Source organism: Methylobacter sp. (genome assembly GCF_004322395.1).
Classification (GTDB): Bacteria; Pseudomonadota; Gammaproteobacteria; order Methylococcales; family Methylomonadaceae; genus Methylobacter_A.
Genome location: NZ_SCTW01000009.1, coordinates 1 through 115343 on the forward strand (window position 1 = coordinate 1; position 115343 = coordinate 115343).

General features: G+C 48.8%; 110 protein-coding genes and 1 tRNA gene. 80 read left to right on the forward strand and 31 right to left on the reverse strand.

Annotation, left to right across the window (positions count from 1 at the left end; all coding sequences use genetic code 11):
• Positions 1-46 precede the first annotated feature (46 nt).
• From EPO18_RS01340 to EPO18_RS01415, 16 genes are all read left to right on the forward strand, one after another.
• A complete protein-coding gene (locus EPO18_RS01340; RefSeq protein WP_292429457.1) occupies positions 47-379 on the forward strand; it encodes a group II intron maturase-specific domain-containing protein in 333 nt (110 codons plus the stop codon).
• Positions 380-827: 448 nt separating this feature from the next.
• On the forward strand, positions 828-1163 hold the full coding sequence (locus EPO18_RS01345) for a hypothetical protein (RefSeq protein WP_292429460.1): 336 nt from the start codon (positions 828-830) through the stop codon (positions 1161-1163).
• Between the two features lie 1485 nt (positions 1164-2648).
• Positions 2649-3833: a WD40/YVTN/BNR-like repeat-containing protein gene (locus tag EPO18_RS01350; protein ID WP_292429463.1), complete on the forward strand. Its 1185-nt coding sequence runs from the start codon at positions 2649-2651 to the stop codon at positions 3831-3833.
• Positions 3785-4117 carry a MoaD/ThiS family protein gene (locus tag EPO18_RS01355; protein ID WP_292429466.1) on the forward strand — a complete coding sequence of 111 codons (333 nt, stop codon included), beginning with the start codon at positions 3785-3787 and terminating at the stop codon, positions 4115-4117. Before EPO18_RS01350 ends, EPO18_RS01355 begins: the two co-directional genes overlap by 49 nt.
• Positions 4118-4247: 130 nt before the next feature.
• Complete coding sequence (locus EPO18_RS01360; RefSeq protein ID WP_292429469.1) at positions 4248-4619, forward strand: ATP synthase subunit I; 372 nt, start codon at positions 4248-4250, stop codon at positions 4617-4619.
• A 25-nt stretch (positions 4620-4644) separates the two neighbouring features.
• Positions 4645-5418 (forward strand): F0F1 ATP synthase subunit A, encoded by a 774-nt coding sequence (gene atpB / locus EPO18_RS01365; RefSeq protein ID WP_292429471.1) that lies wholly within the window; start codon positions 4645-4647, stop codon positions 5416-5418.
• 44 nt (positions 5419-5462) lie between these two features.
• On the forward strand, positions 5463-5750 hold the full coding sequence (gene atpE / locus EPO18_RS01370) for a F0F1 ATP synthase subunit C (RefSeq protein WP_027148646.1): 288 nt from the start codon (positions 5463-5465) through the stop codon (positions 5748-5750).
• A gap of 39 nt (positions 5751-5789) precedes the next feature.
• Complete coding sequence (locus EPO18_RS01375; protein WP_292429474.1) at positions 5790-6263, forward strand: F0F1 ATP synthase subunit B; 474 nt, start codon at positions 5790-5792, stop codon at positions 6261-6263.
• A 5-nt stretch (positions 6264-6268) separates the two neighbouring features.
• On the forward strand, positions 6269-6799 hold the full coding sequence (locus tag EPO18_RS01380) for a F0F1 ATP synthase subunit delta (protein WP_292429477.1): 531 nt from the start codon (positions 6269-6271) through the stop codon (positions 6797-6799).
• Positions 6800-6819: 20 nt separating this feature from the next.
• A complete protein-coding gene (atpA, locus tag EPO18_RS01385; protein ID WP_292429481.1) occupies positions 6820-8361 on the forward strand; it encodes a F0F1 ATP synthase subunit alpha in 1542 nt (513 codons plus the stop codon).
• A gap of 12 nt (positions 8362-8373) precedes the next feature.
• Positions 8374-9237 (forward strand): F0F1 ATP synthase subunit gamma, encoded by an 864-nt coding sequence (atpG, locus tag EPO18_RS01390; RefSeq protein WP_292429484.1) that lies wholly within the window; start codon positions 8374-8376, stop codon positions 9235-9237.
• A 61-nt stretch (positions 9238-9298) separates the two neighbouring features.
• Positions 9299-10678, forward strand: a complete 1380-nt coding sequence (gene atpD / locus EPO18_RS01395; RefSeq protein WP_292429487.1) for a F0F1 ATP synthase subunit beta — start codon at positions 9299-9301, stop codon at positions 10676-10678.
• A gap of 25 nt (positions 10679-10703) precedes the next feature.
• Complete coding sequence (locus EPO18_RS01400; RefSeq protein WP_292429490.1) at positions 10704-11126, forward strand: F0F1 ATP synthase subunit epsilon; 423 nt, start codon at positions 10704-10706, stop codon at positions 11124-11126.
• 150 nt (positions 11127-11276) lie between these two features.
• Positions 11277-12647 (forward strand): bifunctional UDP-N-acetylglucosamine diphosphorylase/glucosamine-1-phosphate N-acetyltransferase GlmU, encoded by a 1371-nt coding sequence (gene glmU, locus EPO18_RS01405; RefSeq protein ID WP_292429493.1) that lies wholly within the window; start codon positions 11277-11279, stop codon positions 12645-12647.
• A gap of 1 nt (position 12648) precedes the next feature.
• Positions 12649-14502, forward strand: coding sequence for a glutamine--fructose-6-phosphate transaminase (isomerizing) (gene glmS, locus EPO18_RS01410; protein WP_292429496.1), 1854 nt, complete (start codon positions 12649-12651; stop codon positions 14500-14502).
• Positions 14503-14505: 3 nt separating this feature from the next.
• Positions 14506-15051 (forward strand): DUF2058 domain-containing protein, encoded by a 546-nt coding sequence (locus EPO18_RS01415; RefSeq protein ID WP_292429497.1) that lies wholly within the window; start codon positions 14506-14508, stop codon positions 15049-15051.
• Positions 15052-15396: 345 nt separating this feature from the next.
• Here the strand turns inward: EPO18_RS01415 and EPO18_RS01420 are convergent, their stop codons facing one another.
• The 8 genes from EPO18_RS01420 to EPO18_RS01455 form a co-directional block, all read right to left on the reverse strand.
• A complete protein-coding gene (locus EPO18_RS01420; RefSeq protein WP_292429499.1) occupies positions 15397-15837 on the reverse strand; it encodes a DUF2383 domain-containing protein in 441 nt (146 codons plus the stop codon).
• Positions 15838-15893: 56 nt separating this feature from the next.
• Positions 15894-16415: a hypothetical protein gene (locus tag EPO18_RS01425; protein WP_292429501.1), complete on the reverse strand. Its 522-nt coding sequence runs from the start codon at positions 16413-16415 to the stop codon at positions 15894-15896.
• Positions 16416-16431: 16 nt separating this feature from the next.
• Positions 16432-16845, reverse strand: a complete 414-nt coding sequence (locus EPO18_RS01430) for a BON domain-containing protein (protein WP_292429502.1) — start codon at positions 16843-16845, stop codon at positions 16432-16434.
• A 192-nt stretch (positions 16846-17037) separates the two neighbouring features.
• Positions 17038-17298 (reverse strand): DUF883 C-terminal domain-containing protein, encoded by a 261-nt coding sequence (locus EPO18_RS01435; protein ID WP_292429504.1) that lies wholly within the window; start codon positions 17296-17298, stop codon positions 17038-17040.
• Between the two features lie 802 nt (positions 17299-18100).
• Positions 18101-18316 carry a helix-turn-helix domain-containing protein gene (locus EPO18_RS01440; protein WP_292429505.1) on the reverse strand — a complete coding sequence of 72 codons (216 nt, stop codon included), beginning with the start codon at positions 18314-18316 and terminating at the stop codon, positions 18101-18103.
• Between the two features lie 114 nt (positions 18317-18430).
• Complete coding sequence (locus EPO18_RS01445; RefSeq protein ID WP_292429508.1) at positions 18431-18934, reverse strand: siphovirus Gp157 family protein; 504 nt, start codon at positions 18932-18934, stop codon at positions 18431-18433.
• A gap of 30 nt (positions 18935-18964) precedes the next feature.
• A complete protein-coding gene (locus tag EPO18_RS01450; protein ID WP_292429510.1) occupies positions 18965-20290 on the reverse strand; it encodes a J domain-containing protein in 1326 nt (441 codons plus the stop codon).
• Positions 20291-20568: 278 nt separating this feature from the next.
• On the reverse strand, positions 20569-20865 hold the full coding sequence (locus tag EPO18_RS01455) for a hypothetical protein (RefSeq protein ID WP_292429513.1): 297 nt from the start codon (positions 20863-20865) through the stop codon (positions 20569-20571).
• A 214-nt stretch (positions 20866-21079) separates the two neighbouring features.
• Here EPO18_RS01455 and EPO18_RS01460 point away from each other — a divergent pair, with 214 nt between their 5' ends.
• On the forward strand, positions 21080-21328 hold the full coding sequence (locus tag EPO18_RS01460; RefSeq protein WP_292429515.1) for a hypothetical protein: 249 nt from the start codon (positions 21080-21082) through the stop codon (positions 21326-21328).
• 427 nt (positions 21329-21755) lie between these two features.
• Here EPO18_RS01460 and EPO18_RS01465 read toward each other — a convergent pair whose 3' ends face one another.
• From EPO18_RS01465 to EPO18_RS01475, 3 genes are all read right to left on the reverse strand, one after another.
• Positions 21756-23315: a GGDEF domain-containing protein gene (locus EPO18_RS01465; RefSeq protein ID WP_292429518.1), complete on the reverse strand. Its 1560-nt coding sequence runs from the start codon at positions 23313-23315 to the stop codon at positions 21756-21758.
• A gap of 130 nt (positions 23316-23445) precedes the next feature.
• Positions 23446-24066 (reverse strand): thiol:disulfide interchange protein DsbA/DsbL, encoded by a 621-nt coding sequence (locus EPO18_RS01470; protein WP_292429520.1) that lies wholly within the window; start codon positions 24064-24066, stop codon positions 23446-23448.
• 133 nt (positions 24067-24199) lie between these two features.
• Positions 24200-24862: a c-type cytochrome gene (locus EPO18_RS01475; RefSeq protein ID WP_292429522.1), complete on the reverse strand. Its 663-nt coding sequence runs from the start codon at positions 24860-24862 to the stop codon at positions 24200-24202.
• A 119-nt stretch (positions 24863-24981) separates the two neighbouring features.
• Between EPO18_RS01475 and yihA the strand changes: the two genes are divergently transcribed.
• Complete coding sequence (yihA, locus tag EPO18_RS01480; RefSeq protein WP_292429525.1) at positions 24982-25617, forward strand: ribosome biogenesis GTP-binding protein YihA/YsxC; 636 nt, start codon at positions 24982-24984, stop codon at positions 25615-25617.
• Positions 25618-25674: 57 nt separating this feature from the next.
• On the opposite strand, the gene EPO18_RS01485 is transcribed toward yihA, so the two are convergent.
• The 4 genes from EPO18_RS01485 to EPO18_RS01500 all read right to left on the reverse strand — a co-directional run bounded on the left by EPO18_RS01485 (position 25675) and on the right by EPO18_RS01500 (position 32613).
• Positions 25675-26556, reverse strand: coding sequence for an MBL fold metallo-hydrolase (locus EPO18_RS01485; RefSeq protein ID WP_292429528.1), 882 nt, complete (start codon positions 26554-26556; stop codon positions 25675-25677).
• 83 nt (positions 26557-26639) lie between these two features.
• Entirely contained in the window at positions 26640-27488 is an 849-nt protein-coding gene (locus EPO18_RS01490; RefSeq protein WP_292429531.1) for an HDOD domain-containing protein, read from the reverse strand.
• Positions 27489-27615: 127 nt separating this feature from the next.
• Positions 27616-30462, reverse strand: coding sequence for a DNA polymerase I (gene polA / locus EPO18_RS01495; RefSeq protein ID WP_292429535.1), 2847 nt, complete (start codon positions 30460-30462; stop codon positions 27616-27618).
• Between the two features lie 33 nt (positions 30463-30495).
• On the reverse strand, positions 30496-32613 hold the full coding sequence (locus EPO18_RS01500) for a RelA/SpoT family protein (RefSeq protein WP_292429537.1): 2118 nt from the start codon (positions 32611-32613) through the stop codon (positions 30496-30498).
• Between the two features lie 441 nt (positions 32614-33054).
• On the opposite strand from EPO18_RS01500, the gene EPO18_RS01505 reads away from it, so the two are divergent.
• The 6 genes from EPO18_RS01505 (at position 33055) to EPO18_RS01530 (ending at position 37996) form a co-directional block, all read left to right on the forward strand.
• Entirely contained in the window at positions 33055-34659 is a 1605-nt protein-coding gene (locus tag EPO18_RS01505) for an NAD-binding protein (RefSeq protein ID WP_292429539.1), read from the forward strand.
• Positions 34656-35348, forward strand: coding sequence for a potassium channel family protein (locus EPO18_RS01510; protein WP_292429543.1), 693 nt, complete (start codon positions 34656-34658; stop codon positions 35346-35348). Before EPO18_RS01505 ends, EPO18_RS01510 begins: the two co-directional genes overlap by 4 nt.
• A gap of 377 nt (positions 35349-35725) precedes the next feature.
• Positions 35726-36454, forward strand: coding sequence for a DUF1538 domain-containing protein (locus EPO18_RS01515; RefSeq protein WP_292429546.1), 729 nt, complete (start codon positions 35726-35728; stop codon positions 36452-36454).
• Positions 36451-37230, forward strand: a complete 780-nt coding sequence (locus EPO18_RS01520) for a DUF1538 domain-containing protein (protein ID WP_292429548.1) — start codon at positions 36451-36453, stop codon at positions 37228-37230. Before EPO18_RS01515 ends, EPO18_RS01520 begins: the two co-directional genes overlap by 4 nt.
• Before the next feature lie 8 nt (positions 37231-37238).
• Positions 37239-37589, forward strand: coding sequence for a P-II family nitrogen regulator (locus EPO18_RS01525; protein ID WP_292429550.1), 351 nt, complete (start codon positions 37239-37241; stop codon positions 37587-37589).
• Positions 37586-37996, forward strand: a complete 411-nt coding sequence (locus EPO18_RS01530; RefSeq protein WP_292429553.1) for a CBS domain-containing protein — start codon at positions 37586-37588, stop codon at positions 37994-37996. Before EPO18_RS01525 ends, EPO18_RS01530 begins: the two co-directional genes overlap by 4 nt.
• Before the next feature lie 35 nt (positions 37997-38031).
• Here the strand turns inward: EPO18_RS01530 and EPO18_RS01535 are convergent, their stop codons facing one another.
• Positions 38032-38244, reverse strand: coding sequence for a hypothetical protein (locus EPO18_RS01535; RefSeq protein ID WP_292429555.1), 213 nt, complete (start codon positions 38242-38244; stop codon positions 38032-38034).
• Here EPO18_RS01535 and EPO18_RS01540 point away from each other — a divergent pair.
• The 8 genes from EPO18_RS01540 to EPO18_RS01575 all read left to right on the forward strand — a co-directional run bounded on the left by EPO18_RS01540 (position 38243) and on the right by EPO18_RS01575 (position 50841).
• A complete protein-coding gene (locus tag EPO18_RS01540) occupies positions 38243-38755 on the forward strand; it encodes a disulfide bond formation protein B (protein ID WP_472850869.1) in 513 nt (170 codons plus the stop codon). The genes EPO18_RS01535 and EPO18_RS01540 overlap by 2 nt on opposite strands.
• A 99-nt stretch (positions 38756-38854) precedes the next feature.
• Entirely contained in the window at positions 38855-42337 is a 3483-nt protein-coding gene (locus EPO18_RS01545; RefSeq protein ID WP_292429557.1) for a PAS domain S-box protein, read from the forward strand.
• Positions 42338-42419: 82 nt separating this feature from the next.
• On the forward strand, positions 42420-43475 hold the full coding sequence (locus EPO18_RS01550) for an ABC transporter substrate-binding protein (protein ID WP_292429560.1): 1056 nt from the start codon (positions 42420-42422) through the stop codon (positions 43473-43475).
• Between the two features lie 4 nt (positions 43476-43479).
• Complete coding sequence (locus EPO18_RS01555) at positions 43480-45342, forward strand: PAS domain-containing protein (RefSeq protein WP_292429563.1); 1863 nt, start codon at positions 43480-43482, stop codon at positions 45340-45342.
• A 254-nt stretch (positions 45343-45596) separates the two neighbouring features.
• Positions 45597-46055, forward strand: coding sequence for a response regulator (locus EPO18_RS01560; RefSeq protein ID WP_292429566.1), 459 nt, complete (start codon positions 45597-45599; stop codon positions 46053-46055).
• A complete protein-coding gene (locus tag EPO18_RS01565; RefSeq protein WP_292429568.1) occupies positions 46052-47332 on the forward strand; it encodes a sensor domain-containing diguanylate cyclase in 1281 nt (426 codons plus the stop codon). Before EPO18_RS01560 ends, EPO18_RS01565 begins: the two co-directional genes overlap by 4 nt.
• Before the next feature lie 95 nt (positions 47333-47427).
• A complete protein-coding gene (locus EPO18_RS01570) occupies positions 47428-48234 on the forward strand; it encodes a class I SAM-dependent methyltransferase (protein WP_292429570.1) in 807 nt (268 codons plus the stop codon).
• A gap of 354 nt (positions 48235-48588) precedes the next feature.
• Positions 48589-50841 (forward strand): primosomal protein N', encoded by a 2253-nt coding sequence (locus EPO18_RS01575; RefSeq protein WP_292429572.1) that lies wholly within the window; start codon positions 48589-48591, stop codon positions 50839-50841.
• A gap of 178 nt (positions 50842-51019) precedes the next feature.
• Here the strand turns inward: EPO18_RS01575 and EPO18_RS01580 are convergent, their stop codons facing one another.
• A complete protein-coding gene (locus EPO18_RS01580) occupies positions 51020-51859 on the reverse strand; it encodes an outer membrane protein assembly factor BamD (RefSeq protein WP_292429573.1) in 840 nt (279 codons plus the stop codon).
• Between the two features lie 120 nt (positions 51860-51979).
• Here EPO18_RS01580 and rluD point away from each other — a divergent pair, with 120 nt between their 5' ends.
• Genes rluD through EPO18_RS01595 form a run of 3 tightly spaced genes read left to right on the forward strand, consistent with a single transcriptional unit; the run spans position 51980 to position 54618 of the window.
• A complete protein-coding gene (gene rluD, locus EPO18_RS01585; protein WP_292429575.1) occupies positions 51980-52924 on the forward strand; it encodes a 23S rRNA pseudouridine(1911/1915/1917) synthase RluD in 945 nt (314 codons plus the stop codon).
• A complete protein-coding gene (locus EPO18_RS01590) occupies positions 52911-53798 on the forward strand; it encodes a purine nucleoside phosphorylase YfiH/LACC1 family protein (protein ID WP_292429578.1) in 888 nt (295 codons plus the stop codon). Before rluD ends, EPO18_RS01590 begins: the two co-directional genes overlap by 14 nt.
• Positions 53799-53802: 4 nt before the next feature.
• Complete coding sequence (locus EPO18_RS01595; RefSeq protein WP_292429580.1) at positions 53803-54618, forward strand: ZIP family metal transporter; 816 nt, start codon at positions 53803-53805, stop codon at positions 54616-54618.
• A 180-nt stretch (positions 54619-54798) separates the two neighbouring features.
• Here the strand turns inward: EPO18_RS01595 and EPO18_RS01600 are convergent.
• The 7 genes from EPO18_RS01600 to speE form a co-directional block, all read right to left on the reverse strand.
• Positions 54799-54875 (reverse strand) — tRNA-Arg (locus tag EPO18_RS01600).
• A gap of 32 nt (positions 54876-54907) precedes the next feature.
• On the reverse strand, positions 54908-56911 hold the full coding sequence (gene rep / locus EPO18_RS01605; protein ID WP_292429582.1) for a DNA helicase Rep: 2004 nt from the start codon (positions 56909-56911) through the stop codon (positions 54908-54910).
• A 72-nt stretch (positions 56912-56983) separates the two neighbouring features.
• Positions 56984-57280: a type II toxin-antitoxin system RelE/ParE family toxin gene (locus EPO18_RS01610; protein WP_292429584.1), complete on the reverse strand. Its 297-nt coding sequence runs from the start codon at positions 57278-57280 to the stop codon at positions 56984-56986.
• Positions 57274-57453: a hypothetical protein gene (locus EPO18_RS01615; protein WP_292429586.1), complete on the reverse strand. Its 180-nt coding sequence runs from the start codon at positions 57451-57453 to the stop codon at positions 57274-57276. The genes EPO18_RS01610 and EPO18_RS01615 overlap by 7 nt, the downstream gene beginning before the upstream one ends.
• A gap of 65 nt (positions 57454-57518) precedes the next feature.
• Positions 57519-59030: a YifB family Mg chelatase-like AAA ATPase gene (locus EPO18_RS01620; protein ID WP_292429588.1), complete on the reverse strand. Its 1512-nt coding sequence runs from the start codon at positions 59028-59030 to the stop codon at positions 57519-57521.
• A gap of 19 nt (positions 59031-59049) precedes the next feature.
• Positions 59050-59310: an accessory factor UbiK family protein gene (locus EPO18_RS01625; RefSeq protein ID WP_292429590.1), complete on the reverse strand. Its 261-nt coding sequence runs from the start codon at positions 59308-59310 to the stop codon at positions 59050-59052.
• A gap of 211 nt (positions 59311-59521) precedes the next feature.
• Positions 59522-60370, reverse strand: a complete 849-nt coding sequence (speE, locus tag EPO18_RS01630; RefSeq protein WP_292429592.1) for a polyamine aminopropyltransferase — start codon at positions 60368-60370, stop codon at positions 59522-59524.
• A gap of 90 nt (positions 60371-60460) precedes the next feature.
• On the opposite strand from speE, the gene speA reads away from it, so the two are divergent.
• The 21 genes from speA to EPO18_RS01735 all read left to right on the forward strand — a co-directional run bounded on the left by speA (position 60461) and on the right by EPO18_RS01735 (position 77026).
• Positions 60461-62299 carry a biosynthetic arginine decarboxylase gene (gene speA, locus EPO18_RS01635; RefSeq protein ID WP_292429595.1) on the forward strand — a complete coding sequence of 613 codons (1839 nt, stop codon included), beginning with the start codon at positions 60461-60463 and terminating at the stop codon, positions 62297-62299.
• A gap of 73 nt (positions 62300-62372) precedes the next feature.
• A complete protein-coding gene (locus EPO18_RS01640) occupies positions 62373-62555 on the forward strand; it encodes a type II toxin-antitoxin system HicA family toxin (RefSeq protein WP_292429598.1) in 183 nt (60 codons plus the stop codon).
• Positions 62552-62962: a type II toxin-antitoxin system HicB family antitoxin gene (locus tag EPO18_RS01645; RefSeq protein ID WP_292429600.1), complete on the forward strand. Its 411-nt coding sequence runs from the start codon at positions 62552-62554 to the stop codon at positions 62960-62962. Before EPO18_RS01640 ends, EPO18_RS01645 begins: the two co-directional genes overlap by 4 nt.
• A 71-nt stretch (positions 62963-63033) precedes the next feature.
• Entirely contained in the window at positions 63034-63459 is a 426-nt protein-coding gene (locus EPO18_RS01650) for a UPF0158 family protein (protein WP_292429603.1), read from the forward strand.
• Entirely contained in the window at positions 63456-64571 is a 1116-nt protein-coding gene (locus tag EPO18_RS01655; RefSeq protein ID WP_292429605.1) for a hypothetical protein, read from the forward strand. Before EPO18_RS01650 ends, EPO18_RS01655 begins: the two co-directional genes overlap by 4 nt.
• A gap of 110 nt (positions 64572-64681) precedes the next feature.
• On the forward strand, positions 64682-64945 hold the full coding sequence (locus tag EPO18_RS01660) for a DUF2024 family protein (RefSeq protein ID WP_292429607.1): 264 nt from the start codon (positions 64682-64684) through the stop codon (positions 64943-64945).
• 47 nt (positions 64946-64992) lie between these two features.
• Positions 64993-65850 (forward strand): NAD(P)-dependent oxidoreductase, encoded by an 858-nt coding sequence (locus EPO18_RS01665; RefSeq protein ID WP_292429610.1) that lies wholly within the window; start codon positions 64993-64995, stop codon positions 65848-65850.
• Positions 65851-66053: 203 nt separating this feature from the next.
• On the forward strand, positions 66054-66230 hold the full coding sequence (locus EPO18_RS01670; protein ID WP_292429613.1) for a rubredoxin: 177 nt from the start codon (positions 66054-66056) through the stop codon (positions 66228-66230).
• Position 66231: 1 nt separating this feature from the next.
• Positions 66232-67239, forward strand: coding sequence for an NAD(P)/FAD-dependent oxidoreductase (locus tag EPO18_RS01675; RefSeq protein WP_292429616.1), 1008 nt, complete (start codon positions 66232-66234; stop codon positions 67237-67239).
• Between the two features lie 22 nt (positions 67240-67261).
• Positions 67262-67684: a VOC family protein gene (locus tag EPO18_RS01680; protein ID WP_292429619.1), complete on the forward strand. Its 423-nt coding sequence runs from the start codon at positions 67262-67264 to the stop codon at positions 67682-67684.
• 111 nt (positions 67685-67795) lie between these two features.
• Positions 67796-68449 carry a 5,6-dimethylbenzimidazole synthase gene (bluB, locus tag EPO18_RS01685; protein ID WP_292429623.1) on the forward strand — a complete coding sequence of 218 codons (654 nt, stop codon included), beginning with the start codon at positions 67796-67798 and terminating at the stop codon, positions 68447-68449.
• On the forward strand, positions 68440-69474 hold the full coding sequence (cobT, locus tag EPO18_RS01690; RefSeq protein ID WP_292429626.1) for a nicotinate-nucleotide--dimethylbenzimidazole phosphoribosyltransferase: 1035 nt from the start codon (positions 68440-68442) through the stop codon (positions 69472-69474). The genes bluB and cobT overlap by 10 nt, the downstream gene beginning before the upstream one ends.
• Positions 69464-69682, forward strand: a complete 219-nt coding sequence (locus tag EPO18_RS01695) for an addiction module protein (protein WP_292429628.1) — start codon at positions 69464-69466, stop codon at positions 69680-69682. Before cobT ends, EPO18_RS01695 begins: the two co-directional genes overlap by 11 nt.
• Before the next feature lie 188 nt (positions 69683-69870).
• Positions 69871-70692: an adenosylcobinamide-GDP ribazoletransferase gene (gene cobS, locus EPO18_RS01700; protein WP_292429795.1), complete on the forward strand. Its 822-nt coding sequence runs from the start codon at positions 69871-69873 to the stop codon at positions 70690-70692.
• Positions 70677-71240, forward strand: a complete 564-nt coding sequence (cobC, locus tag EPO18_RS01705) for an alpha-ribazole phosphatase (RefSeq protein WP_292429630.1) — start codon at positions 70677-70679, stop codon at positions 71238-71240. The genes cobS and cobC overlap by 16 nt, the downstream gene beginning before the upstream one ends.
• A 43-nt stretch (positions 71241-71283) precedes the next feature.
• Complete coding sequence (locus EPO18_RS01710) at positions 71284-72303, forward strand: aminotransferase class I/II-fold pyridoxal phosphate-dependent enzyme (RefSeq protein ID WP_292429633.1); 1020 nt, start codon at positions 71284-71286, stop codon at positions 72301-72303.
• A 263-nt stretch (positions 72304-72566) separates the two neighbouring features.
• Positions 72567-73967: a cobyric acid synthase gene (locus EPO18_RS01715; RefSeq protein WP_292429635.1), complete on the forward strand. Its 1401-nt coding sequence runs from the start codon at positions 72567-72569 to the stop codon at positions 73965-73967.
• A 118-nt stretch (positions 73968-74085) separates the two neighbouring features.
• On the forward strand, positions 74086-74982 hold the full coding sequence (cbiB, locus tag EPO18_RS01720; RefSeq protein ID WP_292429638.1) for an adenosylcobinamide-phosphate synthase CbiB: 897 nt from the start codon (positions 74086-74088) through the stop codon (positions 74980-74982).
• Positions 74979-75476 (forward strand): bifunctional adenosylcobinamide kinase/adenosylcobinamide-phosphate guanylyltransferase, encoded by a 498-nt coding sequence (locus EPO18_RS01725; protein WP_292429641.1) that lies wholly within the window; start codon positions 74979-74981, stop codon positions 75474-75476. Before cbiB ends, EPO18_RS01725 begins: the two co-directional genes overlap by 4 nt.
• A 57-nt stretch (positions 75477-75533) precedes the next feature.
• Positions 75534-76559: a lytic murein transglycosylase gene (locus EPO18_RS01730; protein WP_292429644.1), complete on the forward strand. Its 1026-nt coding sequence runs from the start codon at positions 75534-75536 to the stop codon at positions 76557-76559.
• A 209-nt stretch (positions 76560-76768) separates the two neighbouring features.
• A complete protein-coding gene (locus EPO18_RS01735) occupies positions 76769-77026 on the forward strand; it encodes a YcgL domain-containing protein (RefSeq protein WP_292429647.1) in 258 nt (85 codons plus the stop codon).
• Positions 77027-77074: 48 nt separating this feature from the next.
• Here the strand turns inward: EPO18_RS01735 and dcd are convergent, their stop codons facing one another.
• Both dcd and apbC read right to left on the reverse strand, forming a co-directional pair.
• Positions 77075-77638, reverse strand: a complete 564-nt coding sequence (gene dcd / locus EPO18_RS01740; protein ID WP_292429650.1) for a dCTP deaminase — start codon at positions 77636-77638, stop codon at positions 77075-77077.
• A gap of 255 nt (positions 77639-77893) precedes the next feature.
• Entirely contained in the window at positions 77894-78985 is a 1092-nt protein-coding gene (gene apbC / locus EPO18_RS01745; RefSeq protein WP_292429653.1) for an iron-sulfur cluster carrier protein ApbC, read from the reverse strand.
• 187 nt (positions 78986-79172) lie between these two features.
• Between apbC and metG the strand changes: the two genes are divergently transcribed.
• Positions 79173-81191: a methionine--tRNA ligase gene (gene metG, locus EPO18_RS01750; RefSeq protein ID WP_292429655.1), complete on the forward strand. Its 2019-nt coding sequence runs from the start codon at positions 79173-79175 to the stop codon at positions 81189-81191.
• 182 nt (positions 81192-81373) lie between these two features.
• The gene (rsxB, locus tag EPO18_RS01755; protein ID WP_292429658.1) at positions 81374-81961 is read left to right on the forward strand and encodes an electron transport complex subunit RsxB; all 588 of its coding nucleotides are present in this window, start codon (positions 81374-81376) and stop codon (positions 81959-81961) included.
• 84 nt (positions 81962-82045) lie between these two features.
• Here the strand turns inward: rsxB and EPO18_RS01760 are convergent, their stop codons facing one another.
• Positions 82046-82744 (reverse strand): outer membrane protein, encoded by a 699-nt coding sequence (locus tag EPO18_RS01760; RefSeq protein ID WP_292429663.1) that lies wholly within the window; start codon positions 82742-82744, stop codon positions 82046-82048.
• A gap of 921 nt (positions 82745-83665) precedes the next feature.
• Here EPO18_RS01760 and EPO18_RS01765 point away from each other — a divergent pair.
• The 9 genes from EPO18_RS01765 to EPO18_RS01805 all read left to right on the forward strand — a co-directional run bounded on the left by EPO18_RS01765 (position 83666) and on the right by EPO18_RS01805 (position 93990).
• A complete protein-coding gene (locus tag EPO18_RS01765; RefSeq protein WP_292429666.1) occupies positions 83666-83839 on the forward strand; it encodes a YezD family protein in 174 nt (57 codons plus the stop codon).
• A 114-nt stretch (positions 83840-83953) separates the two neighbouring features.
• Entirely contained in the window at positions 83954-85471 is a 1518-nt protein-coding gene (locus EPO18_RS01770; RefSeq protein ID WP_292429669.1) for an alginate export family protein, read from the forward strand.
• Positions 85472-85738: 267 nt separating this feature from the next.
• Positions 85739-86743 (forward strand): sulfate ABC transporter substrate-binding protein, encoded by a 1005-nt coding sequence (locus EPO18_RS01775; RefSeq protein WP_292429672.1) that lies wholly within the window; start codon positions 85739-85741, stop codon positions 86741-86743.
• A 177-nt stretch (positions 86744-86920) separates the two neighbouring features.
• Positions 86921-87748 (forward strand): sulfate ABC transporter permease subunit CysT, encoded by an 828-nt coding sequence (cysT, locus tag EPO18_RS01780; RefSeq protein ID WP_292429675.1) that lies wholly within the window; start codon positions 86921-86923, stop codon positions 87746-87748.
• Between the two features lie 10 nt (positions 87749-87758).
• Positions 87759-88646 carry a sulfate ABC transporter permease subunit CysW gene (gene cysW, locus EPO18_RS01785; protein WP_292429679.1) on the forward strand — a complete coding sequence of 296 codons (888 nt, stop codon included), beginning with the start codon at positions 87759-87761 and terminating at the stop codon, positions 88644-88646.
• A 426-nt stretch (positions 88647-89072) separates the two neighbouring features.
• Positions 89073-90119 (forward strand): sulfate/molybdate ABC transporter ATP-binding protein, encoded by a 1047-nt coding sequence (locus EPO18_RS01790; protein WP_292429681.1) that lies wholly within the window; start codon positions 89073-89075, stop codon positions 90117-90119.
• Positions 90120-90391: 272 nt separating this feature from the next.
• Positions 90392-91294 carry a LysR substrate-binding domain-containing protein gene (locus EPO18_RS01795; RefSeq protein WP_292429684.1) on the forward strand — a complete coding sequence of 301 codons (903 nt, stop codon included), beginning with the start codon at positions 90392-90394 and terminating at the stop codon, positions 91292-91294.
• 432 nt (positions 91295-91726) lie between these two features.
• Positions 91727-93082: a chromate efflux transporter gene (gene chrA / locus EPO18_RS01800; protein ID WP_292429687.1), complete on the forward strand. Its 1356-nt coding sequence runs from the start codon at positions 91727-91729 to the stop codon at positions 93080-93082.
• A complete protein-coding gene (locus EPO18_RS01805) occupies positions 93079-93990 on the forward strand; it encodes a DUF1259 domain-containing protein (RefSeq protein ID WP_292429690.1) in 912 nt (303 codons plus the stop codon). Before chrA ends, EPO18_RS01805 begins: the two co-directional genes overlap by 4 nt.
• Positions 93991-94432: 442 nt before the next feature.
• On the opposite strand, the gene EPO18_RS01810 is transcribed toward EPO18_RS01805, so the two are convergent.
• Positions 94433-94807: a hypothetical protein gene (locus EPO18_RS01810; protein WP_292429693.1), complete on the reverse strand. Its 375-nt coding sequence runs from the start codon at positions 94805-94807 to the stop codon at positions 94433-94435.
• Here EPO18_RS01810 and EPO18_RS01815 point away from each other — a divergent pair.
• The 13 genes from EPO18_RS01815 (at position 94802) to EPO18_RS01875 (ending at position 112141) form a co-directional block, all read left to right on the forward strand.
• The gene (locus EPO18_RS01815; RefSeq protein WP_292429696.1) at positions 94802-96262 is read left to right on the forward strand and encodes an MBL fold metallo-hydrolase; all 1461 of its coding nucleotides are present in this window, start codon (positions 94802-94804) and stop codon (positions 96260-96262) included. The two genes, EPO18_RS01810 and EPO18_RS01815, sit on opposite strands and share 6 nt — an antisense overlap.
• 473 nt (positions 96263-96735) lie before the next feature.
• Positions 96736-97380, forward strand: a complete 645-nt coding sequence (locus tag EPO18_RS01820; RefSeq protein WP_292429698.1) for a TetR/AcrR family transcriptional regulator — start codon at positions 96736-96738, stop codon at positions 97378-97380.
• A 10-nt stretch (positions 97381-97390) separates the two neighbouring features.
• Positions 97391-98656, forward strand: a complete 1266-nt coding sequence (locus EPO18_RS01825) for an MdtA/MuxA family multidrug efflux RND transporter periplasmic adaptor subunit (protein ID WP_292429701.1) — start codon at positions 97391-97393, stop codon at positions 98654-98656.
• A 169-nt stretch (positions 98657-98825) separates the two neighbouring features.
• Positions 98826-101951: an MdtB/MuxB family multidrug efflux RND transporter permease subunit gene (locus EPO18_RS01830; protein ID WP_292429704.1), complete on the forward strand. Its 3126-nt coding sequence runs from the start codon at positions 98826-98828 to the stop codon at positions 101949-101951.
• Positions 101952-102225: 274 nt separating this feature from the next.
• Positions 102226-105351 (forward strand): multidrug efflux RND transporter permease subunit, encoded by a 3126-nt coding sequence (locus EPO18_RS01835; protein WP_292429707.1) that lies wholly within the window; start codon positions 102226-102228, stop codon positions 105349-105351.
• Between the two features lie 300 nt (positions 105352-105651).
• Entirely contained in the window at positions 105652-107130 is a 1479-nt protein-coding gene (locus EPO18_RS01840; protein ID WP_292429710.1) for an efflux transporter outer membrane subunit, read from the forward strand.
• A 167-nt stretch (positions 107131-107297) separates the two neighbouring features.
• Positions 107298-108185: a PEP-CTERM sorting domain-containing protein gene (locus tag EPO18_RS01845; protein WP_292429713.1), complete on the forward strand. Its 888-nt coding sequence runs from the start codon at positions 107298-107300 to the stop codon at positions 108183-108185.
• A gap of 231 nt (positions 108186-108416) precedes the next feature.
• On the forward strand, positions 108417-108800 hold the full coding sequence (locus EPO18_RS01850; RefSeq protein ID WP_292429716.1) for a hypothetical protein: 384 nt from the start codon (positions 108417-108419) through the stop codon (positions 108798-108800).
• A gap of 99 nt (positions 108801-108899) precedes the next feature.
• Positions 108900-109289, forward strand: coding sequence for a DUF5958 family protein (locus tag EPO18_RS01855; RefSeq protein ID WP_292429719.1), 390 nt, complete (start codon positions 108900-108902; stop codon positions 109287-109289).
• Between the two features lie 103 nt (positions 109290-109392).
• Complete coding sequence (locus EPO18_RS01860) at positions 109393-109926, forward strand: REP-associated tyrosine transposase (protein ID WP_292429722.1); 534 nt, start codon at positions 109393-109395, stop codon at positions 109924-109926.
• Between the two features lie 163 nt (positions 109927-110089).
• Positions 110090-110620 (forward strand): hypothetical protein, encoded by a 531-nt coding sequence (locus EPO18_RS01865; RefSeq protein WP_292429724.1) that lies wholly within the window; start codon positions 110090-110092, stop codon positions 110618-110620.
• Positions 110621-110820: 200 nt separating this feature from the next.
• Positions 110821-111882 (forward strand): RNA 3'-terminal phosphate cyclase, encoded by a 1062-nt coding sequence (rtcA, locus tag EPO18_RS01870; protein WP_292429727.1) that lies wholly within the window; start codon positions 110821-110823, stop codon positions 111880-111882.
• A 7-nt stretch (positions 111883-111889) separates the two neighbouring features.
• A complete protein-coding gene (locus EPO18_RS01875; RefSeq protein WP_292429731.1) occupies positions 111890-112141 on the forward strand; it encodes a DUF504 domain-containing protein in 252 nt (83 codons plus the stop codon).
• Between the two features lie 400 nt (positions 112142-112541).
• Here EPO18_RS01875 and EPO18_RS01880 read toward each other — a convergent pair whose 3' ends face one another.
• From EPO18_RS01880 to EPO18_RS01890, 3 genes are all read right to left on the reverse strand, one after another.
• The gene (locus EPO18_RS01880; RefSeq protein WP_292429733.1) at positions 112542-112745 is read right to left on the reverse strand and encodes a hypothetical protein; all 204 of its coding nucleotides are present in this window, start codon (positions 112743-112745) and stop codon (positions 112542-112544) included.
• 324 nt (positions 112746-113069) lie between these two features.
• Positions 113070-113954, reverse strand: coding sequence for an ADP-ribosyl-[dinitrogen reductase] hydrolase (gene draG / locus EPO18_RS01885; RefSeq protein WP_292429736.1), 885 nt, complete (start codon positions 113952-113954; stop codon positions 113070-113072).
• A gap of 8 nt (positions 113955-113962) precedes the next feature.
• Positions 113963-114772, reverse strand: coding sequence for an NAD(+)--dinitrogen-reductase ADP-D-ribosyltransferase (locus EPO18_RS01890; RefSeq protein WP_292429797.1), 810 nt, complete (start codon positions 114770-114772; stop codon positions 113963-113965).
• Between the last annotated feature and the right edge of the window lie 571 nt (positions 114773-115343).

Below are 115343 nucleotides of genomic sequence, written 5' to 3' on the forward strand. Positions count from 1 at the left end.
GGCCGCCGTTTGGAACAGATTATCGCAGAATTAAGAAAAGCCCTGCTTGGTTGGGCAGGTTTTTGCTCCTGCAAAACCTGCATTTCCATCATCCATGACGGTCAAAGCTTACTTTGGCATTGCCGAAGTGATGAGCCCTCTGCGAGATATCGACAAATGGATACGACGCAAGTTACGCTGTTATATCTGGAAGCAATGGGGAAAATCGGGCTATCGGGAATTGCGCAAACGAGGGGTATCCGTGCGAGAATCTTGGAATACCAGTAAAAGTGCGCATGGCCCGTGGCGTTTATCGAAAACCCCGGCGTTATCGCTGGCGTTGCCGGCGAAGGCATTTGCACAAATGGGGCTGCCCGTCTTAGCGGAGCGGCAGGTATGAATCATCGAACCGCCGTGTACGTGATCCGTATGCCCGGTGGTGTGGGAGGGAGGAGCCGCAAGGCTTCTTCCTATCCCGATTAGCACGTCTACGGGGATAAGTTGTGGGTCACATATCAACATGGAAGAGCATTGCTATCGCAATCCTGATCGCTTATCCCTTCGTTATGCAATGGCTAGTTAACTTAGATCGTGCCAAAGGATTGCTATGGTTTTTTTTGCATCAGTTGTATTACGTTCCTGTTGCCTGGATTGGTCCTCCGCTGTTTGTGCCGGATTCGGAAGTGGGTTTTTGGGTGCAACCGTCTGGCCGTATGTTAACGGCCATCCTATACTTGGCACTTGCCGTGCTAACATGGCGCTCAACCGGAGCGCGGTTATAATGCGGTTTTGTTTTTTAGCTTTCCGGGCCGCGCCCGGTTAGCTCTACGTTAGACAAAGAGGTACTTATGGACCAAATAGAAGAAAACCTAGACTCTACCGAAAATAAAAATTTCTTTGCCAAGTTAAAAGACGGAGATTTTGGTCTATCCACAACCTACTGGGGCTTTGGAGTACTCGGATCATTTGTAATTCGGTTTTTGTTTAGTACCATTGGCCAAGCTTCTGCCTCTATGTTTTTAATCCTTTTTGCAATTGCAACGGTTTACATGGGAATTGTATGGCTTGGTATTTGGCGAGCCGCTGACAAGTTTGAAGGCAATGAAATATGGATAGTTGCATCCAAAATAATGGTTGCAATTGGTGTTCTTGTACATATAAACAATATTTTTGGCTTTATTTAGGTAAAGTGGAATCAAACTGCTTTTCTAGCTTGGCCTTAGGCGCACAATCCAACGGGCAGTGTTCCAAATGTTTGATAAATTCAATTGCTTTTGGCCTAACATGGCGGTCAAAAGGGACGCGCCGCCCGTTGGCGGTTTTGAAGGTTTGGTTTTAAATTACGGTTCGGTGGCTTCGCTAAAGCTCATGCATGCGGCGTGCCCCTTACCTCCACGTTAGGCATTATGGAATGAATGTGTTGGCTTTGGCTTGCCTTCATCAGCCTCAGTGGTTACGGTAAGGTTTCGTTTGTGAGCGGTTCTGCTATTGTCAGCCATGCGTTTGCGTCATGCGCGGGGCAGTGCTACTGTTTTGGTTTGGCTTAGGTGCGCCGCGCACGACGCAAGCCGCGAGTCCTGTGTTGGTTTAGCGTCCAGTGCGTTGTTTAGGCTTTTTGTCCAAGGTAGTTTGGCTTTCATCGTGCTTCTTGGCCTAACATGGCGCTCAAAGGGACGTGCCGCCTCATGGCGGTTTTAAAGTTTTGTAATTTATCAAGCTTTGGGGCTTCGTTTAGCGTCCGTGAGCGGCACGCCCCTTAGCTCTACGTTAGGCAATAGAATGCAAACATCGTTCGTGTTAGCTTTTTCGTGGTTGGTCATATGCTACATCCTCTCATCTTTTATCTTATGGTGTGCTGAAAGGAAGTTAGATCAGGCCTCGAAGGACAATTTAATCCAAGTGCGTCGCCCACTACGACCAGTTCCTTTCGTCTTTGTGTCTCTATTGTTTCTTGTGATATGGTTAAGACCTTCGAGTATATGGGCTTTCCTACCTTTAGGCGGTTCACTTGTATCTATTCTGGCCTTATGGAAATTTCGACGCTCATCGTTACCACAAACATTCAAGTTTGCATATACTTGGGCGATTGTGGTTTTACTTGCCGGTATTTGCGGTTCTAGCTTCGTTGTGGGATGGCTGACTGGTTTTTCTATATAGGAATAAATAGGCGTCGCAGTAAAATAAATGCCTAACATGGCGCTCAACCGGAGCGCGGTTATAATGCGATTTTATTTTTTCAGCTAACCCGGCCGCAGCCGGTTAGCTTTACGTTAACCTGCAGCAAAATCAAAGCGCTTGCGGCATTCCTTTCGGACGTTGTAGCCCCGTTCGTTCTTAGCTACTTGCGTTGTGCTCTTTTGACCGGTTTTGGTGTTGTTTGCAACAGGCCATCCGTCCGGTATCGGCTTTCACCGGCGTAGCGCAAGCCTTTGCGGAGCTTCCCGGACGGGCTTTTTCAGCCAGGCAAAGCATTGCCGGTGGCTGAGGTTGGTTGTACAATCGAGCCGGCATAGCGGTCAAAGGGACGCGCCGCCCGATGGCGGTTTTACAGGTTTTGCTTTTAAATCGGGTTCGGCGGCTTCGCTAGCTTCCTTCAGTGACGCGGGCCATGCCTTTAGGTTATGTGCCGCTGTTGATCCATCTATCCGCGTAAGCACGAGGTTAAACCAATGTCCGACATAATTCTTTTAGGTACCCGCAAGGGTACGGTGATATTTGATCGTTCGAATTCGACTTGGCGTCCTCGACCCATTGCGCATGCGGGTATTCCCGTATGTTATGCAGCTCGCGATCCGCGCGACGGTACGCTGTGGGCTTCCCTGGATCATGGCCATTGGGGGCCTAAACTGTCTCGTTCGCGCGACGGCGGTGCGACATGGGAGAATGTGCTGTCGTTGAAGTACCCGCAAGGCGCACGCTACATCGTCAAGTACCTGCCGACGCCGGATTTCGACCCGGAGGCACCGGCGGGGCAGCCGGAATATAAGGACGCTACCGTGTTCAAGATATGGAATCTAGCGTTTGGCCATGCCGGGCAACCCGGCAGGCTGTATGCCGGCACGATTCCCGGCGGTTTGTTCGTCAGCGATGACGGCGGCGACAGTTGGGTGCTCAACCGGCCACTGTGGAATCACGAAAGCCGCGGCGGCGATCTGTTCACCGGCGAGGCGACCAGCAAGAACCTTTGGGGCGGCACGCCGGCCAGCATTGATTATGGAGTGTTCGAACCGGGCATCCACTCGATCGTTCTCGACCCGCGCAATTCGAACCGTATCCACATTGCAGTGTCTTCAGCCGGCGTGCTGGAAACCGCCGATGGAGGCCTAACTTGGCAAAGTCGTAACCGCGGAATGCGGATGGATTATCTGCCGAATCCGGAAGCCGAGTGGGGCCACGATCCGCATTTTGTGACGGGCTGTCCGGGGCAGCCGGATCATCTCTGGCAGCAGAACCACTGCGGCGTGTTTTACAGCGATGACAGTGCCCAGAACTGGAAAAAAGTCAGCATGCCCGATGCCGGCGTGCATTTCGGCTTCCCGATTGCCGTCGATGAGCACGACGGGCTTACCGCATGGGTTGTCCCCGCCCATGCAGACTCGCAGCGGATGGCGATTGGCGGCGGTCTGTATGTCGCCCGAACCACGGACGGTGGGCAGACCTGGCAATCTTTTCGCACCGGCCTGCCGCAGGATCATGCTTACGACATCGTGCTGAGACATGGGCTTGATATAGCCGGCGATTGTCTCTGTTTCGGCAGCACGACAGGCAACGTTTATCTGTCGGAAGACCGCGGTGAAACCTGGCAATGCCTGGGCAACCATTTTCCGCCGGTCTATTCGGTGCGATTCGGCTAAACGGCATGCCTACGGTAAAAATGACTCAACATCTTTACCGGTTCTTCCCGGCGCTGGAGAATCGTACGGTTACGGTGCAGGCCGGATCGGTTGCCGAAATCCTGCATGCGGTCAACCAGATTGCCCCCGGATTCACCGATTACGTGCTGGACGAACGTGGCGCGCTACGCCGGCACGTCTATCTCAGCGTCAATGACACGATAGTGGTCGACAGAAAAACACTCTCGGATCGTGTACAGGACGACGGGACTGTATACATTTTCCAGGCACTGAGCGGGGGTTGAGTGCTTAGTAAATTTATAGTTTACGCAATAAAGAATTTGATCTAGGGTTAAAACAATATTATTTGTAAGTTAAATTTAATCTTCCTTGATTTAATGAGGGTCGATATATATAATTCCCGAGCTGTTGAGTATGGAGTTGGGTGTGACGGGTACAAGGCGCTCTACTGTCAGTAAAATCATAAGTTATCAAATTCTTTTGATCATAATAATGACGGCAGGATTTGCCTTGGAAGGGGGTAGACCTTACGCTTTATCGGCAGCTTTAGGCGGAGCGGCGGCATTTATTCCCAATCTGTATTTTGCATTGCGGGTATATCGATCCGCAGGGCAGGAAGCAAGAAAGATTGTACGGTCTTTCTATGCAGGGGAATCGGGCAAATTATTGCTAACAGCCGCGCTGTTCTTCATGATTTTCCAGCTCCCAAACATAGAAATATTACCGCTGCTGGCAGTATACATGGCGGCATTATCGGTTTTTTGGTTTGCGCTGCTGATGCGCTGACATTATTTATATTTAGAGAGGAACGATGGCTACCGAAGCTCATGCCGAAGGTGCAACCGGTTATATTATTCACCATTTGACTTCGCTGACCGTGGGCGAGGGTTTCTGGGCATTGAATCTTGATACGTTGTTTTTCTCAGCTGTTCTGGGCGGTCTGTTTGTCTGGTTTTTCAAGATGGCGGCAGACAAAGCGACAGCAGGGGTTCCAGGTCTGGTACAGAATTTTGTAGAAATGCTGATTGAATTTGTCGATACTCAAGTTAAGGACAGCTTTCACGGTAAAAACAAATTAATCGCGCCTCTGGCATTGACTATTTTTTGCTGGGTGTTCTTGTGGAATTTCATGGACTTGTTCCCGGTCGACATATTACCGTTAATCGGTTCGTTGATGGGTATCGAGTATCTGCGCGTCGTTCCAAGTACGGATTTAAATGCAACTTTTGCAATGTCTATTTCCGTTTTCTGTTTAATTATTTTCTATAGCATCAAGGTAAAAGGCCCTTGGGGTTTTGCGAAAGAGTTGATGTTTCAACCTTTCGGTCCATGGCTTTTGCCGTTCAACCTGCTGTTGAAATTGGTAGAAGAAATTGCCAAGCCAATCTCACTGGCACTTCGTTTATTCGGAAACCTATATGCGGGCGAGTTGATCTTCATTTTGATTGCCTTATTGCCTTGTTATCTCCAGCCGGTGCTGAGCTTTCCCTGGGCAATCTTTCATATTTTAATTATCACGCTACAGGCATTCATATTCATGGTTTTGACCATTGTTTACCTGAGCATGGCGCACGAAGATCATTAAACACTTTTTTAACTTTTATAATTAACTAACCGTTTGGAGGTTTCATGGAAATTGCAAAATTAATTGCTGATGTACAAGGCATGACTGCTATTGCAGTAGGTCTGGTTCTGGGTATGGGCGCTTTAGGAACAGCGATAGGCTTCGGTCTGTTAGGTGGGAAATTCCTGGAAGGCGCTGCCCGTCAACCTGAAATGGTACCTATGCTGCAAGTAAAAATGTTTGTTGTTGCGGGTCTGTTGGACGCGGTAACTATGATCGGTGTTGGTTTGGCGCTGTTCTTCACTTTTGCTAACCCATTCCTGTCTGCTGTACAAGCTGCGGCAGCGGGTTAATAGGCTGTTTAACTTTACTAGCAACAAGAGGAACGCATCGTGAGTATCAATGCTACTCTGATTGGGCAAATGATTACCTTTGCACTTCTGGTATGGTTTACCATGAAGTACATCTGGCCGCCTTTATTTGACTCTTTAGAAGAACGTAAAAAGAAAATTGCTGACGGTTTGGCTGCCGCTGAAAAAGGTCAGGAAGCAATGCAGTTGGCGGAGAAAAAGGCCAAGGGCGTTTTAAAAGAAGCCAAAGAACAGTCTTCGGAGATTGTGAATCTGGCTCAAAAACGTGCCAATGAACTTGTTGAAGCATCAAAAGAGACCGCCAAAAAAGAAGGCGAGCGTTTGATTCTTGTGGCAAAGGCGCAAATTGAGCAAGAAAAACAACAGGCTAAAGAAAGTTTACGAAAAGAGGTTTCGGCCTTGGCTTTACGTGCTGCGGAACAGATTCTGAGTGCGGAAATCGATAAAACCAAGCACCAGGATCTCCTGAGCAAAATCTCTAATCAATTGGGTTAAGCATAATGAGCGAACTGGCAACATTGGCAAGACCTTATGCAGCGGCGGTGTTCAAGCGATCCAAAGAAACCGGCAAGACTGAGCAGTGGTCGAAAAGTTTGGCGTTTATATCGGCTGTCTTGAATGATAAAGAAGTTTCTGTGGTAGTCGCTAATCCTAAAGTCAGCAAGGAGCGGTTATCGGCGCTGATGCTCGATATTTGTCAGGGACAGGTAGATGAAGAAGGTGCGAATTTTCTGAAATTACTGGTTCAAAACAACCGGCTAACTCTGGCGCCGACTATTGCTGAACTGTTCGAAGCCTTAAAGGCGGAAAGTGAAGGTTATGTCGATGTTGAAGTTACTACTGCTTATGCTTTCTCCAAAGAAGAAAAGCAAAGTTTTATTTCAACGCTGGAAAAAACGCTAAGCAAAAAAGTCCATATGAATGTGACCGTGGATAAATCATTAATCGGTGGCGTACTGGTACGTGCAGGCGACAGAGTGATTGACGGTTCCATTAAAGGCCAGCTTCAACAATTAGCAAAACGACTCTAAACCAGAGCGAGAAACAGAATATGCAATTAAACCCATCTGAAATAAGCGATCTGATTAAAAAGAAGATCGAAAACTTCGACCTGAGCGCTGAGTCTCATACAGAAGGTACTGTAGTCAGTGTGACTGACGGTATTGTACGCGTACATGGTCTTTCGGAAGCAATGCAAGGCGAAATGCTGGAATTTCCCGGTAACACCTTTGGCATGGCGCTTAACCTCGAAAGAGATTCTGTGGGTGTGGTGGTATTAGGTTCGTACCAACACATCTCTGAAGGCGACACCGTAAAATGTACTGGAAAAATTCTTGAAGTGCCTGTCGGCGAAGCATTGCTGGGCCGTGTTGTTGACGCGCTGGGTAATCCTATCGACGGCAAGGGCGCGATTGAAACAAAGCACACTTCGCCAATTGAAAAAATTGCACCCGGTGTAATTGCCCGTCAATCGGTTGATCAACCCGTGCAATTGGGTTTGAAATCTATCGATGCGATGATTCCGGTAGGCCGTGGCCAACGGGAATTGATTATTGGCGATAGACAAACCGGTAAAACAGCTATCGCGGTTGATGCGATCATCAATCAAAAGGGCACAGGTATTAAATGTATCTATGTCGCCATCGGCCAAAAACGCTCATCGATTGCTAACGTAGTACGTAAGCTTGAAGAGCATGGCGCAATGGCTCACACGATTATAGTCTCTGCATCGGCATCGGAATCGGCGGCCTTACAATTTATCGCGCCATATACCGGTTGCTCAATGGGTGAGTATTTCAGGGATCGCGGTGAAGATGCGCTGATCATTTATGACGACTTAACCAAGCAAGCTTGGGCTTATCGTCAGATTTCTCTATTATTGCGTCGTCCTCCAGGTCGCGAAGCGTATCCAGGGGACGTGTTCTATTTGCATTCCCGTTTGTTGGAAAGAGCGTCACGCATTAACGCAGCAGAAGTTGAGAAGTTGACCAAAGGCAAGGTGAAAGGTAAAACAGGGTCATTGACCGCGTTGCCTATTATTGAAACCCAAGGCGGCGACGTATCGGCTTTCGTACCGACTAACGTAATCTCTATTACCGATGGTCAAATCTTTTTGGAAAGTAACTTGTTTAACTCAGGCATACGCCCGGCGGTGAATGCTGGTTTATCGGTATCACGTGTAGGCGGCGCAGCTCAAACCAAGATCATCAAGAAATTGGGTGGCGGTACACGTCTTGATTTGGCCCAATACCGTGAGTTGGCGGCTTTTGCCCAGTTTGCATCCGATTTGGATGAAAACACCCGCAAGCAGATTGAACGCGGTCAACGCGTGACCGAACTGATGAAGCAGAATCAATATTCACCGATGTCGGTCGCTCAAATGGCGGTTTCATTGTTTGCCGCTAATGAAGGTTTCCTTGATAGCGTGGAAGTTAACAAAGTGCTTGCTTTTGAGGCTGCCTTACAGTCGTACATGACGTCAGAGCATTCTGAATTGATGAACAACATTAATGCAACTGGCGATTTTAGCGATGACATAAGAAAGGGTATGCTGGCTGCAATCCAGTCTTTCGTCAAAACTCATAGCTGGTAAAAGGGTCTTAAGATGGCTGTTGGTAAAGAAATACGCAGCAAGATCGGGAGTATTAAAAACACTCAAAAAATTACCCGTGCAATGGAAATGGTTGCCGCGAGTAAAATGCGCAAAACAAAAGACAGAATGCTGGCAACACGCCCATACTCTATAAAGATTGGCCAGATTATCAAACATCTGGCTCATGCAAATCCAGAGTATAAGCATTCTTTTCTTGTTGAACGCCCGGTTAAGCGAGTCGGCATTATTGTAATAAGTTCTGACAGGGGGTTGTGCGGAGGACTGAATTCAAATTTATTCAGAAAAACCCTGACTCAAATAATGCAATGGGAAAAAGCAAATATTGAAGTCGATATTTGCACGATAGGTACCAAAGCGTTCGGTTTTTTCGGCAATCTGAAAACAAATCTTGTCGGACAAGTTTCTAAATTGGGTGATACACCGCATCAGCATGACATTATCGGCATCATTAAAATCATGTTAGATGCTTATGCAGAGGGTAGAATCGATGAATTGCATGTTGTATATAATGAATTCGTTAATACCATGACCCAGAAGCCTACTATCGAAAAATTACTGCCAGTCGTCGCCGGTGAGCTTGATGAAGGTTTAAACGGTCATTGGGATTATATCTATGAGCCTGATGCCAAGGAAGTTTTGGATCATCTGTTAACCCGATACACTGAGTCTATCGTTTATCAAGGTCTGGTTGAAAATAATGCCTGTGAACAGGCGGCCCGAATGGTGGCGATGAAGAGTGCTTCGGACAATGCGGGAAACATTATCAGTGAGTTACAGCTGATATATAACAAAGCCCGGCAAGCCGCAATCACTCAGGAAATTTCAGAAATTGTTGCTGGTGCTGCAGCTGTTTAAGGCTCTCCTGAGCTAGTCGAAGGACCCAGGTTAAAATGACACAACACAAGAGGACAACTCAATGAGTTCGGGTAAAATCGTTCAGATTATCGGCGCGGTCGTAGACGTGGAATTTTCACGTGCAGACCTGCCCAAAGTATATGACGCCTTAAATGTAAAAGGCAAAGGCTTAGTGCTGGAAGTTCAGCAGCAATTAGGCGATGGTGTGGTCAGAACGATCGCTATGGGTTCAACCGATGGATTAAGCCGAGGCTTGGACGTCAGCAATACCAACGCGCCGATTGCGGTACCGGTCGGTCAGGAGACCTTAGGGCGCATTATGAACGTGCTGGGCGAGCCTATCGACGAAAAAGGTTCTATCGGTGAAAAAGTAAAATGGGGCATACACCGTGAAGCGCCTAGCTATGCTGAGCAGGCTGCGGCAACCGAGCTGTTGGAAACCGGTATCAAAGTTATCGATTTGGTCTGTCCGTTTACCAAAGGCGGTAAAGTCGGATTATTTGGCGGCGCCGGTGTTGGTAAAACTGTTAACATGATGGAATTAATCCGTAATATCGCGATTGAGCACAGTGGTTACTCGGTATTTGCCGGCGTGGGCGAGCGTACTCGTGAAGGGAACGACTTCTACCACGAAATGACCGATTCAAACGTAATCGACAAAGTATCGCTGGTTTACGGACAGATGAACGAGCCGCCGGGAAACAGACTGCGCGTTGCGTTGACCGGTTTAACCATGGCCGAATATTTCCGTGATGAAGGCCGTGATGTTTTATTCTTTGTTGATAATATCTATCGTTATACATTGGCAGGTACTGAAGTATCGGCGTTATTAGGCCGTATGCCATCAGCGGTAGGTTACCAGCCGACACTGGCCGAAGAAATGGGTGTATTGCAAGAACGGATTACTTCAACTAAAACAGGTTCTATTACGTCTATCCAAGCGGTTTATGTACCTGCGGACGATTTGACCGATCCATCGCCTGCAACTACTTTTGCGCATTTGGATGCGACTGTAGTGTTGTCACGTCAAATTGCCGAATTAGGTATTTATCCTGCGATTGACCCTCTGGATTCTACTAGCCGTCAGCTGGATCCATTAGTCATTGGACAGGAGCATTACGACGTGGCTCGTAAAGTTCAAGGTATTTTGCAACGCTATAAAGAATTGCGCGATATTATTGCAATCTTAGGTATGGATGAATTATCTGAAGAAGATAAATTAACCGTTGCGAGAGCGCGTAAAATGCAACGATTCTTGTCTCAACCTTTCTTCGTTGCCGAGGTATTTACCGGTTCACCTGGTAAGTATGTATCATTGAAAGATACGATTGCCGGTTTTAAAGGCATTATTGACGGCGAATACGACGCTATTCCCGAGCAGGCTTTTTATATGGTGGGTACCATAGACGAAGTGCTTGAGAAAGCAAAAGGTATGAAATAAGCTATATATCTAATAGGTATCAATCATGACCATGACCGTACACGTAGACATCGTTAGTGCAGAAAAGGAAATATTTTCCGGATTGGCGGAAATGGTGTTTGCTCCTGCTGAGCTCGGCGAAGTGGGTATATCGCCACGGCATGCGCCGTTAATATCCAGACTTAAACCTGGTGAAGTCCGGGTAAAAGTCAGCGATAAGGAAATTTATCCGTTCTATGTGTCGGGAGGTATGCTGGAGATACAACCGCATGTGGTTACCATTTTGGCTGACACGGCTATCAGAGCGAAAGATATTGACGAGGCGGCTGCGATAGAAGCCAAAGCCAGAGCGGAAGAAGCATTGGCGGATAAGTCCGGCAAAATTGATTTTGCAACAGCTCAGGCACAATTAACGGATGCCGTTATGCAATTAAGGACATTGGATAGACTTAGAAAGCGCGGCGGGTAGTTGGGATATACACGGTATATCTTTAGCTTTTTTAGAAGCCCGGTACGTGTAAGCGCTATCGGGCTTTTTTGGTTTCACGTCAGGCTGTCCTGCCTGACGCCCTTTGGGTAAATGCAAATCTGTTCCAGACAGATTTGTAACGGAGTATCTATGAAAATAACAACCATTATTCTGGCAGCGGGTAAGGGAACGCGTATGCGTTCGGAACTGCCCAAAATTTTACACGAAATTGCCAACAGACCATTGCTGAGACATGTCTACGACACAGCTAAGCAATTGGAAAATAATACTGTTAAGGTTGTTGTCGGCCATGGTGCAGAGTTGGTCACAGGCGCTTTAAGTCACTTAGATGCCGATTGGATAGAGCAAAAGCAGCAGTTGGGCACAGGACATGCCGTGCAACAGACTAGCGATCAAATTGCCGATTCCGATACTGTTTTAATACTATATGGCGATGTGCCATTACTGAAATTAATAACCGTTAAGCTATTGATAAGTAATGTTAATGACCGGTCGATGGCTTTACTCACAGTGAATCTCGCCAATCCAACCGGTTACGGCAGAATAGTTCGAGATGCCGCCGGCCAGGTTATAAAAATTGTTGAAGAAAAAGATGCGACAACAAGCGAAAAAAAGATCAATGAAGTTAATACCGGTATTATGGCGGTGCAAGGAAAGCAATTAAAGAAATGGTTGAGCCAGTTAAACAACCACAATGCGCAGGGCGAATACTATTTAACTGACGTGATTGAAATGGCGGTAGCCGATCAAATCAATATCGTTACCAGCCAGCCTGAAACTGAGGATGAAGTGCTGGGCGTTAATAATCGTATACAGCTCAGCCACCTGGAGCGTGTCTATCAGCAAGAACAAGCCTATAGTTTGATGGAACGAGGCGTTACCCTAAAAGACCCGATGCGCTTTGATCAAAGAGGTTCAATAGAAAATCTGGGGCAAGACATAGAAATCGATATTAATGTGATTTTAGAAGGGAAAAACAGCATCGGCAGTCATGTCAAAATAGGCGCCAACACCCAAATAAAAAATTCAATCATCGGCGACCATGTGGAAATTTTGTCAAATTGCGTGATAGAAGATGCAGTTATAGGACAAGGCAGCCGAATCGGTCCTTATGCCAGACTCAGGCCTGAAAGTGTTTTGGCTAACGATGTTCATATCGGTAATTTTGTAGAAATAAAGAAATCGTCGGTAGCATCGGGCAGTAAAATAAATCATTTAAGTTACATCGGCGACACGACGGTGGGCAGTAAAGTCAATATAGGCGCCGGCACCATTACTTGTAATTATGACGGCGTTAACAAGTTTAGAACCGTTATTGAAGACGGTGCTTTTATAGGTTCCGATACCCAGTTGGTCGCTCCGGTTACGATAGGTAAAAACGCTACGATAGGTGCAGGATCGACGATTACCAAAGACAGTCCTGAGAATCAGTTAACTTTAAGCAGAGCCAAACAGATGTCCATTACAGGATGGCAACGACCCGTTAAAAAGGAGATATAACATGTGCGGAATTGTAGGTGGCATCGCGCAACGAAATGTAGTGCCAATTTTATTGGAAGGTTTGAAGCGGCTGGAATATCGAGGTTACGATTCAGCTGGATTGGCCGTCATTAACAATCAGCAAATCTACCGGAAACGCGAGCTAGGCAAAGTAAAAGGCCTGGAAGCGCTGTTGGAGGCCGATCCCATCTCAGGCCATATCGGCATAGCGCATACCCGGTGGGCTACTCACGGCAAACCCAGCACCGCTAATGCGCATCCGCATATTTGCCGGCATAAAGTGGCGGTAGTGCACAACGGTATAATTGAAAACCATGAGCATTTAAGGGAAGTGCAGCAGCAACTGGGTTACGAGTTTACTTCGGAAACCGACACCGAAGTGATTGTGCATGAGATATATCATGCTCTGGAATCCCTTCAACTAGACTCAGGACAGACCAGCGACGGATTGCTTAGCGCAGTTAAAAAAACTGTAAAAAAGCTTGATGGCGCTTATGCATTGGGAATCATGAGCACTGATAATCCCGATACGCTGATAGCATGCAGAAAAGGCAGTCCGCTAGTTATCGGCGTCGGGATAGGCGAATATTTTATCGCCTCGGACGTGGCGGCATTACTCCCTGTCACACAACGTTTTATTTTTCTGGAAGAGGGCGACATAGCGGCGATCACTATTAACGGTCTGGTTTTTTATGACCTGCATGATCAGTTAGTCAGTCGCCCGATCATAGAAAGCCAGTTGACTGCCGATTCTGTCGATAAAGGAGAATATCGGCATTACATGTTAAAAGAAATTTACGAGCAGCCTTTTGCAATTTCGCAAGTTCTGGAAGGCCGGTTCATCAACAATCGTTTGCAGGAAAGCGCATTCGGCCATAACGCCGCCGAAGTGTTCGATAGCATAAAATCCATTCAGATTTTAGCCTGCGGCACCAGTTATCATGCCGGGCTGGTGGCGCGCTACTGGTTTGAAGAATTAGCCCACATTCCTTGTAACATCGAAGTAGCCAGCGAATTCCGTTATAGAAGTCCGGTAATAGATCCGGATACACTGATTGTCACTATCTCGCAATCCGGAGAGACCGCCGACACACTGGCGGCATTACTGGAGGCCAAGAAGCTGGGAGCAAAATATTCTTTAGCCATCTGTAACGTGCCGGAAAGCTCGTTGGTCAGAGAATCCGATTTGGTATTAATGACCCGTGCCGGCCCTGAAATCGGCGTTGCATCGACCAAAGCATTCACTACACAGCTGACAACCTTCATGTTGTTGGTCATTGCGATAGGCAGACGTTTTCATCTGACTGATATAGTGGAGCAAAAAATTACTTCGGAATTATTCAGCTTGCCGGGCAAAATTGAAAAAGTATTACAATTGGATGATGAAATAAAAGCCCTGTCCGAGCAGTTTGCCGAAAAACAGCATGCTTTATTTCTAGGTAGGGGAACTCATTATCCGATAGCGATGGAAGGCGCGTTAAAATTAAAGGAAATTTCCTATATTCATGCCGAAGCCTATCCGGCTGGCGAGCTAAAACACGGCCCTTTGGCATTAATCGATGCAGAGATGCCGGTAGTGACTGTAGCACCAAACAACAGCCTGTTGGAAAAACTAAAATCAAATATACAGGAAGTCAGCGCCCGAGGCGGGCAACTGATCGTTTTTATGGATGAAACATTAGCCGCAGCAAATGATGAAAATGTACAGATTGTAAAAATACCCCAAGTCGGCAATGAGATTTCACCGATTGTGTACACCATCCCGTTACAACTGTTGGCTTATCATGTCGCCGTTTTAAAAGGTACGGATGTCGACCAGCCCAGGAATCTTGCCAAGTCGGTTACGGTGGAATAGAAAATGGCAAAATTATCATTGCAAGAGCAATTGTTAAAATCCGGTTTAGTCAGCGCCGCTCAAGCCAAAAGCGTGAAATCCGACAAGCGCAAACAGACCCAGCAGCAGCGCAAGAATAAAGTCGAAGTGGTAGATGAGGCTAAAGAGCTGGCTCAAAAAGCCCAGGCCGAAAAAATCGAAAAAGACAGGAAGCTTAATCAGTTGCGCCAGCAGCAGGACGAGCAAAAACAGTTGGCGGCTCAAATAAAGCAGATTATTGAGTTAAACCGGCTGCCCAGGGATGCCGAAGGACTGGCCTATAACTTTACCGATAACAACAAGGTTAAGCGGTTGTATGTTTCGGAGGCGATGCGCGATCAAATTGCCGAAGGACGGCTGGCTATTGTAAAGCAAGGGACAAACTATGAAGTGGTAGCCGCCGAGGCGGCAAGAAAAATACAGCAGCGTGATGCGGCTAGCGTGGTTGTTTTTAATGAACAAAATAAAACTGCCGATACAGTGGATGACGCTTATGCGGAATATCAGGTTCCTGATGATTTGGTCTGGTAAAAGTTAAAGTCTGGCCTGACAATAATATTAATCAGGCAATAGCGAACCGAAACCGGCTCTATCGGTTCTCCTAAATGAATTGGCAGTTTATTCTAAAAAAATCAGTTGGAACGTGTGAAAACCGTTCGTGCTGAGCTTGTCGAAGCATGAGCGGTTTTCACACAACCACTCATTTGGTGAGCATCCCATTCCGCTCACCCTTCGACAGGCAGGGCGAGCGGAATTAGGGATGTATAACTGATTTTTTTAGGTTTATAGAAAAACCGATAATGCGGCCAATAAAGACAACACGAGCTTTCGGGCTCGCGCTGTCTTTAATTAAACATTGAGTCAAGGCTTAGAAATCTAGGCCGCTGCGTCCAAAAGCCGATCCAGAATGCGAATATGTGATTGTTGGGCAGGCAGCAGCCTGGTTTCAATCAAAGACCGCACATCCGAAGGCAGTTCGGGGTCTTGCAACGCTTCCTCATAATCTTCGGCCCCTGTTCTTTCTCCTTCCTGCAAAGCTTTCAGCGTAGCTAGTTTACCCATTATATTGGCGCCTCCCTGGACTATTTTCGCCCAGCTGCCCCAAGCGCCCGAGTCCTCGGAAGGGGTAGCGCCCATCTGACGAATTTGATTCTGTAAAGTGGACACAGCCTCTTCATGATCCTCATAAATCGGCATTAAATTCTCCGATTCGGCCGTTTCGCCCTCTTTCCGGAATTTATCCAGAGCCTGTTGATAAGTTTCTGTTGCGGATAATTCGTCTTTCAGTAATTTATCGATAGTATCAACGTTTAGCATGATAGACTCCTGTGTGATTGTGTTTCTGGGTTTACGTGCTGTAGCATCGTGTAAATTTAAACATTTACCGATTCTTCTTCAGTCGTGGCAATATCTTCTGCATGTGCCCATTCGAAGATTTCTTTTACTCTATCTCGTGCTTCGCTGTTGTCCGTATGCACTGAAATCAAAGCACTCCCTCCGGTTATTTTCCCTTCATAGCGTTTGGCTTCATACTCAGGAATGCCCATCCCGATTAAAGCACCGGCCAAACCGCCAGTGGCGGCACCAACTGCCGCGCCGCTTAATGCGCCCATAATCGGACCTGCAGCAATAAACGGGCCCGCGCCCGGAATAGCCAAACTGCCGATCCCGGCCAGCCAGCCGAGCACAGCGCCGGCGCCAATACCAATGGTTCCACCGATAGCCGTCCCTTCGGGCGCTTTTGTGTGCTTTTCATGAGCGAAATCCTTGGTAGTAGACTTATCGGAAAATAATACTGAAACGTCATTGTTAGAAAAACCCGTTGATTTTAGTTCGTTAACAATAGCCTCTGCCTGTTCTGTATTTTTGGCGATACAAAAAACTGCTTTATTCATGACTTTCTCCCAGCCTTTACGGGGCTTTAATTTCAAGTTGATTATCTACCTGCTTTACACCAGGCGTTTGCTTAGCGATTCTTTGGATTTCCGTGCTTTCGTTTGCACTGTCAACAGGTCCGCGCAAAGTCACTACGCCGTTACGGGCAATAATTTTTACGTTATGCGCATTAACGGATAACGATTCTTGGTCGGTTATGGCTTTACGTATGTTAGCCGTGATGTTGATATCGCTTTCGCTTTCCTTTTGATCTTCCGGAGTTAATGTGGTTTTGCTCTTATCGCGAACATTGCGTTCGGTGCTTTCCGAGGCTGAACCCGTACCGGCCGCCAGATAACGAGGGCTATTTTGTTCGGCTTGAACGGTGCCAGTCATCATTAATAAGCCGGCTGCGATTAGTGCGAATATAGATAATAATCGTGTAATCATAGTGATCTCCTTAATAGAGAGTGTTTGTAATCAAAACCGTTGAACGTTATTAATATTCGGTTATTTAATACATGATCATTAAAAGCAAGATATACCCCAATCATCAGCTTACGGTTGACCGAGACTAAGAAGACTTGCCGGTCGATATAAGCCAGTAATGATTGAGCTTTAGCGATTAATGATCATGTTGATCTAGCGGCCATTCAACAGCCGGTTTAACAGAAAGCCGGCTCCGATAGCCAAGCCTAATGAAGCCAAGGGTCTTTCATGAATGTAATTACGGCATTGTTCCATGTATTCCTGCTCCGCATTTTTCAGCTGCTCGCCTTTTCGACTCAGTGCTGCTGCCGCCTGGACGGTTGCATTGGCGGTTTTATCTACTGCCGAATGAGCGCCTGATCGGAGCTGATCAACGGTTTGGTTGATGTCGTTGATTTTGTTTGTTGCTTCCATAAAAGTTACCTCTTGATAAATGCTAAACAAGGATGCCCCACGGCATTTATCGGCTTTAAAACAGCTGCCGAAGAACTAGCTAAAGCGCGTGGTGATAACCAATCCATAAAGACTCGTCCATTGCATCCTCCGTTAAAATTTTCGTCTGATGATTAGTTGTTTATTAACTTTGACTTACATTCAAGTACGCCGCTAAAAAGACCGAATAATGCAAGTTCATAGAAAGCTTACAGGACAAACTTATCTTGAGTCGGTACGATAACGTACATTGCGGGCTGTCTAAGTCTCGGTGAGGTTGCGGAAAACGCCTAAGGCATGGTTATCAGGATTGTCTGATGGACAGGGTTCGGCTTTCGCGTTTGATGAGGAGTAGTGAGTGGTAATGAGTTCCGGGCTTACCGGATCATGTGCCGTTCGTAGAATCAAACCGCTGTTTTGACAATGGACGGCATGAAGTATCTTAAAAGATGAGGTGCTTCAAACCGAAGATTACGAGTTCCAGATAGCGCAAAAGATAATCAAAAAAGATAAACAAGCTTTCCGTCGCTCGCTACTACTTTACTGGCGGTTAGAATCATTCGCTAGATTTAACGACGATGGTCGCGAGCAATAATCGCATCGAATATTTTTTCAATGGCTTTGGATTGAGTGTGCGGTGCAGGTTTAAACCGTTTTGGGTAGATCGGCATATACCGGTATCCGCTTTTTGTGCTTTTAAATAATGGTAATAGCGCTGTGATCAGCGGTATTACAGAGGATTGGCAAGAACTTTCATAATAAATGCCGCGTTATGAAAGGCCTTTTATTGAATGTTTTTGTCTGCTTCGGGTAGTAAATCAACCAAGGCGCAGTTCAAGGCTTTAGCCAGTTTTCTGAGTACTTCAATGGAAACGTTCTCAGCGCTGCCATTCTCAATTTTGCTAATCATCGATTGGGTCACGCCAGATCGGGATTCAAGCTCTTTTTGAATCAAGCTAAGATCAAGCCTTTTACATTTTACAATGTCGCCTATTTGCATTAGGTACTCGTTCATGAGTTAAATTTTAAGTATTATTTGAATATTATATGAGTGAAGTAATAAATTGAGCAAAAAAAAGAGCCGCTACTGCGGCTCTTTTTTTAAGTTGATATATTACTTAACGGATAAGCGCGTACCGCTGATCAGTTCCGTGCCGGGCACGACAGAACCCGATTTAATAGCGTCTTTGATCGCAGCTTTATCAATTTTCCAGCTAATTATTGCCTCTTTGAATTGTGCAGGAATCGCGTCTTCATCCAAAACATTAACAATAGCCGGGTTCTTTTGGATTGAGAGCTTAAAATGAGGGCATTCAATGTTACTGATGCCGCAGACCTCCATGTTTCCTTTGATGTAATTTTTCAGCCACTGTACCCGATTTTCCAGCGCTTTGCGGCGTTTAGCCATGTTTGCCTCGGCAGTCTTGATCGCATCGGCGGTGGCTTCCATATTGCGAAAAAACTTGGCAACGTTGATAGCTTTGTCTTCCAGCTCTCCGCCCAAAGCTTCCAAGGTGTCATTGACGGACTCAATGGGTAAATCCGATTCCGGGTCGGTCAGAAAGTCCAGGGCTTCCAGATAATTTGCGCTTAGCTCGTATAAAGATAATCTGTTCATGATAATTTTCTCAACTTGGTCGAGCGGTGATTATAATCGCCGCTCTTGATGTGGCTCGCTATTTAAGGTTGTGCTGTCACCAGTATCTCCGGATTTCTCCATGTCACACTCACCTTTATTAGAGCTTTTGTGATCGGTTAGGCGAAAGTACCAAGCTGCTTTTTTGTTATCCCACCGATAACCTGCGGCTTTTATCGCTTCTTTATGCTCCTTGGTATTGCCTGAGAGCCATGCCCCAGCACCACGGATAATAATAGTGACGCCATCCAAACTGATAACCGCATTTATCGCATCGTTTAACATATCGCCAAAATCGCTGTTTACTTCTTCCTGGACGGGATGATCTACACCGTTGTAGGCAATTTCTTTCAAAAACAGGTGAGCGGCATTGATTGCTTTCATCATTTCCGGACCTGCTTGATTTTTGTTTGGACGATACTTAATGCAAGCCTTACGGTAAGCGGTTTTGATAGCTTCCTGGTCGGCAAAAGCACTCAAGCCCAAAATCGATAAGGCCTCTTTAACAGTCATTGATCCGCTCTCTGCAAATTGATCAAGCTTGTTGTAAAGGATTTGATAAAAGTCCTGGTTGAGCTCTAAAAAGCTGGTGAATCGGTTATGCGATGCTTTAGCCATCCATTCTTTAACCCTGGTTCGATCAAGTCCAAGTTCTTTAATTTTGGCTTCAAGCTGCTGATGTTGAGTTTTACTAATACCTTCAAAGCCGGTGTTTAGCTCGGATTCGGCTTTATGGATGCTTTCGGCTTCGCGGCGCTGAACCATATCCTCAATATCCTGAGTAAACACTTCGGAAAGGCCGGCCATTCTTAACGTCGCGTCGACATGAGCGGACTTTTCGGCCATTTTCAGGCTTTTGTTAATGTCGCCGTTGTCCTGGGCAATAATGCGAGCACCGATACCGTCGGCAACGACCCGGCCGGAAGCGTCGACAATTTCGCAACGGATGATAATTTGGCTTAGGTTTGTGCCAGTCAGCGCGGCTTTTTCATATTCCGGTAGCGACGGATAACGCACGGTAACGCCTAACATGCCGCATATTTTTTCAGCGCCTGGCTTGAACAGGCTTGATTTACTGAAATGTCTGGGATTCTGGCAACTTGCGCCGGCTTGGCATTTTGAACGATTCACAAGATGAACCCTCCCGAAGTCGGTACCATCAACCAATGCGTCGCGAATCCAGGCCATTAATGCAGCCCGGTTTTGCTTGCGACGATCCAAGCCTTCTTGAAAAGTAGCCGCCGGAAGATCCAGCGGGTTGGCGGAAATTACCGCTAATTGTGTATCTTGATCTTTAACCGGCGTTGTCCGGTCAACTAATTGTTCTGTCGAATACATAACAAATACCTAATGTGCAAATGAAATAAAAGGCGGGCAATCGGCTATAAGCCCGCCAGTCTGTTGAGCATTCCGGGTAACTGATAAATGTGAAAAATCCGGCCGCTAAACGCCAAAACTTGTTTGTTTAAGCTCTCGCAAACGTCATGCTGGCGGCTTAGCAAAGCAAGCTGCTTAACTTGATTTGTTTGTTGAGATGACATAATTTAAATATTTTTAATGTGCGAACTTGAGAAAATGTGAGTCAGGGTAGCCGCCCTGACTCACACGAAAATGCTTTAGAACGGCGCTAAAGCGGACGCTTCGGTTTTAGAGTTGTTTTTCCCCATTTTGATCGAACAAATCATATTCTTAACCGCCTCCACGAGAGTTTTTCCTGTCACGTAAAACGGTTCAATATTGGCTCCGGTAGGTGCGGATACAAAAACCGAATAGTTTTCCCCAGGCCCGTATTGATCGTGCCGGCTATCATCAGCTTGTACGCAAACAGCGCGTCCGGTAATGCCGGCCGATAAAAGAGCGGTTTTAACGACACTAACCGCGCGGCGTTGTTTATCAACGATTTGAACTAACATAAAGCCTCCAAGGACTTAAGCCGGTCCAATATATGAATATATTCATATATTGGACCGGCTTTTGCCTTGTAAATCGAGCGGATTTACAAGTCAACGTACCATAAACTCGTCCCTGCTTTCTTTTGTTTACCCTCAACTAGAGGAAAACAGACCTTATACTCAATATGAATATATTCATATTATAGCAATCAATGGGTTCGGATTAAACGGATTTTTGATTAAAAAACCTGCTAATTTATCGTCTGTGTTTTTAGGATTAATGCAAATGCTGGAGCGGTATTATGTGCGATTCTTTAATTACTGCTACCGCCGCACCGGCACGCTCTGGGAAGGCCGTTACAAGGCAACGCTGCTCGATAGCGATGACCTGCGCTATATTGAATTAAATCCGGTACGCGCAGGAATAGTTGCCGGCCCAGGCGATTATCCGTGGTCAAGCTATTGCTTTAATGCTCTAGGATAAGCCGATAGTTTGGTTACGTCTCATTTTGAGTTGCAACGTTTGAGCCCTGATGATAACGAACGCCAAACGGCCATAGAGAGCTATTCAATCAGGCGCTTTCCGAAGCGCAGCTAAGTGAAATTAGAAATGCTACCAACAAGGCTTGGGCATTAGGAGACAGCTGTTTTAAGGAGAAGGTTCAATTGCAACTGGCTCGGCGAGTAGAACCGGCTGCCAGAGGCGGTGACAGAAAGTCAGCTCAATTTAAAACTAGATAACCGCATTGAATCGGCTTGCTTATCTTCTTTGACAGGATGTTCAACTCTCTTCAATCATCGCAATGGATGGTGTGAAGAACATTAGGATACAGTTGTAGAACTGGGTAAAGGGAGCCGCATTACATTGATTATGGGCCACTTCATCTGTGGCTAATCCAGAAGTTACGTTATTACAAGAGGCAGCACCGGTTGCGGCCTTGCTCTTTAGCTTCATAAAGAGCTTTGTCCGCGCGTTCAAACGCTGTTTCATCTGTATCATTTAGGATAAACTCGGTAACCCCGCAAGAAATGGTAATGCTCACGGAGGAGCCGCTGGCATTAAACCCTGTCTTCTCAATAATTTGACGTAGCTGGTTGGCTAGTATCAAAGCCGATTGACCGTCGGTGTTTGGCAGTAACATAGTAAATTCTTCGCCGCCAAATCGGGAAATAAAATCGGTTGAGCGGGAATGTTCGGTTAATTGCTTGGCAATTAACAGTAGCACTTTATCCCCGGCTTTATGACCATAGCTGTCATTAATGTTTTTGAAATGATCAATATCCCAGACGACCAGGCTTAATGGAGAATGGTAACGCTTCCAGCGAGCCAATTCGTTTTCCAGGCGCTCGTTATAGGCATTGCGATTGGGTAGGCCTGTTAAATTGTCTCGTAATGCTTGGTTATTGGCAATTTTCAGCTTTGATTTGAGGTCGCAAGATTCCGACTCCATGTCTTTTATTTTATTGATCAAATCATCCAATTGCTGTTGTGTTTTTTGGCGTTGAATGGCTTCTTTTTGGGTGTGTTCCTGAATTTCTTTGGCAATACTGGCTAATCGGCTGTTGATGATGCCTTTTAAAGGCTCCAATTTGGTGGCGTTGGTCGAGCTTAACTGTAATTGTTGCATTTGCTCGGAGACGGATCGATCGAGCCTGTTTCTATTCTCGGCCGACTTTTGCGCGGCCGTGCTGGCGCCCATTACACTCACATCCAGCGCCGCCAGTTGTTCGGTAATATGAGAGAGAAATTTATCAATATCCTGTTGTTCTGATTGGTTGTGTTGTTTAATTCTGAGCAGCAGCGTAAAGGACCTGTCCAGAATAGTTTCAAAAGCCGATGTGGTTTGATTGCTGGTGGCAAGCAACTGTTTTGCAATTTTCGCCTGCTGATCGAAAATACTGGGAATTTCGATGCCTTCCAGCAAAAGCAATAACTGTTTGCTGACAATTTTTATATCTATGAGGTTAGAGACGGTGTTTGGCGTAGATACGCCGTTGTCAGACTCGATTGCTTCAAGTATGGCGATAAATAATTGATTTGAGGTTTCGAACTTTGCTGTCTGAGCTTTTTTCTTCAGCAGGTTTAGTGCATTTTGTTGTTTTTCATCTGAGTATTGCAAAAGTAGGAAATCAAATAGCAGATCGGTTTCCTTTGGGCTATCTTGAAGTGGCGCGTGCTGGATTTGAGCTACGGAAGTGGTGAATTTTTCAAGCTCTTCTTTAAGTGCATGGCTATTTATACCGTTTTTCAATTGGTCTCGCATACTCAGCAGATGCGGATCCAGAAGAGGGTCTAGCCCGGTGGTTGCGATAGTCAGGCGTACTACTGTTTTACAAAGCAGGTCTTCTTTTTCCTTGTAAGACGCTTCATATTTTTTGTAAGACAGCTCCGATTGTTCTTGTTCATCAAGCAAATTGAAATATTTTTCTTTCCATTTATCCTGGTCAGCTGCGTTACTAAAAAAACTCATGATAGACCTTGTTAATGACTTAAGAAGTAAATACTCTCTGTATCAGTGATTTGCGTCGCCGGATTAATTTATTTTTGTTCAAAGTGTAAGCACTTATGACAAAGGTAATCTGTTGATGCTGATGGCACAATTATTTTGCCTTGCTTTCCTGTTGAATCAGCTGATTGATAACTTCTATCATTTTTTCATGAGAACCGGCTAGAGGGCCATTCGTTTTATACTTGCCGTTAATAATGACGGCCGGAACGCCGGTTACGCCGTAACGGCCGGCCATAGCAGCGGCTTGGCGCATTTTGGAGTCGACTAAAAATGAATTGTAAGCGTTATGGAATTCGGTTTCGTTAACGCCGTGCGCAACAAAAAATTTAGCGAGTTGATCTTCGGTCTCAAGATTCTGTTTTTTGTTTTGTATGGCATCGAAAAAATCAGCATGAGTTTTATCCACTACACCCAGCGCTTCCGCCGTAAAATAAGCTTTGGCATGCTTTCCCCAAAGGTCGCTGAATACAGCGGGCTGACGGATAAATTCAACGTTTTTAGGCAGATTCTTTAACCAATTTTCCAATATCGGTTCAAAGCTATAGCAATGTGGACAGCCATACCAGAAGAACTCAATAACTTCAATTTTATCGGGATTGTGCGTAGGCTGCGCCGGTGACAGGGTTTCATAGCCAACGGATTCGGCTCTTAATAAGGCCGAGCAGGAAAACAATAAAATTAATAGACTGGTTTGAGCGATTTTTTTAAGCATAGCTGAGATTCTCTATAAGGTTTTGGAGGACGGTTTCGCGTTAGCAAACCGCCAAACTTTGTGGCGAATAAAGGCGGATTGCTCGGCAACTGCTCCTGCGTTCATGCAGTCGTAGCGCGAAACCGCTCGACAATTATTTCATCATCGATACACGATAAGAAACGGCTTTTATTTCCTCATCCGTCATTTTTTTTGCAATCATGTGCATGATGTTTTCCGGGTTATTACTGCGTGAACCGGATTTAAAGTCAGTGAGTGTTTTTATTAAATAATCGGCATGTTGCGATTTCAATGCCGGAAATGAAGCCGGTTTGTTACCTTCGCCAAAAGGACCGTGACAAGCGATGCAAGCGGATACTTCGCTGGCTAGGTTGCCGTTGCGGTACAGATTGCTGCCTTGGGCAATCAGCTCCTGAATGTCTTTGTTGCCGGCCGGTTTTTCGTCTTCATCGTCAGGTTCTATGGTGGGCAAGGCGTTTTCCGAAATCTTTTGTGCCGCGTAATAGCTGGAAATGTCCGCTATATCTTCATCGCTTAGCGTCAGCGCCATAGGCGTCATCATCGGATCGCTGCGACGGCCGTCTTTAAATGCAAGCAGTTGCTGTGCCAGATAGGAAGAATGTTGTTGTGCAAGTTTGGGAAATGTTGCTACCATGCTGTTACCGTCATCCCCATGACAACTGGTGCAGGATGCTGCTTTTTGTTTTCCTGCGTTAATGTTGCCTTCTGCATGTAAAATACTCGTAGCACTGGCCAGCGCCAGAGAAATTGAAAGTACCTGCAATTTTTTCTTCATCAAATTCCCCTTCGGAATGGTTAATCGTTTATTGTAGTGGCTACCGGCCGGTCGCCTCTACTCAGGCTGCTGTGCATAACCAAATTTTACTCTAAATAGTAACTCTAAGCGAGACAACGATGAATCCAATTTATCATCAAGCAAAATTTATTAATAGTTCGCCACATCTTAAGGATACGCCCTCGGATCAGGGCATGGAAGTCGCGTTTGCCGGGCGTTCAAATGCCGGTAAATCCAGCGCTATTAACACTTTAACACGGCAGAATGCATTGGCCAGAATCAGTAAAACGCCGGGCAGAACCCAGATGCTCAATTTTTTTGAAATTAATGAGCGGCAACGGTTTGTTGATTTGCCGGGTTACGGTTATGCCAAAGTGCCTTTAGCGGTGAAGAAAAAATGGCATGAGTTAATGGAAACTTATTTAACCGGCCGCAAGTCATTATGCGCGATTATTCTGGTGATGGATGTACGCCATCCGTTAACCGAATTTGACTGGCAGATGATAGAGTGGTGCGAACATACCGGTCTGCCGCTGCATATATTATTAACTAAGGCGGATAAATTGAATTATGGAGCAGCTAAAAATACGTTGTTACAGGTGCAAAAGGAGTTAAAGGATGCCAGTTTCCCTGTGACAATACAGCTGTTTTCATCGTTGAAAAAAAACGGTATTGACGAGGTGCATTCAGCGCTTGATCGGTTGTTTAGCCTACCTTTCGGCTCCGATCAGGAAACGGGGCTTTCCACCTCTTAATATAGCTTGTCTTGGGCGTAGTCCTAAAAAGACCTGCCCTGAGCGAAGCCGAAGGGATTACAATAATATGTCAACGCCTTCCTGAGCGAGCAACAATTCGCAACAGGCGTCCGGGTTATTTTGCAATATGCTTTGATAAATGGCATCAAGATTTGCATCGCTACGGGTAGGTTCATGGTGAGTAAAAAATAATTTTTTTGCCTTTGCGGCGGTAGCCAGCCTTATACTCGAATCATAAGTGCCATGCCCCCAGCCTTGTTTGGAGACGTACTCTTCGTTGGTATAGGATGAATCGGCAATCAACGCATCGACATCTTTCATGGCCAGCACGACTTCGCCCCATTTAGCATCGACGAAAGACTGGAATTCAGCATATTCATCATCTTCCGGATCATAAATATTGAGCTGCGGTTCGTAATCGCCGGTAAAAAAAATCGACTGTCCGTCACAATCGATTCGATAACCGAAATTTAACACCGGATGACTAAGCACAATGGGAGTGATAGTGGCGCTGCCTACCTTGACCGGTTCGCCCGGTTTTACTGTAGCGTATTCAATCCGGGCATTTAGCTGTGCTTCCCGTATCGGGAAGAAGCTGTATTGCAACTGCACGGACAGCGCCCGGTTGATAGTTTCATTGGTTACCGGATCGATTCCGCCGTAGATTTTAATTTGGTTGTTCGGGATAAAAATGGGGATAAAGAAAGGCAGGCCCTGTATATGATCCCAATGGGTATGGGTAATGAAGATATGCGCCTGAACAGGCATTTCTTTCAGCAGGTTTTGTGCAAGCGCGTGGATGCCGGTGCCGGAGTCAAGAATAATCAAATCATTGTCGTTAGTCCGGATTTCTATGCAAGTGGTATTGCCGCCGTATTTAACGGTGTTGGGTCCCGGTGTGGGTATGGATCCTCTAACGCCCCAGAATTTAATTTTCATTGTTGCCCTTCGACTGCATGGATGTAGGGGGTAAGGCACCAGAAATAGGCGCTTTTAGGCGAGGTAGGAGCACAAACCGGACACTACAAGTTAATAAAAGATTGAGCTTCTGTTTTGACCGGTTCCAGGTTCCCTAAACTATCGCACATGGCGGAGAAAGTTAAGCCAAAGCGATTGACAATGGGCTCGGGGAAAGCTTCTATCAAAGGATTGCCGCCGTCACCGAACTGCATCTGTTTGCTGATTTGATTAGCAGCAAAGACGCAGTCTCTTAAGACATTTGGACTATGGTCGAGCTCGTGATGATTAGCGATAGCATCAATTAAAAGGTCCGACAGCTCCCATTTTTCTGCCAGCATTTTTCCTGCCTGTGCATGATTGAGACCGATAAATTCGAGTTCGGTTTGATGCAAGGGCAACTGTTGTTCTTTGCTCTTTTCCAGTGCGAGCTTAAATTCATCGGGCATAAATTCAGCAAACACCACTTTTCCAAAGTCATGCAGTAATCCGGCAACAAAACAATCGCCGCATTCTGTTGAAGACAGACGTATGCGTTCAGCAAGCATTTTGCTGATTGCAGCAGTGGTCAAAGAATGCAATAGGAAATTGGAGGTATTGAAATTGGCCTTGTTATTGGCATTCAGCATGCCCATAGCGGCAACGCCTAAGGCAATATTTTTTATAGTGTTAAGGCCAATATAAACGACAGCCTTCTGCACCGAGGTGATTTTTTGAGGCAGCCCGTAAAAAGACGAATTAATGGCTTTAAGAATTTTAACGGTCATGACCGGGTCGCATTCAATAACACGGACAATATCTTTTGGCGAGGCATTGATGTCTGATGTTAATTGCACTACCTGTTGGACGCTTTTAGGAAAGGCGGGCATTTTCTCAACGAGGACGATGAGCTTTTCATTTTTTGGATTTGGCATTTAAAAATTTATTAAGCAATAATCGACAAGAGTATAGCGGGTAACAATAATTATCAGTTATATAGATTAAAATGATGCAGTCACTATAATACAATATCGTCAAAAGCTGAAAAATAATAGCTAACAGCTAGTGGGCTTCGTCCCAGTTATTACCGACGCCTATATCAACAACCAGCGGCACATCAAGATCGGCGGCTGCGCACATCAGTGTTCTGATCTTCGCCGCGCAGTCGTCTACTTGATCTTGTGCAATTTCAAATACCAGCTCGTCATGTACCTGCATGATCATTTTGACATCCGGGTTTTGTTTGTACAACCATTGATCGGCGGCAATCATCGCGCGTTTAATGATGTCAGCCGCTGTTCCCTGCATGGGGGCATTGATAGCCGTGCGTTCGGCATATTGGCGCCGCGCCGCATTGCGCGAATTTATTTCCGGTAAATATAGCCGCCTGCCAAACAAGGTTTCAACATAGCCTTGTTCGCGGGCTTGCTCCCTGATGCTGTCCATATAGTTTTTGACGCCGGGATAACGGGCAAAATATAAGTCGATATAAGACTGGGCCTGATTGCGCGACAAACCCAGTTGCTGTGCCAGGCCGAAGGATGACATACCGTAAATCAGCCCGAAATTGATGGCTTTTGCAGAACGGCGCAAGTCGTTGGTGACTTGCTCGGGAGTAACGCCAAACACTTCAGCTGCTGTGGCCCGATGTACGTCCTGTTTTTCGCTAAAGGCTTTTACTAAGCCTTCATCGGCCGATAAATGCGCCATGATGCGAAGCTCAATTTGCGAATAGTCGGCGGCGACTATTTTTTTGCCTTCCGGCGCGATGAATGCCTGCCGGATTTTCCGGCCTTCTTCGCTGCGTATCGGAATATTTTGCAAATTGGGGTCGGAAGAAGATAGTCGGCCCGTTGCGGCTATCGCCTGATGATAAGAGGTATGAATCCGCCCCGTTTGGTCGTCAACCTGATGCGGCAGTTTGTCGATATAGGTCGATTTCAGCTTGCTTAAACTTCGGTGCTCCAGAATCAGTTTGGGCAACGGATAATTGAGGGCCAATTCCTGTAGCACCGATTCCTCGGTTGAGGGTTGGCCTTTAGGCGTCTTCTTTAACACCGGGAGTTTTTGCTGGTCGTAAAGGATGTCCTGGATCTGTTTGGGCGAGCCCAAATTGAATGTCTGCCCGGCCATGTCGTGAGCGTGTTGCTCAAGAGAGATAAGCTGGCTGGAAAGCTCAAGGCTTTGTTGCGCGAGCATCGCCGTGTCGATTAACACGCCATTGTTTTCAATCCGGGCCAGTACGCTAATCAGCGGGATTTCAATTTCGGTATATAACTTAAGCAATTCGGGTTGTTGTGCCAATTTCGCGCCCAACACTTCATGCAGTTGCAGAGTAATGTCGGCATCCTCTGCCGCGTAAGGCGCGGCCTGTTCTATCGACACTTCCTGAAATCCTATTTGTTTCGCGCCTTTGCCCGCTACATCCTCATAACTTATGGTTTCGGCGCCCAAGTATTCTTTAGCCAGGTCATCCATATTATGCTTGGTCGCTGTGCTGTTTAGCACATAGGATTCGAGCATGGTGTCGTGCGCGATGCCGCGTAATTCGATGCCGTGATTAGCCAGCACATGCATATCGTATTTCAGGTTTTGCCCGAGCTTGGGCTTGTGCGGATTTTCCAAAAGAGGCCGCAGTTTTTCGAGTATTTCGGATCGGTCCAGTTGATCCGGCACACCCGGATAGTCATGGGCTAAAGGTACGTAAGCGGCAAAGCCCGGGGTAACCGCAAAGGATACGCCGACTATTTGCGCCTTGCTGTAATCCAGGCTGGTCGTTTCGGTGTCGAAGGCAAACAAGTCGGCTTTTTCGAGTTGTTCAAGCCATTCATCAAAATGCTGCTTGGTTAATATTGTTTGATACGATCGCATGGCCGCGATTGCTCCCGGCAGTCTTGCGGCATTTCCTCCATCCATGGAGATCGGATCAGGAGGGATAGTAATTGTCGAGCCGGAATCAATTTTAGCGGACAAGCCTTTGGCTTTTGCGGAGGCACTTTCAATAGAATCTGCTCCAGGCGTAGCCGAAATATCCAGGGCTTTTAACCAGGATAAAAAGCCCAACTCAGTCAATAAGTTTTTCAGTTCCGCCTTGTCCATCGGCTGCTGTTTCAAGTCTTCGATGCTGTAGGGTAAATCCAGGTCGCATTTGATAGTAGTCAGTTGCTTGGATAGAGGCAGTTGATCCAAGCTCGCGCGCAGGTTTTCGCCGATTTTGCCGGTAATTTCATCAGCATGGGCAATCAGGTTTTCCAAGGACTGATATTGCTCCAGCCATTTTGCGGCCGTTTTGGGGCCGACTTTGGGTACGCCGGGAATATTGTCGACAGGGTCGCCGATCAACGCCAGGTAATCGATAATCTGTTCCGGCCTGACCCCGAATTTGTCGATAACGCCCTGAATATCCATGCGGGTATTGGACATGGTGTTTTCCAGGATAATGTGCTCGGTGACCAGCTGCGCCATATCCTTGTCGCCGGTGGAAATGATCACGTCGAAACCTTGCTGCTCGGCATGTTGAGCCAGCGCCCCCAGCACATCGTCGGCTTCTACGCCGGATTCGATAATCAGCGGCAACCCCATGGCCCGAATCAGGTTATGCAGCGGGGCGATTTGAACCCGCAAATCATCGGGCATCGGCGGGCGATGGGATTTGTATTGATCGTAAAGATCATTGCGAAATGTTTTGCCCGAAGCATCGAAGACCACCGTAATGTAATCGCTGTGATAATCGGCGATCAGTTTACGCAGCATATTGCTTACGCCGTAAACCGCGTTGGTAGGTTCGCCGTTCGCGTTGGTTAGCGGTGGAATCGCATGATAAGCCCGGAATAGAAAAGATGAACCGTCAACCAGGATCAGGCGTTCTCTTTGGTTTTGCTCAGGGCGGGATTGTGTTTGCTGGGACATAAGATTTAGGTACAAGGTTAAAGGTGCAAGGCATCAGGTTTTACGCTTAACATCCACGATATTGGGCAACTGGCTTATTTTATTCAGTACTTGGCTTAACTGATCGGTATTTTCAATTTGGATGGTCAAATTGAGTATCGCTGAAAAGTCGGGATCCGTATTCAATGCCGCGTTGGAAATATGAATTTTGGCTTGCGCTAAAATATGGGTAACGTCATTAAGCAGATTTTGCGAGTTAAAGGCATGGATAACAATAGGCACAGCATAGCTGGCTTTTTTTGCGCCCCAACCAACCGAAATAAGCTGGGACTGTTTTTCGGGGCCAAGATGCAGGATGTTCTCGCAGTCTGTGCGGTGAATGGTAATACCTTTTTTATGAGAAATATAGCCGATGATGTCGTTGCCCTGAACCGGCGTGCAACAGTGAGCAAGCGAGGTCAGCACATTATCAATGCCTTCTACGGATATTACCGATTTAACCTCGGGTTCGGGCTTTTTCCGTTGAGCAGGTGCAGCCGGTGCTTCCAGTTCGGGAATCTTAAAAAATGCCGCTAGCTGACGGCTGTTGATATCGCTACGGCCTATCGCTTCAAGCAATTTATCAGCATCCTGCTGATGGAAATGCTTAGCCAGCTCAGTTAAGTTAAGCGTTTTTAGCCCCAGACGTTGGCTTTCTCTATCCAGAATAGCTTTGCCGGTGGCGATATTTTGAGTTTGTTGCTGATTTTTAAACCAGCTTTTAACTTTGCCGATCGCTGCCGATGTCTTTAAATAGCCCAGGTTGGGATCGATCCAGTTATGGTTGGGGCCGCCATCTTTTGCGGTTAAAATTTTTACCTGTTCGCCGGATTTTAAGGTATAGGTTAGCGGCACAATACGGCCGTTGATTTTCGCTCCACGGCAGCGGTGTCCTATTTCGGTATGAATGGCGTAGGCAAAGTCCAGCGGCGTAGAGCCTTTAACTAAGTCGATCAATTTGCCGGCCGGCGTTAAGACATAGACGCGATCATTAAATAATTCGCTACGAAAATTTTCCGTCAGTGCTTCGTCGCTGCCTTTTTCTTCCAGCAATTTGCGCAAAGAGGCGATGTTCTTTTCTATGGCCGTGTCATGCTTGCCGCCTTCTTTATAAGACCAGTGCGCAGCAACTCCGAGCTCGGCAAAGTCGTGCATCTGCTGGGTGCGGATTTGTACTTCGATACGATTGCCGTCGCCGTCGATAATCACGGTATGCAAAGACTGATAACCGTTTTCTTTAGGATTGGCGATGTAATCGTCAAACTCCTTGGGAACGGTTTGCCAAAGGCTGTGCACAACGCCTAAAGTGGCATAACAAGCAGTCAGGTTGTCGACAATAACCCGCACCGCCAGCAGGTCGTAAAGCTCGTCTATATCCAGTTGCTTGCGGTGCATTTTTTTCCAAATGCTGTAGATATGCTTGGGGCGGCCGTAAATCTCGGCGGAAATTCCCTCATCGGCGAGCTTTTTCTGGAGAAGCGCAATAAAGCTGTTAATGCAGTTTTCCCGCTGCACGCGGTTATCGGTCAGCGATTTGGCGATACGGCGATAGGATTGAGGTTCCAGATAGCGGAAGGCCATGTCCTCCAGCTCCCATTTTAACTGATGAATACCCATGCGGTTGGCAATCGGCGCATAAATGTCCAGCGTTTCCTGGGCAATAAAACGCCTGAGCTCATAAGACTCTCTGGGTAAAACTTTAAGCCGTTGAACCCGGTAAGCCAGTTTTATCAGCACGGCGCGGACATCCTGAGTCATGGACAGCAGCATCCGGCGCAAGGTTTCCGTTTGACTTGGTTGATCCGTCATTTCCAGGGAATAAACGGTTAGTTTATTCAGCCAATTAACATCATCAACCAACGCGGCAACCGTTTTGCCGAATTGCTCTTTGATATTGGGTTTTGGATTTAAAGTAGCTAAACGCGGATCGCTTAATATCGCGGCAAGGATAGTGTCCAGATCGATATTAAAATCCATTAAAACAGTCGCCACTTGTACGCCTGTGGGACGGAAATAATGAGGATCGTCAGGAATTTGCGCGGTAATTGCCAGTGCCTTATTTATTTTCTCGGTATCGGGAGTGGAAAATCCGCTAAATAACTGCTTTTTGTTCGGTTCGGTGTTTTTTTGCATCAACAATAGTCAATAGTACGAAAACTTGGCGGTTATAATAGGACAATGTCAGTGAATGTAACAAGCGGTCATTGCCTACAGGGATGTAGGCAAGGGGCGTGAGCAGGAGCGGAAGCTTTCCCCACATCCTTGTGGGTTATGCAGGAGGTAGAGCACCAACAGTAGGCGCTTTAGGCGACGCAGGAGCAGTTGCCGAAGAGCGGAAGCTTTGCCTACGAGGATGGATGTAGGTAAGGGGCGCGAGCACGACTTGTATGTAAATTCGTTTTTTAGGAGCAATGGGTTTGAAGCCAAAATATAATCATGAAGTAAGAATACTAATGCGTGAAGCCCATCTACAAGATAAGTTTTTAATCTCATTTTTTCGGGATGGCTTGGGATACAAGGAAGTCAATTTCCTACACAACCGCTAATCATTGAACAAGCCTTACCAGCACCATTATGTTTACACGACTGATTGTTTATTTTGCCTATTTCCTGAAAACCTCGCAGCGTTATCAACGCAGCAAGACGTTTTTCTACAACCTGTTGGAGAACCCTAACAGCCGGCTCAAATTGTATTTTGATATTTTTATGATTTGTCTGGTGATGCTCAGCGTTTTTTTATTGATTTACGAAGTGGACCATGAGCTGGGCGAAGGCGAGGTAGTGTTCGAGCATTGCGTGATCAGCCTGTTTATTGTCGAGTACCTGCTGCGGGGCTGGCTGTACAGCGACAGCCACAAAATCGTCCTTGAGCATTATGAGAAATCCGAATATTTAAATATTCCTTTTCGGATCGGCAAAGTTGCCGGGATCATTATCGGCAAAAAAATAAAATATGTTTTTAGCCCGTTGGCCTTGATTGACTTGCTGGCTATTTTGCCGACCTACAGGCCGTTGCGGGTCATGCGGATCTTCCTGCTGTTTCGCCTGTTTAAACTGTTCCGCTATTTCAACAGCATCAAAGTTTTTGCCAGAGTCTTGGTCAGCAGGCGCTTCGAGCTGATAACGCTCGGCGTTTTCCTCGGATTCCTGGTGTTTATTGGCAGCACCGCGATTTATTTGTTCGAAAACCCGGCCAGCGGCGGACAGGTTAACAACTTGTTCGAAGGTTTTTACTGGGCGATAGTGACTGTGGCGACGGTCGGTTACGGCGATATATCGCCGTTGACGACCGGCGGCCGCATCATCGCGATGGTATTGATTTTGATGGGCCTGGGGGTCTTGTCTTTCCTGGTTTCGATCATCGTCACGGCCTTTAACGAGGAGATGGACGAGCTGCGCGAAAACAGCACCTATGCCGAACTGAACCGGTTTAATGATTTTATTATTATTTGCGGATTCGGCCGGGTCGGGCAGCATATCGCCAGGCAGCTTGAAAAGGACCGGCTGCGTTTTGTGATCATCGATAATCATGAGCCTAGCGTTTTAAATGCGAAGCGCTTGGGCTATTTGGTTATCCATGAAGACGCCAGCAAAAACGGCGTGATCCAGAATGCGGGCATCAATAACGGTGCAACGGCGGTTATCTGCACGACCGGCGACGATGTGATCAATGTTTATATCACACTGACCAGCCGTCATTTAAACCCGGATATTCGTATTATTTCCCGCGCCAATCACCCGGATAACGTAAAAAAACTTTATCAAGCCGGCGCCAGCAACGTTATCCAGCCGTTTGAGATAGCCGGCATGGTGGTCGCCGAATATATCGGCCAGCCTGTCGCTTTTGAAGCCATTTTGGGCATTATCCGCGAAGAAAGCCATATCATTATGGCAACCTTATGCGTTCATGCCGGTTCGTTGCTTGAAGGCATGAGCATTGGCAATATTGATTTTGAACAGCGAAAACTGATGCTGATAGGCATTATCAGCGTAAATCCGGTGCATAGAAAACATAAGAACAGTTATCCGATAAAAAACCAGCATTTTTATTTCAATCCCGAACCGCACTTTGAATTGCATGACGGGGACCTGCTGGTCGTTATAGGCAGGGAGTACGCGATAGACTATTTCCGCGGCCAGATCGAACAAAGCCGTTTGAAAACAAGGAGGCCGCAATGAAACGCATTGCCGTATTCGGTTACAGTGTCATGTCTTTGGAAGCGATGAGCCGGTTGGATCCGGAGCAGTACAGCGTCGTGTTCGTTGGGAAAGACGATGCCGAAGCTGCGCTGGTCGCAGAGAAAGGTTTTACAACGAAAGTGATCGATTTCCGCAATGACGATGCGCTCAGATCCATCGGTATAGGGACAGACATCGATACCATTTTTTGTTTTTATCCCAGGGATTTCGATAATGTATTTTTAACTATTTCGGCGCGGGCGATTGATAAAGCTATCGCTATTGTCGCGATTGTTGACGATCCGGAATCGGCTGAAAAATTACTGGCCGCAGGCGCTAATAAAATCATCGACCCCTATGAAATTTGCGGTAGGAAAACCCACGAAATGCTAACCAAACCGGATATTACCAATATTCTGGATAATACTGTTTTCGGCCGGCATGATTTAAAGATGGCGCAAATAGAAATCCCTAAAGGCTCCTGTCTGGAAAATACCAAGACCAGCGATTTAAAACTGAATCAAAATCATAATCTGATTTTGATCGGCGTTGTAGACAGGGAACTGGGCGATCAGCTGTATTTTGCCATCGGCGAGAAAGAGCATTGCCTGGATGCGGGGGATGTCCTGGTCGTGATGGGACCGGCAAGAGAAATCAAAGCGTTTAAAAAAGAAGTTGAGCAATGTTGAGATTGGCTGGTTTGGGTATTTCCGAAAACCTTGGAAAATTAGCCGTGATTTCGTTTAGGCTAAATAGATGCTGTTGTCGGACTCGCGAAGATCGATAGCCATTTGAAATACGCAGGCAGGATAAATACGCTATCCTGGTCTTGATTGAACAAAAAATTCTAGGGAAATAGAACCAAGGACAGATAAACGCAATAATGAATAACATCCTCCATTCGCCAATTGCAGGTTGCATTCCAACGCGATTGCATCTTTTAATTTAGTCAAATCCGTTAGCTATCCTTGTGCTATTTTTATAACTGCCGAGCTATTAATTCTGTTGCCCTGCGGGATTTACAGCGATAATTATCACCATTATTAAACCCGGACAATGAGCTTGAATGTTTAACAACCCTTTTATCAAACAACTGTTCGGCAGTTTTCTGGATTTGGCGCCTATTCTTGCGGTTGTTTTGGTATTCCAGGTTTTGATTATTCGGCAACCTATTCCCGATGTCGGCAGTTTAATTGCCGGTATTCTGTTTGTTATTCTCGGTCTAACCCTGTTTGTCCAAGGGCTTGAACAAAGCCTGTTCCCGATTGGCGAATCAATGGCTTATGCGTTTGCCCGCAAAGGCAGCTTGTTCTGGCTGCTGGCATTTGCCTTCTGCCTGGGGTTTGGCGCTGCAATCGCTGAACCGGCGCTGATCGCGGTTGCAGAAAAAGCCGCAAACATCGCCGCTAACGGTAATCTTATAGAACAAACCGATGCCGCAAAGGCCAGTTATGCTCTGGGGTTGCGCATTACCGTCGCGTTGTCTATCGGTCTGGCTATTTTGATTGGTGTGTTGAGAGTTATCCGGGGCTGGCCGGTACATTACCCGGTTTTCTTCGGTTATGTATGTATTGCCATTATGACGCCTTTCGCGCCTGTCGAGATCATTGGCATCGCCTATGATGCCGGCGGCATCGCTACGTCCAGCATTACCGTTCCGTTGGTGACTGCCCTGGGGGTTGGTTTGGCGACATCAATCAAAGGCCGCAACCCGATGACCGATGGTTTTGGTCTTGTGGTCTTTGCGTCATTAATGCCGACGATTTTTTTGATGGCTTACGGGATGGCTATATGATCGACTGGCTGATTCGTTTTGCGCTGAAGCTGGTGGAGACCTGCCGCGATATTTTACCTATTGCCGCGACTATTATCGGTTTTCAACTACTGGTGATCCGCAAACCTTTGGCTTATCCCGGAAAAATCATCATCGGCTTTTTTTATGTCTTGCTGGGTATTGTGTTCTTTCTGGAAGGACTGGATCTGGCTTTGTTTCCGCTGGGAAATTTGATGGCGTCGCAGTTGACCACGCCTGAATTTTTGGGCGTTAATCCGCTTGACCAGACTGTCTCTTGGCAATCCTATTTTTGGGTCTATATTTTTGCGGCCAGCATTGGATTTAGCACGGCGTTGGCTGAGCCTGCCCTGCTTGCTGTCGCCCTTAGAGCCGAACAAATTTCAGGCGGCACGATTCGCGCATGGGGATTAAGAATTTCTGTAGCCATCGGTGTGGGTTTGGGACTCGCCCTCGGTACTTTTCGGATCGTTACGGGTTCGGAACTCTATTTATATATTATCGGCGGTTATATCCTCGTTATGATACAGACCCGGTTCGCCCCCAAGCTGATTATCGGTCTGGCCTACGATTCGGGCGCGGTCACGACATCGATGGTTACCGTGCCGCTGGTTACTGCATTGGGTTTGGGGCTGGCCTCCACCGTTCCCGGTCGCAACCCGTTATTGGATGGCTTCGGCTTGATCGCCTTTGCCTGTTTATTCCCGATCATCGCTGTCTTGGGTTACGCGCAAATTGCACAATGGCGTAGCAAAGGCAGTCTTTCACCCAAACCCTGAGGAACACCATGCATTTCAAATTAATTATCGTATTTGTCGAAGATGATAAGACTGACTTGGTGCTTGATACGGCACGAGAAAACGGCGCTAAAGGCGCAACCGTGGTCAATAATGCGCGCGGCGAAGGTACGAAACAATCGAAAACTTTTTTCGGCCTGACCCTGGAAACTCAGCGCGATGTGCTGCTATTGCTGGTCGAAGAGCATCTTAGCCGGCACATTCTGGAAGCCATCGCCAAGGCGGCGCAATTCGACAGCAAGCCCGGTACCGGCATTGCCATTCAAATCGATGTCGAAGACGCTGTCGGCGTCATGCATCAGGTTGAATTATTAACCCACGAACTTGAGGATAAAATATGATTCCGCCACGCATTATAATTCGTGTCAGAGATGTGATGAAAGCCGACTTCGCCACTATCGACGGCATTGCTACCGTAGAAGATGCCCTGAAAAAGATGAAATCGCTTAAAACATCGGTACTGGTCGTCAATAAACGTCATGACGATGACGAATACGGCTTGATTAATTCCGGCGACATTGCCCGCCATGTGTTGGCCAAAGACCGTGCACCGGATCGGGTCAATGTTTATGAGGTCATGAATAAACCGGTGATTTCAGTCCATCCCGATATGGACATCCGCTATTGTTCGCGTTTATTTGCCAACTATAATCTGGTTAGGGCGCCGGTCATTGAAAATAACAAAATTATCGGCATGGTCAGCCCGAATTCATTGGTATTGGATGGGATGTACAGGGCTTGTCAATAAAAAAATAGAACACGGATGACGCGGATTTGGCGGATTTACACTGATAAAACATAAAGGCGATTGCGCCGGTTCCGGCACCCCTGTTTGAGGCCCCGGATAGCGAAGCTCTCGGCAACTGCTCCTGCATTCATGCAGCCGTAGCTTCCGACACCGGATTCCACCGGCAAAAATCCGTGTAAATCCGCCAAATCCGCGTCATCCGTGTTCCATCGCTCATACAATAAACTTTTTAAAAGGTAGTTGGTCATGTTGAAATTGTTAAAGTTTAATTCCAGAATCTGGTTTTTTCTAGGTTTTCTCGGCTGTGTTTTTTTGTTGTCGATGGGCGCTTATTTCCAATTTGTTCAAGGGCTGGATCCTTGCCCGTTATGTATTTCCCAGCGTATTGCGATTTTGCTGACCGGCTTGGTTTTTTTAAGCGCCGCCATCCACAATCCGGGGCAGAAAGGCGTGACAGCGTATGCTATTTCAGGCGCGGTAACGGCGTTGTGCGGCGCGGCGATTTCCACCCGGCATATCTGGATACAGCACTTACCTGCTGATAAAGTGCCCGAATGCGGACCCGGCCTGGACTATGTGCTGCAAAACTTTCCATTGTTTGAAACAGTCAAGTTAATGCTCAGCGGTACCGGCGATTGCGCGAAAGTGGACTGGACCATGCTGGGTTTCAGTATGCCTGCATGGACATTGCTGGCCTTTTTAATGCTGGCAACCTTAAGTTTGCTGCAAATCTGGAATTATAGACAGACAGGCCGGTAAGATATCGACTCAATATATCCCGTTTTTATAGTCGCAAACGGGAAATTAGCCGCTGTAAGCTATCCTAAAAAAGTCCATATCTCACCCTACTTCTGACACATGCAATCACTGATTGATCTTTTCGGTGTTAAAAACCTGATTCCCCATGGCTATTGCCTGTCGTGGAGCCCGGTATTACTTTGGTTAAACGTGATCTCGGATCTGCTGATCACGCTCTTCTATTATTCCATTCCACTGATGCTGGTCTATTTTATCCGGCGGCGCAAAGACTTACCCTACCCTGGACTGGTTGCCATGTTTGCCGTATTCATTATGGCTTGCGGCACCACGCATTTATTATCGGCGATCACGCTCTGGATACCTTTATATTGGCTGGACGCCTTGTTTAAAGGCCTTACGGCGATTATTTCGGCCGCCACCGCCGCGTTGATGCTACGGGTTATCCCCCGCGCTTTGTCTGTACCCAGTGCGGCGCAATTACAAGCGGAGATGCAACAAAGAAAAACAGCAGAGGAAGCATTACATATTGCCAATGTTGAATTACAGGAAAATATCGCGCGCACCCAACTGCTATTGGACTCAGCGCTGGATGGAATTGTCAGCATAGATCATAACGGTAATGTAGTCGGCTGGAATAACCAAGCCGAGCATATATTCGGTTATTCCGCCGAGCAAGCATTAGGGCGCCAAATAGCAGAGTTAATCGTTCCTCTTGATTATCGGGAAAAACATCGCCAAGGCTTATTGCGATTTATGTCCACGGGTGTGTCGCACATTATCGGCACACGCGTGGAAACTACCGGTGTGCGCAAAGATGGCTCGGAATTTCCAATCGAGCTGACTGTCAGCGCTCTGGAACAAAATGACAGATATCTTTTTAACGCCTATGTCCGCGATATTTCCGAGCGCAAACAGGCAGAGGCGGCGCAACGGGACGCTTTGGATAAGCTACAGAAAATAGCCGCCCAACTGCCCGGAGTGGTATTTCAATTTCGCTTGCGTGCCGACGGCAGTTGCTGTCTTCCCTACGCCAGTGACGTACTGCACGACATTTACCGCTTTGATCCCGAAGAAGTACGCGATGATGCCGCAAAGGTGTTTGCCGATGTCCACCCTGATGACTTAGAGCAACACTTGGCTTCCATTCAAACTTCAGCGCATGATTTAACTCCTTGGCGCAATGAATACCGACTTAGATTTGCCGATGGCACGGAACGCTGGTTATTCGGTAACGCTTTGCCGCAACGCGAACAAGACGGCTCGGTGCTTTGGCATGGTTTCGTGAGCGATATAAGCGAGCGTAAGCAGATGGAGGAAAAGCTGCGCGACAGCGATGCCTTTAATCTCAGCATCCTTAACTCGCTGACTTCGAATATTGCCGTGCTGGATGCGCAGGGTATTATCGTTGCCGTTAACAACGCATGGCGGCGATTTGCCGCAGAAAACGGCTTATTGGAATCCGGGCAGGATATGTTGGGTATTAATTACCTGGATACCTGTAAAAATGCCGTCAACCGGCCTTATGGCGATGAGGCAAACGCTGCTCGGGCCGGTATTGCGGCGGTGCTGGCGGGTGAGCAGGAGTCATTCCATTTGGAGTATCCTTGCCACTCGCCCGCTCAGCAACGCTGGTTCTACATGAATGTGTCGCCATTGCGGGGCTCACGTAGCGGAGTTGTAGTCAGCCATGAAAACATCACCGAGCGCAAAAAAGCGCAAGAATTAACTCAAGCCGCTTATCAATATTCCCGCAGTTTGATTGAGGCGAGTCTGGATCCCTTGGTGACAATCAGCGCCACCGGTAAGATCACCGATGTCAACAGCGCCACGGAACAGGTAACCGGCGTGAACCGAAACAACCTGATCGGCAGCGATTTTGCTGACTATTTTACCAATCCCGACAAAGCCCGCGATGGATATTTGCAAGTGTTCTCGCAAGGTTTTGTGAACGATTACCCGCTGGCCATTCGTCATACGTCAGGCAATGTCACTGAGGTGCTTTATAACGCAAGCGTATACCGCGACGAAAATGGCGACGTACTTGGCGTGTTCGCCGCAGCGAGGGACATCACCGAGCGCAAACTAATGGAAGATGAGCTAAAAGCCAGCGAGGCCAAATTCCGTTCGATTATTGAAGTATCTCCGGTGCCGATGGCGTTGAATGACGAACAGTTGAACATTACTTTCCTGAATCAGGCGTTTGTGCAAACCTTCGGTTACACTGTAGATGACATTCCCACCCTGGCCGACTGGTGGCCGAAAGCTTATCCCGATCCGGACTACCGGCATTGGGTGGCCGAGACTTGGCAAGCGGCGCTTGAAAACGCCGAGCGGGAACACCAGCCATTTCGGCCTATGGAACTTAATATTCGTAGTAAAGATGGCGTGGTTAAAACCGTGTTGGCGAGTGCCGCGATAATTGCCGATTCCTTTAAGGATGAGCATTTAGTGGTGCTGTATGACATTACAGAACGCAAACAGGCAGAACTGGCAAAGCGTCATAGCGAAGAGCAGCTACAGGCATTTTATGAATTGGATCTGGTGGGGTTGACGATTACTTCACCCGAAAAGGGCTGGATTCGAATTAATGATTGCCTGTGCAGAATGCTGGAATATTCGGAACAAAGCTTGCGCCAAATGACTTGGGCGGAACTGACGCATCCCGACGATTTAGCCGCCGATATTGAGCAATTTAATAAGTTGCTGGCTAATGAAATTAATGGTTACGCCTTAGAAAAACGCTTTGTCAGCCGCACCGGCAAAATCATTCCCACTAAATTGGTAGTGCGCAGTATCCGTAAGACTAATGGTGAACTTGATTATGTTGTGGCGATGGTCGAAGACATCACCGAATATAAACAAGCCGAAGCCGAGCTGAAACGTTCTAATGCCGAGTTGGAGCAATTCGCCTATGCGGTGTCCCACGATATGCGCCAGCCGTTGCGCATGGTGAGCAGTTATTTATCGTTGATTGAAAACGCCTTGACCGGCTCACTGGATGAAGAAAAGCAACAGTTTCTCGATTTTGCTATTGATGGCGCTAAACGCATGGATACGATGATTTTATCGTTGCTGGATTATTCTCGGGTAGGACGTAAAACTGAAACCAAAACTCGGATTAGCAGCAAGGCTTCTTTAGATGAAGCGCTGGCTTTTTTGAGCCCCGAACTCAGCGTTTGCGGCGGCGAAATTAAAGTAACCGGCGCTTGGCCCGAATTGATTGCCAGTCGTGATGAATTAACGCGCCTGCTGCAAAACCTGATAGGCAACGCGCTTAAATATCACGAAGAAAATCAAGCGCCGCAGGTTCATGTTCACGGAATAGCCTCTGCCTCATTATTACGAGTAGAAGTGCGCGATCAAGGTATCGGTATTGAACCGAGTCAAATGGATCGACTGTTTAAGGTGTTTTCGCGTTTGCAGGCGCGCAGCCGTTTTGGCGGCACCGGCGTCGGCTTGGCATTGTGCCGAAAAATTGTCGAACATCATGGGGGCGCCATTGGCGTAGAATCAGCAGGCGAAGGGCAGGGTTGTGTGTTTTGGTTTGAATTGCCCATGGCGAGTATTGTAAATGCCGAATAGAAACTCTGTATGAATGTCCTATTACACGAGTTTCTTCTCTAAACCTAAGCGCTTGAGCTTACTTAAAATTGGAAGGTACCCTATGTTTTTTTTCGATTGGAAACGGCGCGCACTGTTCACACAACAAAAGCGCTTCGTTTGGAAAGCCCTTATGGCCTTGATGTTCATCGCAACGCTCGCGGGTTGCCAAAAGTCATCGTCCGATAACAAAGAGCAACGAAGCGCAGAACCATTACAGAAAATCACCGTTGCTTACACCTACCAACCACAAAGCACCTTGGTTCACATTGCAGTGTCGAAAGGATACTTTGCCGAGGAGGGCTTCGATATCCAGCCGCTGATGCATACCTATGGCAAGGCGGCGCTGCAATCGGTTATCGAGAACAAGGCTGACTTTGCGACAGTCGCGGAAACTCCCGTCATGTTCAATGTGCTCAAGGGCGAAAAGATTTTCGTGATCGCCAACATCGAAGCAAGTTCCATGAATAACGCAATTGTTGCAAGAAAGGACGCCGGCATCGCCTCGCCCGGCGACTTGAAAGGGAAGCGCATAGGCTTTACGCCCGGCACCACGTCGGACTTCTTCCTGGATTCGCTGTTGACGGCAAACGGTTTGATTCGGCAGGAAATCGAGCCTGTCCCGCTGAAACCGGAGGAAATGCAGGATGCTGTCATGGCAAAAAAGGTCGATGCTGTTTCCACCTGGAACTATCCATTGACTCAGATCAGCCGAATGCTTGGAGCGGATGGAACGGTCTTTTACGACAAGGAAATCTATACCGAAACATTCAATATCGCCTCGAGACAAGATTTTGTCCGGAACAATCCTGATGCAGTCAAACGCTTTCTACGTGCCCTGATCAAGGCGGAGGATTTCGTTACCAAGAATCCGGATGAAGCGCAGTCCATCATGTCTTTAGCAACCAAAATAGACAAAGATCTCATTCATGAAGTCTGGAATGACTTTAATTACCGCGTTGTGCTTGACCAGACACTCCTGATCACGCTGGAGGATGAAACAAGATGGGCGATGAAGAACAAGCTGACCGATCAAACGGTCATGCCCGACTACCTGAGCTTCATCGATATTGACAGCCTCAAGGCGGTCAAACCCGAAGCGATCAGGATGAACCGGTAGACGAATGCGCATCACTACCCGGCTAAGGGTTATTTCAGCAGTTACGATAGCCGCTTTTGTCGTTTTGGCGCCGGTACTTGTCTGGTCGTTGATCGAATTCAAAAATGCCAAAAGCGACTACGTTCTTTCCGGCACGATTCGGGATAATGCTTTCGAACGCACCTCATTCAGGGATCAGTATTTCCTGTATCGCGAAGACCGCGCGCGGGTGCAGTGGAACGAAAATAAAGAAACAGCCGACAGTTTGTTGCGTCAAGCCAATACCCAATTTCATGGTGAAGAAAACCTGCAAGCCCTGGAACGACTGCATAGGAATATTGAAGACAGTGCGGTTATTTTCCACCGCATCGTCAGCAATACCGAAGCATTGAGAGCAGCGGGCAATAACCGCTACGTTTATGAAGAGCTCGACAAAAGGCTTGCCAGCCAACTGCTGCTGAAGGCCGCTACAATCCGCGATATTGCGTCTGCTTTACAGAATGCAAGCACACGGCGAGTCGAGCAGGCTTACCGCTACCTGACCATCATTGTCGGCTTGTTTGCAATTATTCTGGCTCTTGCCACCGTTTTGACGTCGGTACAGTTGGACAGGTTGATTCGCAAGCGCTTGGTACCGCTGCACGATGGCGCAAGAATTGTTGCCGACGGAGATCTGGCATACAGAATCCAGTGTGACGATGTTGATGAGTTTGCCGAACTCGCCCTGTCTATCAATGCCATGACGGAAAGCCTTCAAGTTTCCACCAAGCAGCTCGAGGCGGAAATCAGTGCGCATAAGTCGGTAGAAATCGCTTTGCGCGATAGTGAGGAGCGCCTTCAGATGGTGCTGACCGGGGCCGAAATGGCCACTTGGGACTGGCGCATTCCAAGCGGAGAACTGATTTTCAATGCCCGGTGGGCTGAAATACAAGGCTATACGTTGGAGGAGTTACCCCCGCGTATTGAAAGTTGGGAAACGCGCGTTTTTCCGGATGACATGCCTCAGGTAAGAGAAAAACTCGACCGTCATTTCAAAGGGGAAACTCCAGTCTACGAGTCCGAGCACCGTGTGCGCCACAAAGACGGCCATTGGGTTTGGGTGCTAGGCCGGGGCAAGGTTATTGAATGGGACGGCGCGGGCAATCCTGTCCATGCTGTAGGTACCGCACTCGACATCACGGAGCGAAAGCAAATTGAGAATAAACTGGCACGCGCCCACGCCGAATTGCAGCAGTTTACTCACATTGCCGCACATCATTTGCAAGAGCCGGCGCGGCGTCTGGTGAGTTTTGCGCAACGTTTGCGAACACAGGTGCCAACAGAGCTGTTAAACGAGGACGCAACAGCGTCGCTGCATTTTATTGAACAAAGCGCCACACGGCAAAGCACCCTGGTGCGCGATATCCAGTTATATCTTGCCGCCGACCAGCCGCGCAGTATCGTAGAGAAAATTGCCGTTTCGCCCGTTATTACTAACTTGCTGGAGCATAAGGTATCGTTAATGCGTGAAACGGGTGCACAGGTAGATTACGATAATATTTGTTCCGCTTACATCGATAGTCCCCGCTTGAAAGATATTTTCAGTATTTTACTGGACAATGCCTTACGTTACCGTCATCCTAAGCTTACGTCCCATATACGGATTAGTGGCGAATTAAAAGCGGGACGGGCGGTTTATCGCGTTATTGATAACGGTATCGGCATCCCTGCAGAATACCGGGAGCGCGTTTTTGGAGTATTTGAACGTTTGCAGGTGCATGAAGATCAAAATTCCACGGGCATCGGCCTGGCAATTGTACGGCGCATTGTTGAAAGCTGCGGCGGTTCAGTAATATTGCAGGAAACGCCGGGCGGCGGTACAACGGTTGTATTGGATTTGCCAGGATAAAAGAGCTTCCCACTTTAGGTAGTACAGATATTAAGAATTAACTTTGGGCCGTTCCGGCTTAAATTTGGTAGCCGAAAAATTGAACACAGATGCCAAAAGTAGGCGCCTCTAGGCGACACAGGTTTGGTTGAAAAATCAGGATAATAAAGAAAATAAAATCCGTTTAACCCCGGTTTAATCAATAACAATAATATTAGTGTTCAATTATCAATAGTCAGCATCTGCTGAGTAGTTATCAATAAACAAGAGATTTTATGATAAGCGAAATTATTAGCCCTCCCTTTGTTGAAATTTTGCTGTTGGAAGATGAGCCTTCGGATGCATACTTGGTAAAAACGGCGTTAAAAGAAGGCAAGGTGCTGGCACATTTGTACCATGTGGTTGACGGACGCGAGGGGCTGGATTTTTTAAATAGAACAGAAAAATATGCCGATGCGCCGCGCCCGGATTTGATTTTTCTCGACCTTAATATGCCGCGCATGAACGGCTGCGAATTTTTAGCCGTCATCAAAGAAGATGACCGCTTTAAGAGCATTCCTGTGGTGGTATTGACGACCTCCGATGTTGAAAAAGACGTAGTCTCTTCTTATCATCTCGGTGCGGCCAGCTACATCACCAAGCCTATCGACATGCCGCAATTTATTAAGGCCGTTCAGCAGATTGGCGATTATTGGTTTAGCCTGGTGCGTTTGCCGGAGAGTTACAAGCCATGAATCGGACCGAAGTGATTCGGGTGTTGCTGGTAGAAGATGAAGCCGGCGATGCGCATCTGGTAAAAATAAAATTAGGACAAGCTCAGAGCGGACATTTTGAGGTGGTCTGGGTTCAGTCGCTCATTGAAGCGCAACGGCGTTTGGCGGACTCGTCTTTTGATGTAATGCTGCTGGATTTGTCCTTACCCGATTCAGATGGTTTGGAAACCATTCATAGCGCGCGAGTCATGGCGATGGATGTTCCTATCGTGGTGCTCAGCGGGCACGGCGACACCGACTTTGCGCTGACCGCGTTGGAGGCGGGGGCTGTGGATTACATGGTCAAGGGCGATTTCGGTTATGACGGTTTGGCTCGGGTGATTCGTTACGCGCTGCTGCGAACCGAAATGGAGGCTCGTAACAACTTACTGATAGCCGCATTGGAGGCGGCAGCAAACGGTATTGTTATTACCGATAAAGACGCAATTATTATCTGGGCTAATCCCGCGTTTAGCCGATTGACCGGATATAGCCTGGAAGAATCAGCAGGCAAAAACCCGAATCAATTAACCAAATCCGGTATCCAGAATAAAGTCTTTTATCAGGACATGTGGACAGATCTTCTAGCCGGTCAGCATTGGCGCGGCGAACTTGTTAACAAGCGCAAAAATGGCAGCTTATATCATGAGGAACTTAGCATTGCCTCGGTAAAAAACAGCGCAGGCAACATTACCCACTTTATCGGCATTAAAGAAGATATTACCGAGCGCAAGAAGATGGAAGCGCAATTGCTAGAACTTGCCAGCACCGATCCTTTGACCGGGTTATTTAACCGCCGCGTATTTTTGGAACGGCTGGAACAGGAAAGAGCGAAAGTGGAGCGATTACTCCATTATTCAGCGGTGTTGTTAATGCTGGATTTGGATTTTTTTAAACGGGTCAATGACATTTACGGCCACGCCATGGGCGATGCCGTGTTAAAAGCTTTTGCCGAAATCGTGCGTAATAACTCGCGAGCTATCGATATTCCGGCGCGCTTGGGTGGGGAAGAGTTTGCTATTTTGTTGGCCGGAGCCGACAAGAAAGATGCCCTAAAAATGGCTGAACGTTTGCGGCAGCAGGTTGCAGAGATCGCTATCGATCATGAAGTAGGCCCAGTACAAATTACAGTTAGCATCGGCGCCGCTATCTTATTGGCCGCTGATAGTAATGGCGAAGCGGTGTTGCATCGCGCAGATGAGGCTTTGTATGAAGCTAAAGACAGAGGACGTAATCAGACGTACTGGTTTTGTTCTTAGCCGCAGGGGCGGATTGTTTGCCGGATGGTGATAAAATGGAATTCCGTCGTAGGCACGAAACTCTATTCTACAAAAAGCTGATTGGAATAAACGGCATGAAAAATATTTTATGGGTACTTTTGTTGGTAAGCAATTTTTTATTGCCGCAAACTGAAGCAAAATCAAACTCTTTACATCAAGCAATAGTTGGAAAACAGCGCTCCGTAGAGCATAAGCAGCGGGATAAATACCGGCATCCGCAGCAAACGCTGGAATTTTTCGATGTTAAAAACAACATGACAGTCGTCGAAGTCTGGCCCGGCGAAGGCTGGTATACGGAAATTCTTGCGCCTTATCTCAAAGATCACGGCAAACTATATGCTGCGCATTTTTCAGCCGATGCCGACGAAGCTTATTTCAAAAAGAACCTGAATGAATTTGTTAAAAAGATAAAAACCCAGCCGAAAGTTTACGGCAAAGTTAAGTTAACCGTGCTACAGCCGCCAAAATTTTTGCAAATAGCCCCTGATGGTTCGGCTGATCGGGTTTTAACGTTTCGCAATGTGCATAACTGGATGAAAGGAGACCAAGCCGCAGCGGTATTTAATGCGATGTATAAGGCATTAAAGCCCGGCGGTATTTTAGGCGTTGTGGAACATAGAAATTCAACGTTAAAACCGCAGGATACCAAAGCGGCATCCGGCTATGTCAGCGAGGACTATGTGATTGCGCTGGCAAGAAATGCGGGCTTTGAGTTTTTAGGTAAATCTGAAATCAATGCCAATAGCAAAGATACCAAGGATTATCCCGAAGGTGTTTGGACGCTGCCGCCTGCATTAAGACTCAAGGATAAAGACAGAGAGAAATATTTGGCCATCGGTGAAAGCGATAGGATGACGATTAAATTCATCAAGCCCCGGTAAGTATTAAGCACTGTTTCAGTATAGCTTTTTTGAGAGTTGCCTGTTTAAGTTTGAAAAATACGTGCCTTGATTTTGTGAAGTAATCCACAGATTACGCCCGTATTAAATAAAATCAAAACATAACGGAAAAGTTAGTAATTTTTTGCCATACAAAGACACTAAGTGTTTGATATATAAGTAAAATAAATTATCGAGCAAAAAGTGTTCAAGTTAATAAAAAGCTAATAAAAACCGTTAGTAAGGGTTGCTAAAACCTACTTTTCCACAAAGTTATCCACAGATTCTGTGGGTAACTCGAATAGTTTAATACGTATAATCACTTAGCCTTAAAACATAAAAAATAACTCAAACATTATGGCTAAGTTGCAAAATAAGAATGAACTGATTTTCAGGGTAGCCATTGCACTGCCTGTTTATCGATTATTTGATTACCTTGCTCCGGAGCAGCTCGTTCCAACCCCTATAAAACCGGGCATTCGCCTGGAAGTTCCTTTCGGAAAAGCCAAAAAAATCGCTTATCTGGTCGAGTGCGTTCAGCATAGCGATATGGACATCGGCAAGCTAAAGCGTGTCGAACGGATGCTAGACGAAACGCCGCTATTATCAACAAAAGACTTGGCGTTGCTGCATTGGGCCGGCGGTTATTACCATCATCCGCTGGGAGAAGTTTTCAGCGCTGCATTTCCTGTGACGTTACGCCAAGGTAAATCAGCTGTTATTCAAACAGAAAAATTCTATAGTTTGACCGAGTCGGGCAAGGCTATCGATAGCGAGCTATTGAAACGGACGCCCAAACAAAAAAGCGTGTTGGAAAAATTCCAAGCACATCAAAGCAGTCTGTCGGAAATGGAGCTTTCGGCATGGAATGGTAGCTGGCGAACTTCGGTAAAGCAGCTTCTGGACAAACAATTATTACAGCTTGGAACGCCGGAGTTTGGGGCAAATTCCACGCCGAGCGCATCAGAAAACTTTGGCAATCCAATAATCCGGAGCAACGCCCTGCAATGCAATCCGCAGCAGCAGGCCGCGATAGATGCAGTATGCGGCAGTCTTGAGCAGTTCGGCGTTTTTTTGCTGGAGGGCGTGACCGGCAGCGGCAAAACCGAAGTCTATATGCAGATTATCCGTTCCGTGCTGGAGAAGGGCCAACAGGTTTTAGTGTTGTTGCCGGAAATTACCCTGACGCCGCAGCTTGAAAACCGGTTCAGGCAACGATTTACCGTCAGTATCGCGATTTCCCATTCCAAATTGACTGACAGGCAGCGGGCTTGTTCCTGGCTTACGATGCAGCGGGGCGAATGCGCCATTTTGTTGGGCACCCGGTCCGCCCTGTTTACGCCGTTAAAAAATCCCGGACTGATTATTCTCGATGAAGAGCATGATGCGTCGTTCAAGCAGCAGGAAGGCTTCCGGTTTTCGGCTCGCGATGTCGCTGTAGTGCGCGGCAAGCTATTGAACATTCCTGTATTGCTGGGTTCGGCAACGCCTGCGCTGGAAACGCTGCACAACGTTAATAATAAACGTTACCGCTTGCTGCACTTGCCGGAAAGGGCAGGGAATGCGATAGCGCCTGTCTTGCAGTTGCTGGACATCAGGAACAAAAAGATGCAGGAAGGATTGTCCGAAGCGCTTATTGCGGATATACAAAGAACCCTGGCAAAAAATGAACAGGTTTTATTGTTTTTAAATCGGCGAGGCTTCGCACCAACTCTGATATGTCATGGCTGCGGCTGGGTTGCGCGTTGCAGGCGCTGCGATGCCAATCTGGTGATTCATTACGATGAAGGGATGCTGCGCTGTCATCATTGCGGACAGGAACAACGGCTGGTCAGGCAATGTCCGGCTTGTAAAACCGGTGAGCTGACGCCGTTGGGCTTGGGTACGGAACGTGTCGAAAAGGTATTGGCGGAGTTGTTTGCCGATAAAACAATTGTCCGGCTGGACCGTGATTCCACCCAGCGCAAAGGTTCATTGGAAAACTATTTGCAGCAGATCAATCAGGGCGCAGTGGATATTATTCTGGGCACTCAAATGCTGGCGAAAGGCCATCATTTTCCGAATGTGACGCTGGTCGCGATACTGGACGTGGACAGCGGCCTGTTTAGCATCGATTTCCATGCCCCGGAAAAAATGGCGCAAATGATCGTGCAGGTTTCAGGTAGAGCGGGACGTGCGGAAAAACCCGGCCGAGTCATCATGCAAACCCGGCAGCCGGAGCATCCTTTACTAACAACGCTGATCTCTGAGGGATATAGCAGCTTTGCCAGAACCGCGCTGGCGGAGCGCAAAGAGGCGTCATTGCCGCCGTTCAGCTATCAGGCGCTTTTAAGAGTGCAAGCCGCCGATGCCCAGATGCCGAAGCTGTTTTTGCAGGCTGTTGTTGAATTAGCGCAGCATCACAACAACGGGCAAACCCAAATTTTAGGCCCGGTTGCTGCACCGATGGCCAGACGTGCGGGACTTTACCGCTACCAATTGCTGTTTCAGAGCAGCAGGCGGCCGGAGCTGCATGCGTTGCTTGATGTGCTGATGCCGAAAATCGAAAAGCTCAAGCAAGCGAAAAAAGTACGTTGGTCGCTCGATGTCGATCCGGTGGATTTGTATTGAAATTTAAGGCGAAAGGCGAAAGGCAAAAAAACTTGCATTGAGGTTTAAGAAGTTTTTCAATTTTTAGCCTTTAGCCTTTAGCCTTTAGCCTTTAGCCTTTAGCCTTTAGCCTTTAGCCTTTAGCCTTTAGCCTTTAGCCTTTAGCCTTTAGCCTTTAGCCTTTAGCCTTTAGCCTTTCCTATTTTTCCAAACCGATAAAATCCCAAACCTGATGCGAGAAAGTCGCATCTTTATGCTCGGGCACGGGTGGTCCGTTAGGATAGTTCAGCTCATAGACACGGGCCGTATCTTTGGCAAGATCCGGCAGTTCGAGTTTGGTGTAGGCTTCCTGCATGATTTGCAACGCAAAAGGAACCGCAGGCGTGCGCTGGTATTTGTCAACGACGGTAGAGGCTCGGTTAACGGCGGCAATATAAGCTTTGCGTTTCATATAAAAACGGGCGACATGGACTTCATACATCGCCAAGTTGTTTTTAAGCGCAATCATGCGTTGTTGGGCATCGGGCACATATTTGCTGTTTGGGAACCTGCGGATCAGTTCGTCAAAGTTGTCATAAGCCTCGCGAGCATTGCCGGGGTCGCGCTGCGAACTGTCGGTAGGCAGGAAGCGATCGATAAAGCCGATGCCGCGATTGTAATTAACCAAACCCTTTAAATAATAAGCGTAATCGACGCTGGAACTGCGCGGATTGATTTTAATAAAGCGGTCTGCTGCGGCGATTGCGGCTTCTGGATCGCTATTTTTGTAATAAGCATAAGCAACATCGAGTTGAGTCTGGGCAGATTCATCGCCGAAAGGATAACGGGATTCAAGCGCTTCATAGAGTTTGATGGCCTTTTCATAATTACCGTCGTTCAACGCTGTTTTAGCTTGGCTACGAAACTTTTCGGCATTCCAGTCGGCATATTCATCTTCGGTGTCGGAATCGCCGGAGGCGAGGCTTTGAAGCGTTTCACAGCCTTGAATAGACAGGCTTAAAAAACAGATAAATAAAAATTTAATTAAAATTAATCGCATAGTGCTAACGACACGTTGTAATATAAGGGGTTTTTCTCGCTGGATTTAACTGCGATACTTGAGATGGCTTGAGTATCCAGCGAGTATAACTTAACAATAGGTTAATCAGAAGAACTTGTTATGACAAGATTAACGGCAGAAGTGCCATTTGAAATGGCCGGCATGCGCTTGGATCAGGTGCTTGCCGAATTGTTTACGGATTATTCGCGCAGCAAGCTGCAAACTTGGGTTAAAGCCGGCCGGGTGCAAGTCAACGGTTTGGCTCTTAAGCCAAAAGACAAGCTGGACGGTGGCGAACTGATAACGCTGGATGCCGAGGCGGAAGTCGTGGTGACCTCTGAAGCCGAAGCCATTCCTTTGGATATTATCTTTGAAGATGAAAGTATATTAATTGTAAATAAACCGGCAGGCTTGGTTGTGCATCCGGCAGTAGGAAACTGGAACGGTACGCTGCTGAATGCGCTGCTGAATCATGATCCGAATCTGGAAACCTTGCCCAGAGCTGGCATAGTGCACAGGATCGATAAGGAAACCAGCGGACTGCTGATGATTGCAAAAACCTTGCAAGCTCATAACAGTTTGACCGGGCAGTTACAGGACCGAGATATTACTCGCGAGTATCTGGCGATCACCCGCGGCCGGATGACGGCAGGCGGTACGGTCGATGAACCTATCGGCAGGCACCCGACCGACCGCAAGCGCTATGCGGTCAGGGAGAATGGCAAGCATGCAGTGACCCATTATCGGGTTGCTCAGCGTTTCACCCGGCATACTTTGGTTCAGGTTAAGCTGGAAACCGGCCGTACCCATCAGATCAGGGTGCATATGGCGCATATCCGTTTTCCGTTGCTGGGCGATCAGGTTTATGGCGGACGTTTTCAAATGCCGCCCGATTGCAGCGAACGGCTGGAAAAGGAATTGCGTAGTTTCAAGCGCCAAGCCTTGCATGCGGCAAAATTGGGTTTGCAGCATCCCGTTACCGATGAATATTGCGAATGGGAGCAGCCGCTTCCCGAGGATATGACCCGATTGCTGGAAGCGTTGGCGGAAAATGAACGGGATTAAGCACTGGCTAGCTCCGGACTGGCCCGCTCCGGCTAATATTCATGCGGCAACTACGTTGCGTAGCGGCGGAGCCAGTTGCGGTGCTTACGCCAGTCTTAATCCGGCCATGCACGTGGGCGACGATGTTGACTTGGTCAAGCAAAATCGGCAACTGATTAAAGAATTGCTAACTTTACCTAGCGATCCGGTTTGGCTGGATCAAATACACAGCAATCGAGCAGTGCAGGTACATTCCACTTTTGCAAAGGGGGGCCGGGGGGATTTGAATTTGCAACAAGCCGACGCTGGTTACACGGCTGAGTCTGGGGTTGTCTGTGCAGTGCTGACAGCGGATTGTTTGCCGTTGCTGGTCTGCGCGGCTGACGGAAGTCAAGTAGCCGCTATTCATGCCGGTTGGCGAGGCTTGTTAAGAGGGGTGATAGGCAATACCATAACTGCAATGGAAATCCCCCCTAGCCCCCCTTTTACAAAGGGGGAAGTCAGTCAGCCCCATCTCAACCTCTCTTTTATAAAGGGTGAGGCTGCTCAGCTCTCAAATATCGAACCCAATCCCCCCCTTTGTAAAAGGGGGGCTAGGGGGGATTTTCTGGTTTGGCTGGGCCCTGCAATCGGCCCAAACTGCTTTGAGGTAGGCGCTGAAGTGCGGGATGCTTTTCTGAAGAAGTCGACAAAATTCACGACGGCTTTTACAGAGCAAAGCAACGGCAAGTGGCTGGCGGACATTTATCAGCTGGCTCGGATCGATTTGGCTATGCTGGGCATCGATAAGATTTACGGCGGCGGTTTTTGCACCGTCACCGAACATGAGCGTTTTTATTCTTATCGTCGGGATAAACAAACAGGCCGGATGGCTACGTTAATATGGAGAGAATAAAATAGTGGGTTTATTGATATTAATTATCATCTTTACCGCAGTTGGCGGCGTGTTAAGCGTTATGGCGGCGGCGGTTTTTCTATTGCTGCCGGACCATCGCAGGCATGCGGTGTTGCCGCACGGTATCAGTTTTGCAATAGGCGCATTATTGGCAGTCGCCTTTTGGGGATTAATCCCCGAAGCATTTGAAAAAGTGAAGCCGGAACAGTTTCAAGTATTATCCGGAACAATTTTGGCGGGTGTGCTTGGTTTTTTTGTATTGGAAAAGCTGCTGATTTGGCGGCATTGTCATTCCGGCAATTGCGAGGCTCATGGCGATGAAGATGATGATCACGGGCATAGTCACAATCATGGCGCGGTTAAGTCGGCTGGCGCATTGATTATTCTCGGTGACGGTATCCACAATTTTGTCGATGGAGTCTTAATCGCGGCAGCGTTTTTGACCAATGTGCAATTAGGGATAGTCACCAGTTTGGCCGTTGCCGCGCATGAAATTCCACAGGAAGTAGGTGATTTCGCGATCTTACTGCATAGCGGCTATTCCAAAAGCAAAGCGCTTTTTTACAACATACTCGCCAGTTTAACCACGGTTTTGGGCGGCATATTGGCATATTTTGGACTGGAAAATTTACATGACAGTCTGCCGTATTTCCTGGCATTGGCAGCCTCAAGCTTTATTTATATCGCAGTGGCCGATTTGATACCGTCTTTACACAAAAAAACCGACATCAAAACATCATTGCAACAGATCGCCTTGATTGCTTTGGGCGTATTGTTGATCTGTTCATTGCATAGCATTGTTCATGATATGGGATTTTAAAGCTTTTGGCTTATTCCGAATTAGCAGTTGAGACGGATTGCTTAGCGCGGCGGATCCGTCTACAAATAATGGGTCTTACAGCGTTCGCATTTATCACTTGCAGGCAATATTCGGCGACAACAAAATATCGATTTGCGTGGATCAAGGGAAGAAATAAAAGTGCATGTTTTCATGCATAAATGGCGCGCCCGAGACGATTCGAACGTCCGACCACAGCCTTCGGAGGGCTGTACTCTATCCAGCTGAGCTACGGGCGCGTAGCGTGTATTCTAACCGATCGACGCTGCAATTACGACAACATTGTTTTCAAGTGCGCCAGACTCGCTTTGCCGCGCTCTTTAATAACTTCCGGGGCCAGCTGTTTTTTGTTGACCCATTCCAGGTCGTCTTCGGGCAATTCGCTCAAAAACCGGCTGGGCTCGCATTCGGCGACTTCGCCGTATCGTTTGCGATGGGTGCAGTAGCTGAACGTGCAGGTGCGCTGGGCGCGGGTGATGCCGACGTAGGCCAGACGGCGTTCTTCTTCTATGTTGTCGGTTTCGATGCTGTTTTGATGGGGCAGGATATTTTCTTCAATGCCGATCAAAAACACATGCGGAAATTCCAATCCTTTGGCGGCATGCAGGGTCATCAGGCTGACCTGGTCGCTGGCTTCGTCTTCCTGGCTGCGTTCCAATATGTCCATCAGCATGATTTTGGCGACGATTTCCGCCAACGGCTTTTGGCCGTCGGTTTCTTTATCGGCAATGCGTTTTAGCCATTCGATCAGTTCGTAGACATTTTTTAGCTTGCGGTCGGCGGAGTCCTTGGTTTTGCTTTCTTCCTGCAAATACTGCGGATAACCGATTTGGTCGATGAACTGTTCGATAACCGCAAAGGTATCGCCGCGCTCGATACGGTCTGCGGTATCGATGACCCAGTCGCGGAATTTTGTCAGCCGGTGCATGGCTTTTTCGGACAGTTTTTGGCTCAAGCCGAATTCGGCGCTGGCCGCAAACAGGCTGATATGCCGCTCATTGGCATACGCGCCGAGCTTTTCCAAGGTGCTCGGGCCGATTTCGCGCTTCGGGGTATTAATCACGCGCAAAAACGCTGCATCGTCGTCCTGATTAACGAACAAGCGCAGGTAACCGAGGATGTCCTTGATTTCCGAATAGGCAAAAAACGAGGTGCTGCCGCTGATGAAATACGGGATGTTGTTTTCCCGAAGGCCTTTCTCAAACAAGCGGGACTGATGGTTGCCGCGATACAAAATCGCATAATCCTGGTAATTGCTGCCGGTCTTGAATTTATGGTGAATGATCTCGGACACAATCTGCTGGGCTTCGATCTGCTCGTCTTTATGACTTAAAACCCGCAGCGGATCGCCGTAACCCAGCTCGCTCCACAGCCGTTTTTCAAAGGCATGAGGATTGTTGGCGATCAGCTGGTTGGCGACTTTAAGGATGCGCCCGGTGGAGCGGTAATTTTGCTCCAGTTTGATGACTTGCAGGCGGGCGTAGTCTTTTTGCAACTGCGCCAGATTTTCCGGCTGCGCACCGCGCCAGGCATAAATGGATTGATCGTCGTCGCCGACCACGGTAAACCGGCCCAAGTTGCCGGCGATCAAACGCACCAACTGGTATTGGGTGATATTGGTATCCTGGTATTCATCGACCAGCAAATAGCGGATCTTGTTTTGCCACTTTTCCAGGATGGCTGGGTATTGTTGAAACAGCAGCACCGGCAACAGAATCAAGTCATCGAAATCGACCGCATTGTAGGCTTTTAAACTGCGAGTGTAGTCGATGTACAGATTGGCCGACGGGTATTCGTTGGCTTTAGCGATGGACACGGATTGCTCCGGCGTGACAAAGGCGTTTTTCCATTGGCCGATTTGCCGGGCATAGCTATCGACGTTATCGATGTCGCAATCTTTTGCGCCGTGGCTGATTAAGTTGCGCAGCAGCGTGTATTTGTCTTGCTCATCAAACAGCGTAATTCCGGTTTTATAGCCCAGCGTCTTGGATTCCGCCCGCAAGATATCCAGACCCAGAGAATGAAAGGTCGAAACCCGCAGGCCGCGTTGTTGCTTGTCGTCCAGCAATTTGGACACCCGGCTTTTCATTTCCCGGGCGGCTTTATTGGTGAAGGTCACCGCCGCAATATGCCGCGCAGGTAGGCCTTGCTTGACCAGATAAGCAATTTTTTCGGTGATCACCCGTGTCTTGCCGCTGCCTGCTCCGGCCAGCACCAATAAGGGATGATCAATCGCTTTGACAGCGGCTTGCTGTTGAGGGTTTAGTTTGGACATTGATGATTTAGCTTATGCTGGAACAGAATGCTGTTTCACTTACGATAGCGGTGGCTTCTTGTAGAAAGTATATCAATCGGGCTTTATATTCCAGCTCTGCAAGTCTTGTCGCTTATGCACGATAGTTAAAATATAAACTTGCTCATTCTTTACTTCATAAATAATACGATACGAATAGAGTGATAACTCTCGTATATTTTTATCTTCCATTTCCGGCACTACGCGGCCCATATTGGGTAAGCCGCTTAAAATGCCGGTTTTCTCTCGAATATCTTGAGCAACCTTTTTAGCGTAATGCTTGGAGTCGTTAGCGATATAATCATAAATAGCACGAAGATCAGTCTTGGCGATTTCCGACCAAATCACCATGAATCAATTTCCCGCTTCAGATCTTCACTACTTAAAACTCGTTGTTGTTCGACAGCCTGTTGCGCTTTTTGAATTTTATCCACGACATAGAGTTGATACATGATTTCGTCTATATCGGCATCTTCAGGTAGCTTGTTTATAGTATTAAGGGCTGCTTGTTTAACAGCTAGCATGGCGCACCTCGATAAAGTTTTGATTGAATCAATATGAGAATCTACATTCTACACAGTACAACGTATTAAACACTACGATCCAGTTTACGATAACCAATCGCCTCGCTTAAATGCGTGGTTTCTATATTTTCCGATTGGGCAAGGTCGGCAATGGTACGCGCCAATTTCAAAATCCGGTGATAGGCTCGATGCGATAGGCCGAATTTATCCATCGCCTGCTCTAAAATCCGGTGGCTCGTTTCGGACAGCACGCATAATTGTTTAACTTCTTTGGCTGTCAGCGCCGAATTGGCTTTGCCGCTACGTGCTACGGCCAAGTTGCGAGCCGCAACCACGCGCTCTCTGATTTGTTCGCTGCTTTCTTCGCCGTCCGGCGAACCTTTGCGCAACACTTCGTGCGAAATTCTGGGCACTTCCAGATGCATGTCGATACGATCCAGTAATGGCCCTGACACTCTTGCTCGGTAGCGCATCACCTGCTCGGACGTGCAATGACAACGGCCCGAAGCATCACCCAGAAAGCCGCAAGGGCATGGGTTCATCGCCGCGATCAACTGAAAGCGCGCCGGGAAATCGACTTGCCGGGCGGCGCGAGAAATGGTGATATGCCCGGTCTCCAGCGGCTCCCTTAACACTTCCAGAACTTTGCGGTCGAATTCCGGAAGCTCATCAAGAAATAAAGTTCCATTATGCGCCAACGAAATTTCACCGGGTCTGGGATTACTACCGCCGCCAACCAAGGCCGCGGCTGAAGCTGTGTGATGAGGTGCACGATACGGTGGCTTTAGCCAGTTGGCGACATCCAAACCCTGATCGCTAATAGACGCAATCGCTGCGCTTTCCTGCGCTTGTTGCTCGGTCAATAGCGGCAGGATAGTCGGCAAGCGCGATGCTATCATCGATTTACCGGTGCCGGGCGGCCCCAACATAATCAGGTTATGCGCACCGGCAGCAGCAATTTCGAAAGCCCTTTTGACGTGGTATTGGCCGTGCACATCGGCAAAGTCTATATCGGCTGCCTTTACGGCCTGCTCTTCCTGCTGAAACTCAACCTGTATCAAGTGCTGCCCGGTCAGATGTGAGCAAACTTCCAGCAAATGCATGGCCGGAATGATTTCAATATCCTTGACTAGCGCCGCTTCGGCAGTATTTTCCTTGGGCAATATCAGTTTTCTGCGGTTGCTGCTTGCTTGTATCGCGATGGGTAACACGCCGTTAATAGACCGCAATTCGCCGCCCAGCGACAACTCGCCGACGCACTCGTAGTGGTGAAGATGAGCAACCGGAATCTGTCCGGACGCGGCCAGAATCCCTAACGCGATAGCCAAATCGAATCGTCCGCCTTCCTTGGGTAAGTCAGCCGGAGCCAGATTGATGGTGATCCGCTGCATAGGAAACTCAAATTTGGAGTTTAATATCGCGCCCCGAACCCGATCCCTGCTTTCTTTGACCGCCGTTTCCGGCAAGCCGACGATATTAAGCGCCGGCAGGCCGTTGGAAATGTGAACCTCAACGGTGACCAAGGGCGCTTCTATGCCGGAGCGGCCGCGACTGTAAACAACCGCTAAGGAAGACATGGCTGCTTTATCCTAAAGCCTACATATCTTCTTTGTTTAACAACTGCTGTTCCATTTCGGCGACGCGCTTTTCCAGGTCTTCGAGTTTCGAGCGAGTTTTTGCTAAAACCAGCTTTTGCACTTCGAACTCTTCGCGGGTCACCAAGTCCAGCTTGCCTAACGCGCCTTGCAAAATGCCATGGAAGCTTTTTTCAAGATCGTCTTTCAGGGCATTCAAGCCCGGAGGTATCGCGCCAGCCAAACGGTTGGCAATATCGTCAAGGGATTTAGGATCAAACATTAGGGTAATCTCATTTTATTAAAAGGTAGTAGCTTACAAAATAGCACACAAATAACACGGATAAGCACTGAATGAAATGGAATTTAGGCGCAAGACGAAAGGCGAAAGGTGTTTCTAGCCTTTTGCCTTTCGCCCTTTGCCTTCTTATCCGTTTAAATCCATCTAATTCAGTGTCATCCGTGTTCTACTAAAGTTAGAGCTGAATATCGACTTATAAATTAAACGCTTTTTTAACAAACTCAGGCTGCGCCAAAGACGCTCTGTGTATATCGACGTTATAGTAAGTTGTATCGAACTGCTTGTTTGCGCTATCCGTTTCCCTGAATTTACTCAGATCGCCTTTGCTGGCAATCGTCGCGCTCCACCAGCCGGATGGATACAGGCATTGCGGAAAGAACAATGTCTGCAAATGACTCAAACCGGCGTTGCTCATTGCGCCGCGCATTTCGCCGATCAGCTTTAAATGATACAGCGCCGATTCGCTTTGCTGTACGACCATGCCGTTTTCCGACAGACAGGCAAAGCAGTCGCGATAAAACTCTTCGCTGAACAAACCTAAAGCCGGGCCGACCGGGTCGGTGCTGTCAACGATAATAATATCCACCGAATTCGGCTCGGCGTCTTTGACCCATTTAATGCCGTCGATAAATTTCAGGTCGGCCCTAGAGTCGTTATTGGATTCGCATAACTCCGGAAAATAAATTTCCGCCAAGCGCGTTACCCGCTCGTCAATATCAATCTGCACCGCGTGTTCTACCGATGGGTGCTTTAACACTTCCCTTAACGTACCGCAGTCGCCGCCACCGATAATCCACACTCTTTTTGGATTGGGATGCGTGAACAAAGCCGGATGGCTCATCATTTCATGGTAAAAAAAGTTATCGCGGGTCGATACCATCGTGCAACCGTCGATTATCATCAGATTACCGAAGGTTTCAGTCTCATAAATTTCAAGGTGTTGAAACTCGGATTGCTCCTCGTGCAGCTTCCGTTTAATTTTTAGCGAAAAAGCCGAACCGGCGTCTGCGTGCTGCTCGGTAAACCATTCGGATGGGTTCATAGTGCGTGGATTCCTGAGAAAATAAATGCGTTAAGATTTCATCATTATATTAGAATTCGGCATCTTTTAGGCATAAAACGGAGTTAAATAGTGAATTTAAGTCACAGCAAACCCTGGTCGATCGAGCAGTCTGCACACACTTATGCAATAGACAACTGGGGACAAGGCTATTTTTCGATCAACGCCGACGGGCATGTCTCGGTAAAGCCCTGCTCCGATAAGGACGTGGTGTTGGATTTGTACGAAATCGCCCAATCGCTAAACGACAAAAAACTATCCCTGCCTGTGCTGGTGCGGTTTACCGATATTTTAAAAGACCGCGTGAGCCAGCTGTCACGCGCTTTCCAAAAAGCCTGCATCAATAACGATTATCACGGCAGCTACACGCCGGTTTATCCGATTAAAGTCAATCAGCAACGCAAGGTGGTTGAAGGCATTTTAGCCGCCGACAACATCGGCCTCGAAGCGGGCAGCAAGCCGGAATTGCTGGCGATTATGGCGCTGTCCAACAAAGGCGTGGTGGTTTGCAACGGTTACAAAGATCGCGCTTATATCCGTCTGGCGCTGATCGGCCTGAAAATGGGCCTGAATCTGTACCTGGTCATTGAAAAGCCGCTGGAGCTGGAATTGATTATCGAGGAAGCGGCGCGCCTTAATATCAAGCCGCAACTGGGCGTCAGGATCAGGCTGTCCAGTATCAGTGCCGGAAAATGGCAAAACAGCGGCGGCGAAAAATCCAAATTCGGTTTTCATGCCTATGAAGTGTTGCAGTTGGTTAAGCGCCTTAAGCAAGCCGACTTGCTGGATACTTTAAAACTGATGCACTTCCATATGGGTTCGCAAATTGCCAACATTCATGACATCAAAATAGCGCTGAAAGAAGCCGGGCAGTTTTACGTCGAGCTGCACCGTCTGGGCGCTAATGTGAAAATCGTCGATGCAGGCGGCGGGCTGGGCGTGGATTACGACGGCAGCCATTCGCGGCGCGAATCGTCGATCAACTACAGCCTGGATGAATACGCCCAGAATATCGTGCGCAGTTTTGCCGATATTTGCGCGGAAAAACAGGTGCCGCAGCCGGACATCATCACCGAATCGGGCCGCGCACTGACCGCTCATCATGCGGTGCTGATCACCAACGTGACCGATATCGAATCGGTTTACACAAACCATGCCGAGCTGCAAGCCCTGCCGGAACCGCACAATCTGGTCGAGCATTATCACGATGCGCAGTTCGATTTATCGGAAGCCCGAGCCCAATTTACTCAGGACAAACTAAGCATTACCGGACTGGCCGAAGCGGAGAATAACTATGCGCTGCTGTGCCGCCAGCTTCAGAATAAGCTGAATCCCAATAATCAAAGCGAAGCCACGATATTGCAGGAGCTGAACGAAAAATTGGCCGACAAAGTGTTTTGCAATTTTTCGCTATTCCAGTCCATGCCCGACATTTGGGGGATCGATCAAATCTTCCCGATCATGCCGATCCACCGGCTGGACGAGCAGCCCACGCATCGCGCCGTTATCCAGGATTTGACCTGCGATTCCGACGGCCGCATCGACCAATACGTTGAAGGCCAAAATATTGAACAAACCCTGCCGGTGCATGAAATCGACAGCAAACAGCCGTACCTGATCGGCTTTTTCATGCTGGGCGCATACCAGGAAATATTGGGCGACATGCACAACCTGTTTGGCGACACTCACTCGATTAACATAGAACTCGACGACAAGGGTTACCATTTTTATGACCTGCATGAAGGCGAACACGTCTCCGATTTGCTCGATTATGTGCATATCAATTGCGAAGACTTGAAAGCCGCCTACCGAGAAAAACTGGCTAACAGCGATCTTAGCGAACAGCAACGGCAGGAATATGAGCAGGAACTGCTTGCTGGATTGACGTCTTATACTTATCTGGAGAAATAGGGTCTGTCCAACATATCATTGATAACAAAGCCGAACAATCCCGAAGCAGACTAAAGTATGTATAATACACACCATGAATAGCGCGGAACTTATCAAGCGCTTGCAAAATGACGGCTGGGTTTTGCGGGGCGTCAAAGGCTCGCATCATGTGTTTACGCACCCCGCCAAACCGGGCCATATCAGCGTGCCGCACCCGCGCAAGGATTTGGGAAACGGACTGGTGAATAAACTATTGAAACAGGCGGATTTGAAATGAGATACCCAATTGCAATTGAACCAGGCGATGAAACCCATGCGTATGGAGTCGTTGTACCCGACCTACCGGGCTGCTTTTCAGCAGGCGATAGCTTGGACGAGGCAATCGTTAACGCCAAGGAAGCCATCGAATTGTGGATGGAATCGGTTATCGAGGATGGCAATCCTATTCCAGAGGCCGCGCCCATTGCCAAGCATCAAGCAGACCCCGATTTTGCAGGCTGGATTTGGGCCGTTGTGGAAGTGGATTTATCCAAACTGTCGGGCAAAGCCAAACGCGTGAATATTACTCTGCCGGAGCGGGTTTTGACTGCGATCGATCAAGCAGCAACGCGTTTTGGAGACACCCGTTCCGGCCTGTTAGCGAAAGCGGCCTTGGAATATGTTGAGCGGCACACGTCGGTTTGATGCACCTGAAACCTTAAACTGCTTGCTGATCGTAATCAACAAAGCTCAAATTGAAAGAAGATGGAGACCTTATGACTTCCCTGAAAATCAATCTTGACGACATTATCCAAGCCCTGACCACACGCTTCGATATGGTGGAAGGGGGCTTTTACTTGGACACCGAAACCGGCGACATCCTGCTCAGTACCGAAGGTCTTGACGAGGGCGACCTGCCTGAAGACCTGGAAGACAATCCGCGCTATCGCCTGATCGATCCCCTAGCCTCCCATGAATCGTTCCAAATCATGGAAGATTTCGTTGACAGCCTCGGCGATACCAAAGAAGCGGGTAAACTCCAAGAAGCACTTAACCGCCGCAAACCGTTCCGTCAGTTCAAGGACACTTTGCACGCCCACACGAATTTAAGCGATGCCTGGTACGCGTTCGAGCAGCATGAGTTGAAGCGTCTGGCCGAGGAATGGCTTGAAGAGAATGGGATTAAGACGGAGTGGGTTTGACTATACAATTACGTGCTATGGATTCAGAGCTAGACCTTATAAAAATGCGGGATGAAGTTCTCCGAAAGATTGGCAGAAACTTGCTGAACTTTCAAAAAATAGAACTCATGCTCAAGCACTTAATCACAAATGGCCGAATGTCCGGCCCTATGAGCGAATTCAAGGAAAATCAGGAACGACGAGCAGCGGTAGTTCACAAACAAACGATGGGGAATTTGGTAGGTCAATTTATTGAAAATACTTTCTCAGAGCATGACAATTCATCACAGTCAACGGCTGAACTTAAAGAGCCATATTTCTCTTTTTCCTTTACTGTGGACGCAGATGCCGATTTTTACGAAAGCAAAAGACAAGCACTGAAATCGCTGGTTGATGATCGTAATGACTTAATTCATCATCTGTTGCCACGATTTAATCCTGAATCGATTGATAGTTGCTTGGAGATCGAACAATATCTTGATCAACAGCGAGAACGGCTTATCCCGGAGTATGATCATCTCAAATCGTTAATTGAAAGCTTTGAAGAGGCAAAAAAAATCCATGCAGATTTTCTCAATTCTGAGGAAGGCATAAAACAGTTTAAGTTATCTTTCCTTCAACAAAGTCCTATCGTCGCATTACTACTCAACATTTCTACCCAACAGTCACGCTCAGATGGCTGGACATTATTGAGTGTGACTGGTCCGCAAATTCGACGGATTCTGCCTGGAGAATTGGAACAATTAAAGCATAAATGGGAATATAAAACCCTCAAGGAACTGATGCTAGTTTCTGAGTTTTTTGAGATTATCGAAGAACCTACTGAAAAAGGCGGAATTCGTGTGCTTTATCGCCCAAAACCTGAGCTGGCATATAGTGCTTTCAACCGTTTATTGAACTCATTACTAGACACTTCAAACAGAACAGCGAGAGCAGATGGATGGACTTTATTAAGCACTGCAATCCAGCAAATTGAGCAGACATTAGCTGAAGACTTTGCACTGGTAAAGGAGACATATGAGTGTGAATCCTTGAAAAGATTGATATTGGAATCGGAGCTATTTGATTTTTTTGAAGAGTTATCCAATAGAGATACCATCTATGAACTTTATAGACCTAAAACAATTGATTAAGGTACTCATCGCAAACCATTTATCGAGTTTCGCAGTCCATAGTATCTTTCCCAAGCTTACTGTTTTAAAAGTTACGCGAGCGCTCGATTTAACAACAAGGGAGAAAACTAATGCCCCTCTCACATGTATTCGACACTTACGCAAAAACCGCCCAAGGCAAAAAATTGCATTTTAATGTGATATTGGATGAACAAGACCAGCAAAAAGCGATTAGCTGTGCCAAACAATGGTTAGCCGGCATTGATCTGGAAGATGCGGTCGTAACTCCTGAAAACTGTTATTTTTATCATAGCTTGGAAGTCCCGGCAGCCATCAGAGCCGACATCGACAAGAATGGTTACGCTATTTATAAAATGGAAGGATGCCCCAAGTAATACGATTCGGTTAAACTGATCGTATTAAGCAACCTTGGAGGAATAATATGAAAGCAGGCATGATCGGGCTAGGTGCAATGGGCATCGGCATGGCCAGGAATATCGCTAAAGCCGGGTACTTGACCGGCGTTTATAACCGCACGGCCGCAAAGGCGCAAAGTCTGGCCGAAGAATTGAAGGTCATCGCCTTCGACCAGCCGGAAGACCTCGCGGCAAATGTCGATATAATCTTGATTTGCGTCTCCGCCGATCAGGATGTGCTGGCAATGGTTGAGGCGGTAGCCAAAACCATCAGGCCCGGCACTATCGTCGTCGATATGTCGACGGTCAGCAGCGATACCGCCAAGCAAGCCGCTGCTATATTAGCCGAGAAACAGACGGCATTTCTCGATGCGCCGGTATCCGGCGGCGTCGAAGGCGCTAAAAACGGCACATTGGCGATGATGGTTGGCGGCGATGCGGTCGCGCTGGAACAAGTCCGGCCGGTGCTGGAGACTATGACCCGCTGCATTATGCATATGGGGCCGACCGGTTCAGGTCAGGCTACGAAGGCGGTCAATCAAATCATGGGCGCAGGCATCAATCAGGCGGTGACTGAAGCTTTGGCCTTTGCCCAGGCTCAGGGTTTACCGATGGATAAAGTGATCGAAGTCATCTCCGGCGGCGCGTCGGGCAATTGGTTTTTGCAGCATCGCGGCGCCACGATGACTCAAGGTATCTTCACTCCGGGCTTTAAACTTGCGCTGCACCATAAAGACCTGCTTATCTGCCAAAGTATGGCGAAGCAAACCGGCGCATCGACTACGCTGATTGATACGACTATTGCCGATTATGAGCGGTTAATGACTCAAGGTTACGGCGATGAAGATATTTCGGCGCTGTATCGGTTAAAAGCAACAAACTGAAAGCTATCGGGGGAATTTTTTAAGCGTTTGAGTGGCCAAAGCAAGCTTTGGACTCCAGCAATGCCTGTTACCGGAGTTCAAAGCTTGCTTTGAACAGCGTTAAAAGCGAATAGCGGACAGATGCAACAGTGACGATTCGGATTGAAAATTAGAACAGACCTGTTAAAGTCGGCGGTGTTTTCAACATTAAATGAGGAATAACTATGCCCGATTACAAAAAATACCAATGCAGCGTTTGCGGTCATGTCTATGACGAAGCGGAAGGCGATCCGGATACTGGCGTTGCACCGGGCACCTTATGGGAAGATATTCCCGACGATTGGCGCTGCCCTGAATGCGGAGCGGAAAAAAGCGCATACGATTTAATGTCTAATCAATAGCATGCAGATCGTTATTATCGGCTCAGGCGTGGCCGGCGTCAGCTTTGTCGAGAAGTACCGCACGTTATCGGCCGATGACGAGATCACGTTGGTAACCAGGGAACGTGACGGCTATTATTCGCGGCCGCTGCTGTCCCGTGGTTTCACCAAGACCGATATTGAACAGTCCATCATCCTGAAGCCTTTTGATAAACTGCGCGAAAACAATATCAACGTGCTTTGCGGCGTGGACGTAACGGCTATTAATCGTACCGATAAATCCATAGCCATCTCCGGCAGTCAGAAAACGCTGCAATACGATAAGCTGATCATTGCGCAAGGTTCTGCCGCATTCATTCCGCCGCCATATAGACCGTTTGAAAAGCTGTTTTTTTGCCTGAACAGTCTGGTTGACTTGAAAGCCTTGCGACAATTTCGGCAAGATTTTTTAAACCGAAACCAACGGCCTAACTGGGGGATTGTCGGCGGCGGTTTAATCGGCTGCGAAGTGGCGTCCGATTTAGCGGTGGCAGGCGATAACGTGACCCTGTTTCATGCGACGGACCGGTTAATGGAACGTCAACTGGTAGCCGAGGATTCGGCTTTGTTGCTTAAAGTGTTGCAGGATTCCGGCGTCAAGGTGTTGTTAAACCAAGCGGTACAGGAATTTATCAAAGAAGACGGCAAGGTTTGCGTAAGAACCGAAGTAAAGGCCGAGTTTGACGGGCTGATAGTTGCTTGCGGATTCAAGCCGCGCACCGAGTTAGCGCAGCTTGCAGGCCTTGAAATAGGCCGCGGCATCAAAGTTAACCAACAGATGCAAACCAGCGACGAGTCCATTTACGCGCTGGGCGATATAGCCGAGCTGCCGAACGGGAAACTCTATGCCTTCATTTTGCCGATACGCAATCAGGCCTTATGGCTGGCGGAATTTATGGCCGGACAAAAACAGGATGACTGGACGCCACCGGCTTTCACCACCAAAGCCAAAGTACATGGTTTTGAGGCGGTTCATCCGTATAATGTTTAGTTATTCATCAGAGAGCTCACACATGAAACCTCGAATTACTGTCATTACCATCGGCGTGGACGACATAGAGTTATCACTTCGATTCTATCGTGATGGCCTTGGTTTGAAGACGGAAGGTATTATCGGTAAGGAATTTGAACACGGAGCAGTGGCTTTCTTCGACTTACAAGCCGGTTTGAAGCTTGCAATTTGGCCACGCAAGAGTATTTCCCATGATTCGGGCCTTCCTCTAAGCAGCGCAAGTCCTACGGAATTCACTCTGGGACATAACGTCTCGTCAAAAGCGGAAGTTAACGCAGTTATGGGACAAGTGAAAAACGCAGGCGCCGTTATTGTTAAGCCTGCTCAGGACACTTTCTGGGGCGGTTATGCCGGTTACTTTCAGGATCCTGATCAGCATCTATGGGAGGTTGTATGGAATCCCCAATTGGGAGTTCAGGATTGAGGCATAACATTTTTTCTGTGTTGTTTAAACTTTATTTAATCTTCCCTATTGCTTCGCTCGCAATAACAATAGAGTGCATTACATGCACACCTGCCGCAAAACAATCTGACCATGACCCAAAATCGTTACTCTGACGCGGAATGCGCCGCCGTCTATCGAGCCATTTTTGAGCGTCGCGATATGCGTCATTTTTTGCCCGATCCTATCGCTCCCGAATTACTGCTCCGACTGCTTAATGCCGCCCACCACGCCCCCAGCGTCGGTTTTATGCAGCCATGGCGGTTTATACGCATCAGTTGCCCGGAACTTCGCAAAGCCATCCATTCATTGGTCGAACAGGAACGTATCCGTACCGCCAAGGCTTTAAACGAACGCGAAGACGAGTTTATGAAACTGAAAGTGGAAGGTATACTGGAATGCTCTGAAGTGCTGGTTGCGGCCTTGTGCGAGCAGCGGGATCAGTATATATTCGGCCGCCGCACCTTGCCGGAGATGGACTTGGCCTCGCTAGCCTGTGCAATACAAAACATGTGGCTGGCGGCACGGGCGGAAGGCATCGGCTTGGGCTGGGTGTCGATGTTTGAGCCGGAAGCCTTAAAAACCCTGTTAAGCATGCCAGAAGGCAGTCAGCCGTTTGCGGTTTTATGCCTTGGACATGTCGACAAATTCTACGACAAACCGATGCTGGAACAAGAGCAATGGACTGATCGTAAAGACCTTAAAGATTTATTATTTGAAAACGTTTGGAATACACCGTGCCGCTAAATTTCGTCATCTCACCGCTAAGCTCAAAGCTAAGCGCTGCCTTACAATCCAAAATCGACCAAAAAACCAAGCCGCAAGGTTCTTTGGGCCAATTGGAATCCTTGGCCTTACAGATTGGGCGCTGCCAAAACAGCCTGACTCCGAGCCTGAATAAACCGTGCATACTCATTTTTGCAGGGGACCACGGCATTGTTGAATCAGGGGTCAGCGCTTACCCTCAAACCGTTACCGCGCAAATGGTCGCCAATTTTTTAGCCGGTGGCGCAGCGATCAGTGTTTTTGCCCGGCAACACAACATAGACTTATTGGTTGTCGATGCGGGAGTCAATGCCGATTTGGGCAGCCATCCTAAACTGATCGATGCAAAAATCGGCAAAGGTACCCAGAGCTTCCTGACCGGCCCTGCGATGACCGCAGAACAATGCACCAAAGCCATACAAGCGGGAGCGGAGCAAGTTTTGCGTCAACATGAAAGTGGCTGTAACTGCATCGGCTTTGGCGAAATGGGTATCGGCAATACCTCATCCGCAGCAGTACTGATGCACCGTTTAACCGGCCTGTCCTTAGTACGGTGCGTCGGTCGTGGCACCGGTTTAAACGATGCACAGTTACAACATAAAATAGTCATATTGCAGCGAGCGTTAAATTTGCATAGAGGCGTAACGGATCATTTAGACATCTTAGCCACTTTCGGCGGTTTTGAAGTCGCCATGATGGTTGGCGCTTATCTCAAGGCCGCCGAATTGGGCATGCTGATGTTAGTCGATGGTTTTATTGCCGGTACCGCGCTGTTGATTGCCCACAAACTGTATCCTAATGTTTTGGACTATTGCGTGTTCAGCCATGTTTCCAGCGAACAGGGGCATCAGACTTTATTGCATCAGTTCAAAGCAAAGCCTCTGTTGAACCTGGAACTGCGCTTGGGCGAAGGTTCCGGCATTGCGTTGGCCTACCCGCTGGTGCAATCGGCGGTCGTGTTTTTGAACGAGATGGCTACATTTGATGAGGCTGGGGTTGATCATTAAAAAGCAGGCGAAAGGTTCAAGACGAAAGGCCCAAGGTTTTTTTACCTTGAACCTTTCGCCTGCTTCAAAATTACCTGCCGACTTAGACACGCCCAATCCGGAAATCAATGCTATCTGGCGTAAAGAAGCACAAAAAAGATGGCAAGCCTATAAAGCAGGTGAACTAAAAACAGTAAGCTATGAAGCGGTTATGCAAAAATACCAATGAAAATACCATCGTTCCCACGCTCCAGCGCTCATCTTTGCACACAAGTCGATGGGAAGACCGTCATTCCGGCAGGGATTGCCGGAATCCAGGCTACATGGACGTACACAGTTCTACAAGAACCCGCTTCCCGGCGGATATGACAAGTTACTTGGATGCGTGTGTATAAAGATGAGCGCTCCACTACAGGAATGCAGCTAGTGACACTCCTTCGTCGCATTTGGCAACGCTGGAGCGTTGCCAAATGCGTTCCCACGCTGGAGCGTGGGAACGATAGACAGCTATTCCTGTTAGCCCTCAGCTTTTACACCCGTCTGCCCTATCTTCAAGCCTTGGATTACAAGCAGTTGCCTAGGGCTGTTATCTGTTTACCATTGATCGGCTGGCTGGTCGGCGGCGTAACAGCTCTAAGTTTTTACTTAGCTGATTTAATTTGGCCGCAGACTACGGCGATAATCCTGGCGTTAATCGCGGGCATTCTGATGACTGGCGCATTGCATGAAGACGGCCTTGCCGATGTCTGCGACGGTTTCGGCGGCGGCATGGACAAACAGCGCATCCTGGAGATCATGAAAGATTCCCATATCGGGGTTTACGGCTTTCTCGGACTATCGTTGATGCTGTTATTGAAGATCAGCGTGCTAATCGCAATGCCTGCTGCCGCAGTACCTTTAGTCTTGCTGGCCGGGCACAGCCTTAGCCGCTTGTCGCCGTTAATGCTGATGCAGCGTTATAATTATGCGCGCGGAAATGACAGTAAATCATCCGGAGCGGTTTATAAACCCAATCTTCAAGAGCTTGCTTTTGCTACCGTCGTCGCGTTGTTGCCGTTAGCTTTGTTACCCGTTTTGTGCGCGTTGGCAATTATTCCTGTGCTGCTTGCGACCCTGCTTTTGGGACATTATTTTTACCGCCGCATCGGCGGCTATACCGGCGATTGTCTGGGCGCAAGCCAGCAAGTTGCCGAAACTGTTTTTTATTTAAGCGTGAGTGCCTTATGGATATTTATTTAATTCGCCACACCCAGACGGCTAGCGATCCGGGTCTATGTTACGGTCAAAGCGATATTGCGTTGGCGGATAGCTTTCCTGATGAAATGGCAGACCTACATAACAAATTGCCCGAATTCGACGAGGACTGCAAGGTTTTCAGCAGCCCGTTAACACGCTGTCTGCAATTGGCTGAAACGTTTTCAGACACAGTAACCAGCGATGCGCGTTTGCAGGAGCTTAATTTCGGCGATTGGGAAGGCAAGAGATTCGATGACATTGAGCCCAATGCTTTGCAGCATTGGACGAGTAACTTTGTGACTGCGGCTCCGCCCAACGGCGAAAATTTTGAGGATTTGTATCGGCGAGCAGGCGACTTCTGGCAAGATCTGCTAGTGACCGGCGCAGAGCAGGTTATAGTGATAACCCACGCGGGCGTAATTCGCGCTTTGCTGGCGCGCGCTTTGAATATGCCTCTAGCCAATTCATTTCAGTTGCGGATAGATTCAGGTTCAGTGCATAAACTGCGTCAAGCTGACGATTATCTTTACATCGAATACATCAATTTATAATGAACTACGCTCGTAGCCATTACAAAGCAAGCTTTGGCCTGCAATGAACCACGGCGGCAATATTTATCGGTTCGCCCGGCGGCTCGGCTGCTTGCCTGAACAGGTGCTGGATTTTTCAGCCAATATCAACCCGGTGCAGGCGGTCGATCTAAGTTGCCTGCACAGCGTCCAACTTACACCGTATGCCGATCCCGATTACGGCTTGTTAAAACAGGCAATCAGACAACGCTATCCGGCTCCTGCCGGCGTTGATCTTGAACTGTTTAACGGCGCGAGTGCGGCCATCTTTGCCTTATTGCGCAGCTTGCAGCCGAAAGACTTGGTTTTATATACGCCGTTGTATGGCGAATATGCGCATATTGCCGGTGAGCTGGGTTGCACTGTACACAACATCGACAGGTTCAACCGCTTGTTGGCCGATATTCCCAAACGCAGCACCGTCATTTTTGTTAACCCGTCCACGCCGGACGGCCAGCTTTACGACCTGCAAGAATTGCTGGAAAAATGGCAGGGGGCAGACTGCACGATTATCATTGACGAATCGTTTTTGGATTTTTGCCCGGCTGATTCGGTTGCAGAACACATAACGCATTACGATAAACTTTACGTGATTAAATCGTTAAGCAAGTTTTACGGCTGCGCCGGTATCCGCATCGGCTTTATTCTGGCTGCAACAGCGGCGATAAAAGAACTGCAACGCTTGGAACCCGCATGGAAATTATCCAGCCTGGATATGGCTTATATGCAGCAGGCGCTGGCGAACACCGCGTTCATCGAACAGACCCGTCAGCAAACCGGATATTTACGGGATTTATTGCATCAAGCTCTGCAAGCATCCGGTTTGTTCGATAAGATTTATCCGGGCCAGGCTAATTTCCTGCTGGTGCATTTGGCAAACGGCAGCGATGGCTATCAGTTGCAGGCGCAATTGGAGCCTGCGCGGATCTTAATCCGCGTCTGCGACAATTTTGAAGGACTGGATAAAAGCCATGTGCGTTTTGCGGTCAAGGATGAGCAGGCCATAGCTCTGCTTGCCCATAGTTTTAAGAACATTAAAAAATAAAAAACATTCACCACGAAGGCACGAAGAGCACGAAGAAAAAACTTAGTGCATGTTAACTATGCTATGCGGAAAAGCCCTCTCCCACTGGAGAGGGTTGGGTGAGGGGGAATCTAAAACAAGGCAAAATGCTTTTTTGATCCCCTCATCCTAACCTTCTCCCGGAGGGAGAAGGGACTGTCCATCACGTTGAATAGATACCAAAATTTAAAACTTCGTGCCTTTGTGGTGAATAAGCTCTTCGACGCATTTAATAAAAACCAACAATGAAACCATTAGCCGTATTCGGTACCAGTTCAGACGCCGGAAAAACCACGCTGGTCATGGCCTTGTGCCGGATTTTTGCCGACCGGGGCTTGAAGGTCGCGCCATTCAAGGCACAAAACGTCTCGAATAACTCCGCGGTCACCAAAGAAGGCCGGGAGATTTCCAGGGCGCAATGTCTGCAAGCCGAAGCCGCGCGCATCGAGCCAAGTTACTTGTTTAACCCGGTATTGCTTAAGTCGCATGGCAACGGTTCCGTGCAGGTCATCGTCAACGGGCTGGTCTATCAAAACCAGTCGATTGCGGCTTATTATGCTGAAATCGACAACTTGAAACAGCAGGTCAAGCAGGCCTTTTCATTATTACAGCAGGACTATGAACTGATCGTTGCCGAAGGCGCAGGCTCGCCGGTCGAGTTGAACTTGCTGAACAAGGATTTGTCCAATACCTTTGTCGCGAACAGTTTCAATACCCAAAATATCCTGGTCGCGGACATCGAGCGCGGCGGCGTGTTTGCGTCGATTTATGGCACCTTGGAACTGATGGACCCGGTCATGCGCGACAACCTGATCGGGGTGGTGGTCAACAAGTTTCGCGGCGACCGGCGTTTTTTCGACGAAGGCGAAAAAATCATCGCCGAGCGTTTCGGCGTTCCGGTTTTAGGCGTGCTGCCGTTTAAGCCATTAAATATTGACATGGAAGATTCCCAGTCGCTGCGCAATTACCGGCAACGGCTGGACGATGCCAAAATCCGCGTTGCGGTGATCGCCTATCCGGGTCTCAGTAATTATAACGACCTTGATGTGTTGATGGCAGATGCCGAGCTTTATGTGGAGTTGATCCACGATTACCGTCCGCTGGAAAGCTTCGATATGGTGCTGTTGCCGGGCAGCAAAACCGTGATCCGCGATTTGCAATGGCTGAAAAAGCAGGGTTTGTTCAAAGAGATTTTGCAGTTCAATAAGCCGGTATTCGGTATCTGCGGCGGCTATCAAATGCTCTGTCAAAATCTACACGACCCTGATGCGATTGAACATGAAATTGCGATTGCCGAGCAGGGCTTCTGTTTTATCGACGATACGGTGCTTTATCAAAGCCCTAAAATACTCGCTCGCGGACAGTACCGGCTATTTTCATACGATATGATCAGCGGCTATGAAATCCACTGCGGCCGCATGGATAAATACCCGCTGTATTATCAGAGTGGCTTATTCTCCGGAACTCATGTGCATGGCATTTTCGATCACGATGCGTTTCGTACCGATTATTTTAAAACCATTAATCCGCAGTATCGGGGCTATACCTATTCGGATTATCGCGAAGCCGAAATACAAGGCTTTGCCGATATGGTCGCAGACAATTTGGATATAGCCGCCATTTTGCGGGCGTTACAGGTTTTATAATGGAACGCGGATGACGCTGATTGATCGGATAAACGCAGATAACAAAGAAAAAATCCGCGTAAATCCGCCTAATCAGCGTCATCCGCGTTCTATTTTTTCTAACTGCTGAGTAATTACGATGTTTTTCAAATTGGCGGCTTTGGCGTATCTCGTCGATATGGTTTTCGGCGAATTTCCCTGTAAACACCCGATAGTATTGATGGGTGATTTTATCAATGCGTTTGAACGGCGTTTTTACCGCAACCGAATTTTACCGGGCGCGTTATTGGTAATCAGCTTAATCGCATTGGTCTTAGCGATAAGCCTTACTCTGGTTTATCTATGCGGCCTTTTGCCAAGCTGGCTATCGCTGATAGTTTTGGCGATATTTGCCTCCACCGGGCTGGCTATGAACATGCTGCACGAAAGCGTCGCCGCGCTATTGACCGCCGAACACCCGAAACAGGCATTAAGCTATCTGGTCAGCCGCGACACTAAAGACATGACCGAAACCGAAATCTATAAGGCCGGACTGGAAACCTGGGCGGAAAACCTCAGCGACGGCGTTATCGCACCGCTGTTTTACCTATTGCTATTCGGCTTGCCGGGGATTATCGTGTACAAAGCCATCAATACCATGGATTCGATGATCGCCTATAAAACCGGGCGTTATTTATATTTTGGCAAAACGGCGGCCATAGTCGATGATATAGCGAATTACATCCCTGCCCGGCTGACCGCGTTGCTGATTGTTGTGTTGGCTGAAGACAAACAACGCGCTTGGCAATGCTTATTGCGCGACGGCAACAAGCTGGAAAGCCCCAATGCCGGTTTCCCGATTGCGGCAATGGCCGGCGCATTGGGCGTTGCGTTGGGCGGCGATGCCAGTTATCACGGACAGATAAAACACAAACCGGCGCTGGGCTTGCCGATCAATCCGGTCGATAAATTTACATTAGCCAAAGCACTGCAAATGAAAACAGGCATTAACCTAATCGTTCTAACTCTATTGGCAGCAGGAACCTTGATGTCATGAAAACACTGTTTATAGGAGGCATCAAAAGCGGCAAGTCCCGGTTGGCGGAAGCCTATATTTTAGAACGAGCGACAACGGCTAAACCTTATTATCTGGCGACTACAGAGTTCTTTGATGACGAGATGCAGGCGCGAATCCATATCCATCAACAGCGCCGCCAGGACTTGTTTACAACTATTGAAGAGCCCGTCAAGCTGCTGGAAGCATTGCAAAAATGCCCAGGGCCGGTATTGGTCGAGTGCGTATCGATGTGGCTGAACAACCAGCTCTATCACCAAATACCCGAAGCGGACATCTTGCAGGAACTGGAAGCAGTGCTACATTTATCTTGTGACATGGTATTGGTACACAATGAAGTCGGGCTAAGCGTCATTGCCGACAACCGCTTGGCTAGGCAGTTTGTCGATCTGTCCGGCAAAGCTGCGCAATTAATGGGACAACATTGCGAACAGGTATTTTTTTGCAGTGCGGGTTTAAAAATGAAAATGAAATAGACGCTTCTGCATTATCAACCCCGTATCGATTAATATACTAACAACAAGGAGACAACCGTGAACCACACAAGCTATAAGCGTTTATTTAAACTGACTTTGGCGCTAATTCTTACCGGCTGTGCCAACAATCCGTCGGTTAAAACCGACGTCCCCTATCGCAATACCGCTACTAGTAACCCGGATCATGTCCTTGAGTATCAAGCGCAAACCTTAACCGGGATATACGCCAATTCGTTGCCGCTGCAAAATTTTATCCGGCACATGGTGCTTGAACACAGCTTTTCGGAAAGTTATTTAAAAGGCCTGTTTTCTCAGGCCAAGCGTCTGGATTATGTTATTCGCCTGGAAAATACCCCGCAATATCACGGCCCTAAACTGGCTCACCCCAAGTCAGGAGGCTGGACACGTTATCGCCAGCAATTTATCACCGAGACACATATCAATAACGGCGTAGCCTTTTGGAGCAACAATGAGGATTCGATCCAAAAAGCCAGCGTTACTTACGGTGTCGATCCCGAATATATCGTTGCAATTATCGGGGTAGAAACTTTTTTTGGCCGAAATATCGGCAAAACGCGTATTTTCGATGCACTGACTACATTGGCATTCGATACTCAACGGCGTGGCAAATTTTTTATTGCGGAACTGGAAAATTACTTGCTGATGACCCGCGAAGAAGGCCTTGAGCCGCTTCAGCCGGTCGGTTCCTGGGCCGGAGCAATGGGTTTAGGCCAATTTATGCCCAGCAGTTTCCGAACGTTGGCGGTCGATTTCAACAACGACGGGCATCGCAACCTCTGGGATCAGTGCGATGCGATTGGCAGCGTAGCACATTACTTTTCGCGTAACGGTTGGCAAAACAACATGCTGGTCGCGGAACAAACCAAAAGCTATAGCGGCGGATCGATTATTGAGCTGAGCGCAAATAAAGGCAGCGAATACTGGCGCGTCCATCCTAATTTTAAGGTGATCAAAAAATACAATAACAGCGATAAATACGCGATGGCGGTACACCAATTGGCGCAAGCTATTAAACAGCGGCATTCCTCTAATCTGCAACTTACTCGCGTATCAGCCGAATAGCGTTTGATTCAAGCTGCTATAGTTCAACAAAAATTTGCACGTAGGGCGTGCTGTGCGCGCCTTGGGAGCTAAGGCGCGCACAGCACGCCCTACAGCGGATGATTCATATCTAAGAAGTAAGGGGCAGGGAAATTTGAACCTTAAGAAAAAAGTATTCTAGCCAAAAATGATAAAATGGCCGTTTCGATCCATTACCGCGACTAGATACTATGCTGTGTTTTATTTATAAGAGCCTGAAGAAAGAACATCTTTATTTGTATATCGATAAAAAAGACGATTTTTCGAAAGTGCCGGAAGAGCTTTTCAACAGCTTTGGCAAAATAGAGTTTGTGATGGATCTGGAACTGACGCCGGAACGAAAACTGGCCCAAGAAGATGCCGGAAAAGTAATCGAAAGCCTTAAAGTAAAGGGATTTTTTGTGCAGTTGCCGCCGATCCATATGCCTGCGCCGCTAAAAGTTCAATAATTTCAACTCGGCTGAGGGGGCGGCCCTAATAATAGGGCCAGTTAAGTCTTATGCTTTCGGCAGGGTAACGCCTGTTTGTCCCTGGTACTTTCCGCCCCTGTCTTTATAAGACGTTTCGCAAACCTCATCGCTGCCCAAAAACAGCATTTGCGCCACGCCTTCATTGGCATATATTTTTGCAGGCAAGGTCGTAGTATTAGAAAACTCCAGCGTCACATGACCTTCCCATTCGGGTTCCAACGGCGTCACGTTCACAATAATGCCGCAACGGGCATAAGTGGATTTACCCAGGCAAATCGTCAATACATCGCGCGGAATGCGGAAGTATTCAACCGTTCTGGCTAAGGCAAACGAGTTCGGCGGAATAATGCAGACGTCGGACTTAACATTGACAAAGCTGTTTGAATCAAAATCTTTGGGATCGACGATTGCAGAGTTGATATTGGTGAAAATCTTGAATTCGTCTGAGCACCGGACATCGTAGCCGTAACTGGATGTGCCGTAAGAAATAACCCGGCCGCGTTCCGAATCCCTGACTTGGCCGCTTTCAAACGGTTCTATCATGCCCTGCTCCGCCATGCGGCGTATCCATTTGTCCGACTTAATGCTCATGGAGTATTACTACCTGAATTGATTTAAAAAATCAGATTCTAGCATAGAACGTAATTACTCAGCATTTAGAAAAATGGAACGCAGATGCCAAAAGTAGGCGCCTCTAGGCGACGCTGATAATTATGATCAAATAAGATTTCTCATTAGTTATCCGCGCTTATCATATTCATCTGCGTCGCCTAGAGGCGCCTACTTTTGGCATCCGCGTTCCATTGTATTCGATGGCTAAGTAGATTTTTATGGATATCGGTGCAATCAGGTATTTTGCACGACGATCTTGGGGAACTTTGTAGTGAAATCCTTAGCCTTCAACGCCAATATAGCCGCTGTCTTGCGGGCGATTTGCTTGTAAATTTGCGCAGGCCGCCCGTCCGGGTCGGCGACCACGGTCGGTCTGCCGGAATCGGCAAATTGACGGATGTTAATATCCAAAGGCAGGGCGCCAAGAAACTCGATTCTGTTGCGCTCGGCCATCGCCAGCCCGCCGCCCGAACCGAAAATGGCTTCTTCATGACCGCAATTGCTGCAAATATGGATACTCATGTTTTCGACCAAACCCAGCACAGGCACATGGACTTTCTCGAACATACCCAAACCACGCTGAGCGTCAATCAACGCAATATCCTGCGGCGTTGTGACGATAATAGCGCCGCTAACCGGAATCTGCTGCGACAGGGTCAGCTGAATATCGCCGGTGCCGGGCGGCAAGTCGATAATCAGATAGTCCAGGTTATCCCAGTTGGTGTCTTTAAGCAGTTGCTGTAAGGCATTGGTTACCATCGGGCCGCGCCAGATCATGGCTTGGTCGGCCTCGACCAGATAGCCTATAGAATTCGTCTGCACGCCGTAAGCGACTTTAGGCATCATGGTTTTGTTGTCTTTACTTTCAGGAAAACCTGAAAGCCCTAACATCATCGGAATGCTGGGCCCGTAAATATCGGCATCCAGAATGCCGACATTCGCACCTTCAGCGGTCAGGGCCAAGGCCAGATTAACCGCCGTCGTCGATTTGCCGACGCCGCCTTTTCCGGATGCTACCGCGATGATGTTTTTAACGTTGGGCAGCGGTTTTAATGCTTGCTGCACGGCATGGGAAACGATTTTTACGCTGACTTCAACATTGACATTACCAATGCCGGGAAGAGTTTTCAGATGCTCTTCAACATCCGCTTTAAGTTCGTTTATATAACTTTTCGCAGGATAGCCCAACTCCAGCTTGACGCTGACGTTGTTACCGTCAATCGCGATGGCTTTAACCGATTTTGCAGAAACCAGATCGGCTCCATTATTGGGGTCGATAAATGTTTGCAGAAGATCTTCTACAGCCGCTTTTTCGATGCTTGCCATGCCCACGCTCCACAATTGTAATAAATGCGCCTGATCAATAACCAAGCATTGAACTCAAGATATAGGCCATTTTACCGATTTCAACCCGCTATTGCACTTATTAGCTGCCCGAAAATCGCAGCTTGCGTTTGTTTTATGCCATAATAGCCAGCTAATTTTGCCTTCGAATTGCTAGAGCTTTTACACTATGTCAGATAGAAAAATTCTCGTCACCAGCGCACTGCCTTACGCTAACGGCCCCATTCATCTTGGTCATTTGGTTGAATATATTCAAACGGATATTTGGGTGCGTTTTCAAAAACAACGCGGTAACCTTTGCTATTACGTTTGCGCTGATGACACGCATGGCACGCCGATTATGCTCAGGGCCGATCGGGAAGGCATTACCCCGGAACAGCTTATTGCCCAAGTCGCAAAAGAACATTTGGCCGACTTTACCGAATTCAGCGTCGCGTTCGATAATTACCACAGCACGCATTCCGAAGAAAACAAAGCCCTGTCGGCGCTGGTTTACGAGCGTTTACGCGATGCCGGACATATCGCTTCACGCAGCATTACCCAAGCTTACGATCCGGTTAAGAACATGTTCTTGTCCGACCGATTTATCAAAGGCGAATGCCCCAAATGCGGCGCGCTCGATCAATACGGCGACAGCTGCGAAGCGTGCGGCGCAACCTATGCGCCGACCGAACTGAAAAATGCGGTTTCGGCAATTTCAGGCGCAAAACCCGTCGATAAAGACTCGGTACATTATTTCTTCGATCTGGCTAACTTTAGCGACATGCTTCGCGACTGGACGAATGCCGGCCATTTGCAACCCGAAGTCAGCAACAAATTGGCCGAATGGCTGGACGGCGGTTTGCAGCAGTGGGACATAAGCCGCGATGCGCCGTATTTTGGTTTTGAAATCCCCGATGCGCCCGGCAAATACTTTTATGTTTGGCTGGATGCACCGATCGGTTACATGGCCAGCTTTAAAAACCTATGCGACAAACAGGGCTTGGATTTTAACGAGTTCTGGAGCAAAAACAGCGACGCCGAGCTGTACCATTTTATCGGCAAAGACATCATCTATTTCCACGCCTTATTCTGGCCTGCGATGTTGAGCGGAGCGCATTTCCGGACGCCCAGCGCGATTTTCGCGCACGGATTCTTGACCGTGAACGGCGAAAAAATGTCCAAATCGCGCGGCACGTTTATCAAAGCCAGAACTTATCTGGATCATTTGAATCCTGAATACCTGCGCTATTATTTTGCCGCCAAGCTCAGCGCCGGGGTCGATGACATCGATTTGAATTTCGACGATTTCAGCCAACGGGTTAACTCCGATCTGGTCGGCAAAGTGGTCAATATCGCCAGCCGTTGCAGCGGTTTTATCGCCAAACGCTTTGACAATAAGTTGTCCGAGCAAAGTTCGGAACAAGCCTTGTTCCATGAATTCGTTACCGCCAACGCACAAATCGCCGAGTTTTACGAAACGCGCGAATTCGGCAAAGCCATGCGCGAAATCATGGCGCTGGCCGATAAAGCCAACCAATATATCGATGAGAAAAAACCCTGGCTGATCGCCAAGGAAGAAGGCAAAGATCAAGAACTGCACGAAGTCTGCACAATGGGGCTCAACCTGTTCCGCTTACTGGCTGTGTATTTGAAGCCGGTGCTTCCCGTGTTGGCCGGCAATGCGGAAAGCTTTTTAAATATCGATGCGCAAGCTTGGCCGGTTGATGCCAAGCCTTTGTTGAGCCATGCAATCAATGAATTTAAGCCATTGATGACGCGGGTTGAAGCCGATAAAATCGCGGCAATTATTGAAGCGTCCAAAGAAAACCTGGAAAAAACCGCCGAGCCTGTGAAAGCAAAAAAATGCGAGCCGATTGCCGACACCATCGAGTTTGAAGATTTTGCCAAGCTTGATTTGCGTATTGCTAGAATAATCAAAGCCGATCATGTTGAAGGTGCGGATAAATTATTGCAGTTGACCGTGGATATTGGCGACGAAACCCGAAATATATTTGCCGGGATTAAATCCGCCTACAGCCCGGAAGATTTGGAAGGAAAATTGACCCTGGTTATTGCCAATCTTGCGCCGAGAAAAATGCGCTTTGGTATGTCTGAAGGCATGGTGCTCGCCGCAGGTCCCGGCGGCAAGGATATTTGGATTTTGAATCCTGATGAAGGGGCTCAACCTGGGATGCGGGTTAAGTAGTTTCGTTATTGTCTTCATGGCTCTGGTAAATTATTATTAGTTAATAAGTTATTTATTGTGGGCGCGAATAAATTCGCGCCCACAGCATTCAACCATAAATATTTTGCGCTGGTTCCCAAACTCCTGTGTGGAACCATTAATAAATTGCTTGCCTAATCGGCTCTACGAGAATACCCCGGAACATGCCTGTTTCACCTGATGAATCTCCTACCTTGATAGATCAAATAAATGCATTACTGCCGCAAACCCAATGCGGCCAATGCAGCTTCCAAGGCTGCCGTCCTTACGCCGAAGCCATCGCGTCCGGCATTGCGGATATCAACCAATGCCCGCCGGGCGGTGACGAAGGCATACGCGATCTGGCCGCTTTATTAAGTGTCTCTCCCAAGCCGCTGAATACAAAGTTCGGCCAGCACAAGCCGCCAAGCGTTGCATTTATTGTTGAAGAAGATTGTATCGGCTGCACTAAATGTATCGCCGCCTGTCCGGTCGATGCGATATTGGGCGCGTCGAAATTCATGCACACGGTTATTGCTTCGGAATGTACCGGCTGCGAATTATGTATTGTGCCCTGTCCGGTCGATTGCATCGTGATGAAACCCGCACCGCCAAATAATGCCGAAGTGAGCCGAAGGCAAAAATCCGCACAGGCAAAACGGCGCTACGATGCGCGCTCCTTGCGCAAGGAAAAAGAAGAAACGGAAAAAGCAGAGCGTGCGAGAAAGAAAAAACAGGCATTGCTAAAAATGCAATCTGTGAAGAAAATGTAACGGTTGCGGCGGATTGCCTAGCGGCAAATCCACCTTGCAGCATTACGCAGAATCAATCCGGATAGAAGTATTATTCACTGTCGGCTAAAAACGATAGTTAAGGGCCGTGCGAACACTGTGCGTTACCAACTCAATATTCGCAAATCCGTTTGGATCAGTCACTCCAACAACGTTAGAGAGTTTCATCGATAATGGATCGCCATAGTCAGAATAGATGTACTCGGTGCGTAGCGATAGATTCTCGTAAACAGCATATTCCAAGCCACCACCTAAGGCCCAACCAGTTTGAACACTGGTATTTTTTACCCTCTCAAACACTTCATTAGTATATTCGAGCTGAGTATCTGCAAAGCTAACGCCTGCCGTGACGAAAGGTAAAAATTTGTCCAACGCATATCCCATCTTTGCACGGATAGCGCCTTGTAACCTATTCTCAAAAGTGAATTTATCGAATTGAGCAAACTGATTAGTGTTATTAAATTCACTTTTACTGTCCGGGTAAGTAAAATCAAGCTCCCCGCCCAACACAAAGCCAGACGGAAATTGGTAGTTGTAACCGGCCTGCACACCGGGCAGAAAATCGGTATCGTTTATATGCTGATGGTATGGCGTGTTGAGAAAGTTGATGTGGCTGGAATTTAATTGAGCTTCATTGAATATTGCTCCCGCGCTAACTCCCGCATAAAAGCCGGCCCAAGGCGCAGTATTTGTTACAGTCTGAGCTGCAGAAGCGCCGCTTGTAACAATAGCAAGGAAAGCAATTGTTTTAATATCTATCTTCATTGTTTATCTCTGAGTTTTTTCTTGAAATCAGTTTAGCATAACAGGCAGCTTCTGTAAGCAACCTCCTTATTTTATAAGGATTTTTAGCGCCTGAGTTCAGTTGAATATTGAGGAGGGACTGGATCGATACAATGATTGAGGTTTGGTCAAATCATGGTGCGGCGGATGGAGAGCGTAACTGACCCCATCCTATGTTAATGGGGGTTCTGCTGTGGTTTCTTCCTATTCATGCAGAAGAATCATGGAGTACCTCAACCGATCGTCCTTTAACAAAGTCTTTACTCCTGAATATAGTTGAAAAGCACGACGAACGGTTAAGTATTAATTATTACTGTTGAGCTTAATAAACGAAAGGTGGAGAGATAGAAAACCTCAAGCCCCTCGAAAAGTGTTTGCAGACATCCGGTACGTTTTTAGAACGAGGTGCCAATTGAAAACCATGCCCCAAAGTGATTAAGGTCTGGAATAACACCTTGCCAACTTCGATAAATCGAGTTGATCGATCATTTCAACGATGAAATTCGCTAAGTATCCTTACGGCAATCATTCGTCTACGGACAGCAGAAACAGGTATGATTGATTGCAGTCAAACGGTACAAAACGACCCATGGCCTCTTATCCGTAAAGAGGAAACTGATTGTTATCTTACTCTAGGTCAGCTTTAATGAGGATAAGTCCGACAGACTCTTAGCTATCGCAAACACTCTCCCTTCTGTACGTCATCGTTTCCTCATCTTACATATCCACCGTACCAAAAACTTCAAAAATGATTACTTCCTAATCAACCTATCAAATATCATTTAATTAGATATATCCATCTAATAATATCGTTTTATTAAACACGAAATCCTCTCTAAACTTCCTCCCAACATAAACGACCGGTTTTACCTTCGTCACAGTAGTGGCCTTCAGGAGATTTTCATGGCGCTTAAATTGGAAAAAACACACAAAGAACCGCGAATAACTGAAATCGCAAATCAGGTTGCCGATCTGTTACAGGATCTTAAGTTTGGCTCGATTGAAATCATTGTTCATGAAAGCAAAGTTGTACAAATAGAGCGCAAGGAGAAATTGCGCTTCGATAATAAAAAATAACTATAAATTTCCACCGTAAAAAACGGCGAAAACATTACTACAACGAGAAAGGGAGCCGACCGGATCACCGGAAGTTGCTGCGATCAAGAGATAATAAAATTAAGGTGAAAATATATGAAGCGCAATTTCATTAATTCCGCGTCGGCAACCGGGGCTTTGGGCCTGCTGATGTGGTCAGGCTTGGCTAGCGCCGAGGATTACTATGTAGCAACAAGAGGCTATCGCGTCGAGCCGGAACCCGATCCACCGTCTTATGTGCGGAATTTAAGCAAAACCCAATTCGAGCAGTTCCGCGATGTCGAATGGCTGGATGTGGGTTTGGATTTTCGCACCCGCTATGAATACCGTGAAAACGACTTGCGGCGCAGAGTCGATCCTACAACGGGGGCTACGTTAAATACTTTTCGCAACGATCCCGACAATTTATGGTTGTTGCGGACACGAGCCTATGTCGGGGTAAAAGATATTCTCGATCCCTTACGCTTTGCGGTGGAGTTTCAGGACTCCCGCAGCTATAACGGCCTATATGAACGAACCGATTCCGATATTAACGAATTCGAACTAATCCAAGGTTACGGCGAGTTGTATTTCGACAATGCGCTCGGCCATAACCGGCCGTTAAGCATTCGCGCCGGTCGTCAGTCTTTGGAATTGCTGGATCGGCGTCTGATAGGCAACAACCAGTTCCGTAATACCACCAACAACTTCGAGGGTTATCGCGTCCAATTCGGCAAAAAGCAAAACGACTGGCATTTGGATACCTTCGCATTGCAACCGGTTGAGCGCTTGAAATACAACTTCGACCAACCCGATGAAGATACCTGGATTTATGGGGGTGTACTAAGCCTGAGAAAATGGTCGGAATTTATCACTATCCAGCCCTACTTCCTGGGCCGAAAAACTAATGGCGACCCTTATAACCGGGTTGCCGCCAATCGCAAGAACGATATGGATATTTATGCGCCGGGCTTGCGGGTTTACGGTTTATTCGGCAGCAGCGGTTTTGATTTCGATGCCGACATCAACAAACAGTTTGGCCGATTCGGCTACACCAGAACGGGCGTACCGACACAGCTTATGCTTCAGCATGATGCCTTGGCATACTCGCTGGAGCTTGGCTATACCTTCGACCATGACTGGAAACCCAGAGCCAGTTTGTATTACGGCTTCGGTACCGGCGACAAGGATCCTAACAGAAATGCTTCCAGCGGATCGAACGAGCGCTTCGATGCTTTTTACGGCTTCAACCAGCCGTGGTCGCGCAACGATTATTTCTCTTGGGATAACATACATGCACCCAAAGCCAGATTGGAATTCACCCCGTATAAAGACGTCCGTGTCGATACCGGGTATAACGCCTACTGGCTGGAAAGCGAAACCGATGCTTGGAACAGGGCTAACTTAAGAGATGTAACCGGCAAAAGCGGCAGTTTCCTGGGGCACGAATTCGATATTCGTATGCGGCACAAACTCAATCCTTATGCGGAGTGGAGCTTAAGCTATGCCCGCTTTACGCCGGGTGACTTTACCACGTCTCAGGCGAGAGTAAACGGCCCCTTTACCACAGAACCCAGCAACTTCTTCTATTTCGAAGTATCGCTGAATGCGTTTGGCGACGGTAAACCCAAGTAAAGGATTGCAAAGGCAAAACGTTCCTTCTGCCTGATCCTCTCTTGCTCCGGCATGCGGAGGATCAGGCCAACGCTGTTAATAAATAGTTATAGAGTCCGGAATGATTTTTTAAACCGGTACATATCTATTTTTTAGATATTTATATCTAAATATATCGTTTTTATTGGCCAGTCAGTTTGGTTACTATGATTGCCATGCGGATCGGTATGACACTTAATTAAAACGATGCGGCAAAACAAATTACACATCTTCCATTAAGGAGAAACCATGAAATTCACCCAAGCATTAAAACACCTGTTGTTCACGCTAACCCTACTGTTTAGCGGTGCGGTTTTGGCGGATAGAACCATTCTGAATGTTTCATACGATCCAACCAGAGAGCTGTATCAGGACTTCAACAAGGAGTTCATTAAATACTGGAAAGACAAAACCGGGGAAGATGTCGGTGTTCAGCAATCCCACGGTGGTGGCGGCAAACAGACACGTGCGGTAATCGATGGTTTGGAAGCGGACGTAGTAACCTTGGCGTTGTCATACGATATCGACCAAATTGCCGAACGGGCTCGGTTGCTGCCTAAAGATTGGCAAAGCCGGTTACCCAACAACAGTTTGCCTTACACGTCCACCATTGTGTTTTTGGTGCGCCAAGGCAATCCCAAGGGCATTAAAAACTGGGATGATCTGGCCAAAGAAGGCGTCTCGGTGATTACTCCCAATCCTAAAACCTCCGGCGGCGCGCGTTACAACTATCTGGCCGCCTGGGCATTTGGAGAAAAGGCTTACGGCAGCAAGGATGCCGCTAAAGAATTTGTAAAGAAAATTTACAAGAATGCGCCGGTTTTGGATTCCGGTGCGCGCGGTTCTACCACAACCTTTACTCAACGCGGTATCGGCGATGTACTGATCACCTGGGAAAACGAAGCGTTTTTAGCGGTTAACGAAGAGGGGGCCGGAAAATTCGAGATAGTGGTCCCGCCAGTCAGTATTAAGGCGGAAACGCCGGTAGCGGTGGTCGATAAAGTCACCAAAAAGAACGGCAACCAGGATTTGGCGGAAGCCTATCTGCAATACCTGTATTCGCCGATTGGGCAAAAACTGGCGGCGAAACATTATTACCGTCCGTACCAACCGGAACATGCCAGTCCTGAAGACTTAAAACGCTTTCCAAAATTGGAGCTGTTTACCGTCAATGAAAAATTCGGCAGCTGGGCGCAAGTGCAAAAAGAGCATTTCGATGACGGCGCCGCTTTCGATCAAATCTATAAGCCTTAAGCAAATCTCACGCGGGAGCGAACGGACGTTCGCTCCCGCTTTGTATATTAGGAACAGATGAAATGTAACAATTCAGTCCCTCTTTTTCAAAGGTAAAGGTGAATGCTTACCATGAACAGTTGGGAGATATAACCCTTGTGTATTTAATGCCACTATTTAAAATCGAAAATTACTGACATGCCGCAAAGTAAAATCATGCCTGGATTTCGCCCGGCCATCGGCTTTACCCTGTTCTATCTGGCCTTGATCGTGCTGATTCCGCTCAGCGCGATGCTGCTGAAAACGTTTCAGCTTAGCCTGGACGAATACTGGGCGATACTGACCAATCAGCGCGTGCAGGCTTCGTTCCGGCTCAGCTTTGGCGCAGCGCTGATTGCCGCCGCTGTGGCCGCTGTTTTCGGCTTTATCATTGCCTGGTCGCTGGTGCGCTACTCGTTTCCCGGCAAGCGTCTGTTCGATGCACTGATCGATTTGCCGTTCGCCTTGCCGACCGCCGTGGCCGGTATCGTGCTGGCCGCGATCTACGAACCCAACGGCTGGATCGGCAAGCTGGTCATGGACAGCACCGGAATACAAATTGCTTACAAGCCGCTGGGTATCGTCTTCGCTTTAATCTTCATCGGCTTGCCGTTTGTGGTGCGCACCATCGAGCCGGTGTTGCAGGAATTCGATATCGCGATGGAAGAAGCCGCCGCCAGTCTCGGCGCGACGCGCTTGCAAGCGTTTGTCAAAGTCATTTTGCCCAATATCCTGCCCGCCGCCATTACCGGCTTTGCGCTGGCTTTTGCGCGTGGCGTCGGCGAATACGGGTCGGTGATTTTCATTGCCGGCAATATGCCTTATATCTCGGAAATCGTGCCGCTTTTGATTATCACCAAACTGGAACAATACGATTATCCCGGGGCAACCGCGATTGGCTTGACCATGCTGATCTTGTCGTTTCTGTTGCTGTTACTGATTAACGGACTGCAATGGTGGGTTCGCCGCCGTTCGGGACAACTGTGAGAGGTTTGTAATGAATGCCGTTTCCACTCCTTCTTTTATAGCTTCAAAAAAACTGACATTATCGGATCCCGACTGGGTTCGGTATACCTTGATCGGACTCACTCTGGGCATTATCGGTTTGTTTCTGATTTTACCGTTGTTAACCGTGCTGGTTGAGGCTTTAGCCAAAGGCTGGACGGCCTATAGCTCCAGCCTGACGCACCCCGACGCTTTGGCGGCGATGAGGCTGACACTTTTGGTTGCATTGGTCACGGTGCCGCTGACTACCGTATTTGGCGTTTCCGCCGCGTGGGCGATAGCCCGTTTTGACTTTCGCGGAAAAAGCCTGCTGGTTACCTTGATCGATCTGCCATTTTCGGTATCTCCGGTGATTGCCGGTTTGATTTATGTGCTTATTTTCGGCGCCCAAGGCTGGCTTGGGCCTTGGTTTTCCGAGCATGACATCAAGATCATTTTTGCGGTGCCGGGAATTATTCTGGCGAGCTTGTTCGTGACCTTTCCGTTCGTTGCCAGGGAACTGATTCCGCTGATGCAGGAAATCGGCCATGAAGAAGAGGAAGCGGCTTTATCGCTGGGCGCCAGCGGCTGGCAAACTTTTTTCAAAGTGACTATGCCGAACGTCAAATGGGGGTTGTTGAACGGCGTACTGCTCTGTAACGCCAGAGCAATGGGCGAATTCGGCGCAGTCTCGGTGGTGTCCGGCCATATCCGCGGCCTCACCAACACGCTGCCGCTGCATATCGAAGTCAGTTACAACGAATACGATTTTGTCGGTTCTTTCGCCGGCGCTTCGCTATTGGCAGCTTTGGCCGTGGTAACGCTGGTGTTTAAAACTGTCCTTGAATGGAAGCAGAAACAGGAGCTAAAAGCGAGCCGGCAGGCGGCTGAATTGCACTAAATATTTGCAATTTTCCCGGCTCCCACGTGCAGTGGTCGTTGTTATACATAATTGTCTATTAGGCACGACGGTCTGTCATCCCGGCAGGGATTGCCGGGATCCAGAGCACAGGGATGTGAATGCTTGATTTAACAGAGCAATTCATTGTTGCAAGATATGTTGTTCGCTTAGGTATTGCCATCCATGGCTTCTCGGCAATTGCTCCATGCATTGCTCTACCTCCTGCATAACCCACAGGGATGTGGGGAATGCAGAGAAATGACGGGATCATTTCCTGTCCTTGCAGTCGTGGATTCCGGCAATCCCTGCCGGAACGACGGTATCTCGCAGACATGTTTATAACGATGAGCAAGCAACGTGGGAATCCAGTTAAGGCCCGCTACGCTTCCAGTAATACATATTAAAGATTCATATCAGGAACCCATCATGAGCATTAGCGTAAATCACCTCAGTAAGCATTTTGGCGCGTTTACCGCGCTGGACAATATCAACCTTGATATTCCCGAAGGCGAATTGGTTGCCTTACTGGGGCCTTCCGGCTGCGGCAAAACCACTTTACTGCGCATTATTGCCGGTCTGGAGCAGGCCGATCAGGGCGATGTCTTCTTGAAAGGCGATAAGGTAACCGATCAACCGGTCAAAAACCGCCAGATTGGTTTTGTGTTTCAGCACTACGCCTTGTTTCGGCATATGACGGTATTCGATAATGTTGCTTTCGGTTTAAAGGTTAAGCCCCGCCGGAACAGACTAAGTGATGCCGACATAACAAAAAAAGTCCATGCGTTATTGGAGCTGGTACAACTTGACTGGCTGCATGACCGCTATCCCGATCAACTGTCCGGCGGTCAACGCCAGCGTATTGCACTGGCGCGCGCCTTGGCGGTCGAGCCATCGGTGCTCTTGCTGGATGAGCCGTTCGGCGCGCTGGATGCCAGTGTGCGAAAGGACTTGCGGCAATGGCTACGTAATTTGCATAACGATTTGAACGTCACCAGTATTTTTGTCACCCATGACCAGGAAGAAGCGATGGAAGTCGCCAGCCAGGTTGTGGTGCTCAATCACGGACGCATCGAACAGCAAGGTTCGCCCGGCGATATTTACGATCATCCGGCCAACGCTTTCGTATCTCGATTTATTGGGCAAACCAATGTCTTTTATCTGGAAGAGCAAGATGTCGATTGGCTGCAAACAGCGGGATTAACGAATGCGCACCGGCAAGGCAAAATTGCGCACGTTCGCCCGCATGACATCATTATTGAAAAGTCGATAGCCGATACCGATGATGGCTTTGTCACCTTAAAAGACTGGCAGCATCTGGGCTCCCTGATTCGTATCGAGTTGGTCAAGAACGGTTCGAATGGCTCGACAGCAAGCGTTTATGCGGAAATGCCCAATGATCAGTTCAGGCGTTTGCATTTAAATAAAGGCGACAAGGTTGATCTGAAGATACGCCATGCGCATTGGTTTCATTAGTTTATAATTATTCAGCTACAGATTGGCACTGATTTAACTTTAGTGTTTTACGCCGGTTCCTAAGCTTTGGAGACTGTGAAAGCATTTGTTTTAGAACAAAAGCAGAAGCATTCACCACGAGACAAAAAATCCGCGTAAATCCGTCTAATCTGCGTTATCCGCGTTCTATCAATCGCGCTGAATAATTAACGAATTTGTATAATCTTATCCATAATCATCTGTTTAAATCCGTGTCGTCCGTGTGCAATTATTAGATTGGGAACATCCAAGTAATGAATTTAAGCCAAATTGAACTGCTTCGCGTTCTTCAGGAAAATGATTTCAGCCTTTCAAAAGCAGCGGAAAAAATGCACATCGTGCAATCGGCGGTCAGCCGGCAATTGCAGCTTTTCGAGGCCGAGCTGGGTTCGCCTATCTACGAACGGCAGGGTAAAAAATTGATAGGCTTGACCTCGTTGGGGCAGCGCATCATGGAAGAAGTCGCAACCATTAATCTGGCAAAAAACAATATCCAGACCATAGCAGCCGACTATATCGACAGTAACCAAGGCGTTCTGCATATTGCGACCACGCATACCCAAGCCAAGTATTTCCTGCCGAAACCTATCTTGCGTTTTCGGGAAAAATATCCCGGTGTCAGGATTTATATGATTGAAGCGTCGCCCGAGCAACTGATCAACAAACTGCACACCCGAAAAGCCGATATTGCGATCTGCACGGAAAAAGTCGGCGAAGATACCGACCTGGTCGTCAAGCCCTGCTATGAATGGCATCATGCGGCGGTAGTGCCGCAAAATCATCCGCTGAATGAGGGCGAGATTTCGCTTAAACGGCTTGCCTCTTATCCAATACTCACCTACAGTTTCGGTTTTACCGGACGCTCAAATATCGAGACCGCGTTTAAAAATACCGACATGGAACTGGATATTATCCTGGCCGCTGCCGATACCGACGTGATCAAGACTTACGTCCGCCTGGGCATGGGCGTCGGCATTATTGCGGGTATGGCGTATGATCCTGCGGTGGATCATGACTTGGTTGCGCGGGATTTATCGCACCTTATTCCCAGCTCAAAAACCAAAATCGCTTATTTAAAAAACAACTATTTGCCGTTATATACGCAGCACTTTATCGACGAACTGCTGGTTGCGGCTAAGGAACTTAATCTCCATTAACTGATTTACGTATTGCCCGTGAAAATAGATGAATATGCCTTAGGAACATGCATAAATTAATTTAAGCCATTACCATGAAGAATATGAAGGCCATGAAGGATTTAGTCTTCATGGTTTAAAAATAAAACTTGCTCAAGTTATTTCATGCACGTTCCTTAACTAAATGACCGTGACGGATGAGGTGGTAGTGAGTAGGGCGTGCCATGCGCGCCTTAGAGAAACCAAGGCGCGCATGGCACGCCCTACAGCGGATATTCCTTCCTATACGCTGCGTGGGAATACGGTTTGGGACGCGCCGCGTCCTAGTTGATATACTTTGTATTTTGGCAGGTCGGTTGCGACTCGCGGCGCAGCGCGCCTTGACTGCATTTCCACGCAGCGCGTGGGAATGAGCTAAAAAATTCAACCCAACATATAATCAAGGAAATCCCCATGCAGCGACCGCATCCCGTTAGCTTCGGCACCGCCTTCCGCTTCTGGCTCAAACTCGGCTTTATCAGCTTCGGCGGCCCGGCCGGGCAAATCGCAATCATGCATCAGGAATTGGTCGAACGGCATCGCTGGATTTCAGAAAAACGTTTCCTGCATGCGCTGAATTACTGCATGTTATTGCCGGGGCCCGAAGCGCAGCAGCTTGCGATTTATCTCGGCTGGCTGATGCATCGCAGTTGGGGCGGAATCGTGGCGGGCGGCCTGTTTGTGCTGCCGTCGTTACTGCTTTTGATCGCGCTGGGTTGGGTTTATCTGGCTTACGGCCATATCTCCGCCGTTGCCGGCGTGCTTTACGGCATCAAGCCGGCGGTGACCGCCATCGTGATCTTCGCGGCGTACCGGATCGGTTCAAGAGCGCTGAAAAATTGGCTACTATGGACAATGGCGGCTTTGGCTTTCCTGGCCATATTTCTATTCAATACGCCATTCCCTTTGATCGTGCTCGTTGCCGCCATGCTTGGGGCTATCGGCGGCAAGTTCGTCCCGCACAAATTCGCGGTTGGCGGAGGACATGGCGCGGCCAAGCAAAGCTACGGTCCTGCGCTGATCGATGACGATACGCCGACACCCGATCATGCGCGCTTTACCTGGCTAGGCTTAGCGAAAGTCATCCTGGCAGGCCTGGTTCTGTGGGGCGGCGCGATCAGTTTCCTCTGCGCCCGTTACGGTTGGGATGGCGCATTGACCCAGATGGGCTGGTTTTTCACCAAAGCGGCGCTGATGACTTTCGGCGGCGCTTATGCGGTATTGCCCTACGTTTACCAAGGCGCGGTCGAGCATTTTCACTGGCTGACGCCTCACCAGATGATCGATGGTTTAGCCTTGGGTGAAACCACGCCGGGGCCGCTGATCATGGTGGTGACCTTTGTTGGTTTCGTGGCCGGATGGGTGAAGGAAATTTTTGGCCCCGAGCAACTGTTTCTGGCCGGTGCGACAGCGGCGACGGTGGTGACTTACTTCACCTTCCTGCCCAGTTTCGTGTTTATCCTGGCGGGCGGCCCGCTGGTGGAGTCCACCCACGGCAACCTGAAATTCACCGCACCGTTAACCGGAATCACTGCCGCCGTGGTGGGCGTGATCCTGAACCTTGCGGTATTTTTTGCCTGGCATGTGTTCTGGCCGCAAGGTTTCGACGGCCGTTTCGAAGGCATTGCCGCGCTGATCGGGGCGGGAGCGTTGCTGGCATTGTTCCGTTACAAGGCGGGCGTCATTCCGGTCATCGCCGTTTGCGGCGTAACCGGGCTTTTATTTACTTTTATTAAAGCCTGGCTAGTCCAGGAGGGATTTATGGTATGAACAAAATTTATCAATCTCAGGCTTTAGCGGTGCTGTTGACATCCCTGCTGAGTGGAGCGGCCGTCGCTCACGAGCACGGCGAGCATACGGCGGCTCTGGATACGGCCAAGATAGAGCAGTTGACCGGCGCCAAAGGCAAGCTCGATAGCGCCGAGAATGTTTTCAAAGTGACCGTGCCGCGCGGCGATTTGAGCGTCACGGTAGCCGGAGTCAAAATGACCCCGGCTACCGGCTTCACATCTTGGGCCGCATTTACCCCGGCCGGCGATAAGACCATGGTCATGGGCGACATGGTCTTGCAGGAAGACCAGATCAATCCGGTAATGAGCGCGGCGCTGGAAAACGGTATTCAGGTTACCGCGCTGCATAACCATTTCCTGTGGGATACGCCGAAAGTGATGTTCATGCATATAGGCGGTTCGGGCGATGCGGAAAGTCTGGCAACGGGCGTCGGCAAAGTCTTTGCCAAAATCAAGGAAACCAGCGGCGGCAAGGTTCAAAAACGCACGAAGTTCGATGCTGGTAAAACCTCGCTTGATCCGAAGCCGATCGAAGCTATCATCGGCGCGTCCGTTGAAAAAACCGGCGAAGTCTATAAGGTGACCATCGGCCGCACCACGCAAATGGACGGCCATCAAGTCGGTAAAACCATGGGCGTGAATACCTGGGCGGTGTTCGCCGGCAGCAATGACAAAGCGATTGTCGAAGGCGACTTCGCGGTGCTGGAATCCGAATTGCAGATCGTGTTGAAAGCCTTACGTTCCGGAAACATCGCGATCACTTCGATTCATAACCACATGGTCGGCGAGTCGCCGAGAATCGTTTTCCTGCATTACTGGGGCGCAGGCGCCGTCAGCGATCTGGCCAAAGCCATTAAAGGCGCGTTAGACAGCCAGCCGAAAGCCTAAAAAACTATGATTGATGGAACACGGATAATTAAGGATTAGACGGATAAACACGGATATAGGTTGGGCTCCAACAGTAGGCGCTTTACGACTGCATGGATTGCAGGAGGTAGAGCAACGCATGGAGCGGTTACCGAGGCGACAGCTTTTCCGTTGCCCAACATTTTGCTATCCGCTGGCGGAATGTCCGTGGTCAAATCCGAAATCTACTGTCATTTTGAAGTTTCGTTATGTTGGGCATAAAAAGCTGCCCAACCTACAAAACTGGATTTTTGCGCCAAACACCAACTGGACGCTAACGACATCCGTGACTTCGCTCCGTTTGACGACAAGCTACGCATGGCAGTCGAAAAAAGTAACTTTGCCGGCCTGGGTTTACAACTAATGCCGATAAATTAAACGCGTGTAGGGGCGACCGGCCGGTCGCCCCTATGACTACCAGGTTCTAAGGCTGCACAAAAAAACTTCGTTCTTTATTATGTGGTGAATAGTCTTTTGGTTTATTGGCTGGGGTCAAGGCGAGCACGGCGCGCCCTACAGCCACGTATTCAATCACTGATAATTCCGTTTGAATCCGCCTAATCAGTGTCATCCGTGTTCTATTTTCGAACACCGCCGTAAAACTGCTCCGATAGAAGCAGCACCTCAACAAAAGCTGCTGGTTTTCCAGCATGGCGTCAGAACAAGCCAAGCGCTTTTTACTATCCAAGGCAACAATGCCGGGCTTTTCCCTGACCAGTGCCGACTGGTATGCCTCTTGCAATATACCTGATTGGTTCCAATCGTTTTCATCATTTAAACCCAAGGAGGGTTCATGCATAAATCGCTATACACCGTTGTTGGCTTGGCTGCGGTATTGACCGGGGCCGGTTGCAGTTCGCTGCCAACGCAGGGCTTGCAGGCGGCATCCGACGCTTCCGGCACCGACAATATCAAAGCCATCGAATTTTCAGGCACCGGCCGCTGGTACCAATTCGGCCAGGCGCCGAATCCGGGCTCGCCTTGGCCGCCGTTCGAGCTGAAAAATTATACGGCCGATATTAATTACGATACGGCCAGCGCCAAGGTGCAAATCACCCGCAGCCAGATCGTGGAACCCGGCCGCTTGCGCCCTGCACCGGTCGAACAAAAAGTTGAGCAATACGTCAGCGGCAACACCGCCTGGAACGTGGCCGCTGCCGGTAACGCCGCGCCAACTCCTAGCGCGCAGCCTGCTGCTGTCGAAGAACGTTTGGCGGAAATCTGGGCCAGCCCGCAAGGTTTTCTGAAAGCGGCCAAGATCAATAATGCGGCTTCGAAAGAAACCGGCAACAGCACCGAAGTCTCGTTCACTATCGGCGGCAAGTATCGCTATGTCGGCACGATCAACGCCAACAGCCAGCTCGAACGGGTACAGACCTGGATCGATAATCCGGTGCTCGGCGACACCTTGGTCGAAACCCGTTACAGCGATTACAAAGATTTCGACGGCATCCAGTTCCCGGCGCATATCGTCCGCAGCCAGGGCGGCTATCCGGTGCTGGACATCAACGTCTCGGCCGTCAAAACGAACCCGGCGGTCGATATTGCAATACCCCCGCAAGTCGCCAAGGCGCCGGCTGTGGTCGTGACCGCCAACAAACTGGCCGATGGCGTTTTCTATTTGACCGGCGGCAGCCATCACAGCGTCGCGATCGACCAGCGGGACCATATTGTGCTGGTCGAAGCGCCGCAAAATGAAGAACGCTCGCAGGCCGTGATTAATAAACTCAAGGAGATCATCCCGAACAAACCGATCAAATACTTGGTCAACACCCATGCCCATTTCGATCATGCCGGCGGCTTGCGCACGTTTGTCGATGAAGGCTCGACCATCGTTACTGAGCAAGCAAACCGGCCGTATTATGAAAAAATTTGGGCCGCGCCGCGCACGATCAATCCCGACCGGTTGGCCAAATCGCTTAAGCCTGCCCGTTTTGATACTTTTACCGGCAAATACGAGCTGTCGGACGGCAAACGCAAGATCGAACTCCATTCTATAGCCGGCAATGGCCACAACGATGCTTTCTTATTGGTCTACCTACCGAAAGAGAAAATTTTGGTCGAAGCCGACGCCTATACGCCTACCGCAGCCAATGTGCCGCCGGCCAAACCGAACCCCTATTCAGTGAATCTGTACCAAAATATCCAAAATCTGAAATTGGATGTCGCCCAGATTGCTGCTTTGCACGGTCCGCGCGTGGTCACGCTGGCCGATCTTCGTATTGCTATTGGCCAACCTGTAGTCGTCAAATAACCGGTCCGATCCGGATCAGGGCGAAAGTGCAAGGCTTTTGTCCTGATCTACCATTACCGGGCCAGCTTATTTTTATCGTTTGCATGCTCCGGCATAATGGGGAGTTAGGAACGAGATTATAAATCCCGTCCCACCTGGGGAGAACGTTGCGAGTTAGACCTTCCAGGTTTTTAAAACCTGGAAGGTCTGCACACCGGAGTGTTTCCCGCTTGGGGTGAATTATTAACAAGACTAAAAAATAGAGCTCGTGTCCTTCGCGATGAATAATTTTCTGTTGGCTGATAAGCAGCACTTGCGTAACCGCTGTTGATTTCCGGGCAATTAATTCTGGATCGTGAATAAAAAAACAGGCAAAAATCAACATGATAAAACATGGTATAAAGATTGCTCAATTTAAAATACGTATTTAAATTACAGATTTCAATTACAATTAGCAAACAAATTAATAAGTCTGTTTCGATCAATTTACCTGCATGCCCAACCTTAAAACCAAGCCGGAAAAAACCCGTACTCGGTTGTTAACCGTAGCCAGCCGAATCTTTGCCGAGAAAGGCTTTCAGGACGCGACGATAGCCGAAATCTGCGGGCAGGCAAAAGCCAATATTGCCTCGGTCAATTATCATTTCCGCGATAAGGAAACTCTCTACCTGGAATCCTGGCGCTTTGCTTTTAATCAGGAGCTTGCTCTATATCCGCCCGACGGCGGCCTGGCGAACGATGCACCGGCGGAACAGCGGCTGGCCGAGCGAATTAAATCCCTGGTCCGCCGTATCGGCGATGAGAATTCTTATTCGTTCGCGATCATTCATAAGGAAATGGCGCAACCTACCCGGCTGCTGGCCGATATTCTGGAAAAGGAAATCAACCCTCAACGCATGCAGATGTTCGCTTTGCTGAAAGAATGCCTGGGACAGGCGGTCAGCGAGCAACAAATCCAATACTGTCACGCCAGCATCATGGGCCAATGTTTCCAGCTGTTGCGATTAAAGCACATGCAAAGTGCCCGGCCGTTTCGCAGCCATCCGAGCGATTTAAGCGACATCAAGGCCTTTGCCGAACACGTCGTGCAATTCTCGCTGGCCGGTATTCAAGCTATCCGCTCTCAAACCCTTAATTGAAAACGTCCGTATGAGTCAACACAACCGCCACGAATTACTTTCGCTTTCTAACCGGCGCCAGGCTTTTTTATTGCCCGGTACGTTGATCGTGCTGGCACTGATCTTCGCAGTTTTTTATTTTCAGCATTCATCATCCCCCGATGCAAAATCCGATACTAAAGGCGGTAAGCGCGGCCACGACGATGACGCACCGGCGGTAGTAGCGATAGAAACCGCGCGCAAAGCCGATTTTCCGGTGTACTTGAACGGCTTGGGCACCGTAACCGCATTGCGCACCGTAACCGTGCGGCCCCGAGTTGACGGCGAACTGGTGAAGGTGGCGTTCAATGAAGGACAGATGGTCAAGGAAGGCGATTTGCTGGCCGAAATCGATCCGCGTCCGTTCCAAGTCCAGTTGCAACAAGCCGAAGGCCAGTTGTTGCGAGATGAAGCGCTGCTGAAAAATGCCCAAATAGACCACGAGCGCTACCTAACCTTGTTGGCACAGGATTCGATTTCCGCTCAACAAACCATGACCCAGGAGGCCCAGGTCAAACAGTACCGCGGCACCGTGGAAATGGATAAAGCCCAAGTCAATAACGCCAAGCTCCAGCTCAGCTATGCGCGGCTGACCGCGCCGATTTCCGGACGGGTTGGATTGCGCCAAATCGACCAGGGCAATATCGTCCATGCCAATGACACTAACGGCCTAGTGGTGATTACCCAACTCCAGCCTATCAGTGTCGTGTTCACTTTGCCCGAAGACAAAGTGCAACAGGTCGTGCAGCGCTGGCGGACTAACGAGCCGGTCCTCGTCGAGGCTTATGACCGGGCCGGTAAAATCAAGCTGGCCGACGGCAAATTGCTGGCGCTCGATAACCAGATCGACTCCACTACCGGCACGCTGAAACTGAAAGCGCAATTCGACAATAACGAGCGCACATTGTTCGCCAACCAATTCGTCAATATCAAAATGCACCTGGATACCTTGCTTGGTGTGACGCTGGTTTCCAGTGCCGCGATTCAGCACGATACCCAGGGCGCGTTTGTCTATGTGGTTGGCCCGGAAAAAACCGTACAGCTGCGCCGCGTTACTTTGGGGCCAACCGAAGCGGACAAGGTTGCGGTGCTCAGCGATCTTGCCGCCGGCGAAACGGTGGTGGTAGAAGGCACCGACAGATTGCGCGAAGGCAGCCAGGTCGATATTGCGCAAAAAGACGGGCTGGCCGTGGCGGCCGATCCGAATATAAAGACCAACTTCGAAGACAAATCGCGTAAAAAAAACCGGCGTCCTTGAACCTGAAAGTCCACGAAAAACACGAAAGACACGAAAAGGGAATCAATATGTTGCGTTACTCTGCCATCTTCTCTTGTTCCCAAGCGTTGCGCGTGGGAACGAGACATCTTGCTGACTATTTTCGTGCTTTTCGTGTCTTTCGTGGACAACATGATTTCCTAAACTGAATATGACCCCAGCAAACCCTAACCTGCCGAATTTCAATCCGTCCCAGCTGTTCATTCTGCGCCCGGTAGCGACGTCGTTGCTGATGGTCGCTATGTTGCTGGTCGGCATTCTGGCTTACCGGATGCTGCCGGTGTCGGCGCTGCCGCAAGTCGATTATCCGACTATACAAGTCGTAACCTTGTATCCGGGCGCCAGTCCCGAGGTGATGACGTCGGTGGTCACCGCGCCGCTGGAACGCCAGTTCGGCCAGATGCCCGGACTCACCCAGATGTCGTCGACCAGCTCCGGCGGCGCGTCGGTGATTACCTTGCAATTCAACCTGAACCTGGATTTGGACATTGCCGAACAGACTGTGCAGGCGGCGATTAATGCCGCCAGCAACTTCCTGCCGAACGATTTGCCGCAAGCGCCGATTTACAGCAAGGTCAATCCGGCCGACACGCCGATCATGACGCTGTCGGTCAGCTCCAAAACCTTGCCGTTGTTCAAGGTCGAAGACTTGGTCGACACCCGGCTGGCGCAGAAAATCGCCCAGCTGTCCGGCGTCGGCATGGTCAGCATCAGCGGCGGCCAGCGGCCGGCGGTGCGGATTCAGGCCAACCATAAAGCGCTGGCCGCTTACGGCATCAGCCTCGAAGACGTGCGCACCGCAATTGCAGCCGCCAACGTCAACCAGCCCAAAGGCATGTTCAGCGGGCCGATGCGCTCGGCGATCATCGATAGCAACGACCAGCTGCGTTCGGCCGCCGAATACCGCGATCTGGTCGTAGCCTACCGCAACAATGCGCCGGTGCGTCTGTCCGAAGTCGCCGAAGTGATCGACGGCGCGGAAAACGTCCGGCTGGCGGCCTGGGCCGATAAAAACGCGGCGGTGATCGTCAACATCCAGCGCCAGCCCGGCGCGAACGTGATCGAGGTGGTCGACCGGATCAAGGAACTGCTGCCGAAATTGCAGGCGTCGCTACCGCTCAATATCGACGTGCTGCCGCTGACCGACCGCACCGTGACGATACGCGCGTCGGTGCATGATGTGCAGTTCGAGCTGATGCTGGCGGTGGTGCTGGTGGTGATGGTGATGTTCCTGTTTTTGCGCAACGTTCCGGCGACTATCATTCCTGGCGTCGCGGTGCCGTTGTCGTTGGTCGGCACCTTTGCGGTGATGTATCTGGCCGAGTTCAGCATCAACAACCTGACGCTGATGGCGCTGACCATAGCGACCGGTTTCGTGGTCGACGACGCGATTGTGGTCATCGAGAATATCTCCCGCTATATCGAAAAAGGCGAGTCGCCGTTGAAAGCCGCGTTGAAAGGCTCCGAACAAATCGGTTTTACGATCATTTCGTTGACCTTTTCGCTGGTCGCGGTGCTGATTCCGCTGCTGTTCATGAGCGACGTGGTCGGGCGGTTGTTTAGGGAATTTGCGATTACATTGGCGGTAGCGATCTTGATTTCCGCAATCGTGTCGCTGACGCTGACGCCGATGATGTGCGCAAAACTGCTGCATCATAAACCGGAACATGCCGAAAAGCCCAGCAACGACTGGTTCGACAAGTTGATCGCCGGTTACGGCCGCACGCTGGAATGGGTCATGCAGCGGCAAACGTTGACCCTGGCGGTGTTTTTCGCGACCGCCGCTTTGACAGTAGCGCTGTATGTTTTCATTCCGAAAGGATTTTTTCCGGTACAGGATACCGGTATCATCCAGGGTTTTTCCGAAGCGCCGCAAAACGTATCTTTTGCGGCGATGGCCGAACATCAGCAAAAGTTGGCCGCGCTGCTGCTTGAGGACCCGGCTGTGGACAGCCTGTCGTCGTTTATCGGCGTCGACGGCGTCAATACCACGCCCAACGCCGGCCGTTTCCTGATCAACCTGAAACCGCAAGCCGAACGCAAAGTGAGCGCCAGCGAAGTGATCGCCAGGTTGAAACCCAAACTGACCGATTTGGCCGGTGTTACCTTGTATTTACAGCCGGTGCAGGATCTGACGATGGAGAACCGGGTCAGCCGCACCCAGTACCAATTTACGCTGGAAACGCCCGACATTGATGAACTGAACCGCTGGACGCATAAGCTTGTCGAAGAGCTTTCCGGCCAGCCGGAGTTTGCCGATGTGACTAGCGATGTGCAGGATCAGGGCCGGCAGGTTTTCGTCAACATCGACCGCAGCACTGCGAGCCGTCTCGGCGTCACTACCGCAGCGGTAGACGATACGCTGTACAACGCTTACGGACAACGGCTGGTATCGACGATTTTCACCCAGTCCAACCAATACCGGGTGGTGCTGGAAGTCGACCCAAGCGCGCAAAGTTCTCCGGAAGATTTGAACGACTTGCGTATTCCGTCCAGCAACGGTGCGCAGGTACCGCTGTCAACGATAGCCGAAATATCGGAGCGGCCGACGCCGCTGTCGATCAATCATCTCGACCAGTTCCCGGTCGCGACATTATCGTTTAACCTGGCTCCGGGCGCGGCGCTCGGCGATGCAGTAGATGCGATCGACCGCATCAAACAGCAGATCGGCCTGCCGTTAAGCATCCGCACCAGTTATCAAGGGGCTGCGCTGGCGTTCAGCGCTTCGCTGGATAATACCCTGTGGCTGATCCTGGCCGCGATTGTGACCGTTTATATCGTGCTCGGCGTGCTGTACGAAAGCTATATCCACCCGCTGACGATTCTGTCCACATTGCCTTCCGCCGGGGTCGGCGCATTGCTGGCCTTGATCGTTTCCGGCGGCGACTTGGGCATCATCGGCATTATCGGCATTATCCTGTTGATCGGCATCGTCAAGAAGAACGCGATCATGATGATCGATTTTGCGTTGGAAGCTGAACGCAAGCAAGGCATGTCGCCGAGCGATGCGATTTTCCAGGCCTGCCTGCTGCGTTTCCGGCCGATCCTGATGACCACACTGGCCGCATTGCTCGGCGCATTGCCGTTGATGCTGGGCAGCGGCGTCGGTTCGGAGTTGCGCCATCCGCTGGGCATCACCATGGTCGGCGGTTTGTTGCTAAGCCAGTTATTGACCTTGTACACCACGCCGGTCATTTATTTATGGATGGACAGTCTGGCCCGGCGCATGTCCGGCTGGCTACGCTTGAATCCGCCTGAAAGCGACGGCAGTTTGTGATGAATTTAAGATATTTAATTTGTCCACGAAAAGCACGAAAGACACGAAAAGTCATTGGGCGAGATTTTCGTGCTCAATGCCGATCGGGGTTTGTAACCGATAGGCATAAATTAATTTACGCAATTACCATGAAGAGCATGAAGGACATGAAGACTTCAATCCTTCATGCCTTTCATGTTCTTCATGGTTTAAAAATAAAACTTGCTCAAGTTATTTCATGCACATTCCTAAGTAAAATTTTCGTGACTTTCGTGTCTTTCGTGGACAAAAAACTATGAACCTGTCGGCGCTGTTTATTTACCGTCCGGTCGCGACCAGTCTGCTGACGCTGGCGATCATCCTGGCCGGTATTCTGGCGTTCCTGAACCTGCCGGTGGCATCGCTGCCGCAAGTCGATTTTCCGACCATCAACGTACAAGCCCAGCTGCCCGGCGCCAGCGCCGAAACCATGGCGGCTACGGTCGCTACGCCGCTGGAACGGGCATTGGGCCGGATTGCCGGCATTACCGAAATGACCTCCAGCAGTTCGCAGGGTTCTAGCCAGATTACGCTGCAATTCGATTTGGACCGCGACATCAACGGCGCGGCCCGCGATGTGCAGGCCGCTATCAATGCGGCTGCCAGCCTGTTGCCGACGGGTATGCCGAACCGCCCGAGTTACCGGCGCGATAACCCATCCGATTCGCCGATCCTGATATTGTCGCTGACGTCCGACACCCTCAGCCGGGGCCAGATGTACGATGCCGCCTCAACGATCCTGGTGCAGAAGCTTTCGCAGATTCCGGGCATCGGCCAAGTGCAGCTCGGCGGCGCGGCGTTACCGGCGGTGCGGGTCGAACTGAACCCGAACGCGCTGAGCAAATACGGCATCGGCCTGGAGGATGTCAGGAATACGATCACCCAAACCAACGTTACCCGCCCGAAAGGCGTGCTGGAAAACGGCGATCAACGCTGGCAGATCCAGGCCAATGACCAGGCCCGCAAAGCCGCGGACTACCTGCCGCTGATCGTCAGCTACCGTAACGGCTCACCGGTCAGGATCGCCGATCTCGGCGATGTGGTCGATTCGGTCGAGGATTTGCGCAATGCCGGCTTGAAAAACGGCAAGCCTTCGGTGCTGCTGATTCTCAGAAAGCAACCGCAAGCTAACGTGATTCAAACCGTCGATCAGGTTCAGGCCATGTTGCCGGAACTGCGCGCTGCGATTCCGAGCGCGATCAATCTGGAGGTGGTTATCGACCGCTCGCTGACTATCCGGGCTTCTATTGCCGAAGTCGAACACAGTTTGTTGATCGCGATAGTGCTGGTGATTTTGGTGGTGCTGTTGTTCTTGCGGGATATACGTTCCACTTTGGTGCCGATTATTGCGGTGCCGGCGTCCTTGCTCGGCGCTTGCGCGGCGATGTATTTTTTCAATTACAGCCTGAACAACCTGACTTTGATGGCCTTGACCATTTCCACCGGCTTTGTGGTCGACGACGCGATTGTGGTATTGGAAAACACCAAGCGCCATATCGAAAAAGGCGTGGCGCCGTTCAAGGCCGCGCTGTTGGCCGCCAGGGAAGTCGGCTTTACCGTGTTGGCGATGAGCGTGTCGCTGGTCGCGGTATTCCTGCCGATTTTGTTGATGGGCGGCGTGGTCGGCCGCCTGTTCAAGGAGTTTGCAGTGACGTTGTCAGCGGCGGTGCTGGTGTCGCTGCTGATCTCGCTGACCGTCACGCCGATGTTGTGCGCGCGCTGGGTGGGCAAGGAAAGTCCTCAGCATGGCAAGCTTTATCAAAGCATCGGCGGGGCTTTTGATTTGATGCATAATTTTTACCAACATACGCTGAGTTGGGCGCTGCGCCACGGACGGATTATGATGCTGATCCTGCTCGGCACGATAGGCTTCAATATTTATTTGTATACGGTCATCGACAAGGGTTTTTTCCCGACCCAGGACGGCGGCAGGTTGCTCGGCGAGGTTCAAGCCGACCAGGGCACTTCGTTTTGGGCCTTGCAGAAGAAATTCTACGAATTTACCGAGCTGGTGCGGCAGGACCCGGCAGTCGAAACCGTAGCCGGGTTTGCCGGCAGCCAGCAAAGCGGCAATAGCGCCAGGGTTTTCGTCGTGCTGAAACCGCACGAACAGCGGGACTCGATAGACAACGTCATGGAGCGTCTGCGCAATCTGGTCGGCCGCATTCCCGGAGCCAGCTTACGGCTGTCACCTGCACAGGAACTGCGTATAGGCGGCCGGATGTCAGCCGGCTTGTTTGAGTATGCGTTGCAATCCGATGATCTGGGTCTGCTGAGGGAATGGATGCCGAAAGTGCTGGCCGCACTATCCAAATTGCCGGAACTGAAAGACGTCAATACCAGCCAACAAGATAAGGGGCAGCAGATCGGCCTGGTGGTTGACCGGGCTATGGCGGCGCGCTACGGCGTCAGCCAAGCCATGATTGACGCGAGTCTCAACGATGCTTTCGGTCAGCGCCAGGTTTCAGTGATCTATAATCCGCTCAACCAGTACCGGGTGGTGATGGAGCTGGCTCCGGAATATTGGCAAAGCCCGGAAGCCCTGAAACAGGTCTATATCAGCGTACCCGCCAAGCGCTTGCCGGCCGGAGAACTACCAGGCTCGCTCCAGGTGCCGTTGTCGGCGTTGGCCAGTTTCGCTCCGACCAGTACGCCGTTGACTGTTAATCATCAAGGCCAGTTCGCTGCCGCGACGTTATCATTTAATCTTAAGCCCGGCACCTCACTATCCGCCGCCACGCAATTGATCGAAAAAACCATGCGCGACATCGGCGTGCCGAATGCTATCCAAGGCAGCTTCCAGGGATCGGCCAAAGCCTTTCAGGAATCGTTGCGCAACCAGCCCTGGTTGATCCTGGCCGCACTGGTCAGCATTTACATCGTGCTGGGCGTGCTCTACGAAAGCTATGTTCATCCGTTGACGATTTTATCGACGCTGCCTTCCGCCGGGGTCGGCGCGTTGCTGGCGCTGATGGCTTGCGGTTCGGAGTTCAGCATCATTGCGCTGATCGGAGTGATTTTGCTGATCGGCATCGTCAAAAAAAATGCGATCATGATGATCGATTTTGCGTTGTTTGCCGAACGCGAACACGGCTTGGATTCGCGCGAGGCGATTTTTCAAGCCTGCCTGCTGCGTTTTCGGCCGATCATGATGACCACGCTGGCCGCGATGTTCGGCGCGCTGCCGCTGGCGTTGGGCAGCGGTTACGGTGCGGAACTGCGTCAGCCGCTGGGCATTTCGATTGTCGGCGGCCTGATTTTCAGCCAAATGCTGACATTGTATACAACGCCGGTCGTTTACCTTTACCTGGACCGTTTCCGGCTGTGGTTTGGTGGTCGGTTTTTTAACCGCACTGCTTCTCAAGGGAATAAGTCCGTTTAGGAACGTGTATGAAACAACTTGAGCCAGTTTTATTTTTAAACCATGAAGAACATGAAAGGCATGAAGGATTTGAGTCTTCATGCCCTTCATGCTCTTCGTGGTAATTGTTTAATTTATTGGCTAAGTTCGACTACTTTATTTACTCATCACAGAAACATTGGGGACGCAACTCATACGCATCATGCTAAGGCATAAAACTATGAAGAGCATGAAGTTCATGAAGAAAATGAGGGTGAAAACTTCGTGTCTCCCTGGTGAATTTTAAGATTTTTTTGTTAGCTATTTATCCCTGAGACTTACATGACAGTTCGCATTCGCCAACCCCTGATTTATGCCCTATTAACCGCACAACTGGCCGGGTGCATGGTAGGTCCCGACTATGTCCGTCCGGAAGCAAAGATTTCCAATGAGTTTAAGGAAAGCAAAGGTTGGAAACAGGCGCAGCCTCGCGACACGATGCTGTCCGGTAAATGGTGGGAAATTTTCAACGATCCCCGGCTTAATGAATTGGAAGAACAAGTTGCCACCGCCAATCAGTCGCTGATCCAGGCCGAAGCGCAATATCGCCAAGCCCAGCATCTGGTGCAGTCGGCGCAATCGGCTTATTTACCGATAATCAACCTGACCGCCGCTTTTAACCGTTTCCGTGCCGCCAGCGGCCAAAGCGTAGCGGTGTCAGGGGTTAGGAATCTGTTCAGCAGCGCTGTGTCAATGGCTTGGGAGCCGGATTTGTGGGGCAGCGTCGGCCGCCAAGTCGAAGCCAACACCGGCAGCGCCCAAGCCAGCGCCGCCACTATGCAGGCGTTGCGTCTGTCCAGCGAAGCGGCATTGGCCGACGATTACTTTCAGTTAAGGGCATTGGATGCGCAAAAAGCCTTGCTGGACGAGACTGTGGCGGCTTACAGTCGAACCCTGCAAATCATCAAAAACCGCTATGCGGTCGGCATGGTCGGCAAAAGCGACGTGATGCAGGCCGAAACCCAACTGGAATCGGCACGCGCCCAAGCGATTGATCTCGGTGTGCAGCGGTCAAAACTGGAACATGCGATTGCGGTATTGATCGGCCGTACTCCGGCCGAACTGACCTTGCCTGCTGCGCCGCTGGACATGCAACCGCCGCCGATTCCGCTCAGCCTGCCTTCGGAGCTGCTGGAACGGCGTCCCGACATTGCCGCCGCCGAACGCAACATCGCCGCCGCCAACGCCCAGATCGGCGTAGCCAAGGCGGCTTATTACCCGACATTGAATCTGGCCCTCACCAATGGTTTTCAATCTCCGACCATCGAAACCTTGTTTACGATTGCCCGCCGCTATTGGGCTTTGGGTCCGGCCGGTGCGGCGTTGACATTGTTTGACGGCGGCGCTAAGAACGCCCAGTACAAACAGGCTATAGACAGTTTCGACGCCAGTGTTGCCGCTTACCGGCAAACGGTGCTGACCGGGTTTCAGGAAGTGGAAGACAATCTGGCCGCGTTGCGGATACTGGATGAAGAAAAGCAGGTGCAGGACAAAGCCGTCGCCGCAGCCAACCAAGCGCTGGCGCTGATCACCAATCAGTATCAGGCGGGAACCGTCAGTTATCTGGAGGTGATAATCGCGCAAGCCGCAGCCTTATCCAATCGCCAAACCGCCGTGCAGCTACAGGGCCAACGGCTATCGTCCTCGGTTCTGCTGGTCAAGGCCTTGGGCGGCGGCTGGAATGTGGCAATGCTGCCAAGCCCGGAGCAAGCGGGCGGCGAGACTAAGTGGACGGATTATTTGATATTGCCGGTGGATTGATAGGCTGTTTACAGCGGATAGATCACGTGTATGGGAGGTGTGTTTTTAGTTTGCCTGAAAGGTTGCTATCAATTAGTAATTAATATAGCATTTTACCTAACGGATTATCCGGGCGGCTTTATGCCGACGGTTGAAACTTAACATACACCTGGGTAGGTGTCTATTTTATGTTCGGTGAGGTGGTCTCGCTGAACATGAACAAACTAATAACAAGAGAAAAAAACATGAGTCGAAAGAGTTTTCAATTAGTCCTTATCTGCCTTCTTACCACGGCTTTTGCGCCATTTGCAAAAGCTGGTACTATTAATGTACTCTCACTCGACGCCAGCAGATCATTAGTAAGCTTCACGAGTAATTCAGGCTACAGTGTTTTGAGGAGTGATCTCCTCAATCCCAGTAAGTTCGGACCAGATGGAATAGTAAAGGAGCAAATTATTTTTTTGCCAGCAGTAACCGGGATAACGGAAGATACGCTGGCCTCTGCTGATATATTCTTTTGGTTGGCTTCATCAGCAAAACCAAGTAATGCTGAGTTAGAGCTTCTTCACTCTTTTGTGAGCGCGGGGGGAGGCCTATTCGTGTTTGGAAATAGCATTAACGATTTTGCCGCAACTTTTAATGCAATGCCGGGTGGAATACATGGCGGCGCATGGCTTAACGCAACAATCACGGATGGGTTCTCGCCAATAGCAACAGGTCCATTTGGATCTTTGTCCCCAGGAGCAACTTTTCAGGTTCCGTACCATGGATATTTAGCAGATGTAGGTCCCAATGGAAAAGCAGCTATCAATGATGGAGGACCTGGAGTTTTAGGCGCAACATTCGAGGTCGGCAGCGGTAGAGCTGTTCTTATCGGCGATGAAGAGATCTTTCTTAGTTCCTACCCTGGCGTTCCGGCAGCCCCTCTCCTCTCTGAGACTTCAAGAAGTATTTTTTTGAATTCTGTTGCTTACCTTGCAACCCCTGCCCCTATCCCCGAACCAGCCACCACGCTGCTCCTTAGCACGGGTATAGCGAGCCTTGCATGTACAAAACTCAGAAGAAGGAAGAAGTAATTACCGAACAAGTCGCTCAAGCAAGTAGCCCGGATGGAGCTTGCGGAATCCGGGGGCAAACGTGGCTCCGATTATCCCGGATTCCACTGCGTTTCATCCGGGCTACTTGCTTCGTTCCAGGGGACGCGGGACATATCGGTTAAACAAGCAACGTTCAGCGACGCGCCCCTGAACTCCACGTTATGCACTGTGATAATCGCTCATCCAGTTTGACCAAAAGAGGATGTAAAAATGAAATCAAAGTTGGAAATTTATGCGCTATCAGTATGTTTTGCTGCTATGGTTTGCCTTGTTATTTCAGGTGGTATAGCAGGTTACTCAATATTTGAAATCGTAACGCCAGAGCTAACATTAAGGTCGTATGAATACGACAACTATCAAACCAATGAAGCTTATTGGAAAAATAAGATTTCATGCTCAAAAGACGAAAAAGAGAAAATTAAGCCAAGTGAAGAAGAATTAACCAAGCAAAGACTCGAAGCATTTGCTATCGAAATTATGGGGGAAAAGCGAGAAGGCTTTCAGTCCCTAATTCGGTGTTTCATGTTTCTGCTTGTTGCGGGAGTAACATTAGTAATTCACTGGAAAATAGCGCAAAAAGCCAGGGTCGCTTAGTGCATAACCCTACGCTCAACCGGAGCGCGGTTATAAAGCGGTTTTATTTTTTCAGCTTTCCGGGCCGCGCCCGGTTAGCTATACGCTATAACCACAACCATGAATGAGACAGAGCTCAAGATTAATAGAATTGTGCAGGGGGTAGTCTCTCTAAATGAAGGGCTGGCCTGGTACGATGAGTCTGATTTAAATTTGCAAAATGAAATAATGAGAGCACTAGACCGTTGTGTATCTCAGGCTCACCCTACGAAAGAAGATATAGAGGCTGGCCTAAAGGAATCCGGTTTAAAGGAAACCTATTCTCCTTGTGTTCTTGTAAAGAACAAGCCATTTAATGAAGTAAGGCAAAAAATATTAAATATGTGCGAACCCGATAAACGACGGGGTTTTGTCCTTCTTCTGTCAGTGTTTAGAGTTGCGGATAAACGGCGTCGAGAGAGCCAATGCAAAGACGGTTGCACACATGAATGGCACAATATCAGGCTATAACAAGCAAGTAGCCCGGATGGAGCTTGCGGAATCCGGGACAAACGGAGACGCCGAATCCTCCCATTCTGCGGCGCGTCATGAGAGCTACTTTTGAGGTTAGTCTATGGTGCTATATCGACGCAACCGCCTTGCGGGTGGAACGTACTTCTTTACCGTCACATTGAGGGACCGAAAATCAGCCTTGTTAACCGAGCAGATTGATCTTTTGCGCGAAGCGGTACAAAGGACACGATTGGCTAAACCGTTCATGATCGAGGCGTGGGTAGTGTTACCCGAGCACATGCATACCATTTGGACATTGCCGCCCGGCGATTCTGACTATTCGACGCGCTGGCGTTCGATCAAAGGCTATTTCTCGCACCAGCTTGCCAAGTCCACGTTAATTCCTGGGCGCAACGCCAAAGGCGAATATGATTTCTGGCAACGCCGCTTCTGGGAACATACGATTCGTGACGAAAGCGATTTTTCCCGCCATGTTGATTATATCCATTACAATCCCGTCAAACACGGCTATGTCCAAAGAGTCTGCGATTGGCCCCATTCGAGTTTCCATCGTTTTGTGGCAAAGAATATTTATCCACGGGATTGGGGTGGTGGAGGTAATGATTTGGTCGGACAATATGAGTATGGGGAATAATCAAACGAGAATGGCTCCGTTTGTCCCGGATTCCACAAGCTCCATCCGGGTTACTCGCTGGAGAGTGAATTCGGGCAATTGGAACAAATTGCAAAAAATGCGGAGATATTCTTCAATGCATCCAGCACCTAATAATCCGGCCCAGCGGCAGTCGTTATGAATCATGAAGAGGCCGGTGGTGCTCGGAAGATATTTTAAAAGGGAAAGGCCCCGCGTGTTTCTTGGCGTGCTAGCGGTCGCACCGAGAACCGATCTGAAGCGGCATTTCGATGAAAAGGGTTTGTTTGAAGATGCAAACCTAGACACCGCATTGCGTCAGAGCTTGACGGAAATATTTTCATTGGCTCCTGTTCATAGCGTTACAGTGCCCCTAGCTACCGACCTTGTGCTGGACGTCGTAATCCCACATTTCCAGTCTGGCGGTGCCTGGGATGTGTCTTTGGGCGAAATCGGCTTCCCTATTTTCTGGCGCCCAAAAATCACGGTGGCATCCCGGCTCTATTCATTAACGACACAAAATACAAAAGCCACTTTCTCGGTAACTGAGAAAATGAAATGGGGCCAATATCTCAGCCGTATCATTTCGTGGAGAGCATTTTTCGGTTTTCGGCCAGTGTTTGATCGGAAAGACATTGAATACTTGCTCTACCAGGCATGTTTCAAGTTGTTGGTGAAAATGCAAAAGGAAATATGATTCATAACCACATGTACAGTGAACTTATTCGGGGGATAGCTAAAGTCCTAGATATGCAATGCATACCCAACTTGGCTTAAAATGAAATGTCAGTTGTATAGGCTGGATACCAACATTAGGCGCTTTAGACGAGGTCATTAACCCCGATTTTCAAAATTTAACTGCTATTTTCGATCATCCTTTTACGGGAGATTTAATATATGACAGACCAGCTAATCATCGACGGTTCCTACGGCGAAGGCGGTGGGCAAATTCTGCGCAGCGCATTGAGTCTGGCTGCCATCACCGGGCGTCCGATACGCATCGATAACCTCCGCGCAAACAGGAAAAAACCGGGGCTGGCGGCGCAGCATCTGACTTCGGTTAGGGCAGCGGCGATGCTCTGCGACGCTGAAGTGAAGGGTGCGGAACTCGATTCGCAAACGCTGCAATTCATCCCTCGCAAGCCGGTCTGGGCCGGGGATTATTTTCTTGATGTGGCCCAGGCACGGGATGGCGGCAGCGCCGGCGCGGTCATGCTGGTGCTGCAAACCTTGCTGTCCCCGCTGGCGCTGGCTAAGGGTGTATCTACCGTCACGTTGCGAGGAGGCACGCACGTTGACATGAGCCCTTCATTCGATTATGTGCACGATGTCTGGCTGCCTACGCTTGCCCGGATGGGTGTGAGTGCCGAGCTTTCTCTCGTGCGATCCGGCTGGTACCCGATAGGACAAGGAGAAGTGAAGCTGCGAATTACGGGATCCGGGAAATTGCTTCCCCTGCGTCTGGAACATCGCGGTTCGCTGCTTGCGGTTACGGGACGCGCCCTGGCCGCAAAACTACCGGCTCATATTTGCGAACGCATGGCTTTCCGTGCGCGCGATCTTTTGGAGCAGGCCGGGATCACGGCCCAAATCGAGGCGGTCGTTTTAAAAGCGGCCTGTCCCGGCGCCGGTTTGTATTTGACGGCGCATTATGAAAACAGCTTGGCCGGCTTCGGCATCCAAGGCAAACGCGGCAAGCACGCTGAGCTAGTCGCCGAGGAGGTCTGTTCCGCGCTCTTGCATCACTATCGCTCGGGTTCGGCCCTGGAGCAGCATCTCGCCGATCAGTTGATCTTGCCGGCCGCGTTGTGCCGGGGCGAATCCGTCTTTAGTGTCGAGCGTATCAGTCCGCACCTAGTCACTAACGCCTGGGTGGTTGAACATTTCGGACTCGCACGGATAGATATCGCTTTGGCCGCCGACGGAACCGGTTTGGTCAAAGTCCTTCCAAGCGGGTAATGCGATTATGATTCCGATTCAAGATCTCTTGCATCGTATCCGCTGGGATCAGGAATTTGGTCAAGGCGAATTCGTTATCGGTTATTACGACCGGATTGAGCACGAAATCATCCGCGTTCCGTTTCGCGAAATTGCGTTTCCAAAGGATGCTCCAGGCGTTTTCGAACTGATCGATTGCGAGGGTCAAACGCATACCATTCCGTTGCATCGGGTCAAGTCGGTTTACAAGGATGGCAAATTGATTTGGCATCGGGACTGAGCGGGGGATGCCGCGGCATCCCCGCATCATGGTAACAAAGTCAGGTACGCTACTTGACTGGGCTTGAGGCAGTCCACTCTTTGTTTCAGGGACTGCCTCAGCTCTATTTACAAAAATCTGAATAAACAGTTCATACCTTGACTAGCTGTCAAACCCAATACAGTGTAAATATGACTTACGGTTAAAAAGCAACACCACGAGTAATGTGAGTTGAACAATGATATCAAACATCAAAACTATGTTTTTCATGATCATTCCCTCAAAGTAAATTTATGCTTGTGTCTGTTATGTCAGCATTGTCGTTCTAACCTTTTTGGCTTGGTTATCGGCTGGCATTTTTATTACTCAATGCAAAATCTTTAACTCCCTATCAATCATTAACCCTAACTAACGAATACTTTTAAGCATAAGTTCGAACGTAGTCGCGGGCAAATAGCCGCATCGGCGCATTGCGTAGTCGATATTGTTGGTAAGCTTGGTCGACATCTAGCGGCGTGATATGGGCATACACCCCGAACCCGGTTTTTGCAGTGAATTCATCGCTCAAGATTTCGATAAATATTGTCCATGAGTTATCTACTGTATTTGTGTGTTGAGTTGTCATGGCCGTACTCCTAAAAACTAAGTTAATGGGATTCATCTTGTATTAAGCATAAAAAATGCCGTTTTAAAAATATCTTTATAAGGCATTAAGTTGGCGTATCACTGTGGTTTGCTTTATAGACAATATGTAAACAAATCCGACAATAATCCGGCACTACATTAACTTTTGTATCGGTAGTCAGAGTTATTTTTCAAAAGACTACAAACACCGAAATGAATTTCCCGTTAGTTTTTAAAATACCTTTATAGGATATTGAGTCGATATGTCTCTCTAATCCAGTAGGGTACGCACAGCTGAATCCAAGCCCGATTGAACCAAATAGGTTTACAGCAATCCTGCAAGCTGGATAAGCCCCGTCGTCTGTTGCCGTATTTGATCGGCAATCTGCTGATCCAACCGCGCTAACCAACGCTCCGGAATCTGTTCAACGCCATATTTAGCGCCTGCCAGCATACCGGCCAGCGCACCTGTGGTGTCGGCATCTGCACCCTGATTAACAGTTGCAATCAGGCAAGATTCAAAACTGTCGGTACTGAAAAAATAATGTAAAACCGTCTGCACGGTATCGACAATATAGGCCGAGGCTTTGCCCGGATAAGGGCTATAGGCAAATTCGCCGTATTGACCGATCAACCGTTCGGCTTCCTGTTTGCAAACATCCATATCCAACCCCTTAATCAGGCAATTAACAATCCGCCCTAGCGTTAAAGTCGCCGCATCGGACAACGGATGGTTATGGGTAATATGGCTTTGCTGCAAACTCCATGCGTTGAAATTGTCCGGCCGGTTTAAAGTTGCCAGCACCGCCGGCAGATTACGCATGCAGGCGCCGTTTCCCGCGTCATCATCGCGAGGCAAGCCGAACAGTTCGCCATTATCCCGATAGCGCAGGATGCCGCGCCGACAGGTATTGCCTATATCCGGCGGATTGCTTTCCAGCCAAGCGACAAAATTATCGGCGACAGCCTGAATGTTCCAGCCCTGGTGATCGATAATGGCTTGCCCTACTGCGAGCGACATTTGCGTGTCGTCAGTGACTTGCCCCGCTTCCAGGTTCAGCCAACCGCCGCCGATCATATCCCGATGCACGCCGTAGCGTTTCTGGATTTGTTTCGGCGACATAAACTCTACCGTCGCGCCGAGCGCATCGCCGCAGGCAAAGCCCAAATAGGCTCCTAACGCTCTGTCCAATAGTTGCTCTGTAGACATATTTTCCCCTAACGCTGTACGTTGACCCGGTAATCGCCGCCAATCACCAAATATTCGGCTTCGCCATGCAAAGCATGGTGCGGCAGCAATTCACTAAAAAAAACTAGCTTAACCATCGGCACTTCAACTTCCAGAATATAAGCACCGAACTCGCTGGCAATACTGCGGCGGTCGGTAAAAGACACAATATTATTGAAACGCATGATTTTATGCGGTTTATCCCGATCCCGGACAAGCCAATCGTCGTCCAGCGAATTGACGCCGCGATACAAGGTCTTATGCGTCGCCGCCGGAAACTGAAAACGTTCGATAATCCATTGGCAATATTCGTATAAGAGATCCAGCTGCATGTAGATACAGTTGTTGTGGTAACGGCTGTTCATCTTTTCCTCGATATACATGACCCAGTCTTTGTTGATGAAACTGGAAATCCGCTGTTTGTGATAAGTAGGAAACAGCCCGAAGCGGCTTTCGACCCAGCCTTTAAAAACCGCGCCTTGGGCATTGTTGGAATCCAGCCCCCAATCCTGGATTAACCTGAGATAACTATTACGGTAACGCCGTCTTCCCGAATGATTGTCCCGTAGCCTTTGCTCCGTTTCAAAGCCGAACACGACGCACATGTAGTCCTGGAATATCCGGCCGCAGTCTTCAAGCGTCGATTGCGCGGTTAAGTACTCGAACAAACCTGATGCCGATTCGCGGGTACCGGCAATATGCAGCGGCTTCGGGTTTTCGTTAAAGGCGTGGCTGGCGATGCAGGCCGTCGCCATACCGATTAAGTTGGTGCTGTGGCCGTATTCGGAAATGTCGGGCATGGGCTGGGAAATTTCAGGTAACAATTCGGGCAATCTTTGCACGAAATCGTAGGTTTAGCCAGATATGGCACTAACGGGGTTAGCCAACGCAGCCCAAATGCAGCGTAGCGGAATACAGGATAATAGGAGCCGGGAAGCACCAGATTCCGCAAGCTCCATCCAGGCTACTTATATCCCGTTCCCACACAACGCGCTCGTCGTTATACACAAGCGTATTTTAGAGTCGTCATACCGCGGATAAAACGATATACACCGTTTGTCGGACAACGCTGCCGATTAGACCTTCCAGGTTTTAAAAACCTGGAAGGTCTGCCTCTCGGATTCTTTCCTGCCTAACGCCAAGCCGGGGATACTTGTGTATAACGATGAGCGCAACGCATGGGGACGGGGAAAGGCGCGCACCGCCCCCCTTACTCCCAAACTGTTGTTCAGCAAACACCCCGCAAACAAAAGCTCGTTGAAACTGATGCTCAACGAACAGCCGTCCGGCCGGATAAGCTCCGGCTTTAGCCTTACCTTGCCATCCAAAGTAAACAAATAATATTTTTAAATTCATTATCTTACAAATAAG

Bases quoted from the DNA above. Each gene is read 5' to 3' on its own strand.
- EPO18_RS01790 (WP_292429681.1), top strand. From the start codon at position 89,073: ATGAGCATTAGCGTAAATCACCTCAGTAAGCATTTTGGCGCGTTTACC.
- EPO18_RS01620 (WP_292429588.1), bottom strand. From the start codon at position 59,030: ATGTCTTCCTTAGCGGTTGTTTACAGTCGCGGCCGCTCCGGCATAGAA.
- EPO18_RS01565 (WP_292429568.1), top strand. From the start codon at position 46,052: ATGAATCGGACCGAAGTGATTCGGGTGTTGCTGGTAGAAGATGAAGCC.
- EPO18_RS01715 (WP_292429635.1), top strand. From the start codon at position 72,567: ATGAAACCATTAGCCGTATTCGGTACCAGTTCAGACGCCGGAAAAACC.
- EPO18_RS01455 (WP_292429513.1), bottom strand. From the start codon at position 20,865: ATGTTAGTTCAAATCGTTGATAAACAACGCCGCGCGGTTAGTGTCGTT.
- EPO18_RS01675 (WP_292429616.1), top strand. From the start codon at position 66,232: ATGCAGATCGTTATTATCGGCTCAGGCGTGGCCGGCGTCAGCTTTGTC.
- EPO18_RS01580 (WP_292429573.1), bottom strand. From the start codon at position 51,859: ATGCGATTAATTTTAATTAAATTTTTATTTATCTGTTTTTTAAGCCTG.
- EPO18_RS01670 (WP_292429613.1), top strand. From the start codon at position 66,054: ATGCCCGATTACAAAAAATACCAATGCAGCGTTTGCGGTCATGTCTAT.
- draG (WP_292429736.1), bottom strand. From the start codon at position 113,954: ATGTCTACAGAGCAACTATTGGACAGAGCGTTAGGAGCCTATTTGGGC.
- EPO18_RS01355 (WP_292429466.1), top strand. From the start codon at position 3,785: ATGCCTGGGCAACCATTTTCCGCCGGTCTATTCGGTGCGATTCGGCTA.
- EPO18_RS01415 (WP_292429497.1), top strand. From the start codon at position 14,506: ATGGCAAAATTATCATTGCAAGAGCAATTGTTAAAATCCGGTTTAGTC.
- EPO18_RS01845 (WP_292429713.1), top strand. From the start codon at position 107,298: ATGTTCGGTGAGGTGGTCTCGCTGAACATGAACAAACTAATAACAAGA.
- bluB (WP_292429623.1), top strand. From the start codon at position 67,796: ATGACCCAAAATCGTTACTCTGACGCGGAATGCGCCGCCGTCTATCGA.
- EPO18_RS01665 (WP_292429610.1), top strand. From the start codon at position 64,993: ATGAAAGCAGGCATGATCGGGCTAGGTGCAATGGGCATCGGCATGGCC.
- EPO18_RS01645 (WP_292429600.1), top strand. From the start codon at position 62,552: ATGAGATACCCAATTGCAATTGAACCAGGCGATGAAACCCATGCGTAT.
- EPO18_RS01770 (WP_292429669.1), top strand. From the start codon at position 83,954: ATGAAGCGCAATTTCATTAATTCCGCGTCGGCAACCGGGGCTTTGGGC.
- rluD (WP_292429575.1), top strand. From the start codon at position 51,980: ATGACAAGATTAACGGCAGAAGTGCCATTTGAAATGGCCGGCATGCGC.
- EPO18_RS01540 (WP_472850869.1), top strand. From the start codon at position 38,243: ATGTTGAAATTGTTAAAGTTTAATTCCAGAATCTGGTTTTTTCTAGGT.
- speE (WP_292429592.1), bottom strand. From the start codon at position 60,370: ATGAACCCATCCGAATGGTTTACCGAGCAGCACGCAGACGCCGGTTCG.
- glmS (WP_292429496.1), top strand. From the start codon at position 12,649: ATGTGCGGAATTGTAGGTGGCATCGCGCAACGAAATGTAGTGCCAATT.
- cobC (WP_292429630.1), top strand. From the start codon at position 70,677: ATGGATATTTATTTAATTCGCCACACCCAGACGGCTAGCGATCCGGGT.
- EPO18_RS01880 (WP_292429733.1), bottom strand. From the start codon at position 112,745: ATGACAACTCAACACACAAATACAGTAGATAACTCATGGACAATATTT.
- EPO18_RS01425 (WP_292429501.1), bottom strand. From the start codon at position 16,415: ATGAATAAAGCAGTTTTTTGTATCGCCAAAAATACAGAACAGGCAGAG.
- EPO18_RS01840 (WP_292429710.1), top strand. From the start codon at position 105,652: ATGACAGTTCGCATTCGCCAACCCCTGATTTATGCCCTATTAACCGCA.
- EPO18_RS01760 (WP_292429663.1), bottom strand. From the start codon at position 82,744: ATGAAGATAGATATTAAAACAATTGCTTTCCTTGCTATTGTTACAAGC.
- EPO18_RS01345 (WP_292429460.1), top strand. From the start codon at position 828: ATGGACCAAATAGAAGAAAACCTAGACTCTACCGAAAATAAAAATTTC.
- EPO18_RS01835 (WP_292429707.1), top strand. From the start codon at position 102,226: ATGAACCTGTCGGCGCTGTTTATTTACCGTCCGGTCGCGACCAGTCTG.
- EPO18_RS01505 (WP_292429539.1), top strand. From the start codon at position 33,055: ATGTTTACACGACTGATTGTTTATTTTGCCTATTTCCTGAAAACCTCG.
- atpE (WP_027148646.1), top strand. From the start codon at position 5,463: ATGGAAATTGCAAAATTAATTGCTGATGTACAAGGCATGACTGCTATT.
- rep (WP_292429582.1), bottom strand. From the start codon at position 56,911: ATGTCCAAACTAAACCCTCAACAGCAAGCCGCTGTCAAAGCGATTGAT.
- EPO18_RS01450 (WP_292429510.1), bottom strand. From the start codon at position 20,290: ATGTATTCGACAGAACAATTAGTTGACCGGACAACGCCGGTTAAAGAT.
- cysW (WP_292429679.1), top strand. From the start codon at position 87,759: ATGAATGCCGTTTCCACTCCTTCTTTTATAGCTTCAAAAAAACTGACA.
- EPO18_RS01640 (WP_292429598.1), top strand. From the start codon at position 62,373: ATGAATAGCGCGGAACTTATCAAGCGCTTGCAAAATGACGGCTGGGTT.
- EPO18_RS01555 (WP_292429563.1), top strand. From the start codon at position 43,480: ATGCGCATCACTACCCGGCTAAGGGTTATTTCAGCAGTTACGATAGCC.
- EPO18_RS01350 (WP_292429463.1), top strand. From the start codon at position 2,649: ATGTCCGACATAATTCTTTTAGGTACCCGCAAGGGTACGGTGATATTT.
- apbC (WP_292429653.1), bottom strand. From the start codon at position 78,985: ATGGCAAGCATCGAAAAAGCGGCTGTAGAAGATCTTCTGCAAACATTT.
- yihA (WP_292429525.1), top strand. From the start codon at position 24,982: ATGAATCCAATTTATCATCAAGCAAAATTTATTAATAGTTCGCCACAT.
- EPO18_RS01825 (WP_292429701.1), top strand. From the start codon at position 97,391: ATGAGTCAACACAACCGCCACGAATTACTTTCGCTTTCTAACCGGCGC.
- EPO18_RS01515 (WP_292429546.1), top strand. From the start codon at position 35,726: ATGTTTAACAACCCTTTTATCAAACAACTGTTCGGCAGTTTTCTGGAT.
- EPO18_RS01475 (WP_292429522.1), bottom strand. From the start codon at position 24,862: ATGAAGAAAAAATTGCAGGTACTTTCAATTTCTCTGGCGCTGGCCAGT.
- chrA (WP_292429687.1), top strand. From the start codon at position 91,727: ATGCAGCGACCGCATCCCGTTAGCTTCGGCACCGCCTTCCGCTTCTGG.
- EPO18_RS01590 (WP_292429578.1), top strand. From the start codon at position 52,911: ATGAACGGGATTAAGCACTGGCTAGCTCCGGACTGGCCCGCTCCGGCT.
- metG (WP_292429655.1), top strand. From the start codon at position 79,173: ATGTCAGATAGAAAAATTCTCGTCACCAGCGCACTGCCTTACGCTAAC.
- EPO18_RS01850 (WP_292429716.1), top strand. From the start codon at position 108,417: ATGAAATCAAAGTTGGAAATTTATGCGCTATCAGTATGTTTTGCTGCT.
- EPO18_RS01575 (WP_292429572.1), top strand. From the start codon at position 48,589: ATGGCTAAGTTGCAAAATAAGAATGAACTGATTTTCAGGGTAGCCATT.
- EPO18_RS01710 (WP_292429633.1), top strand. From the start codon at position 71,284: ATGAACCACGGCGGCAATATTTATCGGTTCGCCCGGCGGCTCGGCTGC.
- EPO18_RS01875 (WP_292429731.1), top strand. From the start codon at position 111,890: ATGATTCCGATTCAAGATCTCTTGCATCGTATCCGCTGGGATCAGGAA.
- atpG (WP_292429484.1), top strand. From the start codon at position 8,374: ATGGCTGTTGGTAAAGAAATACGCAGCAAGATCGGGAGTATTAAAAAC.
- EPO18_RS01435 (WP_292429504.1), bottom strand. From the start codon at position 17,298: ATGGAAGCAACAAACAAAATCAACGACATCAACCAAACCGTTGATCAG.
- EPO18_RS01860 (WP_292429722.1), top strand. From the start codon at position 109,393: ATGGTGCTATATCGACGCAACCGCCTTGCGGGTGGAACGTACTTCTTT.
- EPO18_RS01615 (WP_292429586.1), bottom strand. From the start codon at position 57,453: ATGCTAGCTGTTAAACAAGCAGCCCTTAATACTATAAACAAGCTACCT.
- EPO18_RS01380 (WP_292429477.1), top strand. From the start codon at position 6,269: ATGAGCGAACTGGCAACATTGGCAAGACCTTATGCAGCGGCGGTGTTC.
- EPO18_RS01430 (WP_292429502.1), bottom strand. From the start codon at position 16,845: ATGATTACACGATTATTATCTATATTCGCACTAATCGCAGCCGGCTTA.
- EPO18_RS01440 (WP_292429505.1), bottom strand. From the start codon at position 18,316: ATGCAAATAGGCGACATTGTAAAATGTAAAAGGCTTGATCTTAGCTTG.
- EPO18_RS01570 (WP_292429570.1), top strand. From the start codon at position 47,428: ATGAAAAATATTTTATGGGTACTTTTGTTGGTAAGCAATTTTTTATTG.
- EPO18_RS01855 (WP_292429719.1), top strand. From the start codon at position 108,900: ATGAATGAGACAGAGCTCAAGATTAATAGAATTGTGCAGGGGGTAGTC.
- EPO18_RS01535 (WP_292429555.1), bottom strand. From the start codon at position 38,244: ATGACCAACTACCTTTTAAAAAGTTTATTGTATGAGCGATGGAACACG.
- EPO18_RS01525 (WP_292429550.1), top strand. From the start codon at position 37,239: ATGCATTTCAAATTAATTATCGTATTTGTCGAAGATGATAAGACTGAC.
- EPO18_RS01500 (WP_292429537.1), bottom strand. From the start codon at position 32,613: ATGCAAAAAAACACCGAACCGAACAAAAAGCAGTTATTTAGCGGATTT.
- EPO18_RS01510 (WP_292429543.1), top strand. From the start codon at position 34,656: ATGAAACGCATTGCCGTATTCGGTTACAGTGTCATGTCTTTGGAAGCG.
- EPO18_RS01625 (WP_292429590.1), bottom strand. From the start codon at position 59,310: ATGTTTGATCCTAAATCCCTTGACGATATTGCCAACCGTTTGGCTGGC.
- EPO18_RS01465 (WP_292429518.1), bottom strand. From the start codon at position 23,315: ATGAGTTTTTTTAGTAACGCAGCTGACCAGGATAAATGGAAAGAAAAA.
- EPO18_RS01775 (WP_292429672.1), top strand. From the start codon at position 85,739: ATGAAATTCACCCAAGCATTAAAACACCTGTTGTTCACGCTAACCCTA.
- cbiB (WP_292429638.1), top strand. From the start codon at position 74,086: ATGTTTTTCAAATTGGCGGCTTTGGCGTATCTCGTCGATATGGTTTTC.
- atpB (WP_292429471.1), top strand. From the start codon at position 4,645: ATGGCTACCGAAGCTCATGCCGAAGGTGCAACCGGTTATATTATTCAC.
- EPO18_RS01400 (WP_292429490.1), top strand. From the start codon at position 10,704: ATGACCATGACCGTACACGTAGACATCGTTAGTGCAGAAAAGGAAATA.
- atpD (WP_292429487.1), top strand. From the start codon at position 9,299: ATGAGTTCGGGTAAAATCGTTCAGATTATCGGCGCGGTCGTAGACGTG.
- EPO18_RS01485 (WP_292429528.1), bottom strand. From the start codon at position 26,556: ATGAAAATTAAATTCTGGGGCGTTAGAGGATCCATACCCACACCGGGA.
- EPO18_RS01650 (WP_292429603.1), top strand. From the start codon at position 63,034: ATGACTTCCCTGAAAATCAATCTTGACGACATTATCCAAGCCCTGACC.
- EPO18_RS01420 (WP_292429499.1), bottom strand. From the start codon at position 15,837: ATGCTAAACGTTGATACTATCGATAAATTACTGAAAGACGAATTATCC.
- EPO18_RS01810 (WP_292429693.1), bottom strand. From the start codon at position 94,807: ATGCATGAACCCTCCTTGGGTTTAAATGATGAAAACGATTGGAACCAA.
- EPO18_RS01545 (WP_292429557.1), top strand. From the start codon at position 38,855: ATGCAATCACTGATTGATCTTTTCGGTGTTAAAAACCTGATTCCCCAT.
- EPO18_RS01660 (WP_292429607.1), top strand. From the start codon at position 64,682: ATGCCCCTCTCACATGTATTCGACACTTACGCAAAAACCGCCCAAGGC.
- EPO18_RS01445 (WP_292429508.1), bottom strand. From the start codon at position 18,934: ATGAACAGATTATCTTTATACGAGCTAAGCGCAAATTATCTGGAAGCC.
- EPO18_RS01470 (WP_292429520.1), bottom strand. From the start codon at position 24,066: ATGCTTAAAAAAATCGCTCAAACCAGTCTATTAATTTTATTGTTTTCC.
- EPO18_RS01560 (WP_292429566.1), top strand. From the start codon at position 45,597: ATGATAAGCGAAATTATTAGCCCTCCCTTTGTTGAAATTTTGCTGTTG.
- cobS (WP_292429795.1), top strand. From the start codon at position 69,871: ATGCAGCTAGTGACACTCCTTCGTCGCATTTGGCAACGCTGGAGCGTT.
- EPO18_RS01765 (WP_292429666.1), top strand. From the start codon at position 83,666: ATGGCGCTTAAATTGGAAAAAACACACAAAGAACCGCGAATAACTGAA.
- EPO18_RS01680 (WP_292429619.1), top strand. From the start codon at position 67,262: ATGAAACCTCGAATTACTGTCATTACCATCGGCGTGGACGACATAGAG.
- EPO18_RS01830 (WP_292429704.1), top strand. From the start codon at position 98,826: ATGACCCCAGCAAACCCTAACCTGCCGAATTTCAATCCGTCCCAGCTG.
- EPO18_RS01610 (WP_292429584.1), bottom strand. From the start codon at position 57,280: ATGGTGATTTGGTCGGAAATCGCCAAGACTGATCTTCGTGCTATTTAT.
- EPO18_RS01795 (WP_292429684.1), top strand. From the start codon at position 90,392: ATGAATTTAAGCCAAATTGAACTGCTTCGCGTTCTTCAGGAAAATGAT.
- EPO18_RS01820 (WP_292429698.1), top strand. From the start codon at position 96,736: ATGCCCAACCTTAAAACCAAGCCGGAAAAAACCCGTACTCGGTTGTTA.
- rtcA (WP_292429727.1), top strand. From the start codon at position 110,821: ATGACAGACCAGCTAATCATCGACGGTTCCTACGGCGAAGGCGGTGGG.
- EPO18_RS01865 (WP_292429724.1), top strand. From the start codon at position 110,090: ATGAAGAGGCCGGTGGTGCTCGGAAGATATTTTAAAAGGGAAAGGCCC.
- EPO18_RS01735 (WP_292429647.1), top strand. From the start codon at position 76,769: ATGCTGTGTTTTATTTATAAGAGCCTGAAGAAAGAACATCTTTATTTG.
- EPO18_RS01490 (WP_292429531.1), bottom strand. From the start codon at position 27,488: ATGCCAAATCCAAAAAATGAAAAGCTCATCGTCCTCGTTGAGAAAATG.
- atpA (WP_292429481.1), top strand. From the start codon at position 6,820: ATGCAATTAAACCCATCTGAAATAAGCGATCTGATTAAAAAGAAGATC.
- EPO18_RS01725 (WP_292429641.1), top strand. From the start codon at position 74,979: ATGAAAACACTGTTTATAGGAGGCATCAAAAGCGGCAAGTCCCGGTTG.
- EPO18_RS01890 (WP_292429797.1), bottom strand. From the start codon at position 114,772: ATGCCCGACATTTCCGAATACGGCCACAGCACCAACTTAATCGGTATG.
- dcd (WP_292429650.1), bottom strand. From the start codon at position 77,638: ATGAGCATTAAGTCGGACAAATGGATACGCCGCATGGCGGAGCAGGGC.
- polA (WP_292429535.1), bottom strand. From the start codon at position 30,462: ATGTCCCAGCAAACACAATCCCGCCCTGAGCAAAACCAAAGAGAACGC.
- EPO18_RS01550 (WP_292429560.1), top strand. From the start codon at position 42,420: ATGTTTTTTTTCGATTGGAAACGGCGCGCACTGTTCACACAACAAAAG.
- rsxB (WP_292429658.1), top strand. From the start codon at position 81,374: ATGCCTGTTTCACCTGATGAATCTCCTACCTTGATAGATCAAATAAAT.
- EPO18_RS01815 (WP_292429696.1), top strand. From the start codon at position 94,802: ATGCATAAATCGCTATACACCGTTGTTGGCTTGGCTGCGGTATTGACC.
- EPO18_RS01360 (WP_292429469.1), top strand. From the start codon at position 4,248: ATGGAGTTGGGTGTGACGGGTACAAGGCGCTCTACTGTCAGTAAAATC.
- EPO18_RS01530 (WP_292429553.1), top strand. From the start codon at position 37,586: ATGATTCCGCCACGCATTATAATTCGTGTCAGAGATGTGATGAAAGCC.
- glmU (WP_292429493.1), top strand. From the start codon at position 11,277: ATGAAAATAACAACCATTATTCTGGCAGCGGGTAAGGGAACGCGTATG.
- EPO18_RS01520 (WP_292429548.1), top strand. From the start codon at position 36,451: ATGATCGACTGGCTGATTCGTTTTGCGCTGAAGCTGGTGGAGACCTGC.
- cysT (WP_292429675.1), top strand. From the start codon at position 86,921: ATGCCGCAAAGTAAAATCATGCCTGGATTTCGCCCGGCCATCGGCTTT.
- EPO18_RS01805 (WP_292429690.1), top strand. From the start codon at position 93,079: ATGAACAAAATTTATCAATCTCAGGCTTTAGCGGTGCTGTTGACATCC.